Annotated in this window: 114 protein-coding genes, 4 tRNA genes and 1 pseudogene (2 of these 119 only partly in view); 76 read left to right on the top strand and 43 right to left on the bottom strand. The window is 70.9% G+C overall.

The window, feature by feature from the left end; translation table 11 throughout:
* The 5 genes from nuoL to ACIQFX_RS06215 all read left to right on the top strand — a co-directional run.
* Positions 1-1,886 carry the 3' portion of an NADH-quinone oxidoreductase subunit L gene (gene nuoL, locus ACIQFX_RS06235; protein ID WP_402459327.1) on the top strand. The gene continues 10 nt to the left of window position 1, outside the view, so only the last 1,886 of its 1,896 coding nucleotides appear in the window; its start codon lies beyond the left edge, outside the window; the stop codon is at positions 1,884-1,886.
* Positions 1,887-1,891: 5 nt separating this feature from the next.
* A complete protein-coding gene (locus ACIQFX_RS06230; RefSeq protein ID WP_402459325.1) occupies positions 1,892-3,463 on the top strand; it encodes an NADH-quinone oxidoreductase subunit M in 1,572 nt (523 codons plus the stop codon).
* The gene (gene nuoN, locus ACIQFX_RS06225) at positions 3,460-5,109 is read left to right on the top strand and encodes an NADH-quinone oxidoreductase subunit NuoN (RefSeq protein WP_402459323.1); all 1,650 of its coding nucleotides are present in this window, start codon (positions 3,460-3,462) and stop codon (positions 5,107-5,109) included. The genes ACIQFX_RS06230 and nuoN overlap by 4 nt, the downstream gene beginning before the upstream one ends.
* Before the next feature lie 212 nt (positions 5,110-5,321).
* Complete coding sequence (locus ACIQFX_RS06220; protein WP_402459322.1) at positions 5,322-6,269, top strand: helix-turn-helix domain-containing protein; 948 nt, start codon at positions 5,322-5,324, stop codon at positions 6,267-6,269.
* Positions 6,270-6,311: 42 nt separating this feature from the next.
* Complete coding sequence (locus tag ACIQFX_RS06215; RefSeq protein ID WP_402459320.1) at positions 6,312-7,136, top strand: carbohydrate-binding protein; 825 nt, start codon at positions 6,312-6,314, stop codon at positions 7,134-7,136.
* On the opposite strand, the gene fahA is transcribed toward ACIQFX_RS06215, so the two are convergent.
* Complete coding sequence (fahA, locus tag ACIQFX_RS06210) at positions 7,137-8,363, bottom strand: fumarylacetoacetase (protein WP_402459318.1); 1,227 nt, start codon at positions 8,361-8,363, stop codon at positions 7,137-7,139.
* 291 nt (positions 8,364-8,654) lie between these two features.
* On the opposite strand from fahA, the gene ACIQFX_RS06205 reads away from it, so the two are divergent.
* The gene (locus ACIQFX_RS06205; protein WP_402459316.1) at positions 8,655-9,989 is read left to right on the top strand and encodes an LPXTG cell wall anchor domain-containing protein; all 1,335 of its coding nucleotides are present in this window, start codon (positions 8,655-8,657) and stop codon (positions 9,987-9,989) included.
* Between the two features lie 61 nt (positions 9,990-10,050).
* On the opposite strand, the gene ACIQFX_RS06200 is transcribed toward ACIQFX_RS06205, so the two are convergent.
* Positions 10,051-12,048 carry a CocE/NonD family hydrolase gene (locus ACIQFX_RS06200; RefSeq protein WP_402459315.1) on the bottom strand — a complete coding sequence of 666 codons (1,998 nt, stop codon included), beginning with the start codon at positions 12,046-12,048 and terminating at the stop codon, positions 10,051-10,053.
* A gap of 222 nt (positions 12,049-12,270) precedes the next feature.
* Between ACIQFX_RS06200 and ACIQFX_RS06195 the strand changes: the two genes are divergently transcribed.
* Together ACIQFX_RS06195 and ACIQFX_RS06190 are read left to right on the top strand one after the other, a co-directional pair.
* Positions 12,271-13,281 carry a polyprenyl synthetase family protein gene (locus ACIQFX_RS06195; protein WP_402459313.1) on the top strand — a complete coding sequence of 337 codons (1,011 nt, stop codon included), beginning with the start codon at positions 12,271-12,273 and terminating at the stop codon, positions 13,279-13,281.
* Between the two features lie 128 nt (positions 13,282-13,409).
* Positions 13,410-14,591, top strand: a complete 1,182-nt coding sequence (locus tag ACIQFX_RS06190) for an outer membrane lipoprotein carrier protein LolA (RefSeq protein ID WP_402459311.1) — start codon at positions 13,410-13,412, stop codon at positions 14,589-14,591.
* Positions 14,592-14,677: 86 nt separating this feature from the next.
* Here the strand turns inward: ACIQFX_RS06190 and ACIQFX_RS06185 are convergent, their stop codons facing one another.
* Positions 14,678-15,982, bottom strand: a complete 1,305-nt coding sequence (locus ACIQFX_RS06185) for a M28 family metallopeptidase (protein ID WP_402459309.1) — start codon at positions 15,980-15,982, stop codon at positions 14,678-14,680.
* Between the two features lie 225 nt (positions 15,983-16,207).
* Between ACIQFX_RS06185 and ACIQFX_RS06180 the strand changes: the two genes are divergently transcribed.
* Together ACIQFX_RS06180 and ACIQFX_RS06175 are read left to right on the top strand one after the other, a co-directional pair.
* Positions 16,208-17,314: a hypothetical protein gene (locus ACIQFX_RS06180; protein ID WP_402459307.1), complete on the top strand. Its 1,107-nt coding sequence runs from the start codon at positions 16,208-16,210 to the stop codon at positions 17,312-17,314.
* Positions 17,315-17,383: 69 nt separating this feature from the next.
* Positions 17,384-17,938, top strand: coding sequence for a DUF1203 domain-containing protein (locus ACIQFX_RS06175; RefSeq protein ID WP_402459305.1), 555 nt, complete (start codon positions 17,384-17,386; stop codon positions 17,936-17,938).
* 5 nt (positions 17,939-17,943) lie between these two features.
* Here ACIQFX_RS06175 and ACIQFX_RS06170 read toward each other — a convergent pair whose 3' ends face one another.
* Entirely contained in the window at positions 17,944-18,402 is a 459-nt protein-coding gene (locus ACIQFX_RS06170) for a VOC family protein (protein ID WP_402459592.1), read from the bottom strand.
* A gap of 30 nt (positions 18,403-18,432) precedes the next feature.
* On the opposite strand from ACIQFX_RS06170, the gene ACIQFX_RS06165 reads away from it, so the two are divergent.
* Both ACIQFX_RS06165 and ACIQFX_RS06160 read left to right on the top strand, forming a co-directional pair.
* Positions 18,433-19,050 carry a CGNR zinc finger domain-containing protein gene (locus tag ACIQFX_RS06165; RefSeq protein WP_402459303.1) on the top strand — a complete coding sequence of 206 codons (618 nt, stop codon included), beginning with the start codon at positions 18,433-18,435 and terminating at the stop codon, positions 19,048-19,050.
* Positions 19,051-19,178: 128 nt separating this feature from the next.
* A complete protein-coding gene (locus ACIQFX_RS06160; protein WP_402459301.1) occupies positions 19,179-19,832 on the top strand; it encodes an NADPH-dependent F420 reductase in 654 nt (217 codons plus the stop codon).
* Here ACIQFX_RS06160 and ACIQFX_RS06155 read toward each other — a convergent pair.
* Positions 19,775-20,422, bottom strand: a complete 648-nt coding sequence (locus tag ACIQFX_RS06155) for a DUF4291 domain-containing protein (RefSeq protein WP_402459299.1) — start codon at positions 20,420-20,422, stop codon at positions 19,775-19,777. The genes ACIQFX_RS06160 and ACIQFX_RS06155 overlap by 58 nt on opposite strands.
* Before the next feature lie 117 nt (positions 20,423-20,539).
* Here ACIQFX_RS06155 and ACIQFX_RS06150 point away from each other — a divergent pair, with 117 nt between their 5' ends.
* Complete coding sequence (locus ACIQFX_RS06150) at positions 20,540-20,860, top strand: DUF6401 family natural product biosynthesis protein (RefSeq protein ID WP_402459298.1); 321 nt, start codon at positions 20,540-20,542, stop codon at positions 20,858-20,860.
* Between the two features lie 22 nt (positions 20,861-20,882).
* Here the strand turns inward: ACIQFX_RS06150 and rarD are convergent, their stop codons facing one another.
* Both rarD and ACIQFX_RS06140 read right to left on the bottom strand, forming a co-directional pair.
* A complete protein-coding gene (gene rarD / locus ACIQFX_RS06145; protein WP_402459296.1) occupies positions 20,883-21,959 on the bottom strand; it encodes an EamA family transporter RarD in 1,077 nt (358 codons plus the stop codon).
* A 98-nt stretch (positions 21,960-22,057) separates the two neighbouring features.
* Positions 22,058-22,924, bottom strand: a complete 867-nt coding sequence (locus tag ACIQFX_RS06140; protein ID WP_402459295.1) for an NAD(P)H-binding protein — start codon at positions 22,922-22,924, stop codon at positions 22,058-22,060.
* Positions 22,925-23,043: 119 nt separating this feature from the next.
* On the opposite strand from ACIQFX_RS06140, the gene ACIQFX_RS06135 reads away from it, so the two are divergent.
* From ACIQFX_RS06135 to ACIQFX_RS06120, 4 genes are all read left to right on the top strand, one after another.
* Complete coding sequence (locus ACIQFX_RS06135; RefSeq protein WP_402459293.1) at positions 23,044-23,454, top strand: winged helix-turn-helix transcriptional regulator; 411 nt, start codon at positions 23,044-23,046, stop codon at positions 23,452-23,454.
* A gap of 85 nt (positions 23,455-23,539) precedes the next feature.
* Complete coding sequence (locus ACIQFX_RS06130; RefSeq protein WP_402459291.1) at positions 23,540-24,391, top strand: hypothetical protein; 852 nt, start codon at positions 23,540-23,542, stop codon at positions 24,389-24,391.
* The gene (locus tag ACIQFX_RS06125) at positions 24,388-26,643 is read left to right on the top strand and encodes a bifunctional serine/threonine-protein kinase/ABC transporter substrate-binding protein (RefSeq protein ID WP_402459289.1); all 2,256 of its coding nucleotides are present in this window, start codon (positions 24,388-24,390) and stop codon (positions 26,641-26,643) included. The genes ACIQFX_RS06130 and ACIQFX_RS06125 overlap by 4 nt, the downstream gene beginning before the upstream one ends.
* Before the next feature lie 2 nt (positions 26,644-26,645).
* Positions 26,646-28,826 (top strand): bifunctional serine/threonine-protein kinase/ABC transporter substrate-binding protein, encoded by a 2,181-nt coding sequence (locus ACIQFX_RS06120; RefSeq protein ID WP_402459288.1) that lies wholly within the window; start codon positions 26,646-26,648, stop codon positions 28,824-28,826.
* 51 nt (positions 28,827-28,877) lie between these two features.
* On the opposite strand, the gene ACIQFX_RS06115 is transcribed toward ACIQFX_RS06120, so the two are convergent.
* The 5 genes from ACIQFX_RS06115 to ACIQFX_RS06095 all read right to left on the bottom strand — a co-directional run bounded on the left by ACIQFX_RS06115 (position 28,878) and on the right by ACIQFX_RS06095 (position 35,881).
* Positions 28,878-29,939: a 2-oxoacid:ferredoxin oxidoreductase subunit beta gene (locus tag ACIQFX_RS06115; protein ID WP_402459286.1), complete on the bottom strand. Its 1,062-nt coding sequence runs from the start codon at positions 29,937-29,939 to the stop codon at positions 28,878-28,880.
* On the bottom strand, positions 29,932-31,869 hold the full coding sequence (locus ACIQFX_RS06110; RefSeq protein ID WP_376487035.1) for a 2-oxoacid:acceptor oxidoreductase subunit alpha: 1,938 nt from the start codon (positions 31,867-31,869) through the stop codon (positions 29,932-29,934). Before ACIQFX_RS06110 ends, ACIQFX_RS06115 begins: the two co-directional genes overlap by 8 nt.
* Before the next feature lie 269 nt (positions 31,870-32,138).
* Positions 32,139-32,810: a LuxR C-terminal-related transcriptional regulator gene (locus ACIQFX_RS06105; RefSeq protein WP_402459284.1), complete on the bottom strand. Its 672-nt coding sequence runs from the start codon at positions 32,808-32,810 to the stop codon at positions 32,139-32,141.
* 366 nt (positions 32,811-33,176) lie between these two features.
* Positions 33,177-34,463 carry a sensor histidine kinase gene (locus ACIQFX_RS06100; RefSeq protein WP_402459282.1) on the bottom strand — a complete coding sequence of 429 codons (1,287 nt, stop codon included), beginning with the start codon at positions 34,461-34,463 and terminating at the stop codon, positions 33,177-33,179.
* Between the two features lie 173 nt (positions 34,464-34,636).
* A complete protein-coding gene (locus ACIQFX_RS06095) occupies positions 34,637-35,881 on the bottom strand; it encodes a sensor histidine kinase (RefSeq protein WP_402459280.1) in 1,245 nt (414 codons plus the stop codon).
* A gap of 135 nt (positions 35,882-36,016) precedes the next feature.
* On the opposite strand from ACIQFX_RS06095, the gene ACIQFX_RS06090 reads away from it, so the two are divergent.
* The 14 genes from ACIQFX_RS06090 to ACIQFX_RS06025 all read left to right on the top strand — a co-directional run bounded on the left by ACIQFX_RS06090 (position 36,017) and on the right by ACIQFX_RS06025 (position 48,834).
* Positions 36,017-36,445, top strand: a complete 429-nt coding sequence (locus ACIQFX_RS06090; RefSeq protein ID WP_402459278.1) for an NADH-quinone oxidoreductase subunit A — start codon at positions 36,017-36,019, stop codon at positions 36,443-36,445.
* Positions 36,436-37,011 carry an NADH-quinone oxidoreductase subunit B gene (locus tag ACIQFX_RS06085; protein ID WP_402459277.1) on the top strand — a complete coding sequence of 192 codons (576 nt, stop codon included), beginning with the start codon at positions 36,436-36,438 and terminating at the stop codon, positions 37,009-37,011. Before ACIQFX_RS06090 ends, ACIQFX_RS06085 begins: the two co-directional genes overlap by 10 nt.
* The gene (locus ACIQFX_RS06080) at positions 37,008-38,381 is read left to right on the top strand and encodes an NADH-quinone oxidoreductase subunit C (protein WP_402459275.1); all 1,374 of its coding nucleotides are present in this window, start codon (positions 37,008-37,010) and stop codon (positions 38,379-38,381) included. The genes ACIQFX_RS06085 and ACIQFX_RS06080 overlap by 4 nt, the downstream gene beginning before the upstream one ends.
* On the top strand, positions 38,378-39,346 hold the full coding sequence (locus ACIQFX_RS06075; protein ID WP_402459274.1) for an NADH-quinone oxidoreductase subunit H: 969 nt from the start codon (positions 38,378-38,380) through the stop codon (positions 39,344-39,346). The genes ACIQFX_RS06080 and ACIQFX_RS06075 overlap by 4 nt, the downstream gene beginning before the upstream one ends.
* A gap of 2 nt (positions 39,347-39,348) precedes the next feature.
* Positions 39,349-39,909 (top strand): NuoI/complex I 23 kDa subunit family protein, encoded by a 561-nt coding sequence (locus tag ACIQFX_RS06070; protein ID WP_402459272.1) that lies wholly within the window; start codon positions 39,349-39,351, stop codon positions 39,907-39,909.
* Positions 39,906-40,460, top strand: a complete 555-nt coding sequence (locus ACIQFX_RS06065; RefSeq protein ID WP_376487054.1) for an NADH-quinone oxidoreductase subunit J — start codon at positions 39,906-39,908, stop codon at positions 40,458-40,460. Before ACIQFX_RS06070 ends, ACIQFX_RS06065 begins: the two co-directional genes overlap by 4 nt.
* Positions 40,460-40,825 carry an NADH-quinone oxidoreductase subunit NuoK gene (nuoK, locus tag ACIQFX_RS06060; protein ID WP_402459270.1) on the top strand — a complete coding sequence of 122 codons (366 nt, stop codon included), beginning with the start codon at positions 40,460-40,462 and terminating at the stop codon, positions 40,823-40,825. Before ACIQFX_RS06065 ends, nuoK begins: the two co-directional genes overlap by 1 nt.
* Entirely contained in the window at positions 40,822-42,801 is a 1,980-nt protein-coding gene (locus ACIQFX_RS06055; RefSeq protein ID WP_402459268.1) for an NADH-quinone oxidoreductase subunit L, read from the top strand. The genes nuoK and ACIQFX_RS06055 overlap by 4 nt, the downstream gene beginning before the upstream one ends.
* Before the next feature lie 27 nt (positions 42,802-42,828).
* Positions 42,829-44,382: a NuoM family protein gene (locus tag ACIQFX_RS06050; RefSeq protein ID WP_402459590.1), complete on the top strand. Its 1,554-nt coding sequence runs from the start codon at positions 42,829-42,831 to the stop codon at positions 44,380-44,382.
* Complete coding sequence (locus tag ACIQFX_RS06045) at positions 44,379-45,884, top strand: NADH-quinone oxidoreductase subunit N (protein WP_402459267.1); 1,506 nt, start codon at positions 44,379-44,381, stop codon at positions 45,882-45,884. The genes ACIQFX_RS06050 and ACIQFX_RS06045 overlap by 4 nt, the downstream gene beginning before the upstream one ends.
* A 32-nt stretch (positions 45,885-45,916) precedes the next feature.
* Positions 45,917-46,375 carry a large conductance mechanosensitive channel protein MscL gene (gene mscL, locus ACIQFX_RS06040; RefSeq protein ID WP_402459265.1) on the top strand — a complete coding sequence of 153 codons (459 nt, stop codon included), beginning with the start codon at positions 45,917-45,919 and terminating at the stop codon, positions 46,373-46,375.
* 173 nt (positions 46,376-46,548) lie between these two features.
* Positions 46,549-47,412 (top strand): zinc metalloprotease HtpX, encoded by an 864-nt coding sequence (htpX, locus tag ACIQFX_RS06035; protein WP_402459264.1) that lies wholly within the window; start codon positions 46,549-46,551, stop codon positions 47,410-47,412.
* A complete protein-coding gene (locus ACIQFX_RS06030) occupies positions 47,409-47,807 on the top strand; it encodes a YccF domain-containing protein (protein ID WP_402459262.1) in 399 nt (132 codons plus the stop codon). The genes htpX and ACIQFX_RS06030 overlap by 4 nt, the downstream gene beginning before the upstream one ends.
* 7 nt (positions 47,808-47,814) lie before the next feature.
* Complete coding sequence (locus ACIQFX_RS06025; protein WP_402459260.1) at positions 47,815-48,834, top strand: hypothetical protein; 1,020 nt, start codon at positions 47,815-47,817, stop codon at positions 48,832-48,834.
* On the opposite strand, the gene ACIQFX_RS06020 is transcribed toward ACIQFX_RS06025, so the two are convergent.
* The 4 genes from ACIQFX_RS06020 to ACIQFX_RS06005 all read right to left on the bottom strand — a co-directional run bounded on the left by ACIQFX_RS06020 (position 48,800) and on the right by ACIQFX_RS06005 (position 51,851).
* Complete coding sequence (locus ACIQFX_RS06020; RefSeq protein WP_402459258.1) at positions 48,800-50,038, bottom strand: APC family permease; 1,239 nt, start codon at positions 50,036-50,038, stop codon at positions 48,800-48,802. The two genes, ACIQFX_RS06025 and ACIQFX_RS06020, sit on opposite strands and share 35 nt — an antisense overlap.
* Before the next feature lie 24 nt (positions 50,039-50,062).
* Positions 50,063-50,692: an alpha-ketoglutarate-dependent dioxygenase AlkB family protein gene (locus ACIQFX_RS06015; protein WP_402459256.1), complete on the bottom strand. Its 630-nt coding sequence runs from the start codon at positions 50,690-50,692 to the stop codon at positions 50,063-50,065.
* Positions 50,689-51,264, bottom strand: coding sequence for a methylated-DNA--[protein]-cysteine S-methyltransferase (locus ACIQFX_RS06010; RefSeq protein WP_402459254.1), 576 nt, complete (start codon positions 51,262-51,264; stop codon positions 50,689-50,691). Before ACIQFX_RS06010 ends, ACIQFX_RS06015 begins: the two co-directional genes overlap by 4 nt.
* 95 nt (positions 51,265-51,359) lie before the next feature.
* Positions 51,360-51,851: a YajQ family cyclic di-GMP-binding protein gene (locus tag ACIQFX_RS06005; protein WP_367827665.1), complete on the bottom strand. Its 492-nt coding sequence runs from the start codon at positions 51,849-51,851 to the stop codon at positions 51,360-51,362.
* Positions 51,852-52,022: 171 nt separating this feature from the next.
* On the opposite strand from ACIQFX_RS06005, the gene ACIQFX_RS06000 reads away from it, so the two are divergent.
* Positions 52,023-52,104 (top strand) — tRNA-Tyr (locus ACIQFX_RS06000).
* Positions 52,105-52,191: 87 nt separating this feature from the next.
* Here ACIQFX_RS06000 and ACIQFX_RS05995 read toward each other — a convergent pair.
* Positions 52,192-52,848: an NAD(P)H-binding protein gene (locus ACIQFX_RS05995; protein ID WP_402459252.1), complete on the bottom strand. Its 657-nt coding sequence runs from the start codon at positions 52,846-52,848 to the stop codon at positions 52,192-52,194.
* Positions 52,849-52,850: 2 nt separating this feature from the next.
* Positions 52,851-54,131: an amidohydrolase family protein gene (locus tag ACIQFX_RS05990; protein WP_402459250.1), complete on the bottom strand. Its 1,281-nt coding sequence runs from the start codon at positions 54,129-54,131 to the stop codon at positions 52,851-52,853.
* A gap of 207 nt (positions 54,132-54,338) precedes the next feature.
* Here ACIQFX_RS05990 and ACIQFX_RS05985 point away from each other — a divergent pair.
* The 6 genes and pseudogenes from ACIQFX_RS05985 to ACIQFX_RS05960 form a co-directional block, all read left to right on the top strand.
* Positions 54,339-54,411, top strand: a tRNA-Thr gene (locus ACIQFX_RS05985).
* Between the two features lie 44 nt (positions 54,412-54,455).
* Positions 54,456-54,528: transfer RNA gene (locus ACIQFX_RS05980), tRNA-Met, on the top strand.
* A gap of 89 nt (positions 54,529-54,617) precedes the next feature.
* Positions 54,618-54,782: a 50S ribosomal protein L33 gene (rpmG, locus tag ACIQFX_RS05975; RefSeq protein ID WP_003956487.1), complete on the top strand. Its 165-nt coding sequence runs from the start codon at positions 54,618-54,620 to the stop codon at positions 54,780-54,782.
* 84 nt (positions 54,783-54,866) lie between these two features.
* Positions 54,867-55,319, top strand: coding sequence for a MaoC family dehydratase N-terminal domain-containing protein (locus ACIQFX_RS05970; RefSeq protein WP_376485974.1), 453 nt, complete (start codon positions 54,867-54,869; stop codon positions 55,317-55,319).
* A 2-nt stretch (positions 55,320-55,321) separates the two neighbouring features.
* Positions 55,322-55,750, top strand: coding sequence for a MaoC family dehydratase (locus tag ACIQFX_RS05965; RefSeq protein ID WP_402459248.1), 429 nt, complete (start codon positions 55,322-55,324; stop codon positions 55,748-55,750).
* 37 nt (positions 55,751-55,787) lie between these two features.
* A pseudogene (locus tag ACIQFX_RS05960) lies at positions 55,788-56,864 on the top strand (UDP-N-acetylmuramate dehydrogenase); the annotation flags it as partial.
* A gap of 147 nt (positions 56,865-57,011) precedes the next feature.
* Here the strand turns inward: ACIQFX_RS05960 and ACIQFX_RS05955 are convergent.
* Positions 57,012-57,644: an NAD(P)-dependent oxidoreductase gene (locus ACIQFX_RS05955; RefSeq protein ID WP_402459246.1), complete on the bottom strand. Its 633-nt coding sequence runs from the start codon at positions 57,642-57,644 to the stop codon at positions 57,012-57,014.
* Between the two features lie 86 nt (positions 57,645-57,730).
* Between ACIQFX_RS05955 and ACIQFX_RS05950 the strand changes: the two genes are divergently transcribed.
* A complete protein-coding gene (locus tag ACIQFX_RS05950) occupies positions 57,731-58,330 on the top strand; it encodes a TetR/AcrR family transcriptional regulator (RefSeq protein WP_402459244.1) in 600 nt (199 codons plus the stop codon).
* On the opposite strand, the gene ACIQFX_RS05945 is transcribed toward ACIQFX_RS05950, so the two are convergent.
* A complete protein-coding gene (locus ACIQFX_RS05945; RefSeq protein ID WP_402459242.1) occupies positions 58,320-59,342 on the bottom strand; it encodes an adenosine deaminase in 1,023 nt (340 codons plus the stop codon). The two genes, ACIQFX_RS05950 and ACIQFX_RS05945, sit on opposite strands and share 11 nt — an antisense overlap.
* Before the next feature lie 139 nt (positions 59,343-59,481).
* Positions 59,482-60,708 carry a pyridoxal phosphate-dependent aminotransferase gene (locus tag ACIQFX_RS05940; RefSeq protein ID WP_402459240.1) on the bottom strand — a complete coding sequence of 409 codons (1,227 nt, stop codon included), beginning with the start codon at positions 60,706-60,708 and terminating at the stop codon, positions 59,482-59,484.
* A 205-nt stretch (positions 60,709-60,913) separates the two neighbouring features.
* Here ACIQFX_RS05940 and ACIQFX_RS05935 point away from each other — a divergent pair.
* From ACIQFX_RS05935 to ACIQFX_RS05890, 10 genes are all read left to right on the top strand, one after another.
* Positions 60,914-60,986 (top strand) — tRNA-Trp (locus tag ACIQFX_RS05935).
* Between the two features lie 103 nt (positions 60,987-61,089).
* Positions 61,090-61,377, top strand: coding sequence for a preprotein translocase subunit SecE (gene secE, locus ACIQFX_RS05930; protein WP_017239539.1), 288 nt, complete (start codon positions 61,090-61,092; stop codon positions 61,375-61,377).
* 44 nt (positions 61,378-61,421) lie between these two features.
* Positions 61,422-62,315 (top strand): transcription termination/antitermination protein NusG, encoded by an 894-nt coding sequence (gene nusG / locus ACIQFX_RS05925; RefSeq protein WP_402459238.1) that lies wholly within the window; start codon positions 61,422-61,424, stop codon positions 62,313-62,315.
* Between the two features lie 158 nt (positions 62,316-62,473).
* On the top strand, positions 62,474-62,908 hold the full coding sequence (rplK, locus tag ACIQFX_RS05920) for a 50S ribosomal protein L11 (protein ID WP_015035536.1): 435 nt from the start codon (positions 62,474-62,476) through the stop codon (positions 62,906-62,908).
* Between the two features lie 81 nt (positions 62,909-62,989).
* Complete coding sequence (gene rplA, locus ACIQFX_RS05915) at positions 62,990-63,718, top strand: 50S ribosomal protein L1 (protein WP_352017067.1); 729 nt, start codon at positions 62,990-62,992, stop codon at positions 63,716-63,718.
* 119 nt (positions 63,719-63,837) lie between these two features.
* Complete coding sequence (locus tag ACIQFX_RS05910) at positions 63,838-64,770, top strand: hypothetical protein (protein WP_402459235.1); 933 nt, start codon at positions 63,838-63,840, stop codon at positions 64,768-64,770.
* 247 nt (positions 64,771-65,017) lie between these two features.
* A complete protein-coding gene (gene rplJ, locus ACIQFX_RS05905; RefSeq protein WP_030687887.1) occupies positions 65,018-65,548 on the top strand; it encodes a 50S ribosomal protein L10 in 531 nt (176 codons plus the stop codon).
* A 111-nt stretch (positions 65,549-65,659) separates the two neighbouring features.
* Positions 65,660-66,043, top strand: coding sequence for a 50S ribosomal protein L7/L12 (gene rplL / locus ACIQFX_RS05900; RefSeq protein ID WP_073910766.1), 384 nt, complete (start codon positions 65,660-65,662; stop codon positions 66,041-66,043).
* A gap of 548 nt (positions 66,044-66,591) precedes the next feature.
* Positions 66,592-70,074, top strand: coding sequence for a DNA-directed RNA polymerase subunit beta (rpoB, locus tag ACIQFX_RS05895; protein WP_367827676.1), 3,483 nt, complete (start codon positions 66,592-66,594; stop codon positions 70,072-70,074).
* 109 nt (positions 70,075-70,183) lie between these two features.
* Positions 70,184-74,083 (top strand): DNA-directed RNA polymerase subunit beta', encoded by a 3,900-nt coding sequence (locus tag ACIQFX_RS05890; protein ID WP_366304543.1) that lies wholly within the window; start codon positions 70,184-70,186, stop codon positions 74,081-74,083.
* 70 nt (positions 74,084-74,153) lie between these two features.
* On the opposite strand, the gene ACIQFX_RS05885 is transcribed toward ACIQFX_RS05890, so the two are convergent.
* From ACIQFX_RS05885 to ACIQFX_RS05820, 14 genes are all read right to left on the bottom strand, one after another.
* The gene (locus tag ACIQFX_RS05885; protein WP_402459233.1) at positions 74,154-74,417 is read right to left on the bottom strand and encodes a hypothetical protein; all 264 of its coding nucleotides are present in this window, start codon (positions 74,415-74,417) and stop codon (positions 74,154-74,156) included.
* The gene (locus tag ACIQFX_RS05880) at positions 74,404-74,640 is read right to left on the bottom strand and encodes a hypothetical protein (RefSeq protein ID WP_402459232.1); all 237 of its coding nucleotides are present in this window, start codon (positions 74,638-74,640) and stop codon (positions 74,404-74,406) included. Before ACIQFX_RS05880 ends, ACIQFX_RS05885 begins: the two co-directional genes overlap by 14 nt.
* A gap of 22 nt (positions 74,641-74,662) precedes the next feature.
* Complete coding sequence (locus ACIQFX_RS05875; RefSeq protein WP_402459231.1) at positions 74,663-75,574, bottom strand: peptidoglycan-binding protein; 912 nt, start codon at positions 75,572-75,574, stop codon at positions 74,663-74,665.
* Between the two features lie 63 nt (positions 75,575-75,637).
* Positions 75,638-76,033: an ATP-binding protein gene (locus ACIQFX_RS05870; RefSeq protein ID WP_402459229.1), complete on the bottom strand. Its 396-nt coding sequence runs from the start codon at positions 76,031-76,033 to the stop codon at positions 75,638-75,640.
* A 43-nt stretch (positions 76,034-76,076) separates the two neighbouring features.
* Positions 76,077-76,652, bottom strand: a complete 576-nt coding sequence (locus ACIQFX_RS05865) for a hypothetical protein (protein ID WP_402459227.1) — start codon at positions 76,650-76,652, stop codon at positions 76,077-76,079.
* A complete protein-coding gene (locus ACIQFX_RS05860; RefSeq protein WP_402459225.1) occupies positions 76,652-77,767 on the bottom strand; it encodes a hypothetical protein in 1,116 nt (371 codons plus the stop codon). Before ACIQFX_RS05860 ends, ACIQFX_RS05865 begins: the two co-directional genes overlap by 1 nt.
* A 12-nt stretch (positions 77,768-77,779) precedes the next feature.
* Positions 77,780-78,916, bottom strand: a complete 1,137-nt coding sequence (locus ACIQFX_RS05855; protein WP_402459224.1) for a hypothetical protein — start codon at positions 78,914-78,916, stop codon at positions 77,780-77,782.
* A 31-nt stretch (positions 78,917-78,947) separates the two neighbouring features.
* Positions 78,948-80,138 (bottom strand): hypothetical protein, encoded by a 1,191-nt coding sequence (locus tag ACIQFX_RS05850; protein WP_402459222.1) that lies wholly within the window; start codon positions 80,136-80,138, stop codon positions 78,948-78,950.
* Between the two features lie 49 nt (positions 80,139-80,187).
* Positions 80,188-81,381: a hypothetical protein gene (locus ACIQFX_RS05845; RefSeq protein WP_402459220.1), complete on the bottom strand. Its 1,194-nt coding sequence runs from the start codon at positions 81,379-81,381 to the stop codon at positions 80,188-80,190.
* A 122-nt stretch (positions 81,382-81,503) separates the two neighbouring features.
* A complete protein-coding gene (locus ACIQFX_RS05840) occupies positions 81,504-82,427 on the bottom strand; it encodes a phage distal tail protein (RefSeq protein WP_402459218.1) in 924 nt (307 codons plus the stop codon).
* A 182-nt stretch (positions 82,428-82,609) separates the two neighbouring features.
* A complete protein-coding gene (locus ACIQFX_RS05835) occupies positions 82,610-83,857 on the bottom strand; it encodes a tape-measure protein (RefSeq protein WP_402459216.1) in 1,248 nt (415 codons plus the stop codon).
* Complete coding sequence (locus tag ACIQFX_RS05830; RefSeq protein ID WP_402459215.1) at positions 83,854-85,062, bottom strand: phage tail protein; 1,209 nt, start codon at positions 85,060-85,062, stop codon at positions 83,854-83,856. The genes ACIQFX_RS05835 and ACIQFX_RS05830 overlap by 4 nt, the downstream gene beginning before the upstream one ends.
* Positions 85,063-85,092: 30 nt before the next feature.
* Positions 85,093-86,001: a hypothetical protein gene (locus tag ACIQFX_RS05825; RefSeq protein WP_402459214.1), complete on the bottom strand. Its 909-nt coding sequence runs from the start codon at positions 85,999-86,001 to the stop codon at positions 85,093-85,095.
* Positions 86,002-86,093: 92 nt separating this feature from the next.
* On the bottom strand, positions 86,094-86,306 hold the full coding sequence (locus tag ACIQFX_RS05820; RefSeq protein WP_402459212.1) for a hypothetical protein: 213 nt from the start codon (positions 86,304-86,306) through the stop codon (positions 86,094-86,096).
* Between the two features lie 304 nt (positions 86,307-86,610).
* Here ACIQFX_RS05820 and ACIQFX_RS05815 point away from each other — a divergent pair, with 304 nt between their 5' ends.
* The gene (locus ACIQFX_RS05815) at positions 86,611-87,453 is read left to right on the top strand and encodes a hypothetical protein (protein WP_402459211.1); all 843 of its coding nucleotides are present in this window, start codon (positions 86,611-86,613) and stop codon (positions 87,451-87,453) included.
* 61 nt (positions 87,454-87,514) lie between these two features.
* Here ACIQFX_RS05815 and ACIQFX_RS05810 read toward each other — a convergent pair whose 3' ends face one another.
* From ACIQFX_RS05810 to ACIQFX_RS05795, 4 genes are all read right to left on the bottom strand, one after another.
* The gene (locus tag ACIQFX_RS05810) at positions 87,515-87,709 is read right to left on the bottom strand and encodes a hypothetical protein (protein WP_402459209.1); all 195 of its coding nucleotides are present in this window, start codon (positions 87,707-87,709) and stop codon (positions 87,515-87,517) included.
* Positions 87,710-87,939: 230 nt separating this feature from the next.
* Entirely contained in the window at positions 87,940-88,230 is a 291-nt protein-coding gene (locus ACIQFX_RS05805; RefSeq protein WP_402459208.1) for a hypothetical protein, read from the bottom strand.
* Between the two features lie 88 nt (positions 88,231-88,318).
* Positions 88,319-88,930, bottom strand: coding sequence for a phage tail protein (locus ACIQFX_RS05800; protein ID WP_402459206.1), 612 nt, complete (start codon positions 88,928-88,930; stop codon positions 88,319-88,321).
* Positions 88,931-89,129: 199 nt separating this feature from the next.
* Complete coding sequence (locus tag ACIQFX_RS05795) at positions 89,130-89,540, bottom strand: hypothetical protein (protein ID WP_402459204.1); 411 nt, start codon at positions 89,538-89,540, stop codon at positions 89,130-89,132.
* Positions 89,541-90,000: 460 nt separating this feature from the next.
* Here ACIQFX_RS05795 and ACIQFX_RS05790 point away from each other — a divergent pair, with 460 nt between their 5' ends.
* Entirely contained in the window at positions 90,001-90,828 is an 828-nt protein-coding gene (locus ACIQFX_RS05790) for a hypothetical protein (protein ID WP_402459203.1), read from the top strand.
* A 52-nt stretch (positions 90,829-90,880) separates the two neighbouring features.
* On the opposite strand, the gene ACIQFX_RS05785 is transcribed toward ACIQFX_RS05790, so the two are convergent.
* From ACIQFX_RS05785 to ACIQFX_RS05775, 3 genes are read right to left on the bottom strand one after another with little or no spacing between them, the layout of a single operon-like run.
* Positions 90,881-91,084 (bottom strand): hypothetical protein, encoded by a 204-nt coding sequence (locus ACIQFX_RS05785; protein WP_402459201.1) that lies wholly within the window; start codon positions 91,082-91,084, stop codon positions 90,881-90,883.
* A complete protein-coding gene (locus ACIQFX_RS05780; protein ID WP_402459200.1) occupies positions 91,078-91,908 on the bottom strand; it encodes a hypothetical protein in 831 nt (276 codons plus the stop codon). The genes ACIQFX_RS05785 and ACIQFX_RS05780 overlap by 7 nt, the downstream gene beginning before the upstream one ends.
* Positions 91,901-92,176 carry a WhiB family transcriptional regulator gene (locus tag ACIQFX_RS05775; protein ID WP_367827699.1) on the bottom strand — a complete coding sequence of 92 codons (276 nt, stop codon included), beginning with the start codon at positions 92,174-92,176 and terminating at the stop codon, positions 91,901-91,903. Before ACIQFX_RS05775 ends, ACIQFX_RS05780 begins: the two co-directional genes overlap by 8 nt.
* A gap of 255 nt (positions 92,177-92,431) precedes the next feature.
* Between ACIQFX_RS05775 and ACIQFX_RS05770 the strand changes: the two genes are divergently transcribed.
* From ACIQFX_RS05770 to tuf, 5 genes are all read left to right on the top strand, one after another.
* Positions 92,432-92,881, top strand: coding sequence for a helix-turn-helix domain-containing protein (locus ACIQFX_RS05770; protein WP_367827700.1), 450 nt, complete (start codon positions 92,432-92,434; stop codon positions 92,879-92,881).
* 300 nt (positions 92,882-93,181) lie between these two features.
* On the top strand, positions 93,182-93,553 hold the full coding sequence (rpsL, locus tag ACIQFX_RS05765; protein WP_003948652.1) for a 30S ribosomal protein S12: 372 nt from the start codon (positions 93,182-93,184) through the stop codon (positions 93,551-93,553).
* A gap of 2 nt (positions 93,554-93,555) precedes the next feature.
* On the top strand, positions 93,556-94,026 hold the full coding sequence (rpsG, locus tag ACIQFX_RS05760; protein ID WP_015035567.1) for a 30S ribosomal protein S7: 471 nt from the start codon (positions 93,556-93,558) through the stop codon (positions 94,024-94,026).
* A 39-nt stretch (positions 94,027-94,065) separates the two neighbouring features.
* Entirely contained in the window at positions 94,066-96,195 is a 2,130-nt protein-coding gene (gene fusA / locus ACIQFX_RS05755) for an elongation factor G (RefSeq protein WP_033201986.1), read from the top strand.
* Positions 96,196-96,345: 150 nt separating this feature from the next.
* Positions 96,346-97,539: an elongation factor Tu gene (gene tuf, locus ACIQFX_RS05750; RefSeq protein WP_033201985.1), complete on the top strand. Its 1,194-nt coding sequence runs from the start codon at positions 96,346-96,348 to the stop codon at positions 97,537-97,539.
* A gap of 151 nt (positions 97,540-97,690) precedes the next feature.
* Here the strand turns inward: tuf and ACIQFX_RS05745 are convergent, their stop codons facing one another.
* Positions 97,691-99,733, bottom strand: a complete 2,043-nt coding sequence (locus ACIQFX_RS05745; protein WP_402459198.1) for a PIG-L family deacetylase — start codon at positions 99,731-99,733, stop codon at positions 97,691-97,693.
* A gap of 212 nt (positions 99,734-99,945) precedes the next feature.
* On the opposite strand from ACIQFX_RS05745, the gene ACIQFX_RS05740 reads away from it, so the two are divergent.
* The 20 genes from ACIQFX_RS05740 to rplR all read left to right on the top strand — a co-directional run.
* Entirely contained in the window at positions 99,946-100,308 is a 363-nt protein-coding gene (locus ACIQFX_RS05740) for a YciI family protein (protein ID WP_402459197.1), read from the top strand.
* Positions 100,305-101,546: an RNA polymerase sigma factor gene (locus tag ACIQFX_RS05735; RefSeq protein ID WP_402459195.1), complete on the top strand. Its 1,242-nt coding sequence runs from the start codon at positions 100,305-100,307 to the stop codon at positions 101,544-101,546. Before ACIQFX_RS05740 ends, ACIQFX_RS05735 begins: the two co-directional genes overlap by 4 nt.
* A 421-nt stretch (positions 101,547-101,967) precedes the next feature.
* A complete protein-coding gene (gene rpsJ, locus ACIQFX_RS05730) occupies positions 101,968-102,276 on the top strand; it encodes a 30S ribosomal protein S10 (protein ID WP_003948644.1) in 309 nt (102 codons plus the stop codon).
* Positions 102,277-102,287: 11 nt separating this feature from the next.
* On the top strand, positions 102,288-102,932 hold the full coding sequence (gene rplC / locus ACIQFX_RS05725; RefSeq protein WP_383328207.1) for a 50S ribosomal protein L3: 645 nt from the start codon (positions 102,288-102,290) through the stop codon (positions 102,930-102,932).
* Between the two features lie 7 nt (positions 102,933-102,939).
* Positions 102,940-103,590, top strand: a complete 651-nt coding sequence (gene rplD / locus ACIQFX_RS05720; RefSeq protein WP_366304588.1) for a 50S ribosomal protein L4 — start codon at positions 102,940-102,942, stop codon at positions 103,588-103,590.
* Positions 103,590-103,913 carry a 50S ribosomal protein L23 gene (gene rplW / locus ACIQFX_RS05715; protein ID WP_024755407.1) on the top strand — a complete coding sequence of 108 codons (324 nt, stop codon included), beginning with the start codon at positions 103,590-103,592 and terminating at the stop codon, positions 103,911-103,913. The genes rplD and rplW overlap by 1 nt, the downstream gene beginning before the upstream one ends.
* A gap of 40 nt (positions 103,914-103,953) precedes the next feature.
* Positions 103,954-104,790 (top strand): 50S ribosomal protein L2, encoded by an 837-nt coding sequence (rplB, locus tag ACIQFX_RS05710; RefSeq protein WP_030208986.1) that lies wholly within the window; start codon positions 103,954-103,956, stop codon positions 104,788-104,790.
* Between the two features lie 12 nt (positions 104,791-104,802).
* A complete protein-coding gene (rpsS, locus tag ACIQFX_RS05705) occupies positions 104,803-105,084 on the top strand; it encodes a 30S ribosomal protein S19 (RefSeq protein ID WP_015035577.1) in 282 nt (93 codons plus the stop codon).
* 42 nt (positions 105,085-105,126) lie between these two features.
* Complete coding sequence (gene rplV / locus ACIQFX_RS05700; RefSeq protein WP_004571827.1) at positions 105,127-105,474, top strand: 50S ribosomal protein L22; 348 nt, start codon at positions 105,127-105,129, stop codon at positions 105,472-105,474.
* Entirely contained in the window at positions 105,474-106,313 is an 840-nt protein-coding gene (gene rpsC, locus ACIQFX_RS05695; protein ID WP_015035579.1) for a 30S ribosomal protein S3, read from the top strand. The genes rplV and rpsC overlap by 1 nt, the downstream gene beginning before the upstream one ends.
* Positions 106,314-106,318: 5 nt before the next feature.
* Entirely contained in the window at positions 106,319-106,738 is a 420-nt protein-coding gene (gene rplP / locus ACIQFX_RS05690) for a 50S ribosomal protein L16 (RefSeq protein WP_017239579.1), read from the top strand.
* Positions 106,738-106,962, top strand: a complete 225-nt coding sequence (gene rpmC, locus ACIQFX_RS05685) for a 50S ribosomal protein L29 (protein WP_017239580.1) — start codon at positions 106,738-106,740, stop codon at positions 106,960-106,962. The genes rplP and rpmC overlap by 1 nt, the downstream gene beginning before the upstream one ends.
* Positions 106,962-107,243, top strand: coding sequence for a 30S ribosomal protein S17 (gene rpsQ, locus ACIQFX_RS05680; RefSeq protein ID WP_015035582.1), 282 nt, complete (start codon positions 106,962-106,964; stop codon positions 107,241-107,243). Before rpmC ends, rpsQ begins: the two co-directional genes overlap by 1 nt.
* 100 nt (positions 107,244-107,343) lie before the next feature.
* Positions 107,344-107,712, top strand: coding sequence for a 50S ribosomal protein L14 (gene rplN, locus ACIQFX_RS05675; protein ID WP_003956455.1), 369 nt, complete (start codon positions 107,344-107,346; stop codon positions 107,710-107,712).
* A gap of 2 nt (positions 107,713-107,714) precedes the next feature.
* Positions 107,715-108,026 carry a 50S ribosomal protein L24 gene (rplX, locus tag ACIQFX_RS05670; protein WP_015035583.1) on the top strand — a complete coding sequence of 104 codons (312 nt, stop codon included), beginning with the start codon at positions 107,715-107,717 and terminating at the stop codon, positions 108,024-108,026.
* Positions 108,023-108,580: a 50S ribosomal protein L5 gene (gene rplE / locus ACIQFX_RS05665; protein ID WP_383386706.1), complete on the top strand. Its 558-nt coding sequence runs from the start codon at positions 108,023-108,025 to the stop codon at positions 108,578-108,580. The genes rplX and rplE overlap by 4 nt, the downstream gene beginning before the upstream one ends.
* Positions 108,581-108,585: 5 nt before the next feature.
* On the top strand, positions 108,586-108,771 hold the full coding sequence (locus ACIQFX_RS05660; protein WP_003948630.1) for a type Z 30S ribosomal protein S14: 186 nt from the start codon (positions 108,586-108,588) through the stop codon (positions 108,769-108,771).
* Between the two features lie 221 nt (positions 108,772-108,992).
* The gene (rpsH, locus tag ACIQFX_RS05655; protein WP_015035585.1) at positions 108,993-109,391 is read left to right on the top strand and encodes a 30S ribosomal protein S8; all 399 of its coding nucleotides are present in this window, start codon (positions 108,993-108,995) and stop codon (positions 109,389-109,391) included.
* 21 nt (positions 109,392-109,412) lie between these two features.
* Positions 109,413-109,952, top strand: a complete 540-nt coding sequence (rplF, locus tag ACIQFX_RS05650; protein ID WP_402459192.1) for a 50S ribosomal protein L6 — start codon at positions 109,413-109,415, stop codon at positions 109,950-109,952.
* 3 nt (positions 109,953-109,955) lie between these two features.
* Positions 109,956-110,012, top strand: partial view of a 50S ribosomal protein L18 gene (rplR, locus tag ACIQFX_RS05645; protein ID WP_402459190.1) — the start only. It continues 327 nt past the right edge of the window; only the first 57 of its 384 coding nucleotides appear in the window; it begins with the start codon at positions 109,956-109,958; the stop codon falls past the right edge of the window.

Below are 110,012 nucleotides of genomic sequence, written 5' to 3'. Positions count from 1 at the left end.
TCATTGCGCTGCTCGTCGGGGCGCCCCTGCTCGGGGCGGCGGTCCTGCTCTGCGGCGGCCGCCGGCTCGACAGGACCGGGCACTGGCTCGGCACGCTGCTCGCGGCCGTCTCCTTCCTCATCGGCCTGGCGCTCTTCGTCGACATGCTCGGCAGGAGCGCCGAGGACCGGGCCATGCACCAGCGGCTCTACACCTGGATCCCCGTCGAGAACTTCCAGGCCGACGTCGCCTTCCAGCTCGACCAGCTGTCGATGACGTTCGTCCTGCTGATCACCGGGGTGGGCACGCTCATCCACGTGTACTCCATCGGGTACATGGAGCACGACGAGCGCCGCCGCCGGTTCTTCGGCTACCTCAACCTGTTCGTCGCGGCGATGCTGCTGCTCGTCCTCGCCGACAACTACCTGCTCCTGTACTTCGGCTGGGAGGGCGTCGGCCTCGCCTCGTACCTCCTGATCGGCTTCTGGCAGCACAAGCCCAGCGCGGCGACCGCCGCGAAGAAGGCCTTCCTGGTCAACCGGGTCGGCGACATCGGGCTCTCGGTCGCCATCATGATCATGTTCACCACCTTCGGCACCTTCGCCTTCGCGCCGGTGTTCGCGGAGACGGACAAGGCCGGCCAGGGCACGCTGACCGCGATCGGCCTGATGCTGCTCCTCGCGGCCTGCGGCAAGTCGGCCCAGGTGCCGCTGCAGTCCTGGCTCGGGGACGCGATGGAGGGCCCGACCCCGGTCTCGGCCCTCATCCACGCCGCCACCATGGTCACCGCCGGCGTCTACCTGATCGTCCGGTCCGCCGACATCTTCAACGCCGCCCCGGACGCCCAGCTGGTCGTCACCGTGGTCGGCGCGGTCACGCTCCTCTTCGGTGCGATCGTCGGTTGCGCCAAGGACGACATCAAGAAGGCGCTCGCCGGTTCGACGATGTCGCAGATCGGCTACATGATCCTGGCGGCCGGCCTCGGCCCCATCGGCTACGCCTTCGCGATCATGCACCTGGTGACCCACGGCTTCTTCAAGGCTGGTCTCTTCCTCGGCGCCGGTTCGGTCATGCACGGCATGAACGACGAGGTCGACATGCGGAAGTACGGCGGCCTGCGGAGGTACATGCCGGTCACCTTCGCCACCTTCGGCCTCGGCTACCTGGCGATCATCGGCTTCCCCGGTCTGTCCGGCTTCTTCTCCAAGGACAAGATCATCGAGGCGGCCTTCGCCAAGGGCGGCACCGAGGGCTGGATCCTCGGCTCGGTCACCCTGCTCGGCGCGGCCATCACCGCGTACTACATGACCCGCGTGATGCTGATGACCTTCTTCGGCGAGAAGCGCTGGCAGCCCGACGCGGAGGGCCACGCGCCCCACCCGCACGAGTCGCCGAAGTCGATGACGATCCCGATGGTCGTGCTGGCCTTCGGCTCGGTCTTCGCGGGCGCCTTCTTCGGGATCGGCGACCGGTTCGTCGCCTGGCTGGAGCCGGTGACCAGCTTCGAGCACGGTCACCCGCCGATCGGCGCCGCGGCGATCACCACCGCCACCGTCGCCGTCATGGTGGTCGGCGTCGGCATCGCGTACCTCCAGTACGGACGCCGGCCCGTGCCGGTGGTCGCCCCGCGCGGCTCGCTCCTCACCCGGGCGGCCCGCCGCGACCTCCTCCAGGACGACTTCAACCACGCCGTGTTCGTCACGGGCGGCACGCACCTCACCCGCTCGCTCGTGTACGTCGACCACAGCCTGGTCGACGGTGTCGTCAACGGCACCGCGGCCTCCGTCGGCGGACTCTCCGGCCGGCTGCGCAAGCTCCAGAACGGCTACGCCCGCACCTACGCGGTGTCCATGTTCGGAGGTACTGCGGTGCTGATCGCCGCGACCCTGCTGATGAGGGCGGTGTAACGCTCATGTCCTTCCCGCTCCTCACGGCGACGGCCGCGGTGCCGGCGGTCGGTGCGATCCTCACCGCCGCCGTCCCCGCCGCCCGCCGCACCGCCGCCAAGTGGCTGGCGCTGCTGGTCTCGCTCGCCACGCTGGTCCTCGCCGGCGTCGTCTTCGGGCGCTTCGAGCCCGGCGGCGAGCGGTACCAGATGACCGAATCCCACTCCTGGATCAAGGACTTCGGAGTCCGGTACGAACTCGGGGTGGACGGCATCGGGGTGGCGCTCATCGCGCTGACCGCCCTGCTGATCCCCTTCGTGATCCTGGCCGGCTGGCACGACGCCGACCCGCTGGAGACCTCCTCGAAGCGGTGGCGGCCCACCCAGGGCTTCTTCGCGCTGATCCTCATGGTCGAGGCGATGGTGATCCTCTCCTTCGAGGCCACCGACGTCTTCCTCTTCTACATCCTCTTCGAAGCCATGCTCATCCCGATGTACTTCCTCATCGGCGGCTTCGGCGACCGCGCGCACAGCGGCTCCGACGAGAACGCGGCGGCCCAGCGCTCCTACGCGGCGGTCAAGTTCCTGCTCTACAACCTGGTCGGCGGCCTGATCATGCTGGCCGCCGTCATCGGGCTCTACGTGGTCGCGGGGAACTTCTCGCTCACCGAGATCGCCGAGGCCCGGGCCAACGGCTCGCTGGAGATGGCGACCAGCACCGAGCGGTGGCTGTTCCTCGGCTTCTTCTTCGCCTTCGCGGTGAAGGCGCCGCTGTGGCCGCTGCACACCTGGCTGCCGAACGCGATGGGGGAGGCGACCGCCCCGGTCGCCGTCCTCATCACCGCCGTCGTCGACAAGGTCGGCACCTTCGCGATGCTCCGCTTCTGCCTCGGGCTCTTCCCCGAGGCCTCGAAGTGGGCCACCCCCGCGATCATCGTCCTCGCCCTGATCAGCATCGTCTACGGGGCGCTGGTCGCCGTCGGCCAGCGGGACATCAAGCGCCTGGTCGCCTACGCGTCGATCTCGCACTTCGGCTTCATCATCCTGGGCATCTTCGCGATGACCACGCAGGGCCAGTCGGGCGCCACGCTCTACATGGTCAACCACGGCATCTCGACGGCCGCCCTGATGCTCGTCGCCGGCTTCCTGATCTCCCGGCGCGGCTCGCGGCTCATCGCCGACTACGGCGGTGTGCAGAAGGTCGCCCCGGTGCTCGCCGGCACCTTCCTGATCGGCGGCCTCGCGACCCTGTCGCTGCCCGGACTCGCCCCGTTCGTCAGCGAGTTCCTGGTCCTGGTCGGGACGTACGTCCGCTACCCGGTGGCCGGTGTCATCGCCACCACCGGCATCGTCCTCGCCGCGCTCTACACCCTCGTCCTGTACCAGCGGACGATGACCGGGCCGGTGAAGGAGGAGGTCCGGACACTGCCGGACCTGCGGCCGCGCGAACTGGCGGTGGTCGTCCCGCTGATCGCCCTGCTGATCTTCCTCGGGGTCTTCCCGAAGCCGCTGACGGATGTCGTCAACCCGGCGGTGCAGCACACCATGTCCGACGTCCAGCAGAAGGACCCCCAGCCCGAAGTGGAGGCCGCCAAGTGAGTTCCATGGCTGTCCACAGCTTGTGGACGACAGCGGCCGATCCGCTGAACAAGATCCCGGCCCCCCACATCGAGTACACGCAGCTCTCGCCCGTGCTCATCGTGGTCGGCGCCGCGATCGTCAGCGTCCTCGTCGAGGCCTTCGTGCCCCGCAAGGGCCGCTACCTCGGCCAGGTCTTCCTGTCCGTCCTCGCCCTCGCCGCCGCCTTCGCCGCCGTCGTCGGCCTCGCGGCCGGCGGCTACGGCTCCACCAAGGCCCGCATCGCGGCCATGGGCGCCATCGCCGTCGACGGCCCCGCCCTCTTCCTGCAGGGCACCATCCTCCTCGCCTCGATCGTCGCGGTCTTCACCTTCGCCGAGCGCAGGCTCGACCCCGCCGACCACGGCCACAAGGTCGACTCCTTCGCCGCCGAGGCCGCCGCCGTCCCCGGCAGCGAGCAGGAGAAGGCGGCCGTGAAGGCCGGGTTCACCACCACGGAGGTGTTCCCGCTCGCGCTGTTCGCGATCGCCGGCATGCTGGTCTTCCCGGCGGCCAACGACCTCCTGACGCTCTTCGTCGCCCTGGAGGTCTTCTCCCTCCCGCTGTACCTGCTCTGCGCCGTCGCCCGCCGCAAGCGGCTGATGTCGCAGGAGGCGGCCGTCAAGTACTTCCTCCTCGGCGCCTTCTCCTCGGCCTTCCTGCTCTTCGGGATCGCCCTGCTCTACGGCTACGCGGGCTCCGTCTCGTACGCCACCATCGCCGACGTCGTCGACGGCACGATCGCCTCCGTCGACCCGGCGCTCGCCGACACCATGGGCAACGACGCGCTGCTCCTCATCGGCTTCGCCCTGGTCCTGACGGGACTCCTCTTCAAGGTCGGCGCCGTGCCGTTCCACATGTGGACCCCGGACGTCTACCAGGGCGCCCCGACCCCCGTCACCGGCTTCATGGCCGCCGCGACGAAGGTCGCCGCGTTCGGTGCGCTGCTCCGCCTGCTGTACGTGGTGCTGCCGGGCCTCACCTGGGACTGGCGGCCGGTCATGTGGGGCGTCGCGATCGTCACCATGCTGGGCGGTGCGATCGTCGCCATCACCCAGACCGACATCAAGCGGCTCCTGGCGTACTCGTCGATCGCGCACGCGGGCTTCCTGCTCGCCGGCGTCATCGCGGCCACGCCCAGCGGGGTCTCGTCCGTCCTCTTCTACCTGGGGGCGTACTCCTTCGTGACGATCGGCGCGTTCGCCGTCGTCACCCTGGTCAGGGACGCGGGCGGCGAGGCCACCCACCTCTCCAAGTGGGCCGGTCTCGGCCGCCGTTCGCCGCTCGTCGCGGCGGTCTTCGCGGTCTTCCTGCTCGCCTTCGCCGGCATTCCGCTGACCTCAGGCTTCTCCGGCAAGTTCGCGGTCTTCAAGGCGGCGGCGGAGGGCGGCGCGGGCGCGCTCGTCGTGGTCGGCGTGATCTCGTCGGCGATCGCGGCGTTCTTCTACATCCGGGTGATCGTGCTCATGTTCTTCAGCGAACCGAAGGCGGACGGCCCCACGGTCGCCGTGCCGTCGGCGCTGACGTCGCTCACCATCGCGGTGGGCGTGGCGGTCACGCTGGTGCTCGGCCTCGCGCCGCAGTACTTCCTGGACCTGGCGAACCAGGCGAGCGTCTTCGTCCGGTAGCGGCGGCCGTACGCGTGAGGGGCCCGGCTCGCTGAGAGCCGGGCCCCTCCGTCGTGTTCGGGGCCCTTCGTCGTGTGTTCGGGCGGGGCGGGTGGCGTTCAGGCCGTGGCGGGGCGAGGAGACCGTCGGGGGGTGACCCGCGGGAGGTGCCCGTGCCATCGTGGGAGCCGCCCCGAATGGTCTGTACCAGTCGTCGAGAGGGAAGCGGCACGATGCGTACCACCACCTCCTTACCCGGCACCCCCTGCGCCGCCGAGAGAGCCGGCGAGCCGCCCATGCACCGCCTGGAACTGCGCCTGCCCGACGACGTGCCCTTCGCCGCCGGGAGCTTCGACGCCGTCGGCCCGCTGTCCCGGGCGGCCTTCCCGCACCGGCACACCTTCCACGAGATCGTCCACGTCACCTCCGGCACCGGCACCCACGTCGTCGACCTGGCCCGCTGGCCGCTCCGCCCGCCCCACCTGGGCGTGATCCTGCCCGGACAGGTGCACCGCTGGGAGGACGCGCACGGCCTCGACGGCACCGTCGTCCTCTTCACCGAGGACTTCCTCCTCGACCACCCCGGCGACCGGGACCTCCTGCGCCGCCTCGGGGAGCACCCCTGGCACACCCTCGACGGGCCCACGCACGCGCGTACCACCCGGCTGATGGCCGAACTCGTCGAGGAGTACCGGCACGGTGCCGACGGCTTCGCGACCGTGCTCCGCTCCCTGCTGCACGTCCTCCTGGTCCGCACGACACGGCTGCCGGGCCCCGCCGGGCAGGCCGGAGCCCCGCCGGCCGGCCCCCCGCCGGGCAGGCCCGGAGCCGTCGCCGAGGAGTTCGCCCGGCTGACCGCCCGTACCGGCGCGGAGGGCAGGACCGTACGGGAGTGCGCCGAGCTGATCGGGGTGACCCCGGGCTACCTCACCGAGGCCGTCCGGGCCGCCACCGGCCGCACCCCCGGCGACCTCCTGCGCGCGGCCCGCACCCGGGAGGCCCAACGGCTCCTGATCGGCACCCGCTTGTCGATCCGCCAGGTGGCGTCCAGGGTCGGCTTCGACGACCCCGCGTACTTCTGCCGCTTCTTCCGCCGCGAGACCGGACGGAGCCCGGGGGACTTCCGAAAACACCACGACCGCCGTGCTCCGTCCCTCGAAGGCGACGGCCCCCGCGCCTAGGTTCGTGCCGATCGCGCAGCCCCCCACATCCGAGGAGCAGGCATGGACAACGAGACCAGCACCGGGCACGTCAGCCGCAAGGCGGTGCTGCGCGCCGCGCTCGCGGCCGGCATCGCGGCGCCCACGGTCCTCATGGGCGTCCCCGCGCTCGCCCGCACCCTGAAACCGACCGACGCGCCGCCCGCGCTCACCCCGGCGTGCGACGACGGCGACGACCCCACCCCGCCGCAGACCGAGGGCCCGTACTTCAAGCCCAACTCGCCCCTGCGGGCCGGCCTGGTCGACGCCGGCACCGCCGGTGTGCGGCTCACCGTCAGCGGCTACGTCTTCGGGCTGGCCTGCAAGCCGATCCCCGGCGTCCTGCTGGACTTCTGGCAGGCCGACACCAACGGCGCCTACGACAACTCCGGATTCCGCTTCCGCGGCCACCAGTTCACCGACGCGAGCGGCGCGTTCAAGCTCACCACGATCGTGCCCGGCCTCTACCCGGGCCGCACCCGGCACATCCACGTCAAACTGCAGGCCCCCGGCCGGCCGGTGCTGACCACCCAGCTGTACTTCCCGAACGAGCCCCGCAACAACACGGACACCATCTTCGACCCGCGGCTCCTGATGACCGTCCGGGACGCGGGCGGCAGCCGGGAGGCCGCCTTCGACTTCGTCCTGAACGTGCCGCAGACCCCGGGGACGCCGACGCCGACCCCGACGTCCACGGGCGTCCCCGGCGGCACCTGGGCCGCCGGGACCGCCTACCGGGCGGGCGACACCGTCACCTACGGCGGCCCGGGCTACGTGTGCCTCCAGGCACACACGGCCCAGGCCGGCTGGGAGCCGCCGAACGTCCCCGCCCTGTGGCGGGTCCGCTAGTCAGGAAGACGGAACGATCCGGCCCCGGACCTCGCCCAGCGCCACGCGGGTGCCGTCCGGGCCGGGCGCCCAGGCGGTGAGGACGACCTCGTCGCCGTCCTCGAGGAACGTCCGCTTGCCGCCCGCCAGTTCGATCGCGTCCCGACCGTTCCAGGTGAGCTCCAGGAGCGAGCCGCGCTGGTGCGTCTCGGGCCCGGAGACCGTGCCGGAGCCGTACAGGTCGCCGGTGCGCAGCGAGGCGCCGTTCACCGTCATGTGGGCGAGCTGCTGGGCCGCCGTCCAGTACATGGAGGAGAACGGCGGCTCGGCGACGACCTCGCCGTTGATCTCCACGGTGATGTGCAGGTCGAAGCCGCCCTGCTCCTCCGCGTCCGCGTCGTCCAGGTAGGGGAGCAGCGGGAAGTCCCGCGCGGGCGGCGCGGTCCGGGCGGCGTCCAGCGCCTCCAGGGGCGTCACCCAGGCCGAGACCGAGGTCTGGAACGACTTGCCGAGGAACGGGCCGAGGGGCACGTACTCCCAGGCCTGCACGTCCCGGGCCGACCAGTCGTTGAGCAGCGTCAGGCCGAAGACGTGCTCCCGGAAGTCGCCGAGCGGCACGGGCCGGCCGAGCTCCGACGGGGTGCCGACGAGGAAGCCGACCTCCGCCTCGATGTCCAGCTTGATCGACGGGCCGAAGACCGGGGCCGGGTCCGAAGGCGCCTTGCGCTGGCCCGAGGGGCGCACGACGTCGGTGCCGGAGACCACGACCGTGCCCGCGCGGCCGTGGTAACCGATCGGCAGGTGCTTCCAGTTGGGGGTGAGCGCGTCGCCGTCCGGGCGGAAGATCCGGCCCACGTTCGTCGCGTGGTGCTCGCTCGCGTAGAAGTCGACGTAGTCCGCGACCTCGTACGGCAGGTGCAGCGTCACCGCGTCCAGCGGGTGCAGCAGCGGCTCGACGTCGGCGCGGTGCGCGGGCACGGTCACCCACGCGGTGAGGGCCCGGCGCACGTCGCGCCAGGCGGTCCGCCCGGCCGCGAGCAGCGGGTTCAGGGAGGGCTGGTCGAGCAGGCTCGCGTACGGGGAGCCGAGGGCGTGGGCGGCGGCGCCCGCGTCCAGCACGTACCCGCCGATCCGGACGCCGAGTCGGCGCCGGCCGGGCTCGTCCGCGGTGGAGAAGACGCCGTACGGGAGGTTGTGCGGGCCGAAGGGATCGCCCTCGGCCAGGTCGAGCGGGCTGTGCTCGGACATCGGTACGTGCCTCGCTTTCCAGGTGTGTGGGGGACACGTTACGGGCCGGGCCGCCGGGCGCGGATGACATGGATCACACAGAAACCGCGGCCTCCGTGGGCAACTGTCCGGCTTCGCGCGCTTTGTGTTCCCGGCGGCTCGGGAAACCTCCGCGAGCTGCGGAAACAAGGCTCCCGCCAGGGCCTTTCCGGTCATACGATCATGCCGGTGTCGCGCCGCGTGAAGTAGCCGCAGGCGCACGCCCGCCACCACACTTCGCACTCTTTCTCTGACCAGGAAAAGGTCCGCAACGTGAAGATCCGCCGCATTCTCGCGACCGCCGTGGCCGCCGCCGTGACCACCCCGGTGGTGTTCCTCTCGGCCGCCCCCGCGTTCGCCGACACCAAGCCGACCGCCCCGCAGTCGCAGAAGCCGACGTCGCACGAGGACGACATCGACGACGAGATGCCGTCGATCGAGGAGCTCAAGGCCGCCGTCGCCGTGGCGCAGAAGGCGTACGACGAGGCCGTCGCCGACCTCGCCGCGGCCAAGGCCGACCTGAAGGTCCTCGACAAGGCCGACCACCCGCTCCAGGCGAAGATCTCCGACGCCACCAAGGCCGTCGACGCCGCCGCCGCCGCGAAGACCGCCGCCGACGACAAGCTCGCCAAGGCCGTGCAGGCCGAGAAGGACGTCCTGGCGAAGCCCGACGCCACCGAGCAGGAGAAGGCGGACGCCGCCGCCGCCGTCACCACCGCGAAGACGGCTGCGGCCGAGGCCGCCACCCTGAAGAAGACCGCCGACGACGAGGCGGTCAAGGCCTTCAAGGCCCTCTTCGACGCCAAGGAGGCCGCCACCCGCGTGGTCAAGCTCGCCGAGAAGGTCGAGAAGACCACCAAGCGGGAGCTCGCCGACGCCAAGGAGGAGCTGAAGTTCGCCGAGGAGATCGCGGGGGAGTGCAAGGAGGACGACGCCCTCGAGATCGCGCTCAGCGGCCCGAAGACGGTCACCGCCGGCAAGCCCGCCGTCTTCTCGCTGCGCGTCACCAACACCTCCGACCGCACCCTGGACGTGGTCGACGCCTTCGCGAACGCCGTGCGGCTCCCCGCGCCCGACGAGGAGGTCGACGAGGAGACGGTCCTCGCCGGCCGCCTCATCCCGATCGAGTGGTCGTCCCCCGACGTCCTGGAGTGGACGCCGATCACCGACAAGTACGAGTCCATCGAGGTCGGCAAGCTGGCCAAGGGCGCCTCGTACGACGTGAAGCTGCGCATCACCGTCGACGCCAAGGCGCCGGCCGGCCGGGGTGTCGCCTTCGCCTACGCCGAGTACGAGAACAAGGACGGCTCGTGCGGCATCGGCTCGGACTACCCGGACGCCGACTTCGCCATCGTCGCCGCCGACAAGGGTGACAAGCCCACGCCGACCCCGTCGACGTCGACGCCCACCCCGGCGCCGAGCGCCACCGCGGGGAACGGCACCACCTCGCAGCAGGGCGGCTCGTCCCGCACGCCGGTGAACGGCACGCTCGCCGCCACCGGTGCGAACGACACCCTGCCGCTCGGCCTCGCCGCCGCCGGGGCCGTCGCCCTGGGCGCCGGCGCGCTGGTCGTCGCCCGCCGCCGCAAGGCCGGCGCGGACGCGTAAGCCCGCGCGGAACGCACGAGGGCCCGCACCCCGGACACGGGGTGCGGGCCCTTCCGCGTGCTCAGCCCGCCGTGCGGGGGATCCGCTCCTCCCAGGTGCGGTGGAAGACGACCTCGCCGCCCTCCTTGCAGACCAGCTCGTCGAGGGTGAAGAAGGAGTCCGCGTCGCAGGAGATCTCCGAGCGGGTCTCGACCGTGCAGTCCCAGGCGAGCTCCGGCCGGTGGAGCCGGATGGACCACTCGGAGCGGGTACGGGCGGACAGCGGGCCGCTCTCGTCGATCGTGTACGTCTCCACGGCGTCCTCGGTGAACTCCAGGCCGTCGGGGTACACGCGCGTGCCGCCGTACCGGGGGTCGACGTCGAGCCGCCACTCGCCCTTGGCGACGTCCCGGACGACCACCCGCTGGGGGCGCTCCTCCTCCAGGGTGCGGGGGTGGGAGACGCCGAGCGGCTCGGACTGCTCCGGCTCCTCCCACTCGACGGCGTCGTCGGTGTGGGCGCGGACCGGCAGGGTGAGGTTCGAGCCCGCCGGGTCGAGGGTGAAGCCCGCCGCGTCCGGCTGGGGCCAGATCCACGGCCAGTACGTGGAGGAGACCGCGAGGCGGACCCGGTGGCCGGGCGGGAAGGTGTGCCCGATGCCGTTGAGCTCGAAGACGAAGCTCTCCGTCTCGCCGATCTGGGCCTCCACGGCCCGGTCGCGGCCGTAGCGGGCGGAGAAGTTCAGCGCGCCGCGGGTGACGAGGGTGGAGGAGCCGTCGGGGGCGATGTCGCACAGCCGGGCGATCACCTGACCGGTGGGCGCCGCCGTGCGCAGGGCGAGGCTCACGGACGGGCGGCCGAGGATCTCGATCGGGCCGCCGTCCTCGGGCACGGGGAAGTCGAAGCAGGCCGAGTGGGCGTCCTCGTCGCGCTGGTCGGGCGGCAGGTCGGCCTCGTTGCCGAAGGGGAAGAAGCGGCCCGCGTCGAGCCCGGTCTGCTGGGGCGAGTCGACGACCACGGGCGCCCCCTGGAAGGCGTACGTCACGGGGGTGACGTGCGGGGAGGGCCAGGACGGGTCGGCGACCCAGCGGCCCGGCAGCTCCTCGTAGACGGTGGCCGGCCGGTGCGACTCGCTGATCCAGCAGCGCAGCAGCGGCTCGGCCATCACGTCGTTCTCGACGCCCTTGAGGTGGTGGTCCCACCAGCGCAGGGTCTCCTGGAGGAAGCCGATGGCGGGGCCGGGCGGCAGGCCGCGGTCGGGGTACTGGTGGGACCAGGGGCCGATGATGCCGCGCACCCGGTCCTGGGGGAGGTGCCGGGCGAGCCGCAGGACGGTGTCCCGGTAGGGGTCGTGCCAGCCGCCGACGGCGAGGACGGCGGCGCGGACCGCCCCGTAGTCCTCGCGGACGCTGCCGTGCTTCCAGTACGCGTCCCGGGTCTGGTGGGCGAGCCAGGTGTGCACGAGGGGCTCCACGGCCTCCAGGCGCCGCAGCCACATCGCGCGCCACTCCTCGCCGACGTACTGCGGGTCCGGCGGGCGGGCGACGAAGGCGAGCATGGTGGCCGCCCAGGCGTGCATGTCGACGCCGAGGACCGAGCCGCCCATGTAGTGCACGTCGTTGTCGTAGCGGTCGTCGGTGGAGCAGACGGTGACGATCGCCTTGAGGGGCTCGGGGGCGAGCGCGGCGACCTGGAGCGCGTTGCAGCCGCCCCAGGAGATGCCGAACATGCCGACCTTGCCGGTGCACCACTCCTGCTCGGCGAGCCAGTTCACCACCGCCACGCCGTCGGCCAGCTCGACCGCGTCGTACTCGTCGCCGGGCAGGCCCTCGCTGTTGCCGTGGCCGCGCACGTCGACGCGTACGGACGCGTAGCCGTGTCCCGCGTACCAGGGGTGGCGCTGCCAGTCGCGGGGCGCGGTCCAGTCGGTGAGGCGGTACGGCAGGTACTCCAGGAGCGCCGGTACGGGGTCGTCGGTGACCGGGCGCCACACGCGCGCGTACAGCCGGGTGCCGTCCGGGAGGGGGATGCGGACGTCCTCGTGGCGGGTCTCGTACGGGAAGTCGGTACGGATCTTCATCACGGCTCCCTGGTGGACGGCGTGCGTGGGGCGGTGTCGATCACTGTTCGGGACAAAACACCCACTCCTGGTCGTATCAGCTGATCACGAACATACCGGGGGTGACGGGAAGGCGCCCACGGTGATCGAAAGGTGACCGGATACGCTGGCCGGAGTGCATCCGGCGACACATCGACAATCCATGTGATCGTCAGCAGGCGTCAGCAGACAGGAGACCCCCTCGTGACCGTCGTCGGGCCGTTCGGTCTTAGCGTGCGGGACCAGGCTCTTGAGGCCGATGTCCAGACCGGTTTGGCGGCTGTGGAGGCGGGCCTCCTGGACGCCACCAAGAGCGATGTCCCCTTCATCACGGAGGCCGCGCAGCACCTCGTGCTCGCCGGCGGCAAGCGGTTCCGCCCCCTGCTCGTGATGCTCGCCGCCCAGTTCGGAGACCCCCACGCGCCGGGCGTCGTGCCCTCCGCCGTGGTCGTCGAACTCACCCACCTGGCCACGCTCTACCACGACGACGTCATGGACGAGGCCGACGTCCGGCGCGGCGTCGACAGCGCCAACACCCGCTGGGGCAACTCGATCGCGGTCCTCACGGGTGACTTCCTCTTCGCCCGCGCCTCGCACACGCTCGCAGACCTCGGCCCCGAGGCCGTACGCATCCAGTCCGAGGCGTTCGAACGCCTGGTGACCGGCCAGATCCTGGAGACCGCGGGCCCGACCGACGGCCGCGACCCCGTCGACCACTACCTCGACGTCCTCGGCGGCAAGACCGGCTCCCTCGTCGCCGTCTCCTGCCGCTTCGGCGCCATGATGTCCGGCGCCGACGAGTCCGTCGTCGACATCCTCACCCAGTACGGCGAGCGGCTCGGCGTCGCCTTCCAGCTCGCCGACGACGTCCTCGACATCGCCTCCGACTCCCACGAGTCCGGCAAGACCCCCGGCACCGACCTCCGCGAGGGCATCCCCACCCTGCCCGTCCTGCGCCTGCGGGCCGCGGCCGCCGCCCACGGCCGCCCCGAGGACGTCGAGCTCGTCGCGCTCGTCGACGCCGACCTCACCGACGACGCCCGGCATGCCGAGGTCCTGCGCCGGCTGCGCGCCCACCCCGCCCTGGAGCAGGCCCGCCGGGACACCGTGCGGTACGCGGAGGAGGCGCGCGCCATGCTGGAGCCGCTGCCCGACTGCTACGCCAAGGCGGCCCTCGCGGAGATGTGCGACGCGGTGGTCCACCGCGCGGGCTAGCCCTTCTCAGGGTCGGGTCATCCCGAAGCAGTACGCCAGGTTGATCCCGGGGTCTGACGATTCCGCGTCCCCGGTTTGGTCAGATGGACACATCGACCACACCAGGGCGCACGGAGGTAGCGGAGACCATGGCAGCGAACGAAGTTCGTAGCGAGACCCGTCGCAAGGCGAGCCGGTACGTCGTCCCGGTCGCGGTGGCCGGAGTGGCCGCGGCGACCATCGGCCTCGTCCCGGCCCTCGCGGCGTCCGGCGACCCGGACCTGCCGGAGATCACGGCACAGCAGCTCATCGAGAAGATCGCCGCCTCGGACACCCAGACCCTGTCCGGCACGTTCCGCGTCTCCACCGACCTGGGCCTGCCGTCCCTCGGCGGCCTGGCCGGCATCGGCGGCGGCGCCGGCTCCGGGTCCGCGGACCCCGCCGAGAAGCTCACCGAGCTCGTCTCGGGCACCCACACGCTGCGCGTCGCGGCGGACGGCCCCGAGCGCCAGCGGCTCACCCTGCTCGACGGCTCCGACGAGTACAGCCTGATCCACAACGGCGACGACGTCTGGGGCTACGACAGCAAGTCGAACGAGGTCTTCCACGAGAAGGGCGCGTCCGGCGCCCCCGAGGCGGACAAGCGGCTCCCGGGCACGCCCAAGGAGCTCGCGGACGAGGTCCTGAAGGCCGCCGGCGACACCACGTCGATCACCGTCGGCGGTACGGCGAAGGTGGCCGGCCGGGACGCGTACCAGCTGGTGATCAAGCCGAAGCAGGCCGGTTCGACGGTCGAGTCGGTGAAGATCGCGGTGGACGCGGCGAACGGCACCCCGCTGAAGTTCACCCTCTCCTCGGTCGAGGGCGGCAAGCCGGTCCTCGACGCGGGCTTCACGAAGGTCGACTTCGCCAAGCCGGCCGCGTCGGAGTTCACCTTCGAGGCGCCCGAGGGCGCGAAGGTGACGGAGGGCGCGGCGGAGAAGGGCGCGGACGCCGCCGGCTCCGGCCACGAGCTCCCCGAGGGCCTCGAAGGCCTCACGGGCGGCTTCCCGGGCCTCGGGAAGGGCGACGGCGACCTGAACGTCATCGGCGAGGGCTGGACCACGATCGCGAAGCTCGACACCGGCGCCCCGGCGCCCAAGACCGACGAAGCGCCGAAGGAGGTCCAGGGCTTCCTGGACTCCCTCGGCGACAAGGTCACCGGAAAGTTCGGCTCCGGCACCGTCTTCAAGACGAAGCTGGTGAACGCGCTCCTCACCGACGACGGCCGGGTCTACGTCGGCGCGGTGACCGAGGACGCGCTGGTGGACGCCGCCAACTCCAGCAAGTAGCAAACCGGTTGGGACCCCGGGCGGGTCGGGGGCGATGGTCACCGACCCACCCGGGAGTGTGCGCTTCCGGCTGATGCTTCCCGGGGTTACGGGAAGGTCAGCTTGAAGTTGTTGATGTAGCCCGTGTCGACCGAGGCCTTGTCCTGGACGCGGAGCTTCCAGGCGCCGTTGGCGACCTCGGTGGAGGCGTTCACGGTGAACGTCTGCTGGATGTTGTCGGCGCTGCCGCCGGCCCGGTTGGACAGGCTGTAGACCGAGCCGTCGGGGGCGATGAGGTCGACGACGAGGTCACCGCGGTAGGTGTGGACGATGTCCACGCCGACGGCGAGGTTGCTCGGGGCGTTGCCCGTGATGCCCGTGACGTTGACCGTCGAGGTCACCGCGACGCCGTTGTCCGGGACGGAGACGTCGGCCGAGTTCTCGAAGACCGTGCCGGTGGGCGGGTTGGTCGTGGTGCCCGACAGCTTCCAGACCGCGTACGCGGCCGCGTCGCTGTTGCGGTCGAGAGCGGTGTCGCTGATGTTGGACGTCGTGTCGCACGAGGAGTGGTAGCAGCGGTCGAAGGCCGTGGCCGTACCGCCCCACTTCGACACCTGGGCACTGGACTTGATCCGGCTCGCACCCGTGAAGAGACCGCCGACGGGTATGCCGACGTTCTTGAACGAGGCGTGGTCCGAGCGGCCGTCGCCCTCCGTCTCGATCTCGGTCGGGACGCCGAGACCCGCGAAGTACTCCTTGAAGGTCGCCTCGATGGTCGGGTCGTCGTCGTAGACGAAGTAGCCCGGGTTCGGCGAGCCGATCATGTCGAAGTTCAGGTAGCCGGAGACCTTGGCGCGTTCGGCCGTGGGCAGCTGGCTGACGTAGTACTTCGAGCCGACGAGACCGAGCTCCTCCGCGCCCCACCAGCCGAAGCGCAGGTGCTTGGAGGGCTGGTAGCCGGAGCGGGCGACCGCGAGGGCCGTCTCCAGGACGGCGGCGGAGCCGGAGCCGTTGTCGTTGATGCCGGCGCCGGAGCTGACCGAGTCGAGGTGTGCACCGGCCATCAGGACCTGGTTCGGGTCACCGCCCGGCCAGTCGGCTATCAGGTTGTAGCCGGTCGCTCCGCTGGAGGTGAAGGTCTGCAGGGTCGTCGTGTATCCGGCCGCGTCCAGCTTGGCCTTCACGAAGTCGATCGACGCCTTGTAGCCGGTGCGCCCGTGGGCGCGGTTGCCGCCGTTGGCGGTGGCTATCGACTGGAGGTCCGTCAAGTGCTGCTTGACGTTGGCCAGCGGGATGTCGGGTGCGGCCGCGGCCGCCCGGGCATCGGCGCCGGCGGTACCGGTGAGACCGCCGAGCGCGAGCGCCGCGAGGGCGGCGACCGCGGTGACGCGTCTGGGCACGGAGATGTTCATCTGTGGGGGCTCCGGATTCCGAACGGGGATGGGACGGAACGTGCGAGACGCCTCGGGCTTGGGTGCCACGAGGCGCTGGAGCTGAGCGAGTGCATGTGCGGTGTTCAGTTGTTCTGCTGTGCGTGCTGAATGTTCAGCGAGAATTTGACTCCACGTCAAGAGCGGAAACCGGTCAGGTGCGTTCGCTCAGCGGACAGGACGTGAACATGACCTACGCTGCTGCCCGTGGACGGAATAGACCTCGGTAACGGAATCGTCGGCGCTGTTCTCGGTGTCGTCTTCGCGACCCTCTTCCAGCAGTGGACGCAGGACCTGTGGTTCAAGGTCCGCCGCCGCTCCGCCGGCGTCGTCCGCAGCCTCACCTACCGCCAGGAACAGGGCCGCGCCTGGGCCACGTTCTCCCTCGGGCCGCTGCACACCCCCGCCCTCATCGTCGAGGGCGACGGCGACCGCGCCATCGCCGCCGCATCCGTCCACGTCCAAGTGCTCGACGGCGAGGTCGAGTTGCCGGAGGAGATGGAGGGCTGGCGGGCCGAGATCGAGGCCGAGGAGAACCGCGCCGCCGAAGCCGGCGAGCGCAGGCCCGTCTGGAACGGGCCCCGGTACGCCGTCGAGTCCGTCGAGGTCACCCGCACCGCCCTCGACGAGCAGTCGGAGGTCCACCTGCGGCTGCGGCCCACCGACTACTACACCTTCCTCGCCGCCCAGCAGCTCGACCGCCGCCTCCCGGACGGCACCACCCCGCGCGGCCGCTACCTCGACCCGGACGCGCCGCTCGCCGCCCCCGCGTTCCTCCAGTGCAGCTTCGCCGCCAACGTCGCCGTCGTCACCGCCGACCACCTCCTGGTCGTGAGCCGCCGCAGCGAGCGCGTCCGGATGGCGCCGGGACTCTGGAACTCCTCCGTCAACGAGGGCCTCTCGCGCCACATCGACTCCGCCGGACGCAACGCCCCCGACCTGCACGCCGTCGCCCGCCGCGGCATGCGCGAGGAGCTGTCGATCGAGCCGCACGAGTACACGCTCACGCTGCTCGCCTTCGTCCTCGACGTCGGCAAGCGCCACTGGAGCGCCCACTTCTACGCGCGCCTGAACGACCTGACGGGCGACCAGCTCCAGGCGCGCATGAGCAGGGGCGTCGCGGACCGGTGGGAGCACGAGACCATCGAGTACGTCCCCTTCCGCACCGCCGACGTCACGCGCTACCTCCTGTCCCCGGAACGCCGCCACCGCTGGGCTCCGCTGGCCCCGGCCCTCTTCCACCTGGCCCTGGTCCACGCGCACGGCCGGGCGTCCGTGGAGCGTGCGGAGGCGCAGGCGGTGCGGCGGGCGTAAGGGAGGGGCGCCGAGCGCCGTGTCCGAATTGCGCCAGCGGTGCGGGGCGCCGGGCGCGACGCTGGACGCATGAGCATCGACACCGAGATCGACACCGAAACCCAGGTCCGCACCGGCATCGACGCCGGGACCGCGTACGCGGCGCGACCCGTCCCGACTGCGGTCCTCGCCGAGTTGCGGGCCTCCGACGATGCCGGGAGGGTGCCCGTGCCGTACGTGGACGCGGAGGGCGGGGCTCCGTTGCGCTGCTGTCTGCGGGCGTCCGTGCCGGGTGAGCGGATCGCGCTGGTCTCGTACGCGCCGCTGCGGCGGTGGGCGGCGGAGACGGGGGCCGAGCCGGGGGCGTACGACGAGCAGGGGCCGGTGTTCGTGCACGCCGAGGAGTGCGGGGGCCCGGCCCCCTCGGGGACGTATCCCTTCGAGCGGGTCGGGGCGCTCCGTGCCGTCCGCCGGTACGACGAGGGCGGGCGGATCGTCGGCGGACGGCTGCTGGAGCTCCCGGAGGTGCCGCGCGAGGGGTTCGACCGGGCGTTCGCGGAGGCGTTCGCGGATCCGGCGGTGGCCCTGGTGCACGTCCGGGCCGTGGAGTACGGGTGCTTCCACTTCGAGGTGCGGCGGCCCTGACGGGGTCAGTGGACGCAGAACTCGTTGCCCTCGGGGTCGGTCATGACGACCCAGGAGCCGGAGGGCTCGTCGACGCGGTGGAGGACGGCGGCGCCGAGGGCTTCGAGCCGCTCGACCTCGTCGTCGCGGGTGCCGGGGGCCGGGTGGAGGTCCAGGTGGAGGCGGTTCTTGGTGGTCTTGGGCTCGGGGACGCGCTGGATGAGGAGGCGGCGCCCCTTGCCGCCGCCCGTCACCGGGTCGTGCGGGTCGTCGGGGTGGCGGACGGCGGCGAGGTCGCGCCAGCCGAGGCGGGCGCGGTCGGTGCCCTCGTGGAGGGTGACGGTCGCCTCGGCGGGGGCGGCCCCGAGGTCGAGGAGGCCCCGGATGTGGGCGTCGTGGTCCTCCTCCAGGTAGCCGAGGGCGGCCGCCCAGAAGGCGGCCTGGGCGTGCGGGTCGGCGGCGTCGAGGACGAGCTTCCAATGCATCGCGGTCATGTAACCAGTTATAGTGGTTACATGACCGAGGCCGCCACGGGAAACGCCGGATCCGCCGGAATGACCCTGCTCCACCGCGACGGGCGGCACTTCCGCTTCGACGCCGGATCCCTCTGCCTGGAGCTCCTCCTCACCGGCGGCCCCGGCCCCGCCGCCGCGCGGTACGAGGTCCTCGACCGCGTCGAGGGCCTGCTCGACTGGGTCGTGGAGTGCCGGCTCGCCCCCGGACTCGACCTGGCCGTCACCGACGCGGAGCTCGCGACCGTACGGAGGACCAGGGACGCACTCTGGGGGCTCGCCCTCGCCCGGGCCGAGGGCGCCCCGCCCGCGCCCGGGGAGCTGGCCGCCGTCAACGCCGCCGCGGCCGAGGCGCCCCTCGTCGCCGCCGTCACCGCCGACGGCACGCGCGCATGGGCGCCGGGGGCCACCGGGACCGGGCTCCTGGCGACCGTCGCCCGGGACGCGGTCGAGCTGTTCACCGGGCCCCACGCCGACCGGATCCGGGTCTGCGGCGCCGACGACTGCTTTCTGGTCTTCGCCGACACCTCCCGCCCCGGGCGCCGCCGTTGGTGCTCGATGGACCGGTGCGGCAACCGGCACAAGGTGCGCGCGCACCGGTCCCGTACGGGGGAGGGCTGACGCTTCGGCAGGCCGGTGGGCGGCCGGTCCGTGTCCCGGGACGGAAGGGGACGGCGTCCGCGACCGTCAGGACGTAGGGTCGGGCTCCCGGAACCGCCGGTGCACCCGCCCCGAAGGAGCGCACGTCCATGCAGATCGCCGTACTGGGAACGGGCGAGGTCGGTCGTCGCCTCGCCACCAAGCTGGTCTCGCTCGGCCACGAGGTCACGATGGGCTCCCGCACCGCGGACAACGCCGAGGCCGTGAAGTGGGCGGAGGAACACGGAGGCGGGCACGGCACGTTCGCCGACGCCGCCGCCCCCGCCGAGCTGGTGGTGAACGCGACCGGCGGCCTCGTCTCGCTCGCCGTCCTGCAGGCCGCGGGCGCCGACAACCTGCGGGGCAAGGTCCTCGTCGACGTGTCCAACGCCCTCGACTTCTCCGAGGGCTTCCCGCCCAAGGTCGTCACCCCCGACGGCGGCAGCCTCGCCGAGCAGCTCCAGAAGGCGTTCCCGGAGGCGCGCGTCGTCAAGACGCTCAACACCATGACCAACACGGTCATGGTCGAGCCCGACCGGGTCCCCGGCGCCCACAACGTCTTCGTCAGCGGCGACGACGCGGCCGCGAAGGCCGTCGTCGCCGACCTGCTCGGCTCCTTCGGCTGGCCGGCCGAGCGGATCGTCGACCTCGGCGACCTGTCGAGCGCCCGCGCCACCGAGCAGCTCATGCAGCTCTGGCTGCGGCTCTACGGCGTGCTCGGCACCGGAGACTTCAACTTCTCGGTCTCCGTCGCCGGTTCCTGAACGAGCAGGTGGCCGAGGAGGCCGTCGGGCACCGGATACGGCTCCTCCCGGGGCAGCAGCCGGGCCGCGGCCTCCGGGTCGCCGGCCCGGACCAGGCCGTGGACCTCGTGGGCGAGCGCGGTCACGTCGGTGATCGCGACCGTCCACTCGTCCGCGTACGCGCGGGAGGCCTCGCCCGAGAGTCCGAGCTGGAGCGACCGGTGCGGCAGCGGCCGCAGCCACAGGTCGCGCTCCGGGTCCCACTGGACGCGCGCCGGCGCCTCCCGCAACCGCCGCTGCCAGGTGGCCCGGTCGGGGTGGAAGCCGCGGGCGTAGTGCGACAGGCAGGCGTTCCGCAGGGCCCACTCGAAGCCCTCGCGGGCGATCTCCACGGCGAGGACCGTCTCCTGGCCCTCCTTCCCGCCCCAGCCGGAGCGGTACATCATCCACAGGAACGACGGCTTGATCCACGTCATCCGGTCCCGCTTCCACGCGGCCGGAAAGCGACCGTCCCGGGCCGCCGGCAGCCCGATCCCGGGGCGGTAGGCCTGGTAGACGGTCACGGTGTCCGGGCTGTGGAGCGCCCGGATCCGGTACTTCGGTTCTTCCATGGGCCCCAGGGTGCGGTGCGGCCGGCGGACGGGGCCACCGGATTTCCGGGCCCCGGGGGTGCGCCCTGAGACCGACGTCACGGCCGGAACATCCCCCTACGCCCCTAATCTGGGGGGATGAACGGATCGCCCGGCTGCCCGCTGATCGACGTCGCCGCCGCGTACCTGCCCCGGCTCGCGGAGGCCGCCTCCGACCCGTGGCTCGCGGCCGCCGTCGACCAGCACGCGGCGGCCGTGCGCGACGCCCTGGTCCCGGCCCAGCGGGGTCCCGGGAGCCGCCGGGCCGTACGGCGCGAGGAGCTCGGCGACTACGTCCTCGGGTTCACCGACGGGCTCTCCGAGGCGGAGTGGACCGAGCCCGCCGGCCACGACTTCGCGACCCTGCGGCTGACCGCCGTCTGCTGGCTCATCCGGGAGCACGACCTCCTGGCCGCCTGAGCGGAGAGCCGGCCGGCCGGGGTCAGCCGCCCGTCCGCGCGGAGGGAGCCGGAGCCGGGTCCTGGGTCGCACCGGGGCTCGGGGTCGGACCGGCGCTCGGCGCCGGGTCCGGGTCCGGGGTCGGCGCCGAGCGCGGACCCCGGTGCGCGTCCTGGGCGTCGGCCGCGACCGTCTCGGCCGCCGCCGTGGCCTTCGCCGCCTCCACCTCGGCCCTGCTCCGGCGGCCCGTGCGCAGCGCGTCCCAGGTGAGGATCGTCAGGGCCAGCCAGACGAGCGAGAAGCCCGCCCAGCGCTCCGCCGGCATCGCCTCGTGGAAGTAGGCGACGCCGAGCAGGAACTGGAAGGTCGGCGCCAGGTACTGGAGCAGGCCCAGCGTCGACAGCGGTACGCGGATGGCCGCCGCCCCGAAGCAGACCAGCGGCACCGCCGTGACGATGCCGGTGGCGGCGAGCAGCGCCGTGTGGCCCGCGCCGTGGGAGCCGAAGGCCAGGTCGCCCTGCGTCCCGAGCCACACCAGGTAGCCGAGGGCGGGCAGGAACTGGACGGCGGTCTCGGCGGCGAGCGACTCCAGGCCGCCGATGTTGACCTTCTTCTTCACCAGGCCGTAGACGGCGAAGGAGAAGGCGAGGGTGAGCGAGATCCACGGCGGCCGGCCGTACCCGACCGCGAGGACGAGGACGGCGGTGAGGCCGACGCCGACCGCCGCCCACTGCGCCGGGCGCAGCCGCTCCTTCAGGACGAGGACGCCGAGGGCGATGGTGACGAGCGGGTTGATGAAGTAGCCGAGGGAGGCCTCGACGACGTGGCCCGTGTTGACGGACCAGATGTAGAGGCCCCAGTTCACCGTGATGACGGCGGCGGCCACGGTGATCATGCCGAGCTTGCGCGGGCTGCCCAGGAGCTCCCTGATCCAGCCCCAGCGGCGGAGCGCGAGCATCGCGAGGCCGACGAAGACCAGCGACCACACCATCCGGTGGGCGAGGATCTCGACCGCCCCGGCGGGCTTCAGGAGCGGCCAGAAGAGCGGGACCAGACCCCACATGGCGTAGGCGCCGATCCCGTAGAGCAATCCTGCTCGTCCTTCGTCATCCGTCTTCACCGGACCTCCTGCCCTGCCCCGCGCCGCGCTGTCCCGTCGAAGGTAGCGCCGCGCGGGGCCGCTTGTCATGCCCGTACCGCGATACGGTCATGACCACCTCACGCGGAGGCCAGGGCCTCCTTGATCGTCACGGCGATCGGGGTGGTCGGCCGGCCGATCAGGCGGGCCAGGTCGCCGGTCCGCACGGCGAGCGCGCCGTGCTCGACGGCCCGGTCGACGTCGACCAGGATCTCGGCGAAGGCCTGCGGGACGCCGGCGCCGGTGAGGATCGCGAGGTGCGCCTCGGCGGGGACGTTGCTGTACGCGATCTCCCGGCCGGACCGGGCGGCGACCTCGGCCGCGTACTCGGCCAGCGACCAGGCGGTGTCGCCGCTCAGCTCGTACGCCCGGCCCAGGTGCTCCTCGGTCGGGCCGGTCAGCACGGCGGCCGCGGCGGCCGCGTAGTCGGCACGGGCGGCGGAGGCGATCCGGCCCTCGCCGGCGTTGGCGACGACGGCGCCGTGGGCCAGCACCGGGGCGAGGTTCGCCGTGTAGTTCTCCGTGTACCAGCCGTTGCGGAGGAAGGTGTACGGCAGGCCGGAGGCGAGGATCAGCCGCTCGGTCTCCTTGTGCTCGGCCGCCAGGTCGAAGTCGGCGTCGTCCCCGCCGAGGACGCCGGTGTACGCGAGCTGGGCCACCCCCGCCGCCTTGGCCGCGTCGATCACGGCGGCGTGCTGCGGCACCCGCCGCCCGACCTCGCTGCCCGAGATCAGCAGCACCCGGTCGCCGGCCCCGAAGGCCCCGGCCAGCGTCTCCGGCCGGCTGTAGTCGGCGATCCGCAGCTCGACGCCCCGGTCCGCGAGGTCGGCCGCCTTCTCCTTGTTCCGCACGACGGCGGCGACGGACTCGGCGGGGACGGTGGCGAGGAGGGCGTCGATGACGAGACGGCCGAGCCGGCCGGTGGCTCCGGTGACGACGATGCTCATGGCGTGGCTTCCTTTTCCCGTGGGGTGCGGTGGGCGATGCACTCACCGTACGTCGGGCGCTAACCATTCGTAAGTACCCACCTTGAAGTAAGGTACTGGTGTCGAGGTAAGGTACTGGCATGGGAGTAAGCAAGGAACCGCAAGGCCTGCTCGCCGACGTCGACGGCGCCATGTGCCCCGCCCGCCTCGTCCTGGAACACGTCACCAGCCGCTGGGGCGTCCTCGTCCTCATCGCGCTCCGCGAGCGCTCCTACCGCTTCAGCGAGCTCCGCCGCCACGTCGGCCGCGTCAGCGAGAAGATGCTCACCCAGACCCTCCAGACCCTCGAACGCGACGGCTTCGTCCACCGCCACGCCCACCCCGTCATCCCGCCCCGCGTCGACTACTCCCTCACCCCCCTCGGCGAGGAGGCCGCCCGCCAGGTCTGGGAGCTCGCCCGCTGGACCGACCAGCGCGTCCCCGAGGTCGAGCAGGCCCGCGCCCGCTACGACGAGACACGTCGCGAGCGTGCCACGGATCCGTCCCAATGATGTTGTAACCAAGGCGAGTTGTCGGTGCCGGGCCGTACGATCTCCTCACCGTTCGTGGCGAATCCGTGAGGACCGTGGGGGAACTGTGGCGTACGCGGACCGAAGACTTCTGCACGCCTGCTGCGCCGTACTGGCAGGCGGCCTGATCGCAACCGGCTGCACCGGCGGCCCCGGCGACGGGAAGAGACCCGACGGCAAGGGGAGGACGAGCGCGAGCAGCGCACCGGGAACCGCCGAGGCGTCGACCACCGCCCCAGCGCCCACCCCGACCGCCCTCGACTTCACCCCGGACCCGAAGCGCGCCCCGAAGACCGAGGCCGAGGCCCGCCGCCTCGCCCTCGCCGTCGTCGCCGGGCCCGACGCCTGGGCCCCCGGCTACGTCAAGCGCACCCCGTACCTCAGCGACCCGGACTACTGGCCCGTCCTCGGCGCCAACTGCTCCTGGGAGAGCGGCACCCGGCCCGCCGACGTCCTCGCCAGCGTCACCGCCTACAGCGAACTCCCCGCGACCGGCGGCAAGGGCGTCCTGCGGGTCGCCTCCACCGTCACCGTGCACCGCACCGAGTCCGCCGCCGACTGGGAGATGGCCTCCACCCTCGAAGAGGCGCTGAACTGCCCCGACCAGAAGCTCCGCGACGGCGAGCGCGTCACCGGACTCATGTCGCTCGGCAACCCCTTCGGCGTCGGCGGCAACGCCACCGCCCACGACTCCATCCGCGAGGGCGGCTTCTACCTCAACGACGCCGTGAAGGGGAAGCAGCCCTACAGCTGGTACCAGTCCCGGCTCGGCCAGATCACCGTCGCCACCGTCGTCAAGGGCGCCCCCGGCTACCAGGAGTTGAGCGACGCCACCACCACCGGCACGGCCCAGGCGCAGGTCCAGGCCCTCGTCACCATGCTCCAACGCGCCGAGGATCAGCTGGAGGTCCAGTCGTGAGCACCCCCACCCCGCAGTCCGGCCCCCGGCGCCCCGAGCCCGGCGCCCTCCAGCCGCTGCTGCCCTCCGACCCGTCGGCGATCGCGGGCTACCGGCTCCTCGGCCGCCTCGGCGCCGGCGGCATGGGCGTCGTCTACCTCGGCCGCACCGCCGCCGGCGAACTCGCCGCCGTCAAGGTCACCCACGCCGACCAGGCCGACCAGCCCGACTTCCGGGCCCGCTTCCGCCGCGAGGTCGAGGCCGCCCGCCGGGTCTCCAGCCCCTGGGCCGTCCCCGTCACCGGCGCCGACCCGGACGCCCCGGAACCGTGGATGGCCACCGCCTTCGTCGCCGGTCCCTCCCTCGGCGAGGCCGTTGCCGCCCACGGCCCGCTGCCCGAGCGCAGCGTCCGCCTCCTCGGCTGGTCCGTCGCCCGCGCCCTCGCCGCCGTGCACGCCGCCGGACTCGTCCACCGGGACGTCAAGCCCGGCAACGTGCTCCTCGCCGTCGACGGACCGCGCCTCATCGACTTCGGCATCGCCCGCTCCACCGGCGAGACCGCGCTCACCGCCACCGACATGGTCGTCGGCACCCCCGGCTTCCTCGCCCCCGAACAGGCCGAGGCCCGCACCGACGCCATCGGCCCGCCCGCCGACGTCTTCGCCCTCGGCTGCCTCCTCGCGTACGCGGCGACCGGACGCCCGCCCTTCGGCACCGGCGCCGTCGACGCCCTGATGTACCGGACCGTCCACGACGAACCCGACCTCACCGGCGTACCCGAAGGCCTGCTCGACCTCGTCCGCGCCTGCCTCGCCAAGGACCCCGCCGCGCGCCCCACCGCCGCCGAGATCGGCGTCCGGCTCGTCGAGGACCGCCCCGGCGACGGCACCGAATGGCTGCCCGCCCCCGTCGTCCGGACCATCGCCGAACGCTCCGCGCGGATGCTCGCCCTCCCCGAGATCGACGTGACGGAGGCGGGCGCCACCACCGGCCAGGCCGCCCCGGAGAAGAGCCGACGCGGCTTCCTGCTGCTCGCCTCGGGCGCCGCCGTGCTGGCCGTCGGAGGCGGCGCGGCGGCCGTCTGGGCCGGGCTCGGCGACGACGACAGGACGGACGGCAAGGGCGGCGGCAAGAAGCCCGTCCCGCCCCGCACCAGCTGGACCATCGGCGTCCTCGCCGACCTGTCCGGGCCGACCGAGGAGATCGGCCGCGCCCAGGAGAACGGCGCGCGCCTGGCCGTCGAGCAGTTCAACGCCCGCAAGGACAAGCCCTTCACCCTCGCCCTCAAGGTCGTCGACGACCGGGGTGACGGGGCCCGGGCCCTGGCGGCGGCCAGAGCCCTCACCGCCAACCCCGGGGTCCTCGCCGTCCTCGGCCCCACCAGCGACGCCGTCGCCGAGGCCGCCATGCCCGCCTTCGAGGAGGCCGGGCTTCCGCTGATCACGGTCTCGGCCGGGTACAACCTGCTCACCATGCGCACGGGCACGGCGAAGAACGAGACGTTCCTGCGCGCCGTCCCGAACCACATCAGCGCGGGCACCCACCTCTCCTTCGCCGCCACCCTGCTGCCCGGGATCCGTCGCCCCGGAGTCCTGGAGGACCGGACCGAGGACCACTACAGCTGGCAGGTCACCGGCGGCGTCCGCTTCGGCTTCGGACAGGCCGGCATCGCCCCGCACTTCCGGGTCGTCCCCGCCCGCGCCGACGCCGCCGCGTACCGCCGCGTGCTCGGCGAGATGATCGACGCCGGCATGGACGCGTACGTCCACTGCGGCGTCACCGAGACCGCCGTCCACGCCGCCCGCGCCCTCAACCAACTCGGCTTCACCGGACCGAGGTTCACCGGTCAGGCCGTCTTCGGCCAGGAGTTCCTCAAGCGGGGCGGGGCCGACGCCGAGGGCTGGTTCGTCTGCGCGCCCGTCGCCGACCCCGCCACCCAGAAGACGGCCGCCGCCTTCGTCGCCGCCCACCGCAAGCGGTACGGAACGGCCCCCGCGTACTACGCGGGCGAGTCCTACGACGTCGTCACCATGACGATCAAGCAGCTCACGACCCAGGCGAAGGCGGCCGGCAAGCCCGCCCGCAAGGGCCTGTGGGCCGCGCTGCGCAAGCAGAAGTACACCGGCGCGATGGGCGGTTACCACTTCAACGAGCAGGGCGACCTGGGCATGGGCGGCACCTTCGTCTTCGCGGTGCAGAACGGCGCGTACAAGCCGATCGGCTCCGCGCCCCTGCTGCCGAACAAGCCCGAGAAGAACGACAAGAAGGCCTGACCGTGCAGCCGCTCCGCAAGGCCGACCCGTCGACCCTCGCCGGATACCGGCTCCTCGGGCGGCTCGGCGCCGGTGGCATGGGCGTGGTCTTCCTCGCCCGTTCCGCCGGCGGGACGCTCGCCGCGCTCAAGCTCATCCGCGCCGAGCACGCCGCCGACCCCGGCTTCCGAGAACGGTTTCGCCGCGAGGCCCGCGCCGCCGAGCGCATCACCGGCCGCTGGGTCGTCCGCGTCCTCGGCGCCGACCCGGAGGCCCGCGAACCCTGGCTCGCCACCGAGTACGTCCCCGGGCCCTCGCTCGCCGAGGCCGTCGCCCTGCACGGCGCCCTCCCGGAGCCGACCGTCCGGGCCCTGGGCGCCCGGCTCGCCTCGGCCCTCGTCGACATGCACGAGGCCGGGCTCGTCCACCGCGACGTCAAGCCCGGCAACGTCCTCCTCGCCCTCGACGGGCCCCGCCTCATCGACTTCGGCATCGCCCGCTCCGCCGGCGCGACCGCCCTGACCGCCACCGACGCGATGATCGGCACCCCCGGCTTCCTCGCTCCGGAACAGGCCCGCGTCACCGGCGCGGGCGAGGTCGGCCCGGCCAGCGACGTCTTCTCGCTGGGCTGTGTCCTCGCCTACGCGCTCACCGGCGAACGTCCCTTCGGCGCGGGCGCGGTCGCGGCCGTCGTCTACCGCACCGTCCACGAGGAACCCGACCTCGACGGCGTACCCGACCCCCTGCTCCCGCTGGTCGGCGCCTGCCTCGCCAAGGATCCGACGGCCCGGCCCACGGCCGCCGAGGTACGGGCGGCCCTCGGCGAGGCCGACGGCCCCGCCGGCGACTGGCTCCCACCCGGTCTGCCCGCCCTGATAGCCCAGCGCTCCACCCGCGTCCTCGACCTGCCCGTCGCCGACCCGACCTTGCTCACCCAGGAGGAGCGGCCCCCGGGGATCTCGCGCCGCCGCGTCCTCATGGCCGGCTCCGCCGCCGCCGTCGCGGGCGCCGGCGGCCTCACCGCCTGGCTGCTCACCCGCTCGCCGGGCGGCACGGGCACGGGTACGGGCGGTACCGGCGGCCCCCTCGCCTCCTACACGTTCGGCGTCGTCACCGACCTGAGCGGCCTCACCAAGTCGGACGGGCGCGGCCAGGAGCGCGGCATCCGGCTGGCCGTCGAGGAGTTCAACGCCCGCGCCGACCGGCCCTTCGACGTGCGGCTCCGGGTCGAGGACGACGGGGGGAAACCGGAGCGGGCGAAGGCCGGGGCGGCCGCGCTGCTCAAGGACCCCGCGCTGGTGGGGGTGCTGGGGCCGACGACGGTTGCGACCGCCATCGCCGTGGGGAACGAACTCGTCCGCCGCCGGACGGCATTGGCGAGTGTCATTGCCGATGTCTCGATCGACCGGATCGAGGGGCAGGACACCAGGGTGACGTACTTCCAGCCGCGCCCCCTCCACGACCTGATGACCGTGCCCTTCGGCCGCTACCTCACTGCTCAAGGAGCCGTCCGGACCGCCATCGTGGAGGACCGGGCCGCGGGCCGGTACAGCTGGTACGCCGTCAAGAGCTTGAACGAGTACCCGCCGTCGGGAGACAAGGGCGGGGTGGTGACCTCGCACCCCGTCGAGGCGGACAGCGAGGACTTCGGTCCCGCCGTACGGGCCGCCCTCGCGACCGACCCGCAGGGCGTGATCTACGCGGGGATGTCGCCGCGCCGGGCCGCCCTGTGCGCCAGGGCCTTGCGCGAGCAGGGGTACCGGGGCCCCTGCGGCACCGTCGAGTACGTGCTCGAGCCGGAGTTCCTCGCCGTCGCCGGCCCGGCCGCCGAAGGCTGGTACTTCGGCACGGGTTACGTCGACCCCGATGTGCTGCCGGAGGCACGGAAGTTCGCGGCCGCGTACCGGAAGCGCTGGGGCCTCTCCGGCACGACCCCGGTCGACCGGTTCGCGACGGAGGCGTACGACGTCACCAACTGGGCGCTCCAGGCACTGCGCACTGCGGCCGTGAACCACGCGGAGTCGGCCGCGTCGGGCGTCATCAACAGCATGCTGGCGACTCCGTACGTAGGGATCGTCAAGACGTACTTGGCCCGGACGACCAAGAACACGACCACGGCCCTCGTGGGCCTCTACCTCTGGCAGGTGAAGGGCGGAGTGCCCCGATGCCTCGGGAAGTTCGACGAGGCGGCGAAGCACGCGTGAAAGGGGCCCGGTCCGTGTTCACGGACCGGGCCCCGACGCCGTACGGACGGGTCAGCCGACGACCGTCCAGGTGTCGTTGCCGGCGAGGAGCCGGCCCAGGTCGCCCTTGCCGTGCCGTTCGACGGCGGTCTCCAGCTGTTCGGCCATCAGGGTGTCGTAGACGGGTCGTTCGACGGACCGGAAGACGCCGATGGGGGTCTGGTGGAGGGTGTCCGGGTCCGCGAGCCGCGAGAGCGCGAAGGCCGTCGTGGGGGTGGCGGCATGGGCGTCGTGGACGAGGATCCGCGACTCGATCGAAGGGGTGACGGTGACGACCTGGAGGTCGCCGGTGACCGGGTCGCGGACGACGCCCTTCGAGCCGTCGGCGCCGAAGCGGATCGGCTGCCCGTGCTCCAGCCGGATCACGGCCTCCTCGGCCTGGTCCTTGTCCTTGAGGACCTCGAAGGCGCCGTCGTTGAAGATGTTGCAGTTCTGGTAGATCTCGACGAGCGCGGTGCCGTCGTGGGCGGCGGCCTGGCGGAGGACCTCGGTGAGGTGCTTGCGGTCCGAGTCGACGGTCCGGGCGACGAACGACGCCTCGGCGCCGAGGGCCAGCGACACCGGGTTGAAGGGCGCGTCCAGGGAGCCCATCGGGGTCGACTTGGTGATCTTGCCGATCTCGGAGGTGGGGGAGTACTGGCCCTTGGTGAGGCCGTAGATCCGGTTGTTGAAGAGCAGGATCTTGAGGTTCACGTTGCGGCGCAGGGCGTGGATCAGGTGGTTGCCGCCGATGGAGAGGGCGTCGCCGTCGCCGGTGACGACCCACACCGACAGGTCCCGGCGGGAGGTCGCGAGACCGGTGGCGATGGCCGGGGCGCGGCCGTGGATGGAGTGCATCCCGTAGGTGTTCATGTAGTACGGGAAGCGGGAGGAGCAGCCGATGCCGGAGACGAAGACGATGTTCTCCTTCGCCAGGCCGAGTTCGGGCATGAAGCCCTGGACGGCGGCGAGCACGGCGTAGTCACCGCAGCCGGGGCACCAGCGGACCTCCTGGTCGGACTTGAAGTCCTTCATGGTCTGCTGCGCCTCGGCCTTGGGGACCAGGCTGAGCAGGGTCTCCGTGGGCTCAGGCATCGATGGCCTCCTTGAGGGCGGCGGCGAGCTGCTCGGCCTTGAACGGCATGCCGTTGACCTGGGTGTGGCTGCGGGCGTCGACGAGGTACTTCGCCCGGACGAGGGTGGCGAGCTGGCCGAGGTTCATCTCGGGGACGACGACCTTCTCGTACCGCTTCAGGACCTCGCCGAGGTTCTTCGGGAAGGGGTTGAGGTGGCGCAGGTGGGCCTGGGCGATGGGCTTGCCGGCGACCCGGAGGCGGCGGACGGCCGCCGTGATCGGGCCGTAGGTGGAGCCCCAGCCGAGGACCAGGGTGCTCGCGCCGTCCGGGTCGTCGACCTCGACGTCGGGGACGTCGATGCCGTCGATCTTGGCCTGGCGGGTGCGGACCATGAACTCGTGGTTGGCGGGGTCGTACGAGATGTTGCCCGTGCCGTCCTGCTTCTCGATGCCGCCGATGCGGTGTTCGAGGCCCGGGGTGCCGGGCACGGCCCACGGGCGGGCGAGGGTCTCGGGGTCGCGCTTGTACGGCCAGAAGACCTCGGTGCCGTCGTCGAGCGTGTGGTTCGGGCCGGTGGCGAACAGGGTCCGCAGGTCGGGGAGCTCCTCGACCTCCGGGATCCGCCAGGGCTCGGAGCCGTTGGCGAGGTAGCCGTCGGAGAGGAGGAAGACCGGGGTGCGGTAGGTGAGCGCGATCCGGGCGGCCTCCAGGGCCGCGTCGAAGCAGTCCGCGGGGGTCCTGGGGGCCACGACCGGGACCGGGGCCTCGCCGTTGCGGCCGTACATGGCCTGGAGGAGGTCGGCCTGCTCCGTCTTGGTCGGCAGGCCGGTGGACGGGCCGCCGCGCTGGATGTCGACGATCAGCAGCGGCAGCTCCAGGGAGACGGCCAGGCCGATGGTCTCGGACTTGAGCGCCACGCCGGGGCCGGACGTCGTCGTCACCGCGAGGGAGCCGCCGAAGGCCGCGCCGAGCGCGGCGCCGATGCCGGCGATCTCGTCCTCGGCCTGGAAGGTGCGCACGCCGAAGTTCTTGTGCTTGGACAGCTCGTGGAGGATGTCCGAGGCGGGGGTGATCGGGTACGAGCCGAGGTAGAGCGGCAGGTCCGCCTGGCGGCCCGCGGCGATCAGCCCGTAGGAGAGGGCCAGGTTCCCCGAGATGTTGCGGTACGTGCCGGTGGGGAAGGCCCGGGTCGCGGGGGCGACCTCGTAGGAGACGGCGAAGTCCTCGGTGGTCTCGCCGAAGTTCCAGCCGGCCCGGAAGGCGGCCACGTTGGCCTCGGCGATCTGCGGCTTCTTCGCGAACTTCTGGCGCAGGAAGGTCTCGGTGCCCTCGGTGGGGCGGTGGTACATCCACGAGAGCAGCCCGAGCGCGAACATGTTCTTGCTCCGCTCGGCCTCCTTCCGGGACAGGCCGAACTCCTTGAGCGCCTCGATCGTCAGCGTCGTCAGCGGCACCGGATGCACGTGGTACGCGTCCAGGGAGCCGTCTTCCAGGGGCGAGGTCGCGTAGCCGACCTTGGCCATGGCGCGCTTGGCGAACTCGTCGGTGTTGACGATGATCTCGCCGCCGCGCGGCACGTCCCCGATGTTGGCCTTCAGCGCGGCGGGGTTCATCGCGACCAGCACGTTCGGGGCGTCGCCCGGCGTCAGGATGTCGTGGTCCGCGAAGTGCAGCTGGAAGGACGAGACGCCCGGCAGGGTCCCGGCGGGTGCCCGGATCTCGGCCGGGAAGTTCGGCAGCGTGGAGAGGTCGTTCCCGAAGGACGCCGTCTCCGAGGTGAACCGGTCACCCGTGAGCTGCATGCCGTCACCGGAGTCGCCCGCGAAGCGGATGATCACCCGGTCGAGCCGGCGCACTTCCTTCTCGGTGCCGTGGTGCGACGTCGCCGGGGCGCTGCGCTGCTCCCCGAGCAGGGCCTCACCGGCCTCGCTACTGACCTGGCTGGTCACTGAACTGGACCTCCCTCGCGGCAAGGGGACTCTCCGCCGGAGGCGGGAGAAGGCTCGGGACACGGCCGGTGGATCACCGCCCGTCCCGAGGCCCACCCTACGACGGCAGGGAGGGCCCTCCCGGGACTTCTCGTATGACGGACCTCTTTTTGAGACGCCCTCTTGCCCTGAATCGTCACGTTCTGTCGCCACCCGGAGTGTTCCGGAAAGTCACCTTCCGTCTCATCCCTTGGGTCTAGGACCAGGTTATCTGACAGGGTGTCAGATGATCAGGACTTCAGATACGTCAACACCGCAAGTACCCGGCGATGATCACCGTCACTCGGGGAAAGGCCCAGCTTCAGGAAAATGTTGCTGATGTGCTTCTCCACCGCGCCGTCGCTCACCACCAGCGCCTTCGCGATCGCCGAGTTCGTCCGGCCCTCCGCCATCAGACCCAGGACCTCCCGCTCCCGCGGGGTCAGGTTCGCCAGCACGTCCTGCTGACGGCTCCGCCCCAGCAGCTGCTGCACCACCTCCGGGTCCAGGGCCGTACCGCCCCCGGCCACCCGCACCACCGCGTCCACGAACTCCCGGACCTCCGCGACCCGGTCCTTCAGCAGATACCCCACACCCCGGCTGGAACCGGCCAGCAGTTCGGTGGCGTACTGCTCCTCCACGTACTGCGACAACACGAGCACACCCAGTCCCGGGTGCTTCTTCCGCAACCGCACCGCCGCCCGCACGCCCTCGTCCGTGTGCGTCGGCGGCATCCGCACGTCCGCCACCACCACGTCCGGCAGTGCGCCCTCACCCGCGAGACCGGCCACCGTCTCCACCAGTGCCTCGCCGTCCCCCACCCCCGCGACGACCTCGTGCCCCAGATCCGTCAGCAGCCGCGTCAGTCCCTCCCGCAGCAGCACCGAATCCTCCGCGATGACCACCCGAACCCGCTCCACCACGCCCCCCACTCCCGCACCCGACTACCCCCCCAGCATGTCACCGCCCGCCCCGCCCCGCCCCGCACTCCCACCGCACCGATGCCCCCGCGCCCCGGCTACACCCCTCCACCCCACCGAGGCGTGCCCCCACCGCCCCTTGCGGGCGCGCCCCCCGCTGGGCCGCCACCCACCCCTCGGGTACGCCTGGCCCACCCGCGTTGTGGGCAATCGTCCGCCAGGGGCGGGACGGGTGGGCACAACGGACGGCGCCCCTTGCCGGGCCCAGGCTTCCGCGCCCGAACCCGCACCCGCTCAGGGCCCCTGGGTGGAGCCCGTACACAGCTCCGGGTGGAGTCGGGGCGGCCCAGGGGCGCCGCCCGCCGAGGGCTACGCGCGCCAGGGCAGCTCGGCCGTCACCGCAGTGGGCCCGCCGGGAGGCGAGGCGACGGCGAGGACGCCGTCGACGGCGCCGACGCGGGCGGAGAGCGCGGCGAGGCTGTGACCGGCGGAGACCTCGGCACCGCCGACACCGTCGTCGCGCACTTGGATCATGAGGCGGTCGCCGCTGCGCCAGACGTCGACCCAGGCGCGCCGGGCGCGGGCGTGCGAGGTGACGTTGCGGAGGAGTTCGGAGACGGTGAAGTAGGCGATGCCCTCGATGGCGGGTACGGGGCGGGCGGGGAGGTCGACGGAGACGGAGACGGGGACGGCGCAGCGGGAGGCGACGGCGGAGAGGGCGGCGTCGAGGCCGCGGTCGGTGAGGACGGCGGGGTGGATGCCGCGGGCGAGGTCGCGGAGTTCCTGGAGGGCGAGTTTGACCTCGCCGTGCGCCTCGTCGACGAGGACGGCCGCCGCCCGGGGGTCCTGGGCGAGTTTCTCCTTGGCGAGCCCCAGGTCCATGGCGAGCGCGGCGAGCCGGGCCTGGGCGCCGTCGTGGAGGTCGCGTTCGATGCGCCGCAGGTCGGCGGCGGCGGTGTCGACGACGACTCCGCGGTCGGATTCCAGTTCGGTGACGCGGGAGGCGAGCCGGGAGGGGCCGAGGAGTCCGGTGACGAGGAGCCGGTCGACGGAGACGAGTCCGCGCAGCACCCAGGGGCCGATGAGGACGAAGACGAGGCCGACGAGGCTGGTGACGGCGATCTCGAAGGGCGCGTCGAGGTAGAAGGAGTGGGTGGCGTCGCCGTACAGCTGGATGCCGTCCTGTCCCACCCAGGTGGGGAAGACCCACTGCCACAGCGGGTACGTGAAGAGGCTCCAGCCCCAGGTCCAGAGGGCCACCGTCACGGAGAACGAGAACACCGCCCACGGCATGTGCACGACCGCGTACAGCAGGTGCCGCCAGGACGCTCCGCTCTTCAGCATGGCCCCCATCCACGAGAACGCCCCGCCGGTCCGGCCGCGCACCGGCTCCGGCGCGTCCACGTCGTGCCCGAGCAGACCGCGCGCCCGGGCCCGTTCCACGGCGCCGAAGCCCCGGCTCATCGCGAGCGCCCCGGCGAGGATCGGCACCCCGAGGAACGTGATGAGCAGCCCCGCACCGGCCGACACGAACGCGACGGACAGTGAGAACCAGCAGACGCTGAGCGGCAGCCCGATCAGCACGTAGCCGACGGCGCGCCAGGTGCGGGCCTCGAACGGCGCGCGGATCGCGGCGGGAAGACGGGGGGAGGCCATCGGTCGTCCTTCTCTACTCAGGATGCTCGGACAGGTCCGGCGGTACGTCTCCCAGCCTTCCGCCCCGCCACGATCCGGACCATGAGGCGGGTGGGCCTCTACGGGCGGGGGTTTTCCCTACCCGGAGGGGCGGGGGAGCCGGTGCCGTGGGTCCACGCGTGCGCGCCCGCCCCTCACGTCCCCGGTCGCGACCGCCACGGCAGTTCCGCCGTGACCGTCGTCGGGCCGCCGTCGGGGGAGTCGAGGACGAGGAGGCCGTCGACGGCGCCGAGTCGTTCGGCGAGTCCGGCGAGGCCCGTGCCGCCGTCGAGGCGGGCGCCGCCGGCGCCGTCGTCGCGGACCTGGAGGAGGAGCCGGTCGTCGGCGCGCCGGACGTCGACGGAGGCGGAGCGGGCGCGGGCGTGCTTGGAGACGTTCTGGAGGAGTTCGGAGACGGTGAAGTAGGCGATGCCCTCGATGGCCTCGGCGGGCCGCTCCGCGAGGTCGACGCCGACCTTCACCGGCACGGTGCAGCGGGAGGCGACGGCGGAGAGGGCGGCGTCGAGGCCGCGGTCGGTGAGGACGGCGGGGTGGATGCCGCGGGCGAGGTCGCGGAGTTCCTGGAGGGCGAGTTTGACCTCGCCGTGCGCCTCGTCGACCATCGCCGCGGCCGCCTCCGGGTCGTCGAGCAGCTTCTCCTTGGCGAGGCCGAGGCCCATGGCGAGGGCGACGAGCCGGGCCTGGGCGCCGTCGTGGAGGTCGCGTTCGATGCGCCGCAGGTCGGCGGCGGCGGTGTCGACGACGACGCCGCGGTCCGACTCGAGTTCGGCGATGCGCCGCTCCAGCTCGTCGGAGGGGGAGAGCAGCCCCCGGACCATGGCGCGGTCGGCGTGGGAGAGGCCGCGGGCGAGGAACGGCAGGACGGGCCAGAGGACGAACAGCGAGACCAGGCCGACGGTGAACGTCACGATCCCCCAGGGCAGCCGGATCAGCCCGTAGAGCTGGGTCCGCCAGGCCACCGGGTCCTTCAGGGAGGTCCATAGCCAGGCGAAGAAGCCGCGGCGCCGGGGCAGCGGGGACGGCTCGGGGACGCGGACGCCGAGCAGGCCGCGGGCGCGGGCGCGTTCCGAGCGGCCGATCAGGCGCGCGCCGCCGAGCCCGAGGGCGAGCAGGGGGAGCCCGACGACGGTGACCGAGAGGCCCACGCCGAGGAGGACGCTCACGACCGCGTAGACGAATCCGGCCACCGCGGTGAAGAGGTTGGAGAGGAGGAAGGCGATCTCCTTCCAGGTCTCCTTCCCGTAGGCGAACCGGAGCGGCGGGCGAGGGGCATCGGTGGAGTCGACGGGCTCGGCGGGCTCGGCGGGCTCGGCGGGCTCGGCGGAGTCGGCGGAGTCGGTCGACTTGGCGGACTCGGCGGGATCAAGATCGGCGCTCATGGTCCCCAGCGTGCCGGTCGGGGAGGGCGCGATGCCATGGGGGAGGTGGGTGAGGGGGAGGGGGGTTATCCCCACCCGCGACTGCTTACGGTCCCTTTAGCAGGGCCTACACTCGCGTCCGTACAGAAGTGACTCATGAGACACCGAGACCGAGGGGCGGACGTGCGGGAACCGACCGTTGTCGCGGCCGACGCGGCGGACTACTTCCAGACGTACTCCGTCGTCGGCCTGCTCGCCGTCGTCGGCGTGCTCTTCGTGACCGTGGCGTTCACGGCCAACAAGCTGCTCAGGCCGGTCGTGCCGACGCCCGAGAAGCTCCTCACGTACGAGTGCGGCGTCGACCCCGTGGGGGAGGGCTGGGCGCACACCCAGGTCCGCTACTACGTGTACGCCTTCCTCTACGTCGTCTTCGCCGTCGACTCGATCTTCCTCTTCCCCTGGGCGACGGTCTTCGCCGCGCCCGGTTACGGCGCCGCGACCCTGGTCGAGATGTTCGTCTTCCTCGGCTTCCTGGCCGTGGGGCTGCTCTACGCGTACAAGAAGGGCGTCCTGGCATGGACGTAACACCGCTCCCCGTACCCGTGCCCGCTCCGAAACTGGGGCCGCTCGCCCGCCTGGCCCCCGAGCCCATGAAGGTGGTCCTGAACTGGGGCCGCCGCTACAGCCTGTGGGTCTTCAACTTCGGCCTCGCCTGCTGCGCGATCGAGTTCATCGCCGCGTCGATGGCCCGGCACGACTTCATCCGGCTCGGCGTGATCCCCTTCGCGCCCGGCCCCCGCCAGGCCGACCTGATGATCGTCTCCGGCACGGTGACGGACAAGATGGCCCCGGCCGTGAAGCGCCTCTACGAGCAGATGCCCGAGCCGAAGTACGTCATCTCCTTCGGTGCCTGCTCCAACTGCGGCGGCCCCTACTGGGACTCGTACTCCGTCACCAAGGGCGTCGACCAGATCATCCCCGTCGACGTGTACGTGCCCGGCTGCCCGCCCCGCCCCGAAGCGCTGCTCCAGGGCATCCTCAAGCTCCAGGAGAAGATCGCCCGGGAGAACCTGGCCGAGCGGTACGCCACCGCCGCCTCCGTCTCCCAGCTGACGAGCCCCCTGGTCCCGCCGCCGGGAGGCACCGCATGAGCGCGTACGACTCCCTCCCCGGCGCCGTGACGGAGGTCTTCGGCGAGGAGGCGACGGCGGAGCAGGCGTACGACCTGCTGACCGTCGACGTCCCGCCGGCGTCCTGGATCGCCGCCCTCACCACCGCCCGCGACGCGCTGGGCTGCACCTTCTTCGACTGGCTGAGCGCGGTCGACGAGCCGGGCACCGGCTTCCGCGTGTGCGCGCACGTGGTGTCCCTCGCCGGCGGCCGTCCCCGCCGCCTCCTCCTCCGTACGACGGTCCCGCACTCCGCGCCCGTCCTGCCGACGGCGATCGAGGTGTACGCGGGCGCCGGCTGGCACGAGCGCGAGACCCACGAGATGTTCGGCGTCGACTTCGCCGGCCACCCCCACCTCGTTCCCCTCCTCCTCCCCGAGAACTTCGAGGGCCACCCCCTCCGCAAGGACTTCGTCCTCGCCGCCCGCGTCGCCAAGGCCTGGCCCGGCGCCAAGGAGCCGGGCGAGTCCCACGACGGCGGCCCCAAGCGCCGCCAGATGCTGCCCCCCGGCGTCCCCGACCCCAACGAGTGGGGCCCCCTCAAGGGCCAGCTCCCCCCGGCCCCCACCCGCGCCGCCGGCGACCGCCCGGCCCGCGCCGCGGCCGGCGACCGCCCCGCCCGCCGCGCCCGCTCGGTCACGGAAGGCTCCGCCGGCCAGACCCCGGCGACCCCGACCCCCGAGGCCGGGACGCCTGCTCCCGAGGCCGGGACACCCGCCCCCGGCGGGACGTCGACCGGCGCTCCGGCTCCGGGCGCGGCCCCCGAGGCCCCGGTGGCCCGCCCGCCGCGCCGCTCGCGCTCGGTGACGGAGGGCTCCGCCAGCCAGGCGCCCGCCGCGGCCCCGGACGCCCCGGAGCCGGGCGCGGCCCCCGAGGCCCCGGTGGCCCGCCCGCCCCGGCGTTCCCGCTCCGTGTCGGAGGGCTCGGTCAGCCAGACCCCCGCACCTCCGTCCCCGGCTCCGGACGCGGCCCCCGAGACCCCGGCGGCCCGTCCGCCGCGCCGCTCCCGCTCGGCGGCCGACGGCTCGGCCAGCCAGACCCCCCGCACGGAGGGCGCCGCCCCGGCCACCCCGCGCACCCGCAGCTCGGACGCCCCGTGGCACCACGCCCGCCCGGCCTTCGACGACGAACCGGCCGCCCCGGCCGACGAGCCCGGGCCGCAGGCCGAGGCGGACGCCAAACCGTCCGACAAACCGTCCGACAAACCGTCCGACAAGCCGTCCGACAAGCCGTCCGACAAGCCGTCCGACACCCCGTCCGACGAACCGACCGCCCCGAAAGGCGGCGACGAACCCCCCGCCCCGAAGGGCGGCAACGAACCGACCGACCCCGCCGGAGGCGATCCCGCGTGAATGACGCACTCGACGTCGCCCTGCGGCTGCTGATCCTGCTCGCGGTGTTCCTGGTGCTGCCACTGGTAGTGGGGCAGACGGAGCACAAGGTCATGGCGCACATGCAGGGACGGCTGGGCCCGATGTACGCGGGCGGGTTCCACGGCTGGGCGCAGCTGGTCGCGGACGGCGTGAAGTTCGCGCAGAAGGAGGACGTGGTGCCGGCCGAGGCCGACCGCCGGGTCTTCCAGCTCGCGCCGGCCGTCGCGCTCCTGCCGTACCTGCTGGTGCTGGTCGTGATCCCGATCGGGCCCGGTGAGGGCGCCGTCGGCCAGGTGGTCGACGCGGGCATCTTCTTCGCGCTGGCCGTGATGGGCGTCGGGGTGCTCGGCAGCCTGATGGCGGGCTGGGCGTCGGCGAACAAGTTCTCGCTGCTCGGCGGTCTGCGGACGGCCGCGCAGCTCCTCGCGTACGAACTCCCCATGCTGCTGGCCGCCGCGTCCGTGGCGATGGCCGCCGGCACCGTCTCGATCCCCGGCGTCCTGGACGCCTTCGAGTGGTGGTGGGTGCCGTGGCAGATCGTCGGCGCGGTCGTGTTCTTCGTTGCGGGGCTCGCGGAGCTCCAGCGGCCGCCGTTCGACATGCCGGTCGCCGACTCGGAGATCATCTTCGGCGCGTACACGGAGTACACGGGCCTCCGCTTCGCCCTGTTCCTGCTCGCCGAGTACGCGGGCATCGTCGTGCTGTGCGGTCTCACCACCGTCCTGTTCCTCGGCGGCTGGCACGGCCCCTTCGGGGACGACGGCCTGGGCTGGGTGTGGACCCTGCTCAAGACCGCGGTCCTCGCGTTCGTCGTGATCTGGCTGCGGGTGACGTACCCGCGGCTGCGCGAGGACCAGCTCCAGAAGCTGGCCTGGACGACCCTCGTCCCGCTCGCGCTCGCACAGATCGCACTCACCGGCATCGTGAAGGTGGCGATCCAGTAACCATGCCTCCCATCCCCGGCTCCGGCCTCGCCAAGGGCCTCGCCGTCACGCTCCGCACGATGACGAGGAAGACGGTCACCGCGCAGTACCCGGAGGTGCAGCCCGAGCTGCCGCCCCGTACGCGCGGGGTCATCGGCCTGTTCGAGGAGAACTGCACGGTGTGCATGCTGTGCGCCCGTGAGTGCCCCGACTGGTGCATCTACATCGACTCCCACAAGGAGACGGTCCCGGCCGCCGCGCCCGGCGGCCGCGAGCGCAGCCGGAACGTCCTCGACCGGTTCGCCATCGACTTCTCCCTCTGCATGTACTGCGGCATCTGCATCGAGGTGTGCCCGTTCGACGCGCTGTTCTGGTCGCCGGAGTTCGAGTACGCGGAGACCGACATCCACGAGCTCACCCACGAGCGCGACAAGCTCCGCGAGTGGATGTGGACGGTGCCCGAGCCGCCCGCGCTCGACCCGCGCGCGGAGGAGCCGAAGGAGATCGCCGCCGCCCGCAAGGCCGCGGAGAAGGCCGCCGCCGCCGCGGCCGCCGCGGCCGAGGCCCAGGAGGACCAGCAGTGACCCTCGCCGCCACGGCGCAGCAGACGCAGGGCTTCCTCTCGCCCTCCGGCGTCGAGATCGCCTTCGTCCTCGTCGGCCTCGTGACCCTCGGCGCGGCCCTCGTCACGGTCACCACCCGGCAGCTCGTGCACGCCGCGCTGTGGCTGGTCGTGGCGCTCGGCGGGCTCGCCGTCGAGTACCTGCTGCTGACCGCGGAGTTCATCGCCTGGGTGCAGGTGCTGATCTACGTCGGTTCCGTCGTCGTCCTCCTCCTGTTCGGCCTGATGCTCACCAAGGCGCCCATCGGCCGCTCCCCGGACGCCGACTCCGGCAACCGGCCGGTGGCCCTCGCGGTCGCGCTGACCGCCGCCGTCGCCCTGGTCTGGGTCGTCGTCGACGCCTTCCGCACGACGTGGATCGACCTCGACGGCGCCGTCCAGGGCTCGACCGAGGTCACCGGCGCCGTCCTCTTCCGGCACTGGGTGCTGCCCTTCGAGGCGCTCTCGGTGCTCCTCCTCGCGGCGCTGGTCGGCGCGATCGTCCTCTCCCGCAAGAAGGAGCAGGAGCGCTGATGCACCTCGCCTACCCCGCCGTCCTCGCCGCGCTGCTCTTCTGCGTCGGCCTGTACGGCGTCCTCGCCCGCCGCAACGCGATCCTGGTCCTGATGTCCGTCGAGCTGATGCTCAACGCCGTCAACCTCAACCTGGTCGCCTTCGACGTCTGGCTCCGCGACACCCTGCACGCGGGCCAGGCCCTCACCCTCTTCACCATCGCCGTCGCCGCCGCGGAGATCGGCATCGGTCTGGCGATCGTCCTGATGGTCCACCGCAACAAGGGGACCTCGGACATCGACCGCCTCCGCGACACGGCCGAGGAGTCGGACGTCCCCGACGACCGGAGGGAACCCACCGACGAGAAGGCCGAGGCCGCCGCGTGACCACGACCACCCTCGCCGTCCTCGTCCCCCTGCTGCCCTTCCTCGGCTCCGTCGCCGGACTCCTCCTCGGCCGCACCGCGCCCGGTTTCGTGCGCCCGCTGGCCGTGCTCCCGACGCTCGCCGCGGCCGTCCTGGCCGTCCTCGTCGCCGTCCGGCAGGGCGGCGGGAAGACCATCGAGGCCTCCACCCAGCTGACGCCGACCGGCTCCGTCCCCATCGACCTGAGCCTGTACATCGACGGCTTCGCCGCCCTCGTCGCCGTGCTCGTCGGCGTGATCGCGACCTGTGTGCAGGTCTACTCGACCGGCTATCTCCGCGAGGACCCGCGCTACCCCTCGTACGCCGCGCTCGTCTCCCTCTTCACCTCCGCGATGCTGCTCGTCGTCTACTCCGGCGACCTGATGGTGCTCCTGGTCGGCTGGGAGATCATGGGCATCTGCTCGTACTTCCTCGTCGGCCACTACTGGGAGACCCCCGAGGCGCGGGCCGCGTCCCTGAAGGCCTTCCTCGTCACCAAGCTCGGCGACGTCCCCTTCCTCATCGGCCTCTTCGCGCTCGCCACCGACGCCGGCACCTTCCGGATCACCGGCGTCCTCGGCACCGTCGCGAGCGGCGGCCTCGACCACCCCACGCTGGTCGCGCTGCTGCTGCTCGCGGGCGTGGCGGGCAAGTCCGCGCAGTTCCCGCTGCACACCTGGCTCCCGGACGCGATGGCCGGCCCGACCCCCGTCTCCGCGCTCATCCACGCGGCGACGATGGTCGCCGCCGGCATCTACTTCACGGCCCGGCTGCTGCCCGTGTTCGCCGCCTCGGCCGCCGCGATGACCGTGCTCGCGGTGATGGCCGCGGTGACGATGGTCGGCTCGGCGCTCGCCGCGCTCGCGCAGGACGACATCAAGCGGGTCCTCGCCTACTCGACGATCGGCCAGCTCGGCTACATGGCCGGCGCCCTCGCCGTCGGCGACCGCGGGGCCGCCGTCTTCCACCTCCTCTCGCACGCCGCGTTCAAGGCGCTGCTGTTCCTCGCCGCCGGCACCGTCATCCACGCCGCCGGCACGAACTCGCTCACCGCCATGTCCCGGATGAGCGGCCTCGCGAAGCGCGTCCCGGACGCGTACTGGACGATGACCGTCGCCCTCCTCGCGCTCGCCGCGATCCCGCCCTTCGCCGGCTTCTTCTCGAAGGAGGCCGTCCTGGTGGCCGCCGAGCACACCGCGCTCGGCGACCGGGACGTCGCCCCCGCCGGGGCCGGCTGGACCGTCCTCGTCGCGGGCCTGCTGACCGCCCTGCTGACCGCCGCCTACGCGCTCCGCCTGTGGCTGCGGACCTTCCGCGGCCGGGGTGCCGAGGCGCCGGACCACGGCTCCCAGCCGATCGCCATGACGGCCGTCCTGTGGGTCCTCGCGATCCCCTCGATGGGCTTCGGCCTGACCGTCACGTACCTCGACGACTGGTTCGACGGGCACGCCCTCACCCCGACGGTGACCACGGCCGTCCTGGGCACGGGCCTGGCCGCGGCCGGAGCGGCGGTCACCTACGCGGTCTGGCGCACCCTCGCCGCCAGGACCCCCGCGGCGGTGCCCGTCCCGCACGTCGCCCACCCGGACGCCGAGGCGGGCCAGGTCGAGGCCGAGGCGCTGCGCCTGCCGCACCCCGCCGAGGACCCGGCCGACCCCGGCCGCGTCCTCCTGGGGCCGCTGCACGGCTCCGCGGCCGACGGCTTCCATCTGGACGCCGTCTACCGGACCGCCTTCGTCCGCCCCGTCGTCGCCGCCGCCTCCCTGGTCCGCTTTCTGGACCGCGAGGTCGTCGACACCTACGTCCGCGCCGCGGGCGACTCCGCCAAGGGGCTCGGCTGGCTCGTCCGCCGCGCCCAGACCGGCAACCTCCAGACCTATCTGAGCGCCCTGCTCGCCGGCTCCGTCGTCCTGGCGATCGCCGCCGTCGCCCTCGCCAACGCCGTCGCCGGAGCGTGAGCCGTGATCGATATCAGCGAATCCGTGATGCAGTTCCTCCTGGCGTTGATCGTCGCCGGCCCGCTCGTCGGCGCCGCCGCCGCTCTCCTGCCCGCCCCGCCCGGGCTGAAGGGGAAGTCCCCCGACCAGGCCGTGCTCCGCCACGGCGTCACCGTCACCGGCGTGATCCTGCTGGCCGCGATCGTCCTCGCGCTCGGCTTCGACCACGACCACCCGTCGACGATGCAGGCCACGACGGACATCAGCTGGATCAGGGCACTCGACGTGCGCATCCACCTCGGTGTCGACGGCATCTCCCTCCCCCTCCTGGTCCTGACCGCGCTGCTGACCTTCCTCTGCGCGCTCCACAGCTACTTCAAGATGCCGACGGGCCCGTCGGCGAAGGGCTTCGTCGCGCTCCTGCTCGTCCTGGAGTCCGGCACCCTCGCCACCTTCGCCGTCCTCGACCTCGTCCTGTTCTTCCTGGCCTTCGAGACGGTCCTCGTCCCGATGTACTTCCTCATCGCCCGCTGGGGCGGCGAGGGCAGGCAGGCCGCCGCCTGGAAGTTCATCCTCTACACGCTGCTCGGCTCCGTCGTCATGCTGCTCGGCCTGCTCCTCATCGGGGTGAAGGCCGGCACCTTCGACATGCTGGCACTCGCCACTGACAACGGCCGCGGCCTGACCACGTCCGTGCAGGTCACCGCCGTTCTCGCGATCGGTCTCGGGCTCGCGGTGAAGACCCCGATGTGGCCGCTGCACAGCTGGCTCCCGGACGCCCACACCGCCGCCCCGACGGTGGGCTCGGTCCTCCTCGCCGGCGTGCTCCTGAAGATGGGCACGTACGGCTTCGTCCGGATCGTGCTGCCGATCGCACCGGACGGGATGCGGACCTTCGCGCCGTACCTCGCGGCGTTCGCCGTCGCCGGGATCGTCTACGGCTCGCTCGCCTGCCTCGCGCTCGCCCGCCCCGGGGCCAAGGGCGACCTGAAGCGCCTCATCGCGTACTCCTCCGTCGGCCACATGGGCTTCGTGCTGCTCGGCATCGCGACCATGACCCCCACCGGGGTCAACGGCGCGCTGTTCGCGAACGTCGCCCACGGCCTCGTCACCGGCCTGCTGTTCTTCCTGGTCGGCGCGGTCAAGGACCGGTACGGCACCGCCGACCTCGACACCCTCGCCGGCGCCACCGGAGCGGCCCTGTACGGCCGCGCCCCGCGCCTCGGCGCGCTCCTCGCGTTCGCCGCCGTCGCCTCCCTCGGCCTGCCCGGCCTGGCCGGCTTCTGGGGCGAGATGCTGGCCCTGTTCGGAGCCTTCGAACCCGCCGCGGGCCTCAGCCGCCCGGCCTTCCTCACCTTCATGGCGATCGGCGCGTTCGGCACCCTGCTCACCGCCGCCTACCTCCTGATCGTCGTGCGCCGCGTCTGCATGGGCGGCGCGCGGCCCGCCGGGGAGGCGGCGATCGCCGACGTCCAGGGGTACGAGTTCGCCGCCTGGACCCCGCTCGTCGCCCTCACCGTCCTCGCCGGGCTCTGGCCCGCCGTCCTCCTCGGCCTCACCGACCCGGCCGTCCAGAAGCTCCTCGCCGGAGGCACCCAGTGACGTCGTTCGCCAGCGGGTCGCTCGTCCAGTCCGTCGACTGGCTCACGATCGCGCCCCCGACCCTCACGGCCGTGGTGGCGCTCGTCGTCCTCGTCGCCGACCTCTTCGTGCCGCCGGAGCGCAAGCAGCTCCTCGGCTGGACCGCGATCGGCGGCCTCACCGCCGCGCTCGCGCTGCTCGTCCCGCTGCGGGCCGGCGACCGCGAGACCTTCTGCCTGACCGCCGACACGCAGCTGACGGCGTGCAGCTACACCGCCGACCGCTTCACCGTGGTCATCCAGCTGCTCGTCCTCGGCGGCGCGCTCCTGACGGCCCTGCTGTCGCTGTCGGAGACCCGGGAGAAGCTCCCGGCGGGCGAGTACTGGTTCCTGCTGCTGTCCTCGGCCGCCGGCGCCGCGCTGCTGCCCGCCTCGCGCGACCTGGCGACCCTCGTCGTCGCCCTGGAGGTGGCCTCGCTGCCGGCCTTCGCGCTCGTCGGCCTGAAGCGCGGCGACCGCATGTCCGGGGAGGCCGCGCTCAAGTTCTTCCTCTCGTCCGTCACCGCGACCGCCGTGACCCTGCTCGGCGCGAGCTTCGTGTACGCGGCGACCGGCACCCTGCACCTCACGGAGCTGGCCCAGCGCCTCGACGACGTCCCCGGGCAGCTCCAGACGCTCGCCGAGGCCGGCGTCGCCCTCACCCTGGTCGGCTTCGCCTTCAAGACGGCCGCCGTGCCCTTCCACTTCTGGGTGCCCGACACCTACGTGGGCGCCCCGCTGCCCGTCGCCGCCTATCTCTCCGTGGTCGGCAAGGCCGTCGGCTTCACCGGGCTGATCCTTGTCACGGTCGTCGCCTTCCCGTCGTACGCGGACGTGTGGGGCCCTGCGCTCGCCGTCCTCGCCGCGCTCACCATGACCGCGGGCAACGTCGCCGCCCTCCGCCAGGTCTCCACGCGCGCGTGGAGCGCGGTGCGCCTGCTCGCCTGGTCCTCCGTCGCCCAGGCCGGCTACCTCCTGGTGCCGATCGCCGCGGCCGCGTACTCCAGCGACGACCAGATCGGCGCCACCGTCGCGTACGCCCTGATGTACGCCGTCGTGAACCTCGGCGCCTTCGCGGTCGTCGCGCTCGTCGCCCGTACGCACCCCGGCAACCGCATCGAGGACTACCGGGGCCTGTACGCGGCCAGCCCCGCCGCGGCCCTCGCGCTCGGGTTCTTCCTCCTGAATCTGGCCGGTTTGCCCCCGGGTATCATCGGCCTCTTCGCCAAGGTGACCGTCTTCTCGGCGGCCGTCGACGCGGGCCTGGGCTGGCTGGCCGTGGTCATGGGCCTCAACGTCGTGATCGCGCTGTACTACTACCTGCGCTGGACGGCGCTCCTCTTCCGCACGCCGGAGGGGGCGCCCGCCGCGCACGGGGCCCCCGCGCCGGTCACCCTGGCGATCGCGCTGACCGCCGCCGCCGGAGTCGTCCTGTCGGGCTACCCGCAGTTCGCCCTCCGCTTCGCGGCGACGGCCCTGTTCTGATCCCCCCGCAGAGAACCGAGGAGCAACACCCCGTGCTGAACGGATTCAAGGACTTCATACTTCGCGGGAACGTCATCTCGATGGCCATCGGTCTGGCCGTCGGATCGGCGTTCACGGCCGTCGTCACCGGCTTCAGCAAGGCGTTCATCACCCCGCTCATCGGTCTCGCCACCGGCTCCGTCGGCGACTTCAGCGAGGCCAGCTTCAAGGTCCAGGGCACGGTCTTCCCGTACGGCCTGGCCATCGCCGCCGTCATCGCGTTCGTCATCACGGCCGCCGTCCTGTACTTCCTGATCGTCGTCCCCATGGCGAAGATCCAGGACAAGTTCGCCAAGGCGGAGGCCGCCGACCCCAAGTCGGAGAAGCGCGACTGCCCCCGCTGCTTCACGGAGATCCCCGCCATCGCCTCCCGCTGCGCCCACTGCACCAGCGAGGTCGAGCCCACCACCGCCACCACCCTGGAGAAGCTGGGCGTCCCGGCGGCCCGCTGATCACCCGAACGGCCCACGGCCGGCCCCGTGCGGCCCGGGGAACCCGCACCTCCCGCCTGGCGTTGACCAGTACGGGAGGGTCCACTGGACGTGGTGGTCCCCCCTGACGAAGTCCGGGGGAGGACCGCCACGAAGCGAAGGGTTCCCCTGCCGCACCACCAGGAGGGCGTACCGTGCACCGCCGGCACAACGGGCTGAGGACCGCCGTACTCCTCGGAGGGCTCTCCGCCCTCATCATCGTCATCGGCAGCTTCTTCGGGCGCACGGGGCTGATCGTCGGCCTCGTCGTGGCGCTCGCCACCAACGCGTACGCGTACTGGAACAGCGACAAGCTGGCGCTGCGGGCCATGCGGGCCCGCCCGGTCAGCGAGTTCGAGGCACCGGCGCTGTACCGGATGGTGCGCGAGCTCTCCACCCAGGCCCGCCAGCCGATGCCCCGGCTCTACATCTCGCCGACCCAGGCGCCGAACGCGTTCGCCACCGGCCGCAACCCGCGCAACGCCGCCGTCTGCTGCACCGAGGGCATCCTCGCGATCCTCGACGAGCGCGAGCTGCGCGGCGTCATCGGCCACGAACTCAGCCACGTCTACAACCGGGACATCCTGATCTCCTCGGTCGCCGGAGCACTCGCGTCCGTGGTCATGTTCCTGGTCAACTTCGCCTGGCTCATCCCGGTCGGCCGCTCCAACGACGACGACGGCCCCGGCCTCCTCGGCTACCTCCTGATCGTCATCCTCGGCCCCATCGCCGCCTCGATCATCCAGCTCGCCATCTCCCGCTCCCGCGAGTACGAGGCCGACGCCTCGGGCGCCCAGCTCACCGGCGACCCGCTCGCGCTGGCCGGCGCGCTGCGCAAGCTGGAAGCCGGCACCAAGCAGCTACCCCTGCCCCCGGAGCCGCGGATCGAGACCGCGAGCCACATGATGATCGCGAACCCCTTCCGTCCCGGACAGGGTCTGTCCAAGATGTTCTCGACCCATCCGCCGATGGCCGAGCGCATCGCCCGGCTCGAACAGATGGCAGGTCGCCGCCCGTGAAGACAATCCTCAACGTCATATGGCTGATCCTGTGCGGATTCTGGATGTTCCTCGGCTACATGCTCGCGGGCGTCCTGCTCTGCATCACGATCATCGGCATCCCCTTCGGGCTCGCCGCGTTCCGCATCGGCGTCTACGCCCTCTGGCCCTTCGGGCAGACCGTCGTCGACCGCCGCGACGCGGGCGCGCCCTCCTGCGTCGGCAACGTCCTCTGGCTGATCCTCGCCGGCTGGTGGCTCGCCCTCGGCCACATCACCACCGGCATCGCCCTGTGCATCACGATCATCGGCATCCCGCTCGGCATCGCCAACTTCAAGATGATCCCCGTCTCCCTGCTGCCCCTCGGCAAGGAGATCGTCCCCACGGACCAGGCCGCGTACTACCAGGCCCACTGAGGGACCGGTGCGGAACCCGAAGTACGCCCTCGTCTCCGGCGTGTACGCCGTCGCCCTCTGCAAGGACGTCGACGGCCTGTACGGAGAGCCCGTGCCGCCGCCGCGCCCCGTCCACGAGGTGCGCGGCTGCGAGCCGCGCGGCGAGCTGGGCAGGGCCGTCACCCAGGCCGTCGTGGAGGGCACGGCGCCGCTCGGCACGCTCCACGTCCGGACCCCCGACGACCTCGCCTGGTGCTTCACGGGCGTCCGGGTCCTCGGCGCGCGCGGCGACGTCGTGATCGTCGAATCGGACGAGGGGCCCCGCAGGTCGTACACCGGGGCCCCGGCCGTGCCCTGCGGGAACCTCGTCCGCGTCTCGCCGCCGGAACCGGCGGACCGCACCCACACCGACGTCACCTTCGTCGGCTGCTCGCCCCGCGGCGGGCTGCGGGACGCCCTCGCCGCCGGGGCGGCCGAGTTCGAGGCCGTCCGCTACCAGGTCCTGGACGCGATCGGCAGCGTGCACCACGAGGCCGCGGCCGGTCACATCACCGGCTGGGACGCCTCGCACCGCGCCCACGACCTGGTCGACCTCACCGTGTCCTTCCCCCGGTCGGGACTCGTGCCGCACCAGGTCCGGGAGGTCTGGGAGCTGTGGCGGGGCGACCGGCCCGCCGAAGCCGGCAGCTGGCGGCGGTTCACCGGAGCGGCGCGCGGCGAGTGGCTCACCCAGGCCGCCCGCAGGTCCGCCGGCGCCCCGGAGATCGTCCCGGGCACCACCTACCACCTCGACGGCGCCGACGTCGTCGACGAGGACTCGTTCCTCTGCGCCCTGGGGGAGGCCGTGCACGGCCCCGGCCGCGCCCTCGGCGTCGGCGCGCCCCGGGCGATCGGCGAGCTCCTCGCGGGCACCACGCTCGTCTGGCACCGTGCCGACGTGGCCCGCGTCTGCCTCGGCGTCCTGCCCTACGCCGAGGGCCGCCCGGCCACCTTCCGGGAGTTCGTCGACGGCCTCACGGCCGCGGGGGTACGGCTCGTCCTCGACTGACGGCCCACGCCACCACACCCGCCGCGACGACCCCCGCCCCGGCGAGCACGGACCCGAGGGGCAGGGCGAACGCCAGCACCCCGCACCCGGCCAGCCCGAGCGCGGCGAGCGGCCGGTTCCGCCCGCCCAGGGTCCAGGCGGAGGCGTTCGCGATGCCGTAGTAGACGAGCACGCCGAAGGACGAGAAGCCGATCGCGCCCCGCACGTCCGCCGTCGCGGCCACCACCGCCACCACCGCGCCCACCGCGACCTCGGCCCGGTGCGGCACGTGGAAGCGCGGGTGCACGGCGGTCAGCGCCGTGGGCAGGTAGCCGTCCCTGGCCATCGCCAGGGTCGTACGGGACACCCCGAGGATCAGCGAGAGCAGCGAACCGAGGGCCGCGACCGCCGCGCCCACCGTGACGGCCGGCACGAGCCATTCGGCGCCCGCCGCGCGGGCCGCGTCGGCCAGCGGCGCGGGGGAGTGGGCGAGGGCCGCCGGGCCGAGGACGGTGAGCACGCTGACCGCGACCAGCCCGTAGACGGCGAGCGCGATCCCGAGCGCCACCGGCACGGCCCGGGGGATCGTGCGGGCCGGGTCGCGGACCTCCTCGCCGAGCGTGGCGATCCGCGCGTACCCCGCGAACGCGAAGAAGAGCAAACCGGCGGCCTGCATGACCCCGCCCGTGTCGAGCTCCCCGCCGAGGGTGGCGCGGGACGCCTCGCCGGCGCCCAGGGACACCGCGGCCACGGCCGCGAGCACCGCGAGGACCACCGCCACGACGGTCCGCGTGACCAGGGCCGACTTCTGAACTCCGCCGTAGTTGACGGCCGTCAGGGCCACCACGGCGGCGACCGCCACCGCATGCGCCTGCTCCGGCCACACGTACGCCCCGACGGTCAGCGCCATCGCCGCGCAGGAGGCCGTCTTGCCGACCACGAACGCCCAGCCGGCCAGGTACCCCCAGAACGACCCCAGGCGTTCGCGACCGTACACATACGTGCCGCCGGACGCCGGATAACGGGCCGCGAGCCGGGCCGACGCCATCGCGTTGGCGTACGCCACGACGGCCGCGATCCCGAGCGCCCAGAGCAGCCCCGCCCCCGACCCGGCCGCGCCCGCGGCCGGCCCGAGCGCGACGAAGATCCCGGCCCCCACCATCGAGCCGAGCCCGATCACCACCGCGTCGAAGACGCCGAGCGACCGGCGCAGTTCCTCTGTCATGCCCCGCACACTAAGGCCCCCGCCTCAGACGGCGAGCCCGGTCTCCCGCAGGGTGATGTTCAGCCGTCCCGTCAGCCCCAGTGCCGGCTCGGCCGTCCCCGGGTACACCCGGGGCACCCCGTGGTGGACCCACCGCGACTCCCCGCCGAAGACGAACAGGTCACCGGAGGCCAGATCGACGTCCCGATAGGGCCGTCCGCGGTTCTCCTCGTTACCGAACCGGAAGACGCACCGGTCCCCGAGGCTCAGCGACACCACCGGCGCACCGGAGCGCTCCTCCCGGTCCTGGTGCATGCCCATCCGCGCCCCCGGCGCGTAGAAGTTCACGAGCGCCGTGTCGGGAGCGAAGCCGCCGTCGTCGCCGTACGCCTCCACCAGCGCCTCCCGGCCCAACGCCGCCAGCCAGCCCGGCAGTTCGACCCCGACCGAGTCGAGATAGCGGTACGGCACCCACTGCCGGCCCAGGCACAGCGACCGCACCGACATGACGCCCCCGCCCGGCAGCACGGTCTGCCGGTACGGCACGGGCCCCCGCCCCCACTCCCGGCAGGCCTCCACCAACTCCCGCTGCCGCGCGAGCGGAAGCCACCCCGGCACGTGCACGGCCCCCGGCCCGACCACGGCCCGCTCCCGCGGAAAGAGCCCCTCGGTCACACCCCGGCCCCTCCGCGCCCGAGCGCCCCGACCCCTCCGAGCCCGAGCGTTCCCGCGCCTTCGAGCCCGGCCCCTTCGAGCCCGGCCCCTTCGAGCCCGAGCAGCCGCTCCTTGCGCTCCAGCCCCGCCGCGTACCCGCGCAGGCTCCCGTCGGCCCCGATCACCCGGTGGCAGGGCCGCACCACGAGCAGCGGATTGCGCCCGATCGCCGTCCCCACCGCCCGCACCCCGGCCCCGGACGAACCGACCCTGCGGGCGATCTCCCCGTACGACACGGTCGTCCCGTACGAAATCCCGTCCAGCGCCTCCCAGACCCGCCGCTGGAACGCGGTGCCGACGTCCGTCGCGAGCTCCAGCTCGAACCGGTTCCTGCGCCCGGCGAAGTACTCGCCCAGCTGCCCCGCGGCGTCCTCGAACGCCTCCGGCGCGGGCGTCCAGCCGTCCCCGACCTCCACGCCGCCCTTCTGCCCCGGCAGGGACAGCGAGCACAGCACGGCACGGCCCCCTTCGACGAGACGCCCGACCAGCAGCATCTCGCCCAGGGGGCCGTCGACGTACGCGTACACGGTCATGACTGGTTCCTCTCCCCGCACGGGTCTCTCACGACCCAGTGTGCGGGGCCCGCCGGCCCTCCGGCTGGCGGTATTCGGACACCTGCCTCGACGGGTCAGCGGTAGTTCACGAACTGGATCGCGAAGTCGAAGTCCTTGCCCTTCAGCAGCGCCTGCACGGCCTGCAGGTCGTCCCGGCTCTTCGAGCTGACCCGCAGCTCGTCGCCCTGCACCTGCGCCTTGACGCCCTTGGGGCCCTCGTCCCGGATGGCCTTCGCGACCTTCTTGGCGTTCTCCTGCGAGATGCCCTCCTGCACCGAGGCGAAGAGCTTGTACTCCTTGCCGGACAGCTGCGGCTCACCCTCGACGTCCAGCGACTTCAGCGAGATCCCGCGCTTGATCAGCTTGGACTGGAAGATGTCGAGGATCGCCAGGACGCGCTCCTCGCCGCTCGCCTGCATCAGGATCTTCTCGCCCGACCACGAGATCGAGGCGTTGGTTCCCTTGAAGTCGTAGCGCTGCGAGATCTCCTTCACGGCCTGGTTGAGGGCGTTGTCGACCTCCTGCCGCTCGACCTTGGACACGATGTCGAAACTGGAGTCGGCCATGACTCGTGGCTCCTTGTTCGGGTGCTGTGGGGTACAGCCCAAAGCCTAGGCCTTCGCCACGCCCCGATCCGCTGATCAATCCGGTGGCGAACCACCCCCCGGCATCAGGTATTGTTTACGTCGTTGCCAAGGAACACCGCCGCAAGCGGTGATCCGAAGCAGCGAACCCATGGCGATGTGCCCGAGTGGCCAATGGGAGCGGACTGTAAATCCGTCGGCTTAGCCTACCCAGGTTCGAATCCTGGCGTCGCCACGTGAAGAAGGTCCCCAGTGCTTGCACTGGGGACCTTCACTCGTTTCCGGGGGCGGTTCGCGGGGCGTGCCGCGGACCGGGCGGGGGTCAGTTGCCCGCGACGTCCTTGACGGCGACGGAGAGCGGGGTGGAGCCCGAGACGAGTTCGAGGGTGAGGCCGGCGGTCGCGGGCGTGTCGAGGAGTTCGGCGAGGGCGGCGGCGACGTCGTCGCGGGGGACGGGGCCGCGGCCGGTACGGGCCTCCAGACGGACCAGGCCGGTGCCGGCGTCGTTGGTGAGGGCGCCCGGGCGCAGGATCGTCCAGTCCAGGGTCGTACGGGTGCGGATGTCGTCGTCGGCGGCGCCCTTGGCACGCAGGTAGGCGTCGAAGACCTCGTCGCCCGGGTGGGTCGCGTCCGCGCCCATCGAGGAGACGACGAGGTAGCGCCGGACGCCGGCCCGTTCCGCCGCGTCGGCGAAGAGCACCGCGGCCGCGCGGTCCACCGTCTCCTTGCGGGCCGCGTCGCTGCCCGGTCCCGCGCCGGCCGCGAAGACGGCCGCGTCGGCGCCCTGCAGGACGGCGGCGACCATTTCGACCGACGCCGACTCCAGGTCGAGGACGACGGGCTCGGCGCCCGCCTCCCGCAGGTCGGCGCCCTGTTCCGGTCTGCGGATGATCCCCGCGACCTCGTGCCCGCCCGCCGAGAGCAGCCTTTCCAGGCGCAGGGCGATCTGTCCGTGTCCTCCAGCGATGACGATGCGCATACTCACGACCGTACGACGGGACCGGCCGGAGGGCTCCCCGGCTCGGGCGGACGCTCCGGACGCGCCTGGCGGGGCAGGTCGAGGGCCGCCGCGGAGTCGCAGTACTCCCGCACCGCGCTGGTCCGCGCCACCACCCGCCCCCGGTGCACCACGATCCGGCTGTACGCCAGGGACAGCACGCCCGACAGGCGCTCGCCGCGCACCGCCAGCAGCTCCGCGGGGAAGCCCGCCTCCACCCGCACCTCCGGCAGCCCCATCGCCGCCCGCGCCCCGGTGCTCACCGCCGCGTACGCCTCCTGGGGCGGCAGCCCGCCGAGCGAGGCGAGGAGGTAGGCCGCCTCCAGAGGGTCGCCGCGCCCCACCGGGTTGGACACGTCCCGCATCGCCCCGCTGCCCGCGGCGAGCCGCACGCCGGCCGCCCGCAGCAGCCGGACCGGCGCGGCGCCGCGCAGCTCCGTACCGCCGCAGCCGCCCTGCGGCAGGCACACCACCGTCGCGCCGGCCGCCGCCAGCTGGTCGGCCGCCCGCCGCGCCGCGTCGCCGGGGAGCCGGCCGAGCCCGGCGCACGGGCCGATCGTCACCCCGGGCCGCAGTCCGCCGGCCATCGCCGCGAGCCGCGCGAGGCGGGCCGGGTCGTCGGCGTCGGTGTGGAGGTCCACCGGGACGCCGTGCTCGGCGGCGACCTCCAGAACGGCCTCCACGTACCCCGCCGGGTCCGGGTCGAGGTCCGGGCAGCCGCCGACCACGCCGGCGCCCATCTTCACGGCGTCCCGCAGCATCGCCAGCCCGTCCGCGCCGGCCACCCCGGTGAGCAGCCGGGGGACGGCGACGGCCGTGAGGTCGGCGAGGCCGCGCAGCGAGCGCCGGGACTGGAGCACGGCCTCCAGCGGGCCGAGCCCCTGGACGTCGCCGATCCGCACGTGCGCGCGGAGCGCGGTCGCGCCGTGCCCGAGCTGGAGCAGCGCGGCCTCGGTGGCCCGGCGCTGCACCTCGTCGGGGGCGTACGAGACGGGGCCGGGGGTGTCGGCGGAGAGGGCGGTGTCGGCGTGCGCGTGGGGTTCGGCGGGGGCGGGCAGCAGCAGGTACCCGGCGAGGTCGACCCGGGCGCCGACGGCGGCCAGGCTGCCGGCCGTGCCGACGGCCTCGATGCGGCCGCCGGCGAGCCTGACGTCCACGGTCCGGCCGTCGGCGAGGCGGGCGTGGGAGAGCAGGAGCGAGGTCGAGTCGGCGGTGGTGGCGGCCCCGTCCTCGGGTGGCTGGGGCTGCTTGCTGTCGGCTGACATCGGGCTCCTCAAGGCTCCTGCAAGATCAAGATCACGCAGCGTGGGGCCGAGCCTAGGGCGGCTCGGACCCGCCTTCGAGGAGGTGCGCAAAAGTCGTACCGACGAGTCCACGAGTGGCCTACGTGACGCCTGGTGAGGGCCGTCGCGGGGGTGCGGGGAAACGGATTTGGGTGATGGGCCGGAGACCGTGTAATGTCTTCCTCGCTCGCCCCAATAGCTCAGTCGGTAGAGCGTCTCCATGGTAAGGAGAAGGTCTACGGTTCGATTCCGTATTGGGGCTCTGGTGAGAGGGATCCCGCCTTCGGGCGGGATCCGGATCATCAAAGCGGTGTAGCTCAGTCGGTAGAGCAAGCGGCTCATAATCGCTGTGTCACCGGTTCAAGTCCGGTCACCGCTACACACGGTAGCCGATTGTGGGGTCGGTCCTGCGATCGGCTACTCTTTCATGCGTTAATCCATCCTATCCGTCCGTCAAGGAGCACTCACGTGGCTGCCACCGACGTCCGCCCGAAGATCACGCTGGCCTGCGTGGAGTGCAAGGAGCGGAACTACATCACCAAGAAGAACCGGCGTAACAACCCGGACCGTCTTGAGATGAAGAAGCACTGCCCTCGCTGCAACTCGCACACCGCGCACCGCGAGACGCGCTAACCAGGCTCGTACACGAGGCCGTCCCCACCAGGGGGCGGCCTCGTGTCGTTTATCGCAACAGATCCAGCAGGAGGTATCGAGTCCATGGCGCTCGACCAGTCCTTCGTGGGCCGGACCTATCCGCCCACCGCGCCCTATGAGGTCGGCCGGGAGAAGATCCGCGAATTCTCCGAGGCGATCGGTGACGCGAATGCCGCGTACACCGATCAGGAGGCGGCCAAGGAACTCGGTCACCCCGATGTGATCGCCCCGCCGACCTTTGTGTTCGCCATCACCTTCAAGGCCGCCGGCCAGGTGATCGAGGACCCGCAGCTGGGCCTCGACTACAGCCGCGTCGTCCACGGCGACCAGAAGTTCGCCTACACCCGGCCGGTACGCGCCGGGGACCGGCTCTCGGTCACCTCCACCATCGAGGCGATCAAGTCCCTCGCGGGCAACGACATCCTCGACATCCGCGGCGAGGTCCACGACGCCTCCGGCGAGCACGTCGTGACCGCCTGGACCAAGCTCGTCTCCCGCGCACCCGAGGGGGCCTGACCATGACCGCGAAGATCGCCTACGACGACGTCGAGGTCGGCACCGAGCTGCCCGCGCAGAGCTTCCCCGTGACGCGCGCCACGCTCGTGCAGTACGCCGGCGCCTCCGGGGACTTCAACCCCATCCACTGGAACGAGAAGTTCGCCGTCGAGGTCGGACTCCCCGACGTCATCGCCCACGGCATGTTCACCATGGCCGAGGCCGTCCGCGTCGTCACCGACTGGGCCGGCGACCCCGCCGCCGTCGTCGAGTACGGCGTCCGCTTCACCAAGCCGGTCGTCGTCCCCAACGACGGCAACGGCGCGCTGATCGAGGTCTCCGCCAAGGTCGCCGCGAAGCTGGACGACCAGCAGGTGCGGGTGGACATCACCGCCATGAGCGCCGGGCAGAAGGTGCTGGGGATGTCGCGGGCCGTGGTCCGCCTCGCCTGACGTCACGAGCGTCACGGGCCCGTCGCGGAAGCGGCGGGCCCGTACTCTTGAGCCCGTGCAGCCACTCCACGACGCCCCCCTCGCGCCCCTGACCACCTTCCGGCTCGGCGGCCCCGCCACCCGGCTCGTCACCGCCACCACCGACGACGAGGTGGTCGCGGCGGTCCGCGAGGCCGACGCCGCGGGGACCCCGCTGCTGATCATCGGCGGCGGCTCCAACCTGGTCATCGGGGACAAGGGCTTCGACGGCACGGCGCTGCGGATCGCCACCACCGGCTTCACCCTGGACGGCACGCGCCTGGAGCTCGCCGCGGGCGAGGTCTGGACGGACGCCGTGGCGCGGACCGTGGAGGCCGGACTCGCCGGGATCGAGTGCCTGGCCGGCATCCCCGGCTCGGCAGGCGCGACCCCGATCCAGAACGTCGGCGCGTACGGGCAGGACGTCTCCGCGACCGTGACCGAGGTCGTCGCCTACGACCGGCGCGCGGGGGAGACCGTCACCCTCACCAACGCCGAGTGCGCCTTCTCGTACCGGCACAGCCTCTTCAAGGACCTGCCCGACCGGTACGTGGTGCTGCGCGTCCGCTTCGAGCTCGAGGACGCCGACGGGATGTCGGCGCCGATCAAGTACCCCGAGACCGCCCGCGCCCTCGGGGTGGAGGCGGGGGACCGGGTGCCGCTCGCGACGGCCCGCGAGACCGTCCTGAAGCTCCGCGCGGGCAAGGGCATGGTCCTGGACCCGGAGGACCACGACACCTGGTCCGCGGGTTCCTTCTTCACCAACCCGATCCTCACGGCGGGGGAGTACGAGGGCTTCCTCGCGCGCGTGGCCGGGCGCCTCGGCCCCGACGTCCTGCCGCCGGCGTTCCCCGCGGGCGAGGACGGCGCCGTGAAGACCTCCGCCGCCTGGCTGATCGACCGGGCCGGCTTCACCAAGGGATACGGCTCCGGCCCTGCCCGGATCTCCACCAAGCACACGCTCGCCCTCACCAACCGGGGCGAGGCGACCACCGAGGACCTGCTCGCGCTCGCCCGCGAGGTCGTCGCCGGGGTCCACGACGCCTTCGGGATCACCCTCGTCAACGAGCCGGTGACGGTCGGCGTATCCCTTTAGGGGCTTTAGGGGCTTTAGGGGCTTTAGGGGCTTTAGGGGCTTTAGGGGCTTTAGGGGCTTTAGGGGCTTTAGGGGTGCCCGGGAGTGCCCGGGAGTGCCCGGGAGTGCCCGTCCGGCGGGCCCCCCGGCCCCGCTTCGGAGCGGGGCCTAGTACGCCACGCCGACGCCCTGCCGTACCGTCGCGCGGTCGTCGATCATCTTCAGCATCGCGTGGGCCACGTCGGCGCGGGCGAGGGAGCGGCCGCGGGGCGGGGTGCCGCCGACGACCGTGCGGTAGCGGCCGGTGAGCCGCTTGTCCGTCAGCTTGGGCGGGCGCACGGCGGTCCAGTCGGCGGAGCTGGCGGCGAGGTCGGACTCCATGACCCGCAGGTCGGCGTAGACGTCCTTGAGGACCGAGTTGATGATCGCGAGGACGGCCTTGTCCACGAGGGCCTGACCGTCCGGCACCGGGCCGAGCGGGGCGGCGCTGACCACCAGGAGGCGGCGCACGCTCTCCACCTCCATCGCGGTGAGCACCGAGCGGGTGAGCCGGGCGGCCACGCCCGCGTCGGCCCTGCTCCGGGCGCCGAGGCCGGAGAGGACCGCGTCCCGGCCCGTGACCGCCTCGCAGAGGGCGTCGGGGTCCGACAGGTCGGTCCGATGGACGACGAGCCGCTCACCGGTCACCGTCAGCCGCGCCGGGTCCCGCACGACCGCCGTCACCTCGTGGCCGGAGTCCAGCGCCTGGCGGACGATCTCCCGGCCGATGCCGCCGGTCGCACCGAAGACTGTGAGCTTCATGTCGCATCCCCCATAGTGGGTAAGTGTTCACTCACCCTCAGGGTGGGTGGATACTCACTCACGCGTCAAGCGTCGATGGAGGATGCATGGAACAGAAGCCCACCCGGGTGCGGATCATCGACGCCGCCCGCGAGCTCATGCGGACCGCGGGCCTCGCCCGCACCACGACCAAGGAGATCGCCAAGGCCGCCGGCTGCTCCGAGGCCGCGCTCTACAAGTACTTCGCGAGCAAGGAAGAGCTCTTCCTGACCGTCCTGAACGAGCGTCTGCCCCGGCTCGGCGGGCTCCTCGACACCCTCGCCGCCGACCCCGGCGGCCGCACCGTCGAGGAGAACCTCACCGAGATCGCCCGGCAGGCCGCCCTCTTCTACGAGGAGACCTTCCCGGTCGTCGCCTCCCTGTACGCGGAACCGCAGCTCAAGCGCCGCCACGAGGAGGCCATGCGCAGCTACGGCAGCGGACCCCACAAGCCCGTCGAAGGGCTCGCCGCCTACCTCCGCGCCGAGCAGCGGCACGGCCGCATCCACCCCGACGCCGACCCGGTGGCCGCCGCCTCCCTGCTCCTCGGGGCCTGCGTCCAGCGCTCCTTCGTCTGGGAGATGAGCCAGGACCGCAGGCCGCCGGACACCCTCGACGAGTTCGCCCGCACGGTCGCCCGCACCCTGGTCCAGGGCCTCAGCCGCTGATCCAGTCGTCGATCCCCGCCAGCAGCTTCGCCTGTACGTCCTCCGGAGCCGCCGACCCCCGCACCGACTGACGGGCCAGCTCCGCCAGCTCCGCGTCCGTGAACCCGTGGTGCCGGCGGGCGATCTCGTACTGCGCCGCGAGCCGCGAGCCGAACAGCAACGGGTCGTCGGCGCCCAGGGCCATCGGCACCCCCGCCTCGAAGAGGGTCCGCAGCGGCACGTCCTCGTGCTTCTCGTACACGCCGAGGGCCACGTTCGACGCCGGGCAGACCTCGCACGTCACCCCGCGCTCGGCGAGCTTCCGCAGCAGCCGCGGGTCCTCCGCCGACCGCACCCCGTGGCCGACCCGGGCCGCCCGCAGGTCGTCCAGGCAGTCCCGCACCGACGCCGGGCCCGTCAACTCGCCGCCGTGCGGGGCCGCCAGGAGCCCGCCGTCCCGGGCGATGGCGAAGGCCCGGTCGAAGTCCCGCGCCATGCCCCGCCGTTCGTCGTTGGAGAGCCCGAAGCCCACCACGCCCCGGTCCGCGAACCGCACCGCGAGCCGCGCGAGCGTCCGCGCCTCCAGGGGGTGCTTCATCCGGTTCGCGGCGACGAGCACCCGCATCCCGAGCCCCGTCTCCCGCGAGGCCGCGTCGACCGCGTCGAGGATGATCTCCATCGCCGGGATGAGCCCGCCCAGGTGCGGGGCGTACGAGGTCGGGTCGACCTGGATCTCCAGCCACCCGGAGCCGTCCCGCACGTCCTCCTGGGCCGCCTCGCGGACCAGCCGCTGGATGTCCTCCGGCGCGCGCAGGCAGGACCGTGCGATGTCGTACAGGCGCTGGAAGCGGAACCAGCCGCGCTCGTCGGTCGCCCGCAGCTTCGGAGGCGTACCGCCGCTCAGCGCCTCGGGAAGGTGCACGCCGTACTTGTCGGCCAGCTCGATGAGTGTCGTGGGCCGCATCGAACCGGTGAAGTGCAGGTGCAGATGGGCCTTGGGCAGCAGGGTGAGATCGCGGGAATCGTGCTCCATCGACCGATCCTGCCGCACCCGAACGGACCAACACACCCCCTTTCCCCGATCGGGACCTTGCTAGAACGTAAAAACGGGCCCCCGGTTCCGGAGAACCAGGGGCCCGACCAGCCCTCGAATGCGAGGACTGCACTACGTATCAGTCGCGCGCCTCGGCGAGGAGCTTCTGGATCCGGCTGACGCCCTCCACCAGGTCCTCGTCGCCCAGCGCGTACGACAGGCGCAGGTAGCCCGGGGTGCCGAAGGCCTCGCCCGGGACGACCGCGACCTCGGCCTCGTCCAGGATCAGGGCGGCGAGCTCGACCGAGGACTGCGGGCGCTTGCCGCGGATCTCCTTGCCGAGCAGGCCCTTCACCGACGGGTACGCGTAGAACGCGCCCTCGGGCGTCGGGCAGTAGACGCCCTCGATCTCGTTCAGCATCCGCACGATCGTCTGGCGGCGGCGGTCGAAGGCCTCGCGCATCTTCGCGACGGCGTCCAGGTTGCCCGAGACGGCGGCGAGCGCGGCGACCTGCGCCACGTTGCTCACGTTGGACGTGGCGTGCGACTGCAGGTTCGTCGCGGCCTTCACGACGTCCTTCGGGCCCACGATCCACCCGACGCGCCAGCCCGTCATCGCGTACGTCTTCGCCACGCCGTTGACGACGATGCACTTGTCGCGCAGCTCGGGCACGATCGTCGGCAGCGAGACGAACTTCGCGTCGCCGTAGACCAGGTGCTCGTAGATCTCGTCCGTCAGGACCCACAGGCCGTGCTCGACGGCCCAGCGGCCGATCGCCTCGACGTCGGCCTCGCTGTACACCGCGCCGGTCGGGTTGGACGGCGACACGAAGAGGACGACCTTGGTCTTCTCCGTGCGCGCGGCCTCCAGCTGCTCCACCGAGACCCGGTAGTTGGTGGTTTCGTCGGCCACGACCTCCACCGGGACGCCGCCCGCGAGGCGGATCGACTCGGGGTACGTGGTCCAGTACGGGGCCGGGACGATGACCTCGTCACCCGGGTCGAGGATCGCGGCGAACGCCTCGTAGATCGCCTGCTTGCCCCCGTTGGTCACCAGGACCTGGGAGGCGTCGACCTCGTAGCCGGAGTCGCGCAGCGTCTTCTCGGCGATGGCGGCCTTCAGCTCGGGCAGGCCGCCGGCCGGCGTGTAGCGGTGGTACTTCGGGTTCCTGCAGGCCTCGACGGCCGCCTCGACGATGTAGTCCGGGGTCGGGAAGTCGGGCTCGCCGGCGCCGAAGCCGATCACCGGGCGCCCGGCGGCCTTGAGGGCCTTGGCCTTGGCGTCGACGGCGAGGGTGGCGGACTCGGAGATCGCACCGATGCGGGCGGAGACCCGACGCTCGGTGGGAGGGGTAGCAGCGCTCATGCGGCCCATCGTCCCAGACCGTATGGAGGCCCGACACACAGGTTTCACGGACCGGACAGGACCGGTCATTACCGGTCGTACGCCCGCCCCGCGGCAGGTCGGCCTGGTTTCTGTTCGACGCGGGGGCCCCTGACCACGTATGCTCACTGCTCGTTGGCCCACACCGACCACATCTCACGATGCGGTAGGTTGGGGGCACCGACAAAGGGTCGTAGCTCAATTGGTAGAGCACCGGTCTCCAAAACCGGCGGTTGGGGGTTCAAGTCCCTCCGGCCCTGCTACACACACCGCCAGGTGTTGTGCGCATGTACGTACTTCATTGCACCGCCGTGCGGCTCCACCCGGGCGCGGCACGGCCGACCCGGAATCAGGTGAGAGATCGTGACGGACGCCGTAGGCTCCATCGACATGCCTGATGCCGACGACGAGGCCGCGGACTCGAAGAAGAAGTCCCGCAAGGGCGGCAAGCGCGGCAAGAAGGGCCCCCTGGGCCGTCTCGCGCTCTTCTACCGCCAGATCATCGCCGAGCTCCGCAAGGTCGTCTGGCCCACGCGCAGCCAGCTGACGACGTACACCACCGTGGTGATTGTCTTCGTCGTCATCATGATCGGCCTCGTTACCGTGATTGACTATGGCTTCCAGGAAGCAGTCAAGTACGTCTTCGGCTGACTTTTTGTTCCACCCCATCTGTATCGCAGGAAGAAGCAGCCACCGTGTCTGACGCGAACCTGAACGACGCCTTCGAGTCCGAGTCCGTCGAGGACGAGCTGGACACCGTCGAGGCCGCCGACGAGGACCTGGCAGACGCTGCTGACGACGCTGCCGCCGAGGCCGCCGAGGAGTTCGCCCTCGAGACCGAGGACGAGGACGAGGCGGAGTCCGACGAGGACGACGAGACCGTCGACGCCGACGACGAGGACGACACCGTCGAGGCCGAGGTCGAGGACGACGAGGAAGAGACCGAGGAGGAGGCCGAGCCGGCCGCCCCGGTCGACCCGGTCGCCGCGCTCCGCGAGGAGCTGCGCACCCTCCCCGGCGAGTGGTACGTCATCCACACCTACGCGGGCTACGAGAAGCGCGTGAAGGCCAACCTCGAGCAGCGTGCCGTCTCGCTCAACGTCGAGGACTTCATCTACCAGGCCGAGGTCCCCGAGGAAGAGATCGTCCAGATCAAGGGCGGCGAGCGGAAGAACGTCAAGCAGAACAAGCTCCCCGGCTACGTCCTCGTCCGCATGGACCTGACGAACGAGTCCTGGGGCGTCGTCCGCAACACCCCCGGCGTCACCGGCTTCGTGGGCAACGCCTACGACCCGTACCCGCTGACCCTGGACGAGATCGTCAAGATGCTCGCCCCGGAGGCCGAGGAGAAGGCCGCCCGCGAGGCCGCCGAGGCCGAGGGCAAGCCGGCTCCGGCCCGCAAGCTGGAGGTCCAGGTCCTGGACTTCGAGGTCGGCGACTCGGTCACGGTCACGGACGGTCCCTTCGCGACCCTCCAGGCCACGATCAACGAGATCAACCCGGACTCGAAGAAGGTCAAGGGCCTCGTCGAGATCTTCGGTCGCGAGACCCCGGTCGAGCTGAGCTTCGACCAGATCCAGAAGAACTGATCTCACCGTCTTCCGAACAGGTCAGAGTGGCTGTCGAAGCCGCTCTGACCTGCTCGGTTTTTGGCCGCACGTCTATACCCGTTATCGTTGTGCGGTATGCCTGCATCCGGATGACCGGAAGGCGGGCTGAACACTCTCACTAGGACCCGGAGAGAGCAATGCCTCCCAAGAAGAAGAAGGTCACGGGGCTTATCAAGCTCCAGATCAACGCTGGTGCGGCCAACCCGGCCCCGCCGGTCGGCCCCGCGCTGGGTCAGCACGGCGTCAACATCATGGAGTTCTGCAAGGCCTACAACGCCGCGACCGAGTCGCAGCGTGGCATGGTCGTGCCGGTGGAGATCACGGTCTACGAGGACCGCACCTTCACCTTCATCACCAAGACTCCGCCGGCCGCGAAGCTGATCCTCAAGGCCGCTGGTGTGGACAAGGGCTCCGGCGAGCCGCACAAGACCAAGGTCGCCAAGCTCACGGCCGCCCAGGTCCGCGAGATCGCCACGGTCAAGCTGCCCGACCTGAACGCCAACGACCTGGACGCCGCGTCCAAGATCATCGCTGGCACCGCCCGCTCCATGGGCATCACGGTCGAGGGCTGATCACCCCCCCCTCGTGACCTCTAGTGGTAGGGCCGGCGCGGCCCGCACCACGACTCCATACCTGAACCAACAGGAGAAGCAGTGAAGCGCAGCAAGGCTCTCCGCACCGCGGACGCCAAGGTCGACCGCGAGCGGAACTACGCTCCCCTCGAGGCCGTCCGCCTCGCCAAGGACACCGCCACCACGAAGTTCGACGGCACCGTCGAGGTCGCCTTCCGCCTGGGTGTCGACCCGCGCAAGGCCGACCAGATGGTCCGTGGCACCGTGAACCTTCCGCACGGCACCGGCAAGACCGCCCGGGTCCTGGTCTTCGCGACCGGTGACCGTGCCGAGGCCGCGATCGCCGCGGGCGCCGACATCGTCGGCTCCGACGAGCTCATCGACGAGATCTCCAAGGGCAACCGCCTGAACGAGTTCGACGCCGTGGTGGCCACCCCGGACCTCATGGGCAAGGTCGGCCGCCTCGGCCGCGTCCTCGGCCCGCGTGGTCTCATGCCGAACCCCAAGGTCGGCACCGTCACCCCCGATGTCGCGAAGGCTGTCAACGACATCAAGGGCGGCAAGATCGAGTTCCGCGTCGACAAGCACTCGAACCTGCACTTCATCATCGGCAAGGTCTCCTTCGACGAGACCAAGCTGGTGGAGAACTACGCCGCGGCTCTGGAGGAGATCCTCCGTCTGAAGCCGTCCGCCGCCAAGGGCCGCTACATCAAGAAGGCGACCCTGACGACGACGATGGGCCCCGGCATCCCGCTGGACTCCAACCGCACCCGCAACCTCCTCGTCGAGGAGGACCCGGCCGCGGTCTGAACCCCATCGGTTCACTGAGTGGTCAGCCGGCCCCCGCCTTTCTCACGAGAGGCGGGGGCCGGCTCTTTGTTACGGTTCGAGGAACCGTAAAGACGTGGATCAAGGGGTGGGGAACACTCATGAGCAAGTCCGCATGGAAGCGCGCGGGCGTCGCCCTGACGGCCCTGGCCGTCGTGACGGGCGTCGCGGGCTGTCAGGACGGCGACGCGAAGGCCGGGGGCGCGAAGGCCGGCGGCACGCAGGCGGCCCCGGAGGCGCGGACGCAGACCCTCGGAGACGCCACGAAGGCGATCCAGGCCGCGTACCGCAAGACCTCGGCCGCCAAGGCCGCCAAGGTCAAGATGACGATGAGCGTGAAGGGTGTCGGCGCGGAGTCGGGCACCGTCGAGATGACCGGCGTCCAGGGCTGGGCCCCGGCGTCGATGGACATCACGATGAAGGGCTCCATGCTGTCCGCGGGCGACCCGGACGCGCCCGAGCAGATGCGCATGATCATGCTCGACCAGGTCATGTACGTCGACATGGGTGCCGAGCAGGCCGCCGAGATGGACGGCAAGCGCTGGATGAAGCTGGACATGAAGGCCGCCGCGGACGCCTCCGGCAGCGCCGCGATGCGGAAGCAGATCACCGGCGGCATGGACAACATGAACCAGGACCCGGCCCAGCAGCTCGCCCTGCTCCTCGACTCCCCGGACCTGAAGCACGTCGGTGCCGAGAAGATCAACGGCATGGAGACCGAGCACTACAAGGGCACGCTCACCTTCGAGCAGATGCTCAAGGCCAACGAGTCCTCGAAGCTCCTCTCCAAGGAGGAGCACGACCAGCTCATCGCCAACGTGAAGAAGACGGGCCTCAAGGGCTACGAGACCGAGCTCTGGGTGACCGAGGACGGCTACCCGGCGCGCATGGACATCGGCATGACCATGGCCGAGGGCACGATGAACATGCGGGCCGACTACAGCGACTACGGCACCAAGGTCGCCGTCCAGGCCCCGCCGGCCAAGGACACCGTCGACCTCTTCGAGATGCTGAAGGGCCTCGGCAAGGCCTGATTTGCCCCCGGCCGCCCGGGTCGCGTACGCTTCCACAGAAGCCAAAGACCGCTGGTCGTTGCTGTGCCCTTACCGGGTGCGGTGGCCGAAGGATCCGCTGACAACGGACGACCCGCGCAGGTGACTGTGGAAGGTTCCCGGACTTTGTCCGGTCGAGCTGAGCCCCGTGCGCCTGCGCCCGGGGCGTTTTGTTTTGTCCAGCCACCTTCTGAGCGGTCCTCATCACCCGGAAGGAGGCCGAAGCACTATGCCGACGCCCAACAAGGCTGCATCGGTGGCCGAGCTCAAGGACGCGTTCCAGAGCTCCAACGCCGCCGTGCTGACCGAGTACCGGGGTCTCACCGTGGCGCAGCTCAAGACGCTGCGTCGTTCGCTCGGTGAGAACGCCCAGTACGCCGTGGTGAAGAACACGCTGACCAAGATTGCGGCCAACGAGGCCGGGATCACCGCACTGGACGAGCACTTCGCTGGTCCGACCGCGGTCGCCTTCGTCACCGGTGACCCGGTGGAGTCGGCGAAGGCCCTGCGTGACTTCGCCAAGGAGAACCCGAACCTCATCATCAAGGCCGGTGTCCTTGACGGTAAGGCTCTCTCCGCCGACGACATCAAGAAGCTTGCGGACCTTGAGTCCCGCGAGGTTCTGCTCAGCAAGCTGGCCGGCGCGTTCAAGGGCAAGCAGTCTCAGGCTGCCTCGCTCTTCCAGGCGCTGCCGTCGAAGTTCGTCCGCACCGCGGAAGCGCTTCGCGTCAAGCTCGCCGAGCAGGGCGGTGCCGAGTAATTCGGCTCGCGCATTGATCCGTGCCGCCTAGTGCACGGGTCGTAGCGGGCCGTTACGCCCGCCTCTAAAGACACATCGGCACCTGCCGAATTAGTGGAAGGATCGCCCATCATGGCGAAGCTCTCTCAGGACGACCTCCTCGCCCAGTTCGAGGAGATGACCCTCATCGAGCTCTCCGAGTTCGTGAAGGCCTTCGAGGAGAAGTTCGACGTCACCGCCGCCGCGGCCGTCGCCGTTGCCGGCCCGGGTGCCCCGGTCGCCGGTGCCGAGGCTGTCGAGGAGCAGGACGAGTTCGACGTCATCCTCGAGGGTGCCGGCGACAAGAAGATCCAGGTCATCAAGGTCGTGCGTGAGCTCACCTCCCTGGGCCTGAAGGAGGCCAAGGACCTCGTCGACGGCACCCCGAAGCCGGTCCTCGAGAAGGTCGCGAAGGAGGCCGCCGAGAAGGCTGCCGAGTCCCTCAAGGCCGCCGGCGCCTCCGTCACGGTCAAGTAAGACCGTTTCGAGTCGCTGAAGCTGACTCCTGCTCCCGTGTAACGCGGGAGCAGTCAAAGGCGATCACCCTTCTGGGTGGTCGCCTTTCGGCGTTCCCCGGGAAGGGCGTGGCGGGGTCCCCGAGGGCCGCCGGAAGCGGAGTATGGTGATCTTCGCCGTGCGCCCCGCACACCGGGGGGCCTTGACGAACCGCACGCAGCGCGCAATTCTCAGGACGCGTCGTCACAACGATCCGATTCCGAGGCATGGATCGACGACTGAACGGGCAGTATCGAGGTGCGCCGCATGGCGCGAGTAGCGCGGAGTTGAGAGCAACGAGGGTCGCGAAGAACTCGCCCTGGACATCAGTGAGCCAAGTGGCTACACTGACCCTTTGCGCTGCCTGTTAGCTGCCCCCTGCCCGTCACCAGGGGCATACCTTCGCATCCGCTTCGTCGACAGACCCCGTCTGACCTGGCCTTTTGGCTATTTCAGGAAATGTCCGACGCGAAGCGCTGCTGGGGACCGGTACGCGCGTAGTGAGTCCGAGCCCTCGGAAGGACCCCCTCTTGGCCGCCTCGCGCAACGCCTCGACCAATACGAACAACGGCGCAAGCACCGCCCCGCTGCGCATCTCCTTTGCAAAGATCAAGGAGCCCCTCGAGGTTCCGAACCTCCTCGCGCTGCAGACCGAGAGCTTTGACTGGCTGCTCGGCAACGCCGCCTGGAAGGCTCGCGTCGAGGCTGCCCTTGAGTCGGGACAGGACGTCCCCACGAAGTCCGGTCTGGAGGAGATCTTCGAGGAGATCTCTCCGATCGAGGACTTCTCCGGGTCGATGTCGCTGACCTTCCGCGACCACCGCTTCGAGCCGCCGAAGAACTCGATCGACGAGTGCAAGGACCGTGACTTCACGTACGGCGCCCCGCTCTTCGTCACCGCCGAGTTCACGAACAACGAGACCGGCGAGATCAAGTCCCAGACGGTCTTCATGGGCGACTTCCCGCTCATGACCAACAAGGGCACCTTCGTCATCAACGGCACCGAGCGTGTCGTCGTGTCGCAGCTCGTCCGCTCGCCGGGCGTCTACTTCGACTCCTCGATCGACAAGACGTCCGACAAGGACATCTTCTCCGCCAAGATCATCCCGTCCCGGGGTGCCTGGCTGGAGATGGAGATCGACAAGCGCGACCTGGTCGGTGTCCGCATCGACCGCAAGCGCAAGCAGTCCGTCACCGTCCTCCTCAAGGCTCTCGGCTGGACCACCGAGCAGATCCTGCAGGAGTTCGGCGAGTACGAGTCCATGCGCGCCACCCTGGAGAAGGACCACACCCAGGGCCAGGACGACGCGCTGCTCGACATCTACCGCAAGCTGCGTCCGGGCGAGCCGCCGACCCGTGAGGCCGCTCAGACGCTGCTCGAGAACCTCTACTTCAACCCGAAGCGCTACGACCTCGCGAAGGTCGGCCGCTACAAGGTGAACAAGAAGCTCGGCGCCGACGAGCCGCTGGACGCCGGCGTGCTCACCACCGACGACGTCATCGCCACGATCAAGTACCTGGTCAAGCTCCACGCGGGCGAGACCGAGACGATCGGCGAGAACGGCAACGAGATCGTCGTCGAGACCGACGACATCGACCACTTCGGCAACCGTCGTCTGCGCAACGTCGGCGAGCTCATCCAGAACCAGGTCCGCACGGGTCTGGCTCGTATGGAGCGCGTCGTCCGCGAGCGCATGACCACGCAGGACGTCGAGGCGATCACCCCGCAGACCCTGATCAACATCCGCCCGGTCGTGGCGTCGATCAAGGAGTTCTTCGGAACGTCGCAGCTGTCGCAGTTCATGGACCAGAACAACCCGCTGTCGGGTCTGACGCACAAGCGTCGTCTCTCGGCGCTGGGTCCCGGTGGTCTGTCCCGTGAGCGGGCCGGCTTCGAGGTCCGAGACGTGCACCCGTCCCACTACGGACGCATGTGCCCGATCGAGACCCCCGAAGGCCCGAACATCGGTCTGATCGGTTCGCTCGCCTCGTACGGCCGCGTCAACGCGTTCGGCTTCATCGAGACGCCGTACCGCAAGGTCGTCGACGGCCAGGTCACCGACGAGGTCGACTACGTCACCGCCGACGAGGAGGACCGCTTCGTCATCGCGCAGGCCAACGCCGCGCTCAACGACGACCTGCAGTTCACCGAGCCGCGCGTCCTGGTCCGCAAGCGTGGCGGCGAGGTCGACTACGTCGAGCCGTCGGACGTGGACTACATGGACGTCTCGCCGCGCCAGATGGTGTCGGTCGCGACCGCCATGATCCCGTTCCTCGAGCACGACGACGCCAACCGCGCCCTCATGGGCGCGAACATGATGCGTCAGGCCGTCCCGCTGATTAAGTCGGAGGCCCCGCTCGTCGGCACCGGCATGGAGTACCGCTGCGCCACCGACGCCGGCGACGTGCTCAAGGCCGAGAAGGACGGTGTCGTCCAGGAGCTGTCGGCCGACTACATCACGGTCGCCAACGACGACGGCACGTACATCACGTACCGCCTGCACAAGTTCTCCCGCTCCAACCAGGGCACCTCTGTGAACCAGAAGGTCGTCGTGGACGAGGGCGACCGCGTCATCGAGGGCCAGGTCCTCGCCGACGGTCCCGCCACCGAAGACGGCGAGATGGCGCTCGGCAAGAACCTGCTCGTGGCGTTCATGCCGTGGGAGGGCCACAACTACGAGGACGCGATCATCCTGTCGCAGCGCCTCGTGCAGGACGACGTCCTCTCCTCGATCCACATCGAGGAGCACGAGGTCGACGCCCGTGACACCAAGCTCGGCCCGGAGGAGATCACCCGGGACATCCCGAACGTCTCCGAGGAGGTCCTCGCCGACCTCGACGAGCGCGGCATCATCCGCATCGGTGCCGAGGTCGTCGCCGGCGACATCCTGGTCGGCAAGGTCACGCCCAAGGGCGAGACCGAGCTGACCCCGGAGGAGCGCCTGCTCCGCGCGATCTTCGGTGAGAAGGCGCGCGAGGTCCGCGACACCTCGCTGAAGGTGCCCCACGGCGAGATCGGCAAGATCATCGGCGTGCGCGTCTTCGACCGCGAGGAGGGCGACGAGCTTCCCCCGGGCGTGAACCAGCTGGTCCGCGTCTACGTCGCCCAGAAGCGCAAGATCACCGACGGTGACAAGCTCGCCGGCCGTCACGGCAACAAGGGCGTCATCTCGAAGATCCTCCCGATCGAGGACATGCCGTTCCTGGAGGACGGCACCCCGGTCGACATCATCCTCAACCCGCTGGGTGTCCCGTCCCGAATGAACCCGGGACAGGTCCTGGAGATCCACCTCGGCTGGCTCGCCAGCCGCGGCTGGGACGTCTCCGGTCTCGCGGACGAGTGGGCGCAGCGCCTCCAGGCGATCGGCGCCGACCAGGTCGCCCCCGGCACCAACGTCGCGACCCCGGTCTTCGACGGTGCGCGTGAGGACGAGCTCGCGGGCCTGCTCCAGCACACCATCCCGAACCGCGACGGCGAGCGCATGGTGCTCCCGACCGGTAAGGCGAGGCTGTTCGACGGCCGCTCCGGCGAGCCGTTCCCGGACCCGATCTCCGTCGGGTACATGTACATCCTCAAGCTGCACCACCTGGTCGACGACAAGCTGCACGCGCGTTCGACCGGCCCGTACTCGATGATCACCCAGCAGCCGCTGGGTGGTAAGGCCCAGTTCGGTGGCCAGCGCTTCGGTGAGATGGAGGTGTGGGCGCTGGAGGCGTACGGCGCCGCGTACGCCCTCCAGGAGCTGCTGACGATCAAGTCCGACGACGTGACCGGCCGCGTGAAGGTCTACGAGGCCATCGTCAAGGGCGAGAACATCCCTGAGCCCGGCATCCCCGAGTCCTTCAAGGTGCTCATCAAGGAGATGCAGTCCCTGTGCCTCAACGTGGAGGTGCTGTCCTCGGACGGCATGTCCATCGAGATGCGCGACACCGACGAGGACGTCTTCCGCGCAGCGGAGGAGCTCGGCATCGACCTGTCCCGGCGCGAGCCGAGCAGCGTCGAAGAGGTCTGACGGGAGTCCGGCCCGGGGACTCGGTGACACACCGCCGAGTCCCCGGCCGGCCCCAGGACCCCCGTATCAGACCCCACAGCCTTACAACCCTGAGAGGGATTGACGCATAGTGCTCGACGTCAACTTCTTCGACGAGCTCCGGATCGGTCTGGCCACCGCTGACGACATCCGTCAGTGGAGCCACGGCGAGGTCAAGAAGCCGGAGACCATCAACTACCGCACGCTCAAGCCCGAGAAGGACGGACTCTTCTGCGAGAAGATCTTCGGTCCGACCCGGGACTGGGAGTGCTACTGCGGCAAGTACAAGCGCGTCCGCTTCAAGGGCATCATCTGTGAGCGGTGTGGCGTCGAGGTCACCCGCGCCAAGGTGCGCCGTGAGCGGATGGGCCACATCGAGCTGGCCGCCCCCGTCACCCACATCTGGTACTTCAAGGGCGTCCCGTCGCGCCTCGGATACCTGCTGGACCTCGCCCCGAAGGACCTCGAGAAGGTCATCTACTTCGCGGCGTACATGATCACGTACGTCGACGACGAGCGCCGTACGCGTGACCTGCCCTCGCTGGAGGCGCACGTCTCCGTCGAGCGCCAGCAGATCGAGAACCGTCGCGACTCCGACCTGGAGGCCCGCGCCAAGAAGCTCGAGAACGACCTCGGCGAGCTCGAGGCCGAGGGCGCCAAGGCCGATGTGCGCCGCAAGGTGCGCGAGGGTGCCGAGCGCGAGATGAAGCAGCTGCGCGACCGCGCGCAGCGCGAGATCGACCGTCTGGACGAGGTCTGGTCCCGCTTCAAGAACCTCAAGGTCCAGGACCTGGAGGGCGACGAGCTCCTCTACCGCGAGCTGCGTGACCGCTTCGGCACGTACTTCGACGGTTCGATGGGTGCCGCGGCGCTGCAGAAGCGCCTGGAGTCCTTCGACCTGGAGGAGGAGGCCGAGCGCCTCCGCGAGATCATCCGTACCGGCAAGGGCCAGAAGAAGACCCGTGCGCTCAAGCGCCTCAAGGTCGTCTCCGCGTTCCTGCAGACCGCGAACAGCCCCAAGGGCATGGTTCTCGACTGCGTGCCGGTCATCCCGCCGGACCTGCGTCCGATGGTGCAGCTGGACGGTGGCCGCTTCGCGACCTCCGACCTGAACGACCTGTACCGCCGCGTGATCAACCGCAACAACCGTCTGAAGCGTCTGCTCGACCTCGGTGCCCCCGAGATCATCGTGAACAACGAGAAGCGGATGCTCCAGGAGGCGGTCGACGCCCTCTTCGACAACGGCCGTCGCGGTCGCCCGGTCACGGGCCCCGGCAACCGTCCGCTGAAGTCCCTCAGCGACATGCTGAAGGGCAAGCAGGGTCGATTCCGTCAGAACCTGCTCGGCAAGCGTGTGGACTACTCCGCGCGTTCCGTCATCGTCGTCGGTCCGCAGCTGAAGCTGCACCAGTGCGGTCTGCCGAAGGCCATGGCGCTGGAGCTCTTCAAGCCGTTCGTGATGAAGCGCCTGGTCGACCTGAACCACGCGCAGAACATCAAGAGCGCCAAGCGGATGGTCGAGCGCGGCCGCACGGTCGTGTACGACGTCCTCGAAGAGGTCATCGCCGAGCACCCGGTCCTGCTGAACCGTGCGCCCACGCTGCACCGCCTCGGCATCCAGGCCTTCGAGCCGCAGCTGGTCGAGGGCAAGGCCATCCAGATCCACCCGCTCGTCTGCACCGCGTTCAACGCGGACTTCGACGGTGACCAGATGGCCGTCCACCTGCCGCTCTCCGCGGAGGCGCAGGCCGAGGCCCGCATCCTGATGCTGTCCTCGAACAACATCCTGAAGCCCGCCGACGGCCGTCCGGTCACGATGCCGACCCAGGACATGGTCCTCGGTCTGTTCTTCCTGACCACCGACGGCGAGCTCCGTGACACCAAGGGCGAGGGCCGCGCGTTCGGCTCCACGGCCGAGGCGATCATGGCGTTCGACGCCGGCGAGCTCGCGCTCCAGTCGGAGATCGAGATCCGCTTCCCCGTCGGCACCGTCGCTCCCCGTGGCTGGGTTCCCCCGGTCGCCGAGGAGGGCGAGCCGGAGTGGCAGCAGGGTGACTCGTTCCGTCTGCGGACGACCCTGGGCCGCGCGCTCTTCAACGAGCTGCTGCCCGAGGACTACCCGTTCGTCGACTACTCCGTCGGCAAGAAGCAGCTCTCCGAGATCGTCAACGACCTCGCCGAGCGCTACCCCAAGGTCATCGTGGCGGCGACGCTCGACAACCTGAAGGCGGCCGGCTTCTACTGGGCGACCCGTTCCGGCGTCACCGTGGCCATCTCCGACGTCGTCGTTCCCGAGGCGAAGAAGGAGATCGTCAAGGGCTACGAGGCGCAGGACGAGAAGGTCCAGAAGCAGTACGAGCGCGGTCTGATCACCAAGGAAGAGCGCACGCAGGAGCTCATCGCGATCTGGACCAAGGCGACCAACGAGGTCGCCGAGGCGATGAACGCGAACTTCCCGCGGACGAACCCCATCTTCATGATGGTTGACTCGGGTGCCCGAGGAAACATGATGCAGATGCGTCAGATCGCCGGTATGCGTGGTCTGGTGTCCAACGCCAAGAACGAGACGATCCCGCGTCCCATCAAGGCGTCGTTCCGTGAGGGCCTCACCGTCCTCGAGTACTTCATCTCCACGCACGGTGCCCGTAAGGGTCTCGCCGACACCGCCCTGCGTACCGCCGACTCGGGTTACCTGACCCGTCGTCTGGTGGACGTCTCGCAGGACGTCATCATCCGCGAGGAGGACTGCGGCACCGAGCGCGGTCTGAAGCTGCGGATCGCGGCGAAGGACGAGGCCGGTGTCCTGCGCAAGACGGACGACGTCGAGACCTCCGTGTACGCGCGGATGCTCGCCGAGGACGTCGTCGTCGACGGCAAGGTCATCGCGCCGGCCAACGTCGACCTGGGTGACGTGCTCATCGACGCCCTGGTCAACGCGGGCGTCGAGGAGGTCAAGACCCGCTCGGTCCTGACCTGTGAGTCCGCCGTCGGTACCTGCGCGTTCTGCTACGGCCGTTCGCTCGCCACCGGCAAGCTGGTCGACATCGGTGAGGCGGTCGGCATCATCGCCGCCCAGTCCATCGGTGAGCCCGGTACCCAGCTGACGATGCGTACCTTCCACACCGGTGGTGTGGCCGGTGACGACATCACCCAGGGTCTGCCGCGTGTCGTCGAGCTCTTCGAGGCGCGTCAGCCCAAGGGTGTCGCCCCGATCTCCGAGGCGGCCGGTCGCGTCCGCATCGAGGAGACCGAGAAGACCAAGAAGATCGTCGTCACCCCGGACGACGGCACCGACGAGACGGCGTTCCCGATCTCGAAGCGTGCCCGTCTGCTCGTGGGCGAGGGCGACCACGTCGAGGTGGGCCAGAAGCTCACCGTGGGTGCCACCAACCCGCACGACGTGCTCCGGATCCTCGGTCAGCGCGCGGTCCAGGTCCACCTGGTCGGCGAAGTCCAGAAGGTCTACAACTCGCAGGGCGTGTCGATCCACGACAAGCACATCGAGATCATCATCCGGCAGATGCTGCGCCGCGTGACGATCATCGAGTCCGGCGACGCGGAGCTCCTGCCGGGCGAGCTGGTCGAGCGGTCGAAGTTCGAGACCGAGAACCGTCGTGTGGTCACCGAGGGCGGTCACCCCGCCTCCGGCCGTCCGCAGCTGATGGGTATCACCAAGGCCTCGCTCGCCACCGAGTCGTGGCTGTCGGCGGCGTCCTTCCAGGAGACGACCCGAGTCCTGACGGATGCGGCGATCAACGCCAAGTCCGACAGCCTCATCGGCCTCAAGGAGAACGTCATCATCGGTAAGCTCATCCCGGCCGGTACGGGTCTGTCCCGCTACCGCAACATCCGGGTCGAGCCGACCGAGGAGGCCAAGGCCGCGATGTACTCGGCCGTCGGCTACGACGACATCGACTACTCGCCGTTCGGCTCGGGCTCCGGCCAGGCCGTTCCGCTGGAGGACTACGACTACGGTCCGTACAACCAGTAAGTAGTGCGAAACCGAAGGGCGGTCACCCCGTGGGGGTGGCCGCCCTTCGGCGTTTCCCCGGGGAGGGGGATCAGCGCGCGGCCAGTTCCCAGACCGCCAGGAGGACGCCCGCGCTCGCCGTCAGCGCGGCGATGCTGGCCAGCGGCCAGCGGGCGCGTTCCAGGGAGTCGAGGCGGGCCTCGTGGTCGGCGAGCTGCTTGTCGGTCTGGTCACTGCGCTGGACGAGCAGCGCGAGCGAGCCGTCGACGCGGGCGAAACCGGCCTCCAGCGTGCCCCGGAGCCGTTCCAGTTCGAGGGCGACGGCGACGGGGTCGTTCGGGTCAGACTCGGTCATCGGCACCGCCGCCCTGGGTCGGCCGCAGCCAGGACGGCAGCAGCTGCTGGAAGACGTCGAGGGCCATCACACGGGCCAGCCCGCCGGCGACGGCCAGCGCCCCCGCGACCCAGGGGAGGGTCGCGGGGATGCCGGAGGCGTCGACGATCGCGGGCAGGACGACGGCGATGCCGACGGCGGACTGGAGGACGGTGCGGGCCGTGCGCTTGGCGGCATCGGACATCGGTGTGCTCCTTGGTGGGGGGTTACTTCGTGTACGGGACCTTGAGCGCGTTCCACGAGGCGGCGCCGGGGACGCCGTCCGCGTCGGAGCCGCGGAAGCCGAGCTTGCGCTGCCACTTCGCGTAGCTGAGCCGGTCGGCCTCGCCCCAGCGGGGGCTCGGGCCGACGGTGTACGCGGAGCAGCCCTCGGCGACGAGGCGGCGGCCCATGGCCGTGATGACCGGGGAGCTCGTCTCCTTGCGGAAGAACGAGGAGCCCGGGAACGGCTGGAGGCGGGGGGCGGCCGGCTTGCCGGCGGCGGGGGCGTTCTTGACGGGCGCCTTGCCGAGCCGGGCCTGGACCCGGTCGCGCATCGTCGGCATCCCGAAGCCCTTGGGGTCGCTCTTCCAGTCGGACCACTCCAGGTGGCCGATCACGGACTTGGCGCCCCACTCGTGGGCCCGGCAGAGGGCGGCGGAGACCCGCTCGATGGCGTCGAGCTGGGCGGCCGGCCAGGGGTCGGCGCCGTTGCCGAGGTTGATGCACTCGAAGCCGTAGAAGCGGGCGTTGCCGTCGACGGCGTTGCTGCTGCCCTGGTGCTCGCGCGGGGCCGGCGGCCGGTCGCCGTAGGTCTCGGTCACGACGGCCTGGAGGACCGACGGGTCGCCGCCGCCGGCGTGGTTCGCGCGGCCGGAGGCGACGAGGTGGACGCTGCCGTCCTTGGCGATGACGCCGTGGCAGAGCGGTCCCGGCAGCCCGTCGTAGCCGTTGTAGCAGAGCTCGACGGAGGAGGCGGTGCCGGTGGAGACGGTGTGGTGGATCATGACGCCGACCACCGGTCCCCAGGTGCCGACGTGGTTGCGGTTGTGGGTGCGCCAGCCGGGGTGCTCGACGACGTTGACGCCTTCGGCGCGGAGTGCGGCGAGGAACCGGTCCGCGGACAGGGGAGTGGCCATCTGGTGTCCTCCAGGCATGAAAAAGGCCCGCACTGCGGCGGGCGTACGGGTGGGGCAGGGGGGTTACGGGGCCGGCTCGGGCTCCGGGGCCGGCTCCGGAGCCGGGGCCCAGGTCGCGCAGAGCGAGGCGTAGGCCGCCCGGCGGGCCTCGAAGTCGGCGAGCGCGGCGGCGACGGCCCGCTGGACGGCGGTCGGGTCGGGCACGGCGGGGACGCCGTTCCTCGCCTCGACGACGGCCAGGCCGTAGCCGCGCAGGGTGGCGTCACCCGGGCCGCTCCTGGCGAAGTCCGCCTGGACGTACACCGACGGGTACTCGCCGGTGAACGGGTCCCGCTCCAGGGTGTAGCCGAGCCCGGTGTCGTAGACGCGTATGGAGAGGGTGTGGCCGTTCTCGGTGACGGAGGCGCGGCCGGCGTAGTCGATGGCCACGCCCCAGGGCTGGGTGGGGTCGATGTTCATGGTGTGCTCCTCTACGGCCTCGTCGGCCGGGGTGGGCGGACGGTCAGGTCTGGGTGCCGTACATGCTGACGGGCTGGGCGTACACCGTGCCGGAGGCGCTGGTGACCTGGGCGTGGATCTCGACGGTCATGACCTTGCCGAACTTGGTCGGCAGGTCGACCGGGAGCAGAGCGGTGTGGTCGAACGACTGCCCGGCGTTCACGGTCGGGCCGAACTGCTGGCCGTCGACCATGACCTTCACCAGGCCGGTCGCGCCGCTGGACGCCCTCGTCACCATCGCCAGCCGCATCTTGGGCTGCCAGACCGGGTTGAAGGACTGCGCGATGGCGGTGAAGGACGTGCTCGTGGTGGACGGCCACTTCGCCACGTTCACGTGGTCCACCGGCGGCATCAGCTGCAGCCACGGCCTGGCGAGGCCGCCGGTCGTGATGTCGTCGGCGAAGAGCTCGTGGTTGTAGCCGTCGAAGACGCGGAGGACCGGCTTGTTGGTGGCGGGGGCGTCCGGGTCGGGACGGATCTCGTTGATGAGAGGACGGGTGTTGACCGCTGTGGACAGGGCCTGGATCCGGCGCTCCATCTGGATCAGCCGGTCGATGATGTCCTCGGGCAGCAGGGCCATCAGCTCTCCTCGAGTGCGAGTTCGGCGGTGTCCGGCTTGCCTCGTTCGGCCGGTTTCACCTTGACGCCGACGATGCGGTAGCGGGCGTCGAGACCCGTCGGGTGCCACTCGTCGGTGATGCGGATGCGGGCGGTGCGCCCGAGGAGTGCCGGGGGGACGATCCCGCCGAGCCGGATGCTGATCTCCGGGATCTGCACGGCCCCCCACGGCGCGTCGACCGCGGCCTGGGCGAGCGAGTTCAGCGTGGCCTTGTCGCTCACCTCGTTGTGGTCCGAGGAGAGGTCGATCTCGGGCCAGAGGTCCGGGAGCGGGTTCTGCGGCCGGCGGAGGTCGGACAGGGTCGGCCTGGACTCCGCGCCGGCGTTGCTGTTGGTCGAGGCGCCCCGGGCCAGGGCCACGGTCCCGCCGCGGGTGGCGTCGTCCGAGAAGGAGTACGACAGGATCACGCCCGGCCGGTCGAAGATCATGTCGGTGGCGCCGGTGCGGATGGGCGAGCCGAGCCGGAGCTGGCGGACCCGCTTGCCGTTGTCGTTCGGGTCGCGGTAGACGAGGACCTGGTACTCGAAGCCCTTGTCCTGGGAGGCGAGCTGGTCGAGGGCCTCCTGGTAGACCGTCTCGTCGCCGTGCCGGTAGGAGACCGTCCGCGTGACGCCGGACTTCTCCTCCCAGTCGCCCACCTCGATACCGCTGTTGCCCAGGCCCGCCGACAGACTGTTCCAGAGGCTGCGGGCGATGACGAACTGGTCGGTCGGCTGGGTGAACTCGGTCTTGAAGGCGTCCGTACGGATGCGGCGCCGGGCCGCGTACGAGTCGAAGGTGGCCGCCTGGATGCCCAGGGTCACCACGCCTCGGCCGCTGGACTGCAGGTTGGTGGTCCAGACGATGCCGCCCCACCACAGGTCTCCGCCGCGCTCCAGGTAGACCGTGGTGCGGCCCGGCTTGATCCGGTGGGCCCGCTCGGCGATGGAGCTGTCGGGTATCGGAACCGTGCCGGACAGGGAGCCGGCCCGGCCGATGTAGTCCTCGAACGACACGTCCCGCAGCGGCAGGATGTCGAGGGTCGTGTCGGTCCAGAGGTCGCAGAAGATGGCCCGGTAGGGCGTGTCGAGTGCCATGGGACAGCCCCCTTACAGGACGTAGGTCGCGGAGATGCGCACGTTCCGGTTGGCGGTGAGCGTGCCGTTGGACGACCAGGTGCGCAGGTTGACCTGGCCGTTGCTGGAGATGTACGCGCCGCCGTTGCCGAAGCCGTCGCACGCGGAGGCCTCGTAGTCGTACGCCGGGCGCCAGCCGGTCGGCAGGGTGCACAGCGGCTCGTCGGTGAGGTTGCCGGCGCTGTCGACGGTGATGGTGGCGCCGCTGCGGGTGACGGTGAGGAGGATGGTGGCGAGGCCCCGGGAGCGCCGGGCGGAGAGGGACACCACCGTCCAGCCGGGCAGCGCGGTCGCGCCGCTGGAGGTCGTCTCCACCTCCACCGGCGGCTGGTAGTTGGCCCACGAGGTGCCGTTCCAGCGCTGGAGGGTGCCGTTGTTGTCGCGGAACTGGCCGGTGTAGCCGCCGACGGAGAGCATCCCGCTGGGGGCGATGCCGCCGATCTCCTTGGGGTAGGCGACCCAGCCGTTGCCGCTCCACCGCTGGAGGTAGTGGGCGTTGTCGTTGTCCTGGTACTGGCCCGGGTAGGAGCCGGGAACGCCGGCGTTGTTGTAGACGGGCAGGATGCCGCCCACGCCGACGAGAGTGGCGCGCAGGTCGGTCATCGCCCCGCCCGCCCAGTCGATGCCGCCGGTTCCGGCCGAGGCCGCGGCCTTCACCTTGACCGTGAAGAGGACGAGGGAGAGCGGGGGAGCGGCCGGGGCTTCCGGCTGCGCCTTCGGCTGGCCCTTGACGATCTCCAGGGCGGCCTCGCTCCGGGTGAGGGTGTCGAACTCGTCGTCGTACACGCGCAGGACGACGAGGTCGATGCGCGGGTTGAGCGGGTCGCCGTCCCCGAAGGTGAGGACGGTGTCCGCGTCGAGGGTGACGGGGTACGCGCCCTGGGCCGAGGGCCCCTGGACGACCGCGCGCCCCTGCTGGACGGTCGCGGTCATCGGGCCGCTGGAGGTCATCGCGAAGCCGCCGACCCGGTACGTCCCGCCGGTCGAGCCCGGCAGGATGCCGGAGCGCGAGGCGAGCGGGTCGACCGGGGTGGTGGCGCCGTGGGCGGTGAGTCGGGTGGTGACACGGGTCTGCCCGGTCGGCGGAAGCCAGCCGCTGCGCAGTGCCATGGTTTTCTCCTGTGGGGTGGGTGGATCCGGACTACGGCAGCGGGTCGACCTTGATGAACGTGTTGTCGAAGCCGGCCTTGAGGGTGGTGGTGTTGGTGATCACCCGGAAGAAGGCCGTGAGCGTGTACGTCGCGCCCGCGGTCAGGTTGGAGTAGCGGCGCGTGTTGGCCGCCGAGATCATGTTCTGGCTGGCGGCGATCACCGCGTAGTCGTCGTCGACGTCGTTGACGACGGTCGCGCCCTGGGTGAGCTTCAGTGCCATGTACGCGTAGTGGTCGTTGCTCGTCGACCGCATCTTGGCGCCGAAGCTGACCGCGACGGCCCGCGACGGCGGGGCGACGAAGCTGACCGTGAGCGGGTTCGTGGCGCGGCCGGCGAGCGTCGAGGTGTACGTGGTCGAGGTGGTGTCGCCGTAGTCGCCGTTGTCGACGAAGTACGGCCCCGGCACCGCAGGGGCCCACGCCGTGCCGTTCCAGCGCTGGAGCTGACCGCCCGTCGAGTCGCGGTACTGGCCCGTGTAGCTGGCCGGGGTGGTGGACGCGGAGGACGGGATGATGCCGCCGAGTGCCGACGGGTACGACACCCAGGTACCTCCGTCCCAGCGCTGGAGCGCGCCGGCCGCGTCCTGGTACTGGCCCGGGTAGGCGCCCGGCAGGACCGCGCCCTCGACCGGGAGGATGCCGCCGAGGGCGACGATCGGGGTCCGCAGGTCCTTGAGCGAACTGGCCCACGGGATACCGCCGTTGCCCGCGCTGGCGCCGGCGGGGACCAGCACCTCGTACAGCGGGAGGCAGCGCGGCGGGATGAGCGGGACCTTCGGGTCCTGCTCGGGCGCGCCCTGGATGATCTCGAGCGTGGCCTCGGTGCGCTCGCCGCCGTCGTAGAGCTTGTCGTGGATCCGCAGGACGAGGAGGTCGATGCGCCGGTACTGGGCGTTGCCCGGCGCGAAGGTCACGACCTCGGAGGCCGGCAGGGTCACGGGGAAGGCACCCTGGGAGACCTCGCCCTGGATGACGGCCCGGCCCTCGGAGACGGTCGCCGACATGGCGGCGGAGCCGAAGGTCCAGAAGCCGGAGAGCCGGTACTGGCCGTCGTACGAGCCGGGCAGGATGCCGGAGCGGACCTTGACGGGGTCGGTCATGGTGGTGGCACCGGTCTGGGTGAGACGGGTGTCCTCGCGGGTCTGGCCGGTCTCGGTGACCCAGCTGCTGCGCAGGTTCATGGGGTTTCTCCGTTCGAGGAGTCGGGGGGCGGTTCAGCGGTCGGGCGGGTCAGGACCTGACCCATTCGGCGGAGAGGCTGCAGGCGTAGCCCGAGCCGCCGAGGGTCTTGATCGCGGCGGTGTGGTTGTGGAAGCCGGCGAGCTGGAGGGTCTCGCCGGCGACGAGACGGACCAGGCCGCTGCCGCCCACGGAGATGGCGCCGTTGCCGGCGGGGGTGAGCCAGGTCAGCCGGGCCTGTCCGACGCCGGCGACGAGGATGCGGGCGCCGCGCATGCCGGTCTGGGAGTCGTTGGCCCAGGTGGCGTGCGCGGAGACCCGCCACCAGCCGGTGCGGGGCACGACGTAGGTGGTGCCCGAGGTCCAGGCGGTGGCGTTGTCGACCTCGACGGTGGGCAGGCTGAGCACGGTCCAGGTGTTGGGAGCGATGCTCTGCTGCTGGGTGGTCTGCCACTGCGTGGCGGAGAGTATGTAGGTCGAGGCGCCCTGGACGAAGGACCAGCCGGAACCGTTCCAGCGGACCAGACCGCCGCCGTTGTCCCGGAACTGGCCGGTGTAGGTGCCGTTGGTCGTGCTGAGCGGGGCGACGCCGCCGATCGCCTGGGGGTACGAGACCCAGGTCGAGCCGTCCCAGCGCTGGAGGAGGCCGGCCGTGTCCCGGTACTGGCCGACGTAGGCGCCCTTGAAGCCGCTGGTCGGCATGATGCCGCCGAGCGCGACGACGGGCCAGTGGAGGGTGGTGACGGCGGTGGCCCAGGCGATGCCGCCGGTGCCGGCCGAGGTGCCCTTCGGGACCCTGATCGTGTAGAGCGGGATCGTGCTGCCGACCCCGGTCTGCGGGACGGTCGGGGTGGCCTCGGGGGTGCCCTTGATCAGCCGGACGACCGCCTCGGTGGGGGTCGTCTGGTCGTAGGCCTCGTCCACCACGGCCAGTTCGATGAGGTCGATCCGGTCGTACTGCGGGTCTCCGTCCGCGATCGTGAAGCTCTCCGGCGCGGTGACGGCGACGAGGTAGGCGCCCTGGGCGGTGTCGTTGCCCTGGACGATCGCGCGGCCGGTACCGATGGTGGCCTGCATGGCCGCGCTGCCGGTCAGGAGGAAACCGCCCGGCACGATGCCCGCCCGCGAGCGCAGCGGGGTCTCCGCGGCGCTCTGGCCGCTGGGGGTGAGCAGGGCGGCGAGGGTCAGGCGGGTGTCCTCGCGGGTCTGGCCGGTGGACTGGAGCCAAGCGGCGCGTACGGTCATGGGTCACATCTCCGAAAGGTCGGGTCGGGTCGGGACGGTCGGTGCGGAGGCACCGCCGACGGCCGGCGGCTTCGGCGCCCGGGGGCGGCCGTGGCCGCCGGCGGCCGGTCAGTGCCTCCCGGTCACCACTCGGCGCTGCGCCAGCGCACGGTCATCAGCGCGTCCTCGGTTCCCGACTCGGGGCGGAAGGACAGGTCGGCGCGACCCGGGTCGAGCACGAACAGCTCTTCCGGGGTGGAGTCGGCCATCGCCGTGTGCAGGCGGGAGGCGGAGTTGTTGAGCGTGACCGTGCCCGCACGCGTGTCGACGGTGAGCTCGTCGCCGGCGGTCAGGTCGATCGCGTACCGCAGCCGGCGCCGGCTGATCCGTTCGGTGACGGACGGCATGGAGCAGGGGCCGCGGAAGACGATGACCGGGTGCGTCGGGGCCGAACCGGTGTTCTCGATGACGGCGTCACCGGTGCTCTTGGCCTGGCCCCACTTCAGCGGCCAGGCCAGCGGCCAGGTGAGCCCCGACTCCGGCTGCGGGGGACTGGTCGTGGCGACCTGCTCGTTGACGACGTACCGGCGGGGGTCGGTGGCCAGCCACTGCACCGACATGCGGGAGCTTCCCTGGGTGGCGAAGCCCTGGTCGGCCGGGACCACGCGCTGCGCGATGCGGGCTCGGACGGTGAGCAGTTCGCCGTGCAGTCGGACGGTGAGCCACCGCTCCTCGTCGAGGAGCGCGAGCGACTGCCGCAGGGCCCGGACGGCCTCCGGGGTGCCGCCGTACTCCGGCATCAGCACGATCGTGCCGCCGACCTTGCGGGGCTTGGCGTACCGGGCGCCCGGCCAGGCGCCGTGGGAGGTGGGCCGGTCGGCGTCGGAGGAGTCGTACTCCGGCAGGTCCTCCCAGCCCGTCAGACCGGACTTGTCGACGTTGAAGGGGGTGCCGGGGCCTATGAGGAGCCCGGCCCACTGCATCTGCCCGTCCTGGGTGATGAGCGAGCCGGGCGCGAGGTCGGCGGAGTAGGAGTTTCCGGCATACGGGGTCGTGGTCTCGGCCATGGGGCCGTCACCTCACTTGGGATGGGGTCGGCGGTGGGCGGACGGGCGCGGGTGGGTGCGCGGCGTCGGCGGTGGCGGACGGGCGCGGTGTCAGCGGTGGGCGGACGGGCGCGGGTCCGGGCGCGGTGTCAGCGGTGGGCGGACGGGCGCGGGTCCGGGCGCGGTGTCAGCGGTGGGCGGTGTCAGCGGTGGGCGGTCGCGAGGAACAGCAGGTCCTCGGCGGTCGACCGGGGGCCGGCGCCGGGCTCCTCGTGGAAGTCCCGGACGCGGTGCGGCGGTCGGGGCGCCTCGGTGAGGGCCGGGACGCGGCGGTGCTCCAGGTCGGAGAGCGGGTCGATGCGCGGCGCGTCGGCGGCGCCGGGGAAGACGACGCCGCCCTCGGCGAGCATCGGGATCTTGTCGAGGTCGACGCCGAACTTCTTGCCCAGGATGTTGACGCTGAGCTTGTTCAGGCCGTCGATGATCCAGTTGGCGAAGGCGATCAGACCGTTGATCGGCCCCTTGACGACTCCGAGCACCGCGCTCAGACCGCCCTTGACCAGGTCGCCGATGCCGCGCAGGGCCCCGGACACGGCGTCCTTGGCGGTACGGAAGAAGCCGGGCACCTTGGAGGTGACCCACTCGACGATCGGACGTACGGCGTTCTTGACCCCGCCCAGGGTGTTCGAGGCGATCGTGCGGAGCGCCCGGACGGCGGCGGAGACGGTGGAGCCGATCTTCGCGATGCCGCCGATGGCGGATCCGACGATCCTGAGCGCCGTCGTGAAGACGGTCAGGTACGCCTTGACGTAGGTGCCGACGGCCTGGCCCACGGCCTTCATGAACGGCTGGAGGAAGTTCCAGACGGCCTGGAAGCCCTTCAGCGCCTTGTCGAAGACCTGCCTCATGATCCGCTGGCCCGTCTCCGTGCTCATCGCGTACTCGATGAGCGCGGCGGCGACGGGCACGATGATGCCGACGAGGAAGCCGAGCGGGTTGGCCCGCATGGCGACGTTGACGGCGGTCATCGCGACGGAGGCGACCGTCATGACGGTTCCGAAGGTGCCCATCAGGCCACCGAGGAGGTCGGCGATGGGCAGCAGCGGCAGGAGGAGCCCGAGGATCGCCCCGACTCCGGTGCCGATCTTTCCCACGGCGGTACGGGCCTTGCCGGCGGCGGTGCCGATCCGCTTGACGCGGGTGGGCGCCGTGGACCGGCGGATCCTGCCCACGGCGGTGGAGGCGCCGGAGGCGTTCTGGCCCAGGGTGCGCAGCGGGGCTGCGGCGTCGCGGGCCGCGGTGGCGAAGCCGGCGATGCCGGTCGCCGCCCGCTGGACGTCCTGCTTGAGCTTCTTCAGCGAGCCGGTCGCTCCGTCAAGACCCGCCCGCACGTTGTTCATCGGCGGGATCGCCAGCCGGAACTTCGGCATGGCGGCGAGCGCGGCACTCATGCCCGTGCTCCACGCGCCTTCACGAGGTACATGAGCGCGTCGGCGGTCGCGTGCGGGTCACTGTTCCGCGCCGCGTGGTAGTGCTCGATGTGCAGCCCGGCGCCGGCGCCCACGCCGTGGGGGCCAGGGGCCGTGCGGGCGCGCCGCGCGGTGAGGGCGAGCAGCCGGTCCAGCTTGGAGAGCGGGAGGACGGCCTCGGCCTCGCCGGCCTCGGCGAGGATCGCCGGGACACCGCCGTGGCGGGGCATGACGACACCGCCGGTGGCGAGCATGGGGATGGTCGGCAGGTTGACGCCGAAGGTCTTGCCGCCGACGAGGGGGACCCAGCCGGGGACGCTGACCTTGACCCGGTTGAGGCTGCCGATCATGCCGTTGATCAGGCCGATGACGGAGTTGATCGGGCCCTTCACACCGTTCTTGATGCCGTCGAACGCCCGGGACGCGATGTCCTTGAGGCCGTTCCAGATGGACGACATCTTGTCCTTGACGGCGCTGAACGCCTTGGGGATCGCGGTCTTGATCCAGTTGACCACGGGGGTGATGACGGCCTTGATGCCGTTCCAGACCGTGCTGATGACGGCCTTGATCGCCTTCATGACCGTGGTGATGACCGTTTTCCAGATCTTCACGTAGGTCTTGATGACGGTCGCGACGGCCTTCACGACGGTGGAGATGGCCTTCTTGATGCCGTTCCAGACCGTCTTGATCAGCGATCCGGCCTTCTTCATGATCGGCCCGACGGCCTTCATGACGGAGCTGATGACGCTCTTGATGGCGCTGAACGCCTTCTTCAGGATCGTCTGCATCGTCTTCGAGCGCGCCGCCATCTCGACGATCTTCTCGATGAGCGGCATGAAGAGTTCGAGCAGCCGGGCGAGGATGTTGCCCTTCATGGACTTGTTGAGCTTGTCCTGGCCCTTGGCGGCCTTGCCGGCGCCGGATTCGTACTTGCCGAGCTTGCCGCCGGCCGACTGGGCGGTGTCGCCGGCCTTCTTCATGGCGCGCTCGGCCTGCTCCGAGGCGGTCTTGAGGTTCTTGAGCTGGGTGCCGGAGCCCTGGGCGTTGGTCTTGAGCGTCTTGAGCTGGCCGGCCGCGGACTTTCCGGAGTCGCCGACCTTCTTGACCGAGGAACCGGTTCCGGACGCCTGGGTCTTGAGGGTGCGCAGGGCGTCGGAGGACTTCTTGAGGGAACTGACGAGAGACATGGGGTTTACCTCCTTTCGGGGTGGTGGGGGTCAGCTGGCGGTGCCGGTGATGATCTGGTCGAGGCTGCTGACCGCGCCCTTGAGGCCGTTGAACTTGTCGCGCAGGGTCTCGGTCTTGGTGACGAGCTCGCCCATCTTCGTGACAGTGCTGGCCAGGCCCGTCGGCTTGTTGAGCTTCTCGATGTTCTCGGTGACTTCCTTCAGCGCCGGACGGTCGACCAGCTTGACGGCGTCGCTGATCCTCTCGACGCCCAGTGCCGCCTTGTTGGCCTTGCGCTCGCTCGGCAGCTTGCGGAACAGGTCCAGGAAGGTGGGGGCCAGCTTGTCGAACCTGTCCACCGCCTTGTTCAGCGGGACGAGTTGTTCACGCAGCTTCCGGGCGTTCGCGGCGTTGGCCGGGTCGCTCACGAGGTCGGCGAGACTGGTGCCGCCGTTGGCCTTCCGGGCCTCGCGCTTCTGGACGTCTTCGAGCTTCTCGACTGCGAACGGGCCCTTGGGCCCGTTCATGGTCATGACTTTGCCCTTCATGGCCTTCGTCATCGCCCAGCGGATCGCCCCGATGACGACCGCGCCCAACGCGATGAGGATGACGGGCAGCATGAGCTGGACCACGCCCAGGAGCAGCGCGGAGAAGGCTGCCATGAAGCCGCCCTTGAAAAACTCCTCGATGCCCTTGACGATCTTGTCGAACCCCAGGAGCTCCATGATCTCCTGCCAGGGAGTCTTCACGACCTCCTCGTTCATCGCCTTGATCTGGCCGAAGATCTCGGAGAAGTGGTTCTTGATGAACTCCTCGGTGGTGATCCTGGGGGAGTTCTCCACGAGCGAGTGCTTGAGCTCGGAGACCGGGGCCTTGCCGGGTGGGGCGAAATCGCTGGTGAGGGCGGCTCGGAGTCGGGCGATGCTGTCGAGGACATCGGCATTGGTTGGTTCTGCCATGGAATGCTCCGCTTCCGGCCCGTGAGGGCCAAGCGCCGAAAAGCCCCTGCCGGTGATGGCAAGGGCTCGTTCGTGCGGGGGCAGCCGGCGCGCTAGGCGTCCTGGTCCCGTCGGGGGGCGCGGCGCGTCGTCGCGAGGGCGTCGTTCCAGCCGGCGGTGTACGCGAGGGTCTCGCAGCGGGAGACCTCGGCGTACAGCGTGCCGAGCAACGCTCTCTTGTCGAGGGCGACGGGTCCGTCGAGGAGCTGGCGGAGGCGGTCCTGGAGAGGGATCTGCGGTTGCGATGCCTCGGCCTGCTGGGTCATGGACGCCTGCCTTCCGGTTGCTTGCCCGTGCGTGTGTGGCGGCGCCGCGGAGTGAGGAGCGGGGGCACCACGTGTTCGAACTGCTGTGCGAACAGAGTGTGGAACATCTGTTCGATGTTTGTCGAGCGGGAAACGCCTGACGGTCTGTCTTCTTGCGCGTTTTCCGAACGCGTTGGCGGCTGAAACGGTCATGAGTTCGACCGGGTAACCTGGAGGGCGCGTTCCCCGGACCGGACCACCTTGGGGGGCGAGGGGCGCGAGGGGCGCGCGGGGACCCCAGGGGGCTGGAAGGCAGTACTGACGCATGGATACGGAGCCGGGCGCTGGCCGCCGGGAGCGGGTCGTCGACTGGCTCGCGGCCCACCCCGATCTGCCCCACCTCTTCGCCTACCTCTCGGAGCTCGTCCACGTCTCCGGGTACGCCCCCGACGAACTCGTCGTGATCCCCCGGACCGAGGTCGACCGCCGCGAGACGACCGCCTTCACGTCCGGCTGGGCCGAGGCCGTCTCGGACGAACTGCCCCGTATCCGCAGGGAGTACGAGAAGCGCGTCGCCGACGCCTACGCGCAGGGCCAGGGTGACGCGCGTGGAATCCGCCGGCCCCAGCGCCGCACGGACGCGGGCCAGGAGGGCGGCGCCCGGGTCATCGCGCTGCCCTTCGCCCGGCTCCTCGAACCGCCCGCGGCCGTCGTCGAGGCCGAGGAGCGCGTACGCAGGGAACGAGAACTGTTCGAACAGCGCTCCGAAGCGGGACCGCGGGCCGAACCCGAAGAGCGCCCTGCCGCCGGCCGGCGAACCGACGCGGGACAGCGGACCGGAGGCGAGCCGGAGCCCGAGCACCAGAAGGAACCCGAGCACGACCCGGAGCCGGACGTCCTCGTGACCGCCCAGGAGAGCCGGGCCCGCCGGAACGTCCAGCCGGTGCGGAAGGTCGTGCGCGGCAAGGGCGGCCGGCCGATCGTGCCGCCGCTGGCCGGGGTGCCCGTCCAGGCCGGACCGTCCGCCGACCGCCGCGACGCCGACCCGGGCGACCCGGACGCGCGCGCGAGCAAGGGGCGGAGGCTGTCCGACCGGGCCAGGGCCCTGGAGAAGGACATGACCGCCGAACGGGCACGGGAAGAAGCGCCCCCGGAGCCCACTCCCTGACGGGAAGAAGCGCCCCCGGAGCCCACTCCCTGACGGGAAGGAGCTCCGGGGGCCGCGGGGATCAACCGAAGAAGCGTGCGATCGCCTGGGGGGAGACGGCCTCGCCCTCCTCGGTGGACGGGCTCCGCCCTTCCTGGTCCGCCTGCTCTCCGTCCTCGTCCTTGGCGGAGTCGCCCGGACGGGGAACGGGCGTCGGTGCCTCCGGCGGGTCGGAGTCCTCGCCTTGGTTGACACAGGCGAACATCCAGTTCGACATGGCCAGATGGTCCACCGTGGCCGCGAGCAGATGGTCGGTGATCGACCACTCGGCGGCCTCGCCGTGCAGCTCGCGCTGTACGGCGCTGTCCCGTGGCAGATGCTTGATCAGCGCCAGGACGCGGCGGCTGGAGAGCTCCCCGCGGTGCCAGTCGAGGATGTCGACCCCGTAATAGCGGATGAAGTCCGCCTCAATGGCCTCGGCGTGTTCGTCGACGAACTCGACGAGGCTCAGTCTTCCCCCAGGCCGAGCCCGGTCTCCTTGCCGTAGGCCTCCAGGATGGCGGCGATGTCCTGCATGGTGACGTCGTGCTGCTCGAAGCGGTTGAACTGCTCCTCACCCATCAGGAGTGCGAGCAGGCCGTCCACGTCGTTGTCGTCGAGCTTGCGCAGCCCCTTGGCGGTGGCGCGGCTGAGCTCGGTCGGAAGGGTGTAGGCCTCGCCGTCCAGCTCGAAGGACCACTTGCGACCGTGGGCCTCCTGTCGCTGGGCGCGGGCGGCGTTGACGTCGAAACGGGCCATGGTGATGCGTACTCCTTGTTCGGATGTGTGAAGAGGAGAGGGGTGGGGCGGGACGGCGGTGGGCCGCCCCGCCCCGGGGGGAGAGGGATCAGACGGTCGCGGAGTACTGGCTGTCCTTCATGAGGAAGGTCGCCAGCGGCTTGCCGTCACCCTGCGACATCGCGCTGAAGGTGATGCCCAGCTGGGACGCGGCCTTGCGGGCCAGCTTGATGTCGTCGGTGGCGGTGACCTGACCGCGCGGGATGATGAAGCGGTAGCGGACCGCCGTGGTGCCACCGGCCTTGACGTCGGTGAACTCCAGGCCGAGGGCACGCACGTCGGCGAACGGGCGCTCGGCGATCTCGTAGCGGTAGGTGTCGACGGCCGGCGTCGGCTCCGCCTTGACGGCGTCGCCGCCCATGAAGAAGGGCAGCGTGTCCTCGTTGAACTGCAGCAGCGAGAACTTCAGCGAGAGGTCACGGCTCGAGTAGATGTAGTGGATCGGGGAGACCGACTGCCACGAGTCGATGGCCTCCAGCTTGTCCTTCTTCGAGAAGGTCACGCCGTCGCCGGAGGTGAAGCCGAGGTCCTTCCAGCCCGCGCCGGACCAGTCGGTGGCGGAGTCCGTGCCGAAGGTGGCCGGGGCGGAGGTGCCGGCGTCGGCCACGTAGAGCTTGCCGGTACCTGCGACGCGGATCTCGGCAGAGTTGTTTCCAGCCATGGTGGGTTTCTCCTTGGGTTGGGATGGGTTGCGCCGCCCCGGACGTCGGGTCCGGGTACGGCAAAGGCCCCGCCGGACGGCGAGGCCTGGTCTGTGGGTGAGCGCCCGTCAGGGAGCCGTACGGGCTCGGGGGGCGATCGGGGGGTGAGCGGCGCTCGGGAGCCGCTCGGGGCGGCGGCGACGCTCGGGGGAGTGATCGTCAGAAGACGGTCAGGGAGAGGCGGATGACGCAGAGGTAGCGGTTCGCACCCCGGTAGAGGTAGTCGGGAAGCCAGCGCGGCCCGTCCTGCTCCTCGACGTCGTGGACGAGGTTGTCGGCACCGAGCTGCTTGCCGATGGTGGCGAGCAGCGCCCGCCGGGCGCCGTTGGCGAGGACGTGGGCGGCGGTCTTGCTCGGCCCGTACACCTCGAACTCGATGAGCGGCTTGTCGATGTGCTCGTCGCCGATCCAGGCGCCGCCGCGGCGGTTGACCAGGACGGCGCTCTGGGTGCCGTCGAAGCCGGCCGGCGGGTTGACCGCGATGGTCGCGCCGGCGAGGGCGGGGTCGGCCTTGAGGACGTCGACGACCAGCTTCTCGACGTCCGGGAAAGCACTCGGGGGAGTGGTCATGACGGTTCTCCTCGGGAGAGCGGACGGGTGCGGGAGGGGGTGCCGTCCGGGGCGCTCCGGCGGGAGGGGGGGGCGGGGCGCGGTAGCGCTCCTGGACGGCGAACGGCGGAGGCTGCTGCCCGTCCTGCGGGCGCAGCTCCGCCGCTGCACCAACTGTGACAGAGAGCGTGCGCGCACGCAACTAGTTCTGGGTGCGGTGCTTCTCAGGCGCGTCTCAGGTGCTCCTCCGGTGCCGGCCCCGTGCCCGTCCCCTGCTGCTCCGGCGCTGCCCCCGCGTCGCTCCGGCACCGGTCCCGCCGCCGGCCCCGTGCTGCTCCGGCACCGGTCCCGCCGCCGGTCCCGCCGCCGGTCCCGCCCTGCTCAGGCCCTGCTCCGGCGCAGGTCCCGCGCTCCGGACCCCGGGAAACGCGCCCCCCGACCCCTCGATAGGTTGGCCGCCACCGAACCGAGGGAGCCGCCCGTGTCCGCCGACCGCGCCCGCCTGCTGTACGTGACCGACCTCGCCTACCCGGCCAGGGGGCGGCGGTACTGCGACGAGGACATCCAGCTGACCGCCCGGCTGCGGGCCGACTTCGACCTGGCCCTGTGCCACCCGCTGGACGCGGCCGCGCTCATGACGGGCTTCGATGCCGTCGTCGTGCGCAACAGCGGTCCGGTCCTGGGCCACCGGAAGGAGTACGACGCCTTCCGCGAGCGGGCGACCGCACTCGGGACCCGCGTCTACAACCCGCTGCACGGCCGCGGCGACATGGCCGGCAAGCAGTACCTGCTCGACCTGACGGCGGTCGGCCACCCCGTCATCCCCACCGTCGACCGGGCCGAGGACCTGCACCTGCTGCCCGAGTCCGAGCTGTACGCGGTCAAGCCGAAGGCGGGCGCCGACTCGATAGGCCTGCGGTTCCTGCCGTACGGGGAACTCGCCGGCCTCTCCTACGGCGAGCTCCTGGTCCAGCCGCGCGTGGACTTCCGGTACGAGGTGTCCTTCTACTTCGTCGACGACGTCTTCCAGTACGCCCTGTACGCCCCCGACCCGGAGCGCCGCTGGGTCCTCGAACCGTACGAACCGACCGCGGAGGACCTCGCGTTCGCCCGCCGCTTCATCGACTGGAACACCCTCGACCACGGCATCCAGCGCGTCGACGCCTGCCGCGCCCCCGGCGGGGAGCTGCTCCTCGTCGAACTGGAGGACCTCAACCCGTACCTCTCCCTGGACCGCGTGCCCGAGGCGGTGCGGGAACGGTTCGCCGACGACCTCGTCCGCTCCCTGCGCGCCTTCCTGGCGGCATGACGAAGCGCCCCGCGTCCGGAGGGACGCGGGGCGCTTCGCAGGGGGAGGGGGGTCAGGCGGTACGGGGGCGGCGGCGGGCCAGCCGCTCCGCCGCGAAGACGTCCTCCAGGCGGAAGAGCTGGGCCCGGCCGGCCCGGCCCGCCGCCCGCAGATGGCCCAGCTGGACCCACTTGCGGATCGTGGCGGGCGCGACGCCCGCCTCCTCGGCGGCGAGCGGCCCGGGGATCAGTGCGGGCAGTGCGGGCGTGCTCAGCATCCGGTTTCCTTCGTGTCGTCCATCGCCGCTTCGATCTCCTCGGTACGCGTCCCCGAGGCCTCCGACAGCTCCTCCCACCGGTCCTCGGCCCACAGGTGCCGGTACGCGGGGTCGTCCTGGCAGCCGCACGCCGCGTCCGTGCAGACGCACGCCGGGTTCACGCACAGCACCGCCCGGCGGTCCGGGAAGGCCCGCAGCGACACCGAGTCGCACCAGGGGCAGCGGCCCGTCACCCGTACGACCGTCTCCGCGTCGCCGAGCGTGCGGGCGCAGCGGCGGGCCATCCGCCGGATCTCGTCCCGGACGTGCCGGGCGAGGTCCGGGTGCCCGGCGACGGCGTCGAGCAGTCCGACGATCCGGCGCAGCCGCTCGATCACTCCCGCGCGGCGCGGCCGCGGCAGCGTGAGCCGGGCGCAGACCGCCTCCTCCAGCTCCACCACGCCGTCGGTGATGTCCCGGATGGCGTCGGAGATGTGCAGCCGGATCGGGGCGGCGCCGTGGCCGGGGACGGAGAGCCCGTGCCGCTGTTCGAGGAGCAGCGCCTCGCGCCGCTCCTCGCGGATCAGCTCGTCGCGGCCCGGGTGCGGCGCGGTGGGCGCGGTGCCCGCGGGGGAGCGGCGACCGGGCGCCAACTCCTCGGACAGCTCGGGGAACTGTCGTACGAGGGAGGCGGCCCAGAGCATGACGTCACGCAGCACGACCTCGACGGCCCGGCCCGCGTCGGCCTGGGCGGACGTGTCGGGGCGGGGGGCGTCGGTCGGAGTGGACGCGCCGGGCCGGTGGGCGCCCGCGGCGGTGCCCTCGTTCTCGGTGTGGTCAGCCACGGCGGCCGCTCCCCACCAGTGCGACGGCCTTCGCGACGCGCTGGGCGTCGGCGGGGCGGCCGTTGCGCCAGAGGCGGCCCGCGCAGACGCCGTCGAAGTAGCTCTCGGCCGGGGCCACCGCGGCCTCGCACTCGCGGCGTACGGGGCAGTCGGCGCAGGCCCGCAGAGCCGGGGCCGCCTCCTTGGCGCGGCGGGCGAAGACGACGGACGGGGAGAGGCCGGCGCACGCGGCGGAGGCCTGCCAGGGGGACGGGTCGGGCTGGAACAAGGGAGTTTCTCCACGGTCCGGGGCCCGCCGGGGCTCCATGGGGCCGGTGGGGCGCCTGGGGCTCAGGGGGCCGACGAGTGCGGCGGCGAGCCAGACTTACACGTTGCGTGCGAGCGCGCAACAAAAATCACCACCGCCGCGACCCGCCCTTCACCGATTCGACACGATTGCGTGCCCGAAAGCACGTAATTCCGTGCGCGCAAGCACGCTAAGGTATGGGATCCGGAGGGTGGGGGAGCGAGGAGCGGTAGACAGATGAGCACTCAAGGGCTCGACGAGTTCGCAGGCTGGGTCGAAGGCCTGATGCGGGCGCGCGGATACGACATCGACAGCCCCCGCGGCGGCGGGAAGTCCCGCATCGCGGACGAGGCCGGAGTGCACCGCGCCGCCGTCACGCGGCTGCTGCAGCGGCAGAGCATGCCGGACCTGGAGACCATGCGTCGGATCGCGCCCCTGCTCGGGGTGTCCGTCCGCGACATGCTGATCCGGTCGGGCCGGGTGTCCCCCGAGGAGCTCCCGCTGGCGGCGGACCTGCTGCCGCCCAGCGACTGGCAGCCGACGATGGAGGACTTCGCCCGCTGGCTCGGCGTGCCCGACGAGCGCCTGGGTGTCTTCGTCAAGGTCGTGAACCAGTTCCTGGAGCCCGACGCCGAGGGTGCCGACGCCCCCGCGGCCGTCGAGCCGAGGCGCACCGCCCGCGACTGACCGCGACCGACCGCCACCGCCTGCGACCGGCGGCCCTCCCCGGGGGCCGCCGGGACTCCGCGCGTGCGGGCATTTGTTTTGACCGGAGTCCGTGCGGTAGGTACGCTCATGCCTTGTGCCTGGGGTGTGCCTGGGCTCGTGTGCGTGTCCTCAACCGCACGGCGAGTCATATATCGGCCACCGTGATCCGCGCCTTTTCCGCCTCGTGCGGAGGTCCGCGAGATTCGACACACCCGACCGCGTGGGTCGGTGAATGTTCCAGGTTAGTTGTACCGACGGCACACAGAAACCGGAGAAGTAGTGCCTACGATCCAGCAGCTGGTCCGTAAGGGCCGGCAGGACAAGGTCGAGAAGAACAAGACGCCCGCACTCGAGGGTTCCCCTCAGCGTCGCGGCGTCTGCACGCGTGTGTTCACGACCACCCCGAAGAAGCCGAACTCGGCGCTCCGTAAGGTCGCGCGTGTGCGTCTGACCTCCGGCATCGAGGTCACGGCCTACATCCCGGGTGAGGGTCACAACCTGCAGGAGCACTCCATCGTGCTCGTGCGCGGTGGCCGTGTGAAGGACCTGCCGGGTGTTCGTTACAAGATCATCCGCGGTTCCCTCGACACGCAGGGCGTCAAGAACCGTAAGCAGGCTCGCAGCCGCTACGGCGCCAAGAAGGAGAAGTAAGAATGCCTCGTAAGGGCCCCGCCCCGAAGCGCCCGGTCATCATCGACCCGGTCTACAGCTCTCCTCTTGTCACCTCGCTGATCAACAAGATCCTGCTGGACGGCAAGCGTTCCACCGCCGAGCGCATCGTGTACGGCGCCATGGAGGGTCTTCGCGAGAAGACCGGCCAGGACCCGGTCATCACGCTGAAGCGCGCTCTCGAGAACGTCAAGCCGGCCCTCGAGGTCAAGTCCCGCCGTGTCGGTGGTGCCACCTACCAGGTGCCGATCGAGGTCAAGCCGGGCCGCGCGTCCACGCTGGCCCTCCGCTGGCTCGTCGGTTACTCCCGCGCCCGTCGCGAGAAGACCATGACCGAGCGCCTCATGAACGAGCTCCTCGACGCCTCCAACGGTCTTGGCGCTGCGGTCAAGAAGCGCGAGGACACGCACAAGATGGCCGAGTCCAACAAGGCCTTCGCGCACTACCGCTGGTAGTCGCAACCCACATCGAGACCGAGAGAAGACTGAGCCGATATGGCTACCACTTCGCTTGACCTTGCCAAGGTGCGCAACATCGGCATCATGGCTCACATCGACGCGGGCAAGACGACCACCACCGAGCGGATCCTGTTCTACACCGGTGTCTCGTACAAGATCGGTGAAGTCCACGACGGCGCTGCCACGATGGACTGGATGGAGCAGGAGCAGGAGCGCGGCATCACGATCACGTCTGCCGCGACGACCTGCCACTGGCCGCTCGAGAATGTCGATCACACGATCAACATCATCGACACGCCGGGTCACGTCGACTTCACCGTCGAGGTGGAGCGTTCGCTGCGCGTGCTCGACGGTGCTGTCACCGTGTTCGACGGTGTGGCCGGCGTCGAGCCCCAGTCCGAGACTGTCTGGCGTCAGGCGGACCGCTACGGCGTGCCGCGCATCTGCTTCGTCAACAAGCTCGACCGTACGGGCGCCGAGTTCCTCCGCTGCGTCGACATGATCGTGGACCGCCTCGGCGCCGTCCCGATCGTCATGCAGCTCCCCATCGGTGCCGAGATGGACTTCCAGGGCGTCATCGACCTGGTCCGCATGAAGGCGCTTGTCTGGTCCGCCGAGGCCAGCAAGGGCGAGATGTACGACGTCGTCGACATCCCGGCGGACAAGCTCGAGCAGGCCGAGGAGTACCGCGCCAAGCTCGTCGAGACCGTCGCGGAGAACGACGAGGAGCTCATGGAGCTCTTCCTCGAGGGCGTCGAGCCCACCGAGGAGCAGCTCTACGCTGCCGTCCGCCGCATCACGATCGCGTCCGGCAAGGGCAACGGCGAGAAGACGGTCACCCCCGTCTTCTGCGGCACCGCGTTCAAGAACAAGGGCGTTCAGCCCCTGCTCGACGCCGTCGTCCGCTACCTGCCGTCGCCGCTCGACGTCGAGGCCATCGAGGGCCACGACGTCAAGGACGCCGAGCTCGTCGTGAAGCGCAAGCCGTCCGACGACGAGCCGCTGTCGGCCCTCGCGTTCAAGATCGCGAGCGACCCGCACCTCGGCAAGCTCACCTTCGTCCGGATCTACTCCGGTCGCCTGGAGGCCGGCACCGCGGTGCTGAACTCCGTCAAGGGCAAGAAGGAGCGCATCGGCAAGATCTACCGCATGCACGCGAACAAGCGTGAGGAGATCGACTCGGTGGGCGCCGGCGACATCGTCGCCGTCATGGGCCTCAAGCAGACCACCACCGGTGAGACGCTGTGCGACGACAAGAACCCGGTCATCCTGGAGTCCATGGACTTCCCGGCGCCGGTCATCCAGGTCGCCATCGAGCCCAAGTCCAAGGGTGACCAGGAGAAGCTGGGTGTCGCCATCCAGCGTCTCGCGGAGGAGGACCCCTCCTTCCAGGTTCACTCGGACGAGGAGACCGGCCAGACCATCATCGGTGGTATGGGCGAGCTTCACCTCGACATCCTCGTCGACCGTATGCGTCGCGAGTTCAAGGTCGAGGCGAACGTCGGCAAGCCGCAGGTCGCGTACCGCGAGACGATCCGCAAGGCCGTCGAGCGCGTGGACTACACCCACAAGAAGCAGACCGGTGGTACCGGTCAGTTCGCCAAGGTGCAGATCGCGATCGAGCCCATCGAGGGTGGCGACGCCTCCTACGAGTTCGTGAACAAGGTCACCGGTGGCCGCATCCCGAAGGAGTACATCCCTTCGGTCGACGCGGGTGCGCAGGAGGCCATGCAGTTCGGCATCCTGGCCGGCTACGAGATGACTGGCGTCCGCGTCATCCTTCTCGACGGTGCCTACCACGAGGTCGACTCCTCCGAGCTCGCGTTCAAGATCGCCGGTTCGCAGGCCTTCAAGGAGGCCGCGCGCAAGGCTTCCCCCGTCATCCTTGAGCCGATGATGGCCGTTGAGGTCGTCACGCCCGAGGACTACATGGGTGAGGTCATCGGCGACATCAACTCCCGCCGTGGTCAGATTCAGGCCATGGAGGAGCGCAGCGGCGCTCGCGTCGTGCGGGGCCTCGTGCCCCTGTCGGAGATGTTCGGCTACGTCGGCGACCTCCGCAGCAAGACCTCGGGTCGCGCAAGCTACTCGATGCAGTTCGACTCCTACGCCGAGGTTCCGCGGAACGTCGCCGAGGAGATCATCGCGAAGGCCAAGGGCGAGTAACTCTTCCGAGTTCACGCTTTAGGCTTGACACCAGTCGTCGGGGCTCGGCCCCGGAACCCCGAGGAACCGGGCCCCGGCGACTGGCATCCCAGCAAAGATCACCTGGCGCCGATGAAGCAAGGCGTTCAGAACCACTCCAGGAGGACCCCAGTGGCGAAGGCGAAGTTCGAGCGGACTAAGCCGCACGTCAACATCGGCACCATCGGTCACATCGACCACGGTAAGACGACCCTCACGGCCGCCATTACCAAGGTGCTGCACGACGCGTACCCGGACCTGAACGAGGCCTCGGCCTTCGACCAGATCGACAAGGCTCCCGAGGAGCGCCAGCGCGGTATCACCATCTCGATCGCGCACGTCGAGTACCAGACGGAGTCGCGTCACTACGCGCACGTCGACTGCCCCGGTCACGCTGACTACATCAAGAACATGATCACGGGTGCGGCGCAGATGGACGGCGCCATCCTCGTGGTCGCCGCCACCGACGGCCCGATGCCGCAGACCAAGGAGCACGTGCTCCTGGCCCGCCAGGTCGGCGTTCCGTACATCGTCGTCGCCCTGAACAAGGCCGACATGGTGGACGACGAGGAGATCCTGGAGCTCGTCGAGCTCGAGGTTCGTGAGCTCCTCTCCGAGTACGAGTTCCCGGGCGACGACCTGCCGGTCGTCCGCGTCTCGGCGCTCAAGGCGCTCGAGGGCGACAAGGAGTGGGGCGAGAAGCTCCTCGGCCTCATGCACGCGGTGGACGAGTCCATCCCGCAGCCCGAGCGTGACGTCGACAAGCCGTTCCTGATGCCGATCGAGGACGTCTTCACGATCACCGGTCGTGGCACCGTCGTCACCGGTCGTATCGAGCGTGGTGTCCTCAAGGTCAACGAGACCGTCGACATCATCGGCATCAAGACCGAGAAGACCACCACCACGGTCACCGGCATCGAGATGTTCCGCAAGCTGCTCGACGAGGGCCAGGCCGGTGAGAACGTCGGTCTGCTCCTCCGTGGCATCAAGCGCGAGGACGTCGAGCGCGGCCAGGTCATCATCAAGCCGGGCTCGGTCACGCCTCACACCAACTTCGAGGCGCAGGCGTACATCCTGTCGAAGGACGAGGGTGGCCGTCACACCCCGTTCTTCAACAACTACCGCCCGCAGTTCTACTTCCGTACCACGGACGTGACCGGCGTCGTGACCCTCCCCGAGGGCACCGAGATGGTCATGCCGGGCGACAACACCGCCATGAGCGTTGAGCTGATCCAGCCCATCGCCATGGAGGAGGGCCTCAAGTTCGCCATCCGTGAGGGTGGCCGGACCGTCGGCGCCGGCCAGGTCGTCAAGATCACTGCCTGATCTTGAACTGACCTGGTAGCTCGTACGAGCTGCTAGCAGTGAGGGAAGGCCCCGCACCGAGAGGTGCGGGGCCTTCTCGCGTTCCCGGCCGCGCCGGGGGGTGTCCTGTCGATCAGGCCCCGCGAGCCCGGCCTGATCGACAGGACACCCCCTACGGCCGCCAGCTCCAGGGGTGCCCGTCCGGGCCCAGGCCCACCACCGTCGTCCCGCGCGCGCCCAGGTGCAGCGCGGCCGCGACCGCGGCGCCGCCCGCCGTGCGGGTACGCAGCCGGTCGCCGACCCGCACCTGGAGGCGGCCGCGCAGGTCCGTGCCCAGCAGCACCGTGCCGAGCGCCGGGGAGCGGGCGGCGACCACCTCCCCGTAACCGTCGAGCCCGGCGTCGCCCGTGGGGCCGAGCAGCCCCGCGGCGGCCGGTGGGCGGTGGAACAGCTCGCCGCCGGCCGCCGCCACCGTCGACCCGGAGAGCGGCAGCCGGTCCGACCGCTCGACCCCGTCCACCCAGTGGCGCACCGAGTCCCGCCCCGCCGCGTAGACGTGCACCCGGCTGGCCGCGTCCAGGGAGACGGCGAGGCCGTCCTGGACCTCCGCGTCCCCGGGGAGCGCCCGCCAGGGCCCCCAGGACCCGTCCGCGGCCGCCCGGACGGTGGTCGACACGCCCTTGGCGGCGTTCCGTACGAAGAGGTGGACCCGGCCGTCGGGAGCCGTGACCGCCACCGGGGCACCGATCCGGCGGCCGCGGTCGTCGGAGCGCTCCGGGTTCCCGAGCCCGCGCCAGGCGAGGAACGGGCCGCCGGGGGAGCGCTGCTCCAGGAGCACCACCTCGCGCCGGTTCGGCCCGCCGTGGCCGTCGAGCGCGGCGAACCGCACCGCGAACAGCAGCACCCTGCCGTCGTCGAGCACCGCCGAGCCGAGCGCCGGGGCCAGCGGCCCGCCGCCGAGGTCCTCCGGCTCGCCCCAGTCGGCGCCGCCGGGCGCCGACGCGCCCCGCGTGCCGCCCGGCGCCCGGGTGCCCGCACCGGCGCCCGGCGCCGACTCCCGCCAGCGGACCGCGCGCAGGCCGAGGACGCCGTAGGCGGTGAGGCGGCCGTCCGGCTCCTCGGTGACCGCGGGACGGGCGCCGGGCCAGCGGTGGTGGGTGGAGCGGACCCAGCCCTTGCGGTTGGTGAGCGGCCGGTCGCCGCCGACGCCGTAGTCGCCGCAGCCGGAGGGGTTCCCGCACTGCCAGGACGGGTCGCCGCCGTACGGCACGAGCCGCGCGGCCTTCTCCGCGAGGACCTGCGGCGGGAGGTTCTTGGGCCAGTGCCGGTTGTAGTAGCCGCGGAACGCGCTCGTCGTGAACGCCGGTATCGGCCCGCCGTCCCGGACCGCGTCGGTCACCCAGCGGCCCAGCGCGGCCCAGGTGAAGCAGGCGACGGCCGTGTGGTCCCCGTGGTCCGCGTACCCCGGCTGCTCGGAGTCCCGCCGCCGGGTGGCCTCGTCGCTGTGCTGGACGTCCGGGTCCGGATCCAGGGTGTGCACCACGGTCGGCCGGTAGCGGCGCAGCAGGTCGGCGAGCGTGCCGACGAGGCGGTCGTAGTCGTACGTGTCCGAGCGGGTCACCGGCGAACCCGCCGACAGGTGCGTCCGCAGTTCGAGGGCCCGGTCGTGCCAGAGAGCCGGCAGGGCCATGAAGCGCCGGGTGGTGTGCATCGGCAGGTTCAGGAAGACCAGCTCCACCCGGCGCGCGCCGCGCGCGAGCGTGTCGGCCTCCGCCCGCAGGCCGCCGGGGAGCGTCAGCACCTCGCGCCGCCAGGGCGTGAACCGCGGAAGCCCGAGCGCCTCGGCGTACGCCTGGCGCAGGCCCTGGTGGCGGGCGGCGGAGTAGGCGGCCCGGTCCGGGGGAGCGTCGGGCATCCCCGCGACCCGGTTCCGCCCCGTGTGCTCGCCGGCCGTCACGTACACCGAGACCAGCGGCACCCCGGAGTCCAGCAGCCGCTGCGTGTCCGGGTTCATGAAGTACAGGTCGTCGTCCGGATGCGCGGAGAACTGCATCAGCAGCGCCCGCCGCCCCCCGACCTTCGCGATCGGCTTCCCCGGCGCCGGGTCTGCGGTCGGCGCCGTCCGCCGCGGCTCCGGTACGGAACAGCCGGCGGCGGCCGCGGTGACCGCGAGGGCGACGGCGAGCACCGTCCGTCGGCGAGGAGCTGTGGTCACGAGCGGGGGCCGTCCTTTCGGGTGATCGGTCCCCTGCAAGACGAATATTCGGTACTCGTGGTTGTGTGCGAATCGGGGCTCCCGCTGCGAGGATGCAGCGCGGAAAAGATCTTCGAAGAAGTCCGCCACCCGATGTCGAGCACGCGCCGCGGGCTCCGACTCCTGGGTGACAGCGCGCCGCAGGGGCGCGCGGGACGGGGAGGACACCCGAGATGAAGTACGTCGCGATGATCTACGGCAACCAGGCCAAGTGGGACGCCTTCCCCGCCGACGCCTGGCCCGAGGCGATCGCCCGGCAGGAGGCCTTCAACCGGAAGTACCGGGAGACCGGCGAGCTGATCGGCGCGTACGGGCTCGCCGACGCGGCTGCCGCCCAGCTCGTGCGCCGCGAGGGCGGCGCCCCCGCGGTCACCGACGGCCCGTACCTGGAGACCAAGGAGTACCTGGCCAGCTTCTACCTGCTCGACTGCGCGAGCCAGGAGCGCGCCCAGGAGATCGCCGCGGACATGCCCTTCGCGGACGTCGACCCGGTCGAGCTGTGGCCGGTCCTGCACGAGTCCGCGGCGGACGTGTGACCGGCCCGCACGGGATCGAGGACCTGCTGCGCGCCGACGCGCCGCGGGTCCTCGGCGCGCTCGTCCGCCGGTACGGCGACTTCGACCTGTGCGAGGACGCCGTCCAGGAGGCCCTGATCGCCGCCGCACAGCAGTGGCCGGAGGGCGGGGTCCCCGACCACCCGCGCGGCTGGCTCCTCACCGTCGCCGCCCGGCGGTACGTCGACCTGGTGCGCAGCGAGTCCGCGCGCAGGCGCCGCGAGGACGCCGTCGCGCTCGCCACCCCGGACTCCGCGCTCCTCGCGCCCGCCGCCGACGACGCACCGGGGGCCGACCGGGACGACTCCCTGGCGCTGCTCTTCCTGTGCTGCCACCCCGACCTGTCGCCGCCCAGCCGGATCGCGCTCACCCTGCGGGCCGTCGGCGGCCTCACCACCGCGCAGATCGCCGCCGCCTTCCTCGTCCCCGAGTCGACCATGGCGCAGCGGATCAGCCGGGCGAAGCAGACGATCAGGGCCGGCGGATGGTCGCTGGCGCAGCCCGAGGGCGAGGACCGCACGGCCCGGCTCGCCGAGGTGCGGCACGTGCTCTACCTGGTCTTCAACGAGGGCTACACGGCCAGCGGCGGCGACGACCTCACCGCGCCCGAACTGTCGACCGAGGCGATCCGGCTCACCCGGCTCCTGCACGGGCTCCTCCCCGAGGACCCCGAGACCGCGGGACTGCTCGCCCTCATGCTCCTCACCGACGCCCGACGCCCGGCCCGCACCGGTCCGCACGGCGAGCTGATCCCCCTCGCGGACCAGGACCGGGGGAGCTGGGACGCCGGGCTCGTCGAGGAGGGCGTCGCGCTGATCAGCCGCACCCTGCCCAGGGGCCGGATCGGCCCGTACCAGCTCCAGGCGGCCATCGCCGCCGTGCACGACGAGGCCCGGACCGCCGAGGACACCGACTGGCCCCAGATCCTCGCCCTGTACGACCTCCTCGAACGCACCGGGCCGAACCCGATGGTCACCCTCAACCGGGCGGTCGCGGTCGCGATGGTCCGGGGCCCGCGGGCCGGTCTCGACCTGCTGGAGGAGCTGGCGGCGGACGCGCGGCTGGCCCGCAACCACCGGCTGCTCGCCACCCGCGCCCACCTCCTCGAACTCCTCGGCGACCGGGAGGAGGCGGCCTCGGCGTACCGGGACGCCGCCCGCAGGACGACGAGCGCGCCGGAGCGCCGCCATCTCACCGAGCGGGCGCGGCGGTTGGGCTGAGGAGTGCTCCGGCGGCGCCGGGTGCGCCTCGGCGCTTACCCCTACGTGACGTGGGGTACAGTCTTCGATCCCGATTGGCGGCGAGAAGGCCGCGTATGGCAGACTGTCGGGGTTGCTCGGTTGAGTGCCGATGCTGCGCGCCTCCCGTCGGGAGGACCGGAAGCGAGTCCCACAGTACTCGTCGACCCCTCGGGTCGGACGTACGGGAATCTTCTGGGAAGCGTCAGCGGGGTGCCGGCCAGGCTCCCGGTGGGTGTTCCGCCCCCGATTCGCGGTCATGGTGACCGCACCCCCTTGGTTGGGAAATCCTCAGGGATTTCTGCGTAGAGGGAGTGCGACACGCCCGACCGCGTGGGTCGGAGGTGGGACGCGAACTGACCGGGGTGCCAGAGCGTTACGAGACAAAGGACTACTAGTAGCCATGGCGGGACAGAAGATCCGCATCCGGCTCAAGGCCTACGACCACGAGGTCATCGACTCCTCGGCGAAGAAGATCGTCGAGACGGTGACCCGCACTGGTGCGTCGGTCGCAGGCCCGGTGCCGCTGCCCACTGAGAAGAACGTGTACTGCGTCATCAAGTCGCCGCACAAGTACAAGGACTCGCGCGAGCACTTCGAGATGCGCACGCACAAGCGCCTCATCGACATCCTCGACCCCACGCCGAAGACGGTTGACTCGCTCATGCGCCTCGACCTCCCGGCGGGCGTTGACATCGAGATCAAGCTCTGAGGGCGCGCGAGATGGCTAAGAACATCAAGGGCATCCTGGGCGAGAAGCTCGGCATGACGCAGGTCTGGGACGAGAACAACCGGGTCGTCCCGGTGACCGTCGTCAAGGCCGGCCCGAATGTCGTGACCCAGGTCCGTACGAACGACAGCGACGGCTACGAGTCGGTCCAGATCGCCTTCGGCGAGATCGACCCGCGCAAGGTGAACAAGCCCCTCAAGGGTCACTTCGCCAAGGCCGACGTCACCCCGCGCCGCCACCTGGTGGAGCTCCGCACCGCTGACGCCTCCGAGTACACGCTCGGCCAGGAGATCACCGCCGAGGTCTTCGAGGCCGGCGTGAAGGTCGACGTCACGGGCAAGAGCAAGGGCAAGGGCTTCGCCGGTGTCATGAAGCGCCACAACTTCCGTGGTGGCAAGGCGTCGCACGGTGCCCACCGCGTGCACCGCAAGCCCGGTTCCATCGGTGGCTGCGCCACCCCGGGCCGTGTCTTCAAGGGCATGCGTATGGCCGGTCGCATGGGCAACGAGCGTGTGACCACCCAGAACCTGACCGTCCACGCCGTTGACGCCGAGAAGGGTCTGCTGCTCATCAAGGGCGCCGTCCCCGGCCCCAACGGTGGCCTCGTCCTGGTCCGCACCGCGGCCAAGGGGGTTTGAGGAACCGATGAGCACCATTGACATCCTTTCGCCGGCAGGCGACAAGGCCGGGACCGTCGAGCTCCCCGCGGAGATCTTCGGCGCCAAGGTCAGCGTTCCGCTGATCCACCAGGTCGTCGTCGCGCAGCTGGCCGCGGCCCGTCAGGGCACGCACAAGACCAAGACCCGTGGCGAAGTCCGCGGTGGTGGCAAGAAGCCTTACCGCCAGAAGGGCACCGGCCGCGCCCGTCAGGGTTCGACCCGCGCCCCGCAGTTCGCCGGTGGTGGCGTCGTGCACGGTCCCGTGCCGCGTGACTACTCGCAGCGGACCCCGAAGAAGATGAAGGCCGCCGCCCTCCGCGGTGCCCTCTCGGACCGGGCGAACCACTCCCGCATCCACGTCGTCACCGGCGTGGTCGAGGGCGAGGTCTCCACCAAGGCCGCGAAGACGCTGTTCGGCAAGATCTCGGAGCGCAAGAACCTGCTCCTGGTCGCCGAGCGCTCCGACGAGGCCGCGTGGCTGTCCGCTCGTAACCTGCCCCAGGTGCACATCCTGGAGCCGGGCCAGCTCAACACGTACGACGTGATCGTCTCTGACGACGTGGTCTTCACCCAGGCCGCCCTCGAGTCCTTCGTGTCTGGCCCCCAGACCGCTGAGACCGAAGGGAGCGACGCCTGATGACTGAGGCCGTCGTCACCAGCAAGACCTTCTCGGACCCGCGCGACATTCTCGTCAAGCCGGTCGTCTCGGAGAAGAGCTACGCCCTGCTGGACGAGAACAAGTACACGTTCATCGTCGCGCCTGGCTCCAACAAGACCCAGATCAAGCAGGCCGTCGAGGCGGTCTTCTCGGTCAAGGTCACCGGGGTCAACACGATCAACCGCCAGGGTAAGCGCAAGCGCACCAAGGCCGGTTTCGGCAAGCGCAAGGACACCAAGCGCGCCATCGTGACCCTTGCCGAGGGCAACCGTATCGACATCTTCGGCGGTCCGACCGCCTAAGGGCGGTCTGGATCGTCCGGAATCGGACGAGGACTGAGAAATGGGAATCCGCAAGTACAAGCCGACTACGCCGGGCCGCCGTGGCTCCTCCGTAGCCGACTTCGTCGAGATCACGCGGTCCACGCCGGAGAAGTCGCTGGTCCGCCCCCTGCACAGCAAGGGCGGCCGTAACAACACCGGTCGTGTGACCGTCCGTCACCAGGGCGGTGGCCACAAGCGCGCCTACCGCGTGATCGACTTCCGTCGTCACGACAAGGACGGCGTGCCGGCCAAGGTCGCTCACATCGAGTACGACCCCAACCGCACCGCGCGCATCGCGCTGCTCCACTACGTGGACGGCGAGAAGCGCTACATCATCGCCCCCAAGGGTCTGACGCAGGGTGACCGCGTCGAGAACGGCCCCGGCGCTGACATCAAGCCCGGCAACAACCTGGCGCTCCGCAACATCCCGGTCGGTACCACGATCCACGCGATCGAGCTCCGTCCCGGTGGCGGCGCCAAGTTCGCGCGCTCCGCTGGTGCCTCCGTGCAGCTGCTGGCGAAGGAGGGCACGATGGCCCACCTCCGCATGCCGTCCGGTGAGATCCGTCTCGTCGACGCCCGCTGCCGCGCCACCATCGGCGAGGTCGGCAACGCCGAGCAGTCGAACATCAACTGGGGCAAGGCCGGCCGTAAGCGCTGGCTGGGCGTTCGCCCGACCGTTCGCGGTGTGGCGATGAACCCGGTCGACCACCCGCACGGTGGTGGTGAGGGCAAGACCTCCGGTGGTCGCCACCCGGTCTCCCCGTGGGGTCAGAAGGAGGGTCGTACTCGTTCGCCGAAGAAGGCTTCGAACAAGTACATCGTCCGCCGCCGCAAGACGAACAAGAAGCGCTAGGAGCGGGTTTAGATGCCGCGCAGTCTCAAGAAGGGACCCTTCGTCGACGGCCACCTCGTCAAGAAGGTGGACGCCCAGAACGAAGCCGGTACCAAGAACGTCATCAAGACCTGGTCCCGTCGCTCGATGATCATCCCGGCCATGCTCGGCCACACGATCGCGGTGCACAACGGCAAGACCCACATTCCGGTGTTTGTCACCGAGTCGATGGTCGGCCACAAGCTCGGCGAGTTCTCGCCGACGCGCACCTTCCGGGGTCACGTGAAGGACGACCGGAAGTCGAAGCGCCGCTAGTAGCGGGGTGGAATGACCATGACAGACACTGGAAGGACAACCATGGAAGCCAGGGCCCAGGCGCGGTACATCCGCGTCACGCCCATGAAGGCCCGCCGCGTGGTGGACCTTATCCGTGGCATGGACGCCACGGAGGCTCAGGCGGTCCTGCGTTTCGCCCCGCAGGCCGCGAGCGTGCCGGTTGGCAAGGTGCTGGACAGCGCCATCGCCAACGCTGCACACAACTACGACCACACCGACGCCTCTTCGCTGGTCATCAGCGAGGCGTACGTGGATGAGGGCCCGACCCTGAAGCGGTTCCGTCCGCGTGCTCAGGGCCGTGCCTACCGGATCCGTAAGCGGACCAGCCACATCACCGTGGTCGTCAGCAGCAAGGAAGGAACCCGGTAATGGGCCAGAAGGTTAACCCGCATGGGTTCCGGCTCGGCATCACCACGGACTTCAAGTCCCGCTGGTACGCCGACAAGCTGTACAAGGACTACGTCAAGGAAGACGTCGCCATCCGTCGGATGATGACGTCCGGCATGGAGCGCGCCGGCATCTCGAAGGTTGAGATCGAGCGCACCCGTGACCGCGTGCGGGTGGACATCCACACCGCGCGTCCCGGCATCGTCATCGGCCGCCGTGGCGCCGAGGCCGACCGCATCCGCGGCGACCTCGAGAAGCTCACGGGCAAGCAGGTCCAGCTGAACATCCTCGAGGTCAAGAACCCCGAGATGGACGCCCAGCTGGTCGCTCAGGCCGTTGCCGAGCAGCTCTCCTCCCGCGTCTCCTTCCGTCGCGCCATGCGTAAGAGCATGCAGGGCACGATGAAGGCCGGCGCCAAGGGCATCAAGATCCAGTGCGGCGGTCGTCTCGGCGGCGCCGAGATGTCCCGCTCGGAGTTCTACCGCGAGGGTCGTGTGCCGCTGCACACGCTCCGCGCGAACGTGGACTACGGCTTCTTCGAGGCCAAGACGACCTTCGGTCGCATTGGCGTCAAGGTCTGGATCTACAAGGGCGACGTCAAGAACATCGCCGAGGTCCGCGCCGAGAACGCCGCGGCCCGTGCGGGTAACCGCCCGGCCCGTGGTGCCGGCGCTGGCGACCGCCCGGCCGGCCGTGGTGGCCGCGGTGGCGAGCGTGGCGGCCGCGGCCGCAAGCCGCAGCAGTCGGCTCCGGCCGCCGAGGCCCCCAAGGCCGAGGCTGCCGCCGCTGCTCCGGCTGAGAGCACCGGAACGGAGGCCTGACCGAAATGCTGATCCCCCGTAGGGTCAAGCACCGCAAGCAGCACCACCCGAAGCGCTCCGGCGCGAGCAAGGGTGGTACGCAGGTTGCGTTCGGCGAGTACGGCATTCAGGCCCTCACGCCGGCGTATGTGACCAACCGCCAGATCGAGGCGGCTCGTATCGCGATGACCCGCCACATCAAGCGTGGCGGCAAGGTCTGGATCAACATCTACCCGGACCGCCCGCTGACGAAGAAGCCCGCCGAGACCCGCATGGGTTCCGGTAAGGGTTCTCCGGAGTGGTGGATCGCGAACGTCAAGCCGGGTCGGGTGATGTTCGAACTGTCCTACCCGAACGAGAAGATCGCGCGCGAGGCCCTGACCCGTGCGGCCCACAAGCTGCCGATGAAGTGCAAGATCGTGAAGCGCGAAGCAGGTGAGCTGTGATGTCGGCCGGTACCAAGGCGTCCGAGCTGCGCGAGCTGGGCAACGAGGAGCTTCTCAACAAGCTCCGCGAGGCCAAGGAAGAGCTGTTCAACCTCCGCTTCCAGGCGGCGACGGGCCAGCTCGAGAACCACGGTCGGCTCAAGTCCGTCCGTAAGGACATCGCCCGGATCTACACCCTGATGCGTGAGCGTGAGCTGGGCATCGAGACGGTGGAGAACGCCTGATGAGCGAGAGCAACGTGACTGAGAAGACCGAGCGCAACGCTCGCAAGGTCCGCGAGGGCCTGGTCGTCAGCGACAAGATGGACAAGACCGTCGTCGTCGCTGTCGAGGACCGCGTCAAGCACGCGCTGTACGGCAAGGTCATCCGCCGTACGAACAAGCTCAAGGCTCACGACGAGCAGAACGCTGCCGGCATCGGCGACCGCGTCCTCCTGATGGAGACCCGGAAGCTGTCCGCCACGAAGCACTGGCGCGTCATCGAGATCCTCGAGAAGGCCAAGTAATTCTTGAAGGGGTAACCCTTCGAGTTCGTTCCGCCAGGCTCGGCCGGGGCTTCCTCGTGAAGCCCCGGCCGGGAACCGGCAGACAAATCAGGAGATAGACGTGATCCAGCAGGAGTCGCGACTGCGTGTCGCCGACAACACTGGTGCCAAGGAGATCCTTTGCATCCGTGTTCTCGGTGGCTCGGGTCGCCGCTACGCGGGCATCGGTGACGTCATCGTCGCCACCGTCAAGGACGCGATCCCCGGTGGCAACGTGAAGAAGGGTGACGTCGTCAAGGCGGTCATCGTTCGCACCGTCAAGGAGCGCCGCCGCCAGGACGGCTCGTACATCCGCTTCGACGAGAACGCCGCTGTCATTCTCAAGAACGACGGCGACCCTCGTGGCACCCGTATCTTCGGCCCGGTCGGCCGTGAGCTGCGCGAGAAGAAGTTCATGAAGATCATCTCGCTCGCGCCGGAGGTGCTGTAAGCATGAAGATCAAGAAGGGCGACCTGGTCCAGGTCATCACCGGTAAGGACAAGGGCAAGCAGGGCAAGGTCATCACGGCCTTCCCCCGCGAGAACCGCGTCCTCGTCGAGGGTGTCAACCGGGTCAAGAAGCACACCAAGGCCGGCCCGTCGCAGGCCGGTGGCATCGTCACGACCGAGGCTCCGGTCCACGTCTCCAACGTCCAGCTGGTCGTGGAGAAGGACGGCAAGAAGGTCGTCACGCGTGTCGGTTACCGCTTCGACGACGAGGGCAACAAGATCCGCGTTGCCAAGCGGACGGGTGAGGACATCTGATGGCTACCACCACTCCGCGTCTCAAGACGAAGTACCGCGAGGAGATCGCGGGCAAGCTGCGTGAGGAGTTCTCCTACGAGAACGTCATGCAGATCCCCGGCCTCGTGAAGATCGTGGTCAACATGGGTGTCGGCGACGCCGCCCGTGACTCGAAGCTCATGGACGGTGCCGTCCGTGACCTGACCACCATCACCGGTCAGAAGCCGGCCATCACCAAGGCCCGCAAGTCCATCGCGCAGTTCAAGCTGCGTGAGGGCCAGCCGATCGGTGCACACGTCACCCTCCGTGGCGACCGCATGTGGGAGTTCCTGGACCGCACCCTGTCGCTCGCGCTGCCGCGTATCCGCGACTTCCGTGGTCTGTCCCCCAAGCAGTTCGACGGGCGTGGCAACTACACCTTCGGTCTCACGGAGCAGGTCATGTTCCACGAGATCGACCAGGACAAGATCGACCGTGTCCGGGGTATGGACATCACCGTGGTGACCACGGCGACCAACGACGCTGAGGGCCGCGCCCTTCTCCGTCACCTCGGCTTCCCGTTCAAGGAGGCGTAAGCGAGATGGCGAAGAAGGCTCTCATCGCGAAGGCTGCCCGCAAGCCCAAGTTCGGCGTGCGTGGCTACACGCGCTGCCAGCGCTGTGGTCGTCCCCACTCCGTGTACCGCAAGTTCGGCCTGTGCCGCGTGTGCCTTCGTGAGATGGCTCACCGTGGCGAGCTGCCGGGCGTGACCAAGAGCTCCTGGTAACTCCCTTCCGTCCATAGGACGTTGGGATGACCAGAGACTCTCGGTAAGCATTGGGTCGGCGGAGGCCCACCCCCGTATGCCTTAGGCTAGTGGGGTTGGGCGTCCGCCGCCCGTACGACTTACTACGCCGTAGGTCCCCGCGCCGCACCCGTCCCGCCCCTGTGTGGGGAGAGGGATGGCGCATACAGGAAACCCCGGCGAGAGAGGCCGAAGGCCAATTCATGACCATGACTGATCCGATCGCGGACATGCTGACTCGTCTGCGTAACGCGAACTCGGCATACCACGACTCCGTGACGATGCCGCACAGCAAGATCAAGTCTCACATCGCGGAAATCCTCCAGCAGGAGGGCTTCATCACGGGCTGGAAGGTCGAGGACGCCGAGGTCGGCAAGAACCTCGTCCTCGAGCTCAAGTTCGGTCCGAACCGTGAGCGCTCCATCGCGGGCATCAAGCGGATCTCGAAGCCCGGCCTCCGGGTTTACGCGAAGTCCACCAACCTGCCGAAGGTCCTCGGCGGCCTGGGCGTGGCGATCATCTCCACGTCCCACGGTCTCCTGACCGGCCAGCAGGCAGGCAAGAAGGGCGTAGGTGGGGAAGTCCTCGCCTACGTCTGGTAGTCGGGAACGGAGGAATAGCTAATGTCGCGTATTGGCAAGCTGCCTATCCAGGTTCCCGCCGGCGTGGACGTCACCATCGAGGGCCGCACGGTCACGGTCAAGGGTTCCAAGGGCACCCTGACCCACACCGTCGCCGCGCCGATCGAGATCGTTAAGGGCGAGGATGGCGTGCTGAACGTCAACCGTCCGAACGACGAGCGTCAGAACAAGGCCCTGCACGGCCTGTCCCGCACGCTGGTGGCCAACATGATCACCGGTGTGACCCAGGGTTACGTCAAGGCGCTCGAGATCAGCGGTGTCGGTTACCGCGTCGCCGCGAAGGGCTCCGACCTGGAGTTCCAGCTCGGCTACAGCCACCCGATCCTGGTCGAGGCGCCCGAGGGCATCTCGTTCAAGGTCGAGTCGCCGACCAAGTTCTCGGTCGAGGGCATCGACAAGCAGAAGGTCGGCGAGGTCGCCGCCAACATCCGCAAGCTTCGCAAGCCCGACCCCTACAAGGCCAAGGGCGTGAAGTATGCGGGTGAGGTCATCCGCCGCAAGGTCGGAAAGGCTGGTAAGTAAGCCATGGCATACGGTGTGAAGATCGCCAAGGGTGACGCCTACAAGGGTGCCGCCAAGAAG

It is taken from the genome of Streptomyces sp. NPDC093089, from assembly GCF_044754405.1.
In the GTDB taxonomy this organism is placed as follows: Bacteria; Actinomycetota; Actinomycetes; order Streptomycetales; family Streptomycetaceae; genus Streptomyces.
This window is presented reverse-complemented; position numbering and strand designations above follow the sequence as displayed.

Coding starts and splice junctions, on each gene's coding strand:
- fusA (WP_033201986.1), top strand. CDS start 94,066: ATGGCTACCACTTCGCTTGACCTTGCCAAGGTGCGCAACATCGGCATC.
- rplK (WP_015035536.1), top strand. CDS start 62,474: ATGCCTCCCAAGAAGAAGAAGGTCACGGGGCTTATCAAGCTCCAGATC.
- ACIQFX_RS05910 (WP_402459235.1), top strand. CDS start 63,838: ATGAGCAAGTCCGCATGGAAGCGCGCGGGCGTCGCCCTGACGGCCCTG.
- ACIQFX_RS05770 (WP_367827700.1), top strand. CDS start 92,432: ATGAGCACTCAAGGGCTCGACGAGTTCGCAGGCTGGGTCGAAGGCCTG.
- rpsH (WP_015035585.1), top strand. CDS start 108,993: ATGACCATGACTGATCCGATCGCGGACATGCTGACTCGTCTGCGTAAC.
- ACIQFX_RS05970 (WP_376485974.1), top strand. CDS start 54,867: ATGGCGCTCGACCAGTCCTTCGTGGGCCGGACCTATCCGCCCACCGCG.
- ACIQFX_RS05825 (WP_402459214.1), bottom strand. CDS start 86,001: ATGGCAGAACCAACCAATGCCGATGTCCTCGACAGCATCGCCCGACTC.
- rpsC (WP_015035579.1), top strand. CDS start 105,474: ATGGGCCAGAAGGTTAACCCGCATGGGTTCCGGCTCGGCATCACCACG.
- ACIQFX_RS05855 (WP_402459224.1), bottom strand. CDS start 78,916: ATGGCACTGCGCAGCGGCTGGCTTCCGCCGACCGGGCAGACCCGTGTC.
- ACIQFX_RS06215 (WP_402459320.1), top strand. CDS start 6,312: ATGGACAACGAGACCAGCACCGGGCACGTCAGCCGCAAGGCGGTGCTG.
- rplB (WP_030208986.1), top strand. CDS start 103,954: ATGGGAATCCGCAAGTACAAGCCGACTACGCCGGGCCGCCGTGGCTCC.
- rplV (WP_004571827.1), top strand. CDS start 105,127: ATGGAAGCCAGGGCCCAGGCGCGGTACATCCGCGTCACGCCCATGAAG.
- ACIQFX_RS06160 (WP_402459301.1), top strand. CDS start 19,179: ATGCAGATCGCCGTACTGGGAACGGGCGAGGTCGGTCGTCGCCTCGCC.
- rplL (WP_073910766.1), top strand. CDS start 65,660: ATGGCGAAGCTCTCTCAGGACGACCTCCTCGCCCAGTTCGAGGAGATG.
- ACIQFX_RS06175 (WP_402459305.1), top strand. CDS start 17,384: ATGAGCATCGACACCGAGATCGACACCGAAACCCAGGTCCGCACCGGC.
- ACIQFX_RS05740 (WP_402459197.1), top strand. CDS start 99,946: ATGAAGTACGTCGCGATGATCTACGGCAACCAGGCCAAGTGGGACGCC.
- ACIQFX_RS05785 (WP_402459201.1), bottom strand. CDS start 91,084: ATGCTGAGCACGCCCGCACTGCCCGCACTGATCCCCGGGCCGCTCGCC.
- ACIQFX_RS06085 (WP_402459277.1), top strand. CDS start 36,436: ATGGACGTAACACCGCTCCCCGTACCCGTGCCCGCTCCGAAACTGGGG.
- ACIQFX_RS06150 (WP_402459298.1), top strand. CDS start 20,540: ATGAACGGATCGCCCGGCTGCCCGCTGATCGACGTCGCCGCCGCGTAC.
- ACIQFX_RS05955 (WP_402459246.1), bottom strand. CDS start 57,644: ATGAAGCTCACAGTCTTCGGTGCGACCGGCGGCATCGGCCGGGAGATC.
- ACIQFX_RS06135 (WP_402459293.1), top strand. CDS start 23,044: ATGGGAGTAAGCAAGGAACCGCAAGGCCTGCTCGCCGACGTCGACGGC.
- ACIQFX_RS06090 (WP_402459278.1), top strand. CDS start 36,017: ATGAGACACCGAGACCGAGGGGCGGACGTGCGGGAACCGACCGTTGTC.
- ACIQFX_RS05990 (WP_402459250.1), bottom strand. CDS start 54,131: ATGTCAGCCGACAGCAAGCAGCCCCAGCCACCCGAGGACGGGGCCGCC.
- ACIQFX_RS06010 (WP_402459254.1), bottom strand. CDS start 51,264: ATGACCGTGTACGCGTACGTCGACGGCCCCCTGGGCGAGATGCTGCTG.
- ACIQFX_RS05865 (WP_402459227.1), bottom strand. CDS start 76,652: ATGGCCCTGCTGCCCGAGGACATCATCGACCGGCTGATCCAGATGGAG.
- ACIQFX_RS06155 (WP_402459299.1), bottom strand. CDS start 20,422: ATGGAAGAACCGAAGTACCGGATCCGGGCGCTCCACAGCCCGGACACC.
- ACIQFX_RS05875 (WP_402459231.1), bottom strand. CDS start 75,574: ATGGCCACTCCCCTGTCCGCGGACCGGTTCCTCGCCGCACTCCGCGCC.
- ACIQFX_RS06115 (WP_402459286.1), bottom strand. CDS start 29,939: ATGCCTGAGCCCACGGAGACCCTGCTCAGCCTGGTCCCCAAGGCCGAG.
- rplX (WP_015035583.1), top strand. CDS start 107,715: ATGAAGATCAAGAAGGGCGACCTGGTCCAGGTCATCACCGGTAAGGAC.
- rpmC (WP_017239580.1), top strand. CDS start 106,738: ATGTCGGCCGGTACCAAGGCGTCCGAGCTGCGCGAGCTGGGCAACGAG.
- ACIQFX_RS05845 (WP_402459220.1), bottom strand. CDS start 81,381: ATGACCGTACGCGCCGCTTGGCTCCAGTCCACCGGCCAGACCCGCGAG.
- ACIQFX_RS05885 (WP_402459233.1), bottom strand. CDS start 74,417: ATGACCGAGTCTGACCCGAACGACCCCGTCGCCGTCGCCCTCGAACTG.
- ACIQFX_RS06050 (WP_402459590.1), top strand. CDS start 42,829: ATGCAGTTCCTCCTGGCGTTGATCGTCGCCGGCCCGCTCGTCGGCGCC.
- ACIQFX_RS05835 (WP_402459216.1), bottom strand. CDS start 83,857: ATGAGTGCCGCGCTCGCCGCCATGCCGAAGTTCCGGCTGGCGATCCCG.
- ACIQFX_RS06080 (WP_402459275.1), top strand. CDS start 37,008: ATGAGCGCGTACGACTCCCTCCCCGGCGCCGTGACGGAGGTCTTCGGC.
- ACIQFX_RS06070 (WP_402459272.1), top strand. CDS start 39,349: ATGCCTCCCATCCCCGGCTCCGGCCTCGCCAAGGGCCTCGCCGTCACG.
- rplJ (WP_030687887.1), top strand. CDS start 65,018: ATGCCGACGCCCAACAAGGCTGCATCGGTGGCCGAGCTCAAGGACGCG.
- rplW (WP_024755407.1), top strand. CDS start 103,590: ATGACTGAGGCCGTCGTCACCAGCAAGACCTTCTCGGACCCGCGCGAC.
- ACIQFX_RS05795 (WP_402459204.1), bottom strand. CDS start 89,540: ATGACCACTCCCCCGAGTGCTTTCCCGGACGTCGAGAAGCTGGTCGTC.
- rplF (WP_402459192.1), top strand. CDS start 109,413: ATGTCGCGTATTGGCAAGCTGCCTATCCAGGTTCCCGCCGGCGTGGAC.
- ACIQFX_RS06140 (WP_402459295.1), bottom strand. CDS start 22,924: ATGAGCATCGTCGTCACCGGAGCCACCGGCCGGCTCGGCCGTCTCGTC.
- ACIQFX_RS06190 (WP_402459311.1), top strand. CDS start 13,410: ATGGCAGCGAACGAAGTTCGTAGCGAGACCCGTCGCAAGGCGAGCCGG.
- ACIQFX_RS05940 (WP_402459240.1), bottom strand. CDS start 60,708: ATGAGCGCTGCTACCCCTCCCACCGAGCGTCGGGTCTCCGCCCGCATC.
- ACIQFX_RS06095 (WP_402459280.1), bottom strand. CDS start 35,881: ATGAGCGCCGATCTTGATCCCGCCGAGTCCGCCAAGTCGACCGACTCC.
- ACIQFX_RS05870 (WP_402459229.1), bottom strand. CDS start 76,033: ATGAACATCGACCCCACCCAGCCCTGGGGCGTGGCCATCGACTACGCC.
- ACIQFX_RS05995 (WP_402459252.1), bottom strand. CDS start 52,848: ATGCGCATCGTCATCGCTGGAGGACACGGACAGATCGCCCTGCGCCTG.
- ACIQFX_RS05965 (WP_402459248.1), top strand. CDS start 55,322: ATGACCGCGAAGATCGCCTACGACGACGTCGAGGTCGGCACCGAGCTG.
- nuoK (WP_402459270.1), top strand. CDS start 40,460: ATGCACCTCGCCTACCCCGCCGTCCTCGCCGCGCTGCTCTTCTGCGTC.
- ACIQFX_RS05805 (WP_402459208.1), bottom strand. CDS start 88,230: ATGGCCCGTTTCGACGTCAACGCCGCCCGCGCCCAGCGACAGGAGGCC.
- ACIQFX_RS06230 (WP_402459325.1), top strand. CDS start 1,892: ATGTCCTTCCCGCTCCTCACGGCGACGGCCGCGGTGCCGGCGGTCGGT.
- rpsG (WP_015035567.1), top strand. CDS start 93,556: ATGCCTCGTAAGGGCCCCGCCCCGAAGCGCCCGGTCATCATCGACCCG.
- ACIQFX_RS05840 (WP_402459218.1), bottom strand. CDS start 82,427: ATGGCCGAGACCACGACCCCGTATGCCGGAAACTCCTACTCCGCCGAC.
- ACIQFX_RS06020 (WP_402459258.1), bottom strand. CDS start 50,038: ATGACAGAGGAACTGCGCCGGTCGCTCGGCGTCTTCGACGCGGTGGTG.
- ACIQFX_RS05810 (WP_402459209.1), bottom strand. CDS start 87,709: ATGTCGAACTGGATGTTCGCCTGTGTCAACCAAGGCGAGGACTCCGAC.
- ACIQFX_RS06170 (WP_402459592.1), bottom strand. CDS start 18,402: ATGCATTGGAAGCTCGTCCTCGACGCCGCCGACCCGCACGCCCAGGCC.
- ACIQFX_RS06165 (WP_402459303.1), top strand. CDS start 18,433: ATGACCGAGGCCGCCACGGGAAACGCCGGATCCGCCGGAATGACCCTG.
- ACIQFX_RS05830 (WP_402459215.1), bottom strand. CDS start 85,062: ATGTCTCTCGTCAGTTCCCTCAAGAAGTCCTCCGACGCCCTGCGCACC.
- ACIQFX_RS05880 (WP_402459232.1), bottom strand. CDS start 74,640: ATGTCCGATGCCGCCAAGCGCACGGCCCGCACCGTCCTCCAGTCCGCC.
- rplP (WP_017239579.1), top strand. CDS start 106,319: ATGCTGATCCCCCGTAGGGTCAAGCACCGCAAGCAGCACCACCCGAAG.
- ACIQFX_RS05660 (WP_003948630.1), top strand. CDS start 108,586: ATGGCGAAGAAGGCTCTCATCGCGAAGGCTGCCCGCAAGCCCAAGTTC.
- ACIQFX_RS05945 (WP_402459242.1), bottom strand. CDS start 59,342: ATGGAGCACGATTCCCGCGATCTCACCCTGCTGCCCAAGGCCCATCTG.
- ACIQFX_RS06200 (WP_402459315.1), bottom strand. CDS start 12,048: ATGAAGATCCGTACCGACTTCCCGTACGAGACCCGCCACGAGGACGTC.
- rpsQ (WP_015035582.1), top strand. CDS start 106,962: ATGAGCGAGAGCAACGTGACTGAGAAGACCGAGCGCAACGCTCGCAAG.
- ACIQFX_RS05800 (WP_402459206.1), bottom strand. CDS start 88,930: ATGGCTGGAAACAACTCTGCCGAGATCCGCGTCGCAGGTACCGGCAAG.
- ACIQFX_RS06220 (WP_402459322.1), top strand. CDS start 5,322: ATGCGTACCACCACCTCCTTACCCGGCACCCCCTGCGCCGCCGAGAGA.
- fahA (WP_402459318.1), bottom strand. CDS start 8,363: ATGTCCGAGCACAGCCCGCTCGACCTGGCCGAGGGCGATCCCTTCGGC.
- ACIQFX_RS06100 (WP_402459282.1), bottom strand. CDS start 34,463: ATGGCCTCCCCCCGTCTTCCCGCCGCGATCCGCGCGCCGTTCGAGGCC.
- ACIQFX_RS05815 (WP_402459211.1), top strand. CDS start 86,611: ATGGATACGGAGCCGGGCGCTGGCCGCCGGGAGCGGGTCGTCGACTGG.
- ACIQFX_RS05820 (WP_402459212.1), bottom strand. CDS start 86,306: ATGACCCAGCAGGCCGAGGCATCGCAACCGCAGATCCCTCTCCAGGAC.
- ACIQFX_RS05950 (WP_402459244.1), top strand. CDS start 57,731: ATGGAACAGAAGCCCACCCGGGTGCGGATCATCGACGCCGCCCGCGAG.
- ACIQFX_RS06005 (WP_367827665.1), bottom strand. CDS start 51,851: ATGGCCGACTCCAGTTTCGACATCGTGTCCAAGGTCGAGCGGCAGGAG.
- ACIQFX_RS05860 (WP_402459225.1), bottom strand. CDS start 77,767: ATGGCACTCGACACGCCCTACCGGGCCATCTTCTGCGACCTCTGGACC.
- ACIQFX_RS06185 (WP_402459309.1), bottom strand. CDS start 15,982: ATGAACATCTCCGTGCCCAGACGCGTCACCGCGGTCGCCGCCCTCGCG.
- rplD (WP_366304588.1), top strand. CDS start 102,940: ATGAGCACCATTGACATCCTTTCGCCGGCAGGCGACAAGGCCGGGACC.
- rpsS (WP_015035577.1), top strand. CDS start 104,803: ATGCCGCGCAGTCTCAAGAAGGGACCCTTCGTCGACGGCCACCTCGTC.
- rpsJ (WP_003948644.1), top strand. CDS start 101,968: ATGGCGGGACAGAAGATCCGCATCCGGCTCAAGGCCTACGACCACGAG.
- rplC (WP_383328207.1), top strand. CDS start 102,288: ATGGCTAAGAACATCAAGGGCATCCTGGGCGAGAAGCTCGGCATGACG.
- ACIQFX_RS05850 (WP_402459222.1), bottom strand. CDS start 80,138: ATGAACCTGCGCAGCAGCTGGGTCACCGAGACCGGCCAGACCCGCGAG.